94 protein-coding genes, 1 tRNA gene and 2 riboswitches (2 of these 97 cut by a window edge) are annotated in these 115343 nt (G+C 29.9%); of the genes, 32 read left to right on the top strand and 63 right to left on the bottom strand.

Translation table 11 applies throughout. The features are described 5' to 3' along the window. From LPB03_RS14285 to LPB03_RS14275, 3 genes are all read left to right on the top strand, one after another. Positions 1 to 807: the final stretch of a putative porin gene (locus LPB03_RS14285; protein ID WP_231953106.1), read on the top strand. It extends 1158 nt beyond the left edge of the window; only the last 807 of its 1965 coding nucleotides appear in the window; its start codon lies off the left edge, out of view; its stop codon occupies positions 805 to 807. 68 nt (positions 808 to 875) lie between these two features. After that, positions 876 to 1505 (top strand): DUF1963 domain-containing protein, encoded by a 630-nt coding sequence (locus LPB03_RS14280; RefSeq protein WP_083187345.1) that lies wholly within the window; start codon positions 876 to 878, stop codon positions 1503 to 1505. A 4-nt stretch (positions 1506 to 1509) separates the two neighbouring features. Then, a complete protein-coding gene (locus LPB03_RS14275) occupies positions 1510 to 1758 on the top strand; it encodes a hypothetical protein (protein WP_065320442.1) in 249 nt (82 codons plus the stop codon). Positions 1759 to 1760: 2 nt separating this feature from the next. Here the strand turns inward: LPB03_RS14275 and LPB03_RS14270 are convergent, their stop codons facing one another. Continuing rightward, positions 1761 to 2477 (bottom strand): phosphatase PAP2 family protein, encoded by a 717-nt coding sequence (locus tag LPB03_RS14270; protein ID WP_065320443.1) that lies wholly within the window; start codon positions 2475 to 2477, stop codon positions 1761 to 1763. 130 nt (positions 2478 to 2607) lie between these two features. Between LPB03_RS14270 and LPB03_RS14265 the strand changes: the two genes are divergently transcribed. The 4 genes from LPB03_RS14265 (at position 2608) to LPB03_RS14250 (ending at position 7620) form a co-directional block, all read left to right on the top strand. Next, positions 2608 to 3282: a response regulator transcription factor gene (locus LPB03_RS14265; protein WP_065320444.1), complete on the top strand. Its 675-nt coding sequence runs from the start codon at positions 2608 to 2610 to the stop codon at positions 3280 to 3282. Between the two features lie 3 nt (positions 3283 to 3285). Beyond that, positions 3286 to 4536 carry a sensor histidine kinase gene (locus LPB03_RS14260; protein ID WP_083187348.1) on the top strand — a complete coding sequence of 417 codons (1251 nt, stop codon included), beginning with the start codon at positions 3286 to 3288 and terminating at the stop codon, positions 4534 to 4536. Between the two features lie 76 nt (positions 4537 to 4612). Then, positions 4613 to 7030, top strand: coding sequence for a TonB-dependent receptor (locus LPB03_RS14255; RefSeq protein WP_065320445.1), 2418 nt, complete (start codon positions 4613 to 4615; stop codon positions 7028 to 7030). 17 nt (positions 7031 to 7047) lie between these two features. After that, a complete protein-coding gene (locus LPB03_RS14250) occupies positions 7048 to 7620 on the top strand; it encodes a phosphatase PAP2 family protein (RefSeq protein WP_065320446.1) in 573 nt (190 codons plus the stop codon). A gap of 24 nt (positions 7621 to 7644) precedes the next feature. Here the strand turns inward: LPB03_RS14250 and nhaC are convergent, their stop codons facing one another. After that, the gene (nhaC, locus tag LPB03_RS14245) at positions 7645 to 9114 is read right to left on the bottom strand and encodes a Na+/H+ antiporter NhaC (RefSeq protein ID WP_065320447.1); all 1470 of its coding nucleotides are present in this window, start codon (positions 9112 to 9114) and stop codon (positions 7645 to 7647) included. Positions 9115 to 9191: 77 nt separating this feature from the next. Between nhaC and LPB03_RS14240 the strand changes: the two genes are divergently transcribed. Then, complete coding sequence (locus LPB03_RS14240; protein WP_065320448.1) at positions 9192 to 10214, top strand: metal-dependent hydrolase; 1023 nt, start codon at positions 9192 to 9194, stop codon at positions 10212 to 10214. 115 nt (positions 10215 to 10329) lie between these two features. Here the strand turns inward: LPB03_RS14240 and LPB03_RS14235 are convergent, their stop codons facing one another. Continuing rightward, entirely contained in the window at positions 10330 to 11529 is a 1200-nt protein-coding gene (locus LPB03_RS14235) for an aminotransferase class I/II-fold pyridoxal phosphate-dependent enzyme (protein ID WP_065320449.1), read from the bottom strand. A 152-nt stretch (positions 11530 to 11681) separates the two neighbouring features. Here LPB03_RS14235 and LPB03_RS14230 point away from each other — a divergent pair, with 152 nt between their 5' ends. Beyond that, the gene (locus LPB03_RS14230) at positions 11682 to 12137 is read left to right on the top strand and encodes an Lrp/AsnC family transcriptional regulator (protein WP_065320450.1); all 456 of its coding nucleotides are present in this window, start codon (positions 11682 to 11684) and stop codon (positions 12135 to 12137) included. Positions 12138 to 12171: 34 nt separating this feature from the next. Here the strand turns inward: LPB03_RS14230 and LPB03_RS14225 are convergent, their stop codons facing one another. From LPB03_RS14225 to LPB03_RS14155, 15 genes are all read right to left on the bottom strand, one after another. Continuing rightward, positions 12172 to 14136: a DUF3858 domain-containing protein gene (locus LPB03_RS14225; RefSeq protein WP_065320451.1), complete on the bottom strand. Its 1965-nt coding sequence runs from the start codon at positions 14134 to 14136 to the stop codon at positions 12172 to 12174. Between the two features lie 2 nt (positions 14137 to 14138). Further along, positions 14139 to 16052 (bottom strand): DUF3857 domain-containing protein, encoded by a 1914-nt coding sequence (locus LPB03_RS14220; protein ID WP_065320452.1) that lies wholly within the window; start codon positions 16050 to 16052, stop codon positions 14139 to 14141. 189 nt (positions 16053 to 16241) lie between these two features. Next, positions 16242 to 16880: a YceI family protein gene (locus LPB03_RS14215; protein ID WP_065320453.1), complete on the bottom strand. Its 639-nt coding sequence runs from the start codon at positions 16878 to 16880 to the stop codon at positions 16242 to 16244. 77 nt (positions 16881 to 16957) lie between these two features. After that, positions 16958 to 17671: a tRNA threonylcarbamoyladenosine dehydratase gene (locus LPB03_RS14210; RefSeq protein WP_065320454.1), complete on the bottom strand. Its 714-nt coding sequence runs from the start codon at positions 17669 to 17671 to the stop codon at positions 16958 to 16960. After that, positions 17668 to 18312: a TatD family hydrolase gene (locus tag LPB03_RS14205; RefSeq protein WP_065320455.1), complete on the bottom strand. Its 645-nt coding sequence runs from the start codon at positions 18310 to 18312 to the stop codon at positions 17668 to 17670. Before LPB03_RS14205 ends, LPB03_RS14210 begins: the two co-directional genes overlap by 4 nt. 6 nt (positions 18313 to 18318) lie before the next feature. After that, entirely contained in the window at positions 18319 to 18771 is a 453-nt protein-coding gene (gene dtd / locus LPB03_RS14200) for a D-aminoacyl-tRNA deacylase (protein ID WP_065320456.1), read from the bottom strand. Positions 18772 to 18777: 6 nt separating this feature from the next. After that, a complete protein-coding gene (gene rsgA, locus LPB03_RS14195) occupies positions 18778 to 19743 on the bottom strand; it encodes a ribosome small subunit-dependent GTPase A (RefSeq protein ID WP_065320457.1) in 966 nt (321 codons plus the stop codon). A 478-nt stretch (positions 19744 to 20221) separates the two neighbouring features. Continuing rightward, on the bottom strand, positions 20222 to 21304 hold the full coding sequence (locus tag LPB03_RS14190; protein ID WP_065320458.1) for a bifunctional 3-deoxy-7-phosphoheptulonate synthase/chorismate mutase type II: 1083 nt from the start codon (positions 21302 to 21304) through the stop codon (positions 20222 to 20224). Between the two features lie 20 nt (positions 21305 to 21324). Beyond that, entirely contained in the window at positions 21325 to 22176 is an 852-nt protein-coding gene (locus LPB03_RS14185) for a prephenate dehydrogenase (RefSeq protein WP_065320459.1), read from the bottom strand. 96 nt (positions 22177 to 22272) lie between these two features. Then, positions 22273 to 23418, bottom strand: a complete 1146-nt coding sequence (locus tag LPB03_RS14180; protein WP_065320460.1) for a pyridoxal phosphate-dependent aminotransferase — start codon at positions 23416 to 23418, stop codon at positions 22273 to 22275. A gap of 29 nt (positions 23419 to 23447) precedes the next feature. Then, positions 23448 to 24281 carry a prephenate dehydratase gene (locus tag LPB03_RS14175; RefSeq protein WP_065320461.1) on the bottom strand — a complete coding sequence of 278 codons (834 nt, stop codon included), beginning with the start codon at positions 24279 to 24281 and terminating at the stop codon, positions 23448 to 23450. Between the two features lie 334 nt (positions 24282 to 24615). Further along, entirely contained in the window at positions 24616 to 25638 is a 1023-nt protein-coding gene (locus LPB03_RS14170) for a UDP-glucose--hexose-1-phosphate uridylyltransferase (protein ID WP_065320462.1), read from the bottom strand. A gap of 15 nt (positions 25639 to 25653) precedes the next feature. Beyond that, entirely contained in the window at positions 25654 to 26802 is a 1149-nt protein-coding gene (galK, locus tag LPB03_RS14165) for a galactokinase (RefSeq protein ID WP_065320463.1), read from the bottom strand. 12 nt (positions 26803 to 26814) lie between these two features. Next, positions 26815 to 27705, bottom strand: a complete 891-nt coding sequence (locus tag LPB03_RS14160; RefSeq protein WP_065320464.1) for an aldose 1-epimerase — start codon at positions 27703 to 27705, stop codon at positions 26815 to 26817. A gap of 1 nt (position 27706) precedes the next feature. Continuing rightward, positions 27707 to 28696 (bottom strand): GntR family transcriptional regulator, encoded by a 990-nt coding sequence (locus tag LPB03_RS14155; RefSeq protein WP_394364943.1) that lies wholly within the window; start codon positions 28694 to 28696, stop codon positions 27707 to 27709. Between the two features lie 141 nt (positions 28697 to 28837). Between LPB03_RS14155 and LPB03_RS14150 the strand changes: the two genes are divergently transcribed. Together LPB03_RS14150 and LPB03_RS14145 are read left to right on the top strand one after the other, a co-directional pair. After that, a complete protein-coding gene (locus tag LPB03_RS14150) occupies positions 28838 to 29938 on the top strand; it encodes a formylglycine-generating enzyme family protein (RefSeq protein ID WP_065320466.1) in 1101 nt (366 codons plus the stop codon). Between the two features lie 8 nt (positions 29939 to 29946). After that, on the top strand, positions 29947 to 32445 hold the full coding sequence (locus LPB03_RS14145; RefSeq protein ID WP_065320467.1) for a TonB-dependent receptor: 2499 nt from the start codon (positions 29947 to 29949) through the stop codon (positions 32443 to 32445). A gap of 200 nt (positions 32446 to 32645) precedes the next feature. Here LPB03_RS14145 and uxuA read toward each other — a convergent pair whose 3' ends face one another. The 5 genes from uxuA to LPB03_RS14120 all read right to left on the bottom strand — a co-directional run bounded on the left by uxuA (position 32646) and on the right by LPB03_RS14120 (position 40001). Then, entirely contained in the window at positions 32646 to 33836 is a 1191-nt protein-coding gene (gene uxuA, locus LPB03_RS14140) for a mannonate dehydratase (protein WP_065320468.1), read from the bottom strand. Positions 33837 to 33847: 11 nt separating this feature from the next. Next, complete coding sequence (locus tag LPB03_RS14135) at positions 33848 to 34675, bottom strand: SDR family oxidoreductase (RefSeq protein ID WP_065320469.1); 828 nt, start codon at positions 34673 to 34675, stop codon at positions 33848 to 33850. A 31-nt stretch (positions 34676 to 34706) separates the two neighbouring features. After that, positions 34707 to 36614, bottom strand: coding sequence for an acetate--CoA ligase (acs, locus tag LPB03_RS14130; RefSeq protein WP_065320470.1), 1908 nt, complete (start codon positions 36612 to 36614; stop codon positions 34707 to 34709). A 120-nt stretch (positions 36615 to 36734) separates the two neighbouring features. Continuing rightward, positions 36735 to 38663: a glucosamine-6-phosphate deaminase gene (nagB, locus tag LPB03_RS14125; RefSeq protein ID WP_065320471.1), complete on the bottom strand. Its 1929-nt coding sequence runs from the start codon at positions 38661 to 38663 to the stop codon at positions 36735 to 36737. A 33-nt stretch (positions 38664 to 38696) separates the two neighbouring features. Beyond that, positions 38697 to 40001 carry a sugar MFS transporter gene (locus LPB03_RS14120; protein ID WP_065320472.1) on the bottom strand — a complete coding sequence of 435 codons (1305 nt, stop codon included), beginning with the start codon at positions 39999 to 40001 and terminating at the stop codon, positions 38697 to 38699. A gap of 189 nt (positions 40002 to 40190) precedes the next feature. Here LPB03_RS14120 and uxaC point away from each other — a divergent pair, with 189 nt between their 5' ends. From uxaC to LPB03_RS14085, 7 genes are all read left to right on the top strand, one after another. Beyond that, positions 40191 to 41594, top strand: coding sequence for a glucuronate isomerase (gene uxaC, locus LPB03_RS14115; protein ID WP_065320473.1), 1404 nt, complete (start codon positions 40191 to 40193; stop codon positions 41592 to 41594). A gap of 238 nt (positions 41595 to 41832) precedes the next feature. After that, the gene (locus LPB03_RS14110) at positions 41833 to 44934 is read left to right on the top strand and encodes a SusC/RagA family TonB-linked outer membrane protein (RefSeq protein WP_065320474.1); all 3102 of its coding nucleotides are present in this window, start codon (positions 41833 to 41835) and stop codon (positions 44932 to 44934) included. 10 nt (positions 44935 to 44944) lie between these two features. Continuing rightward, complete coding sequence (locus LPB03_RS14105; RefSeq protein ID WP_065320542.1) at positions 44945 to 46321, top strand: RagB/SusD family nutrient uptake outer membrane protein; 1377 nt, start codon at positions 44945 to 44947, stop codon at positions 46319 to 46321. A gap of 45 nt (positions 46322 to 46366) precedes the next feature. Next, a complete protein-coding gene (locus LPB03_RS14100) occupies positions 46367 to 47809 on the top strand; it encodes a CBM96 family carbohydrate-binding protein (RefSeq protein WP_083187351.1) in 1443 nt (480 codons plus the stop codon). Positions 47810 to 47821: 12 nt separating this feature from the next. Further along, positions 47822 to 48571 (top strand): glycoside hydrolase family 16 protein, encoded by a 750-nt coding sequence (locus LPB03_RS14095; protein WP_065320475.1) that lies wholly within the window; start codon positions 47822 to 47824, stop codon positions 48569 to 48571. A gap of 113 nt (positions 48572 to 48684) precedes the next feature. Next, positions 48685 to 49452, top strand: coding sequence for a glucosamine-6-phosphate deaminase (locus LPB03_RS14090; RefSeq protein ID WP_065320476.1), 768 nt, complete (start codon positions 48685 to 48687; stop codon positions 49450 to 49452). Positions 49453 to 49515: 63 nt separating this feature from the next. Continuing rightward, positions 49516 to 51066 carry a family 20 glycosylhydrolase gene (locus tag LPB03_RS14085; RefSeq protein ID WP_065320544.1) on the top strand — a complete coding sequence of 517 codons (1551 nt, stop codon included), beginning with the start codon at positions 49516 to 49518 and terminating at the stop codon, positions 51064 to 51066. A gap of 4 nt (positions 51067 to 51070) precedes the next feature. Here LPB03_RS14085 and LPB03_RS14080 read toward each other — a convergent pair whose 3' ends face one another. After that, the gene (locus LPB03_RS14080) at positions 51071 to 52096 is read right to left on the bottom strand and encodes a LacI family DNA-binding transcriptional regulator (protein ID WP_065320477.1); all 1026 of its coding nucleotides are present in this window, start codon (positions 52094 to 52096) and stop codon (positions 51071 to 51073) included. A gap of 263 nt (positions 52097 to 52359) precedes the next feature. Here LPB03_RS14080 and LPB03_RS14075 point away from each other — a divergent pair, with 263 nt between their 5' ends. From LPB03_RS14075 to LPB03_RS14065, 3 genes are read left to right on the top strand one after another with little or no spacing between them, the layout of a single operon-like run. Further along, entirely contained in the window at positions 52360 to 53838 is a 1479-nt protein-coding gene (locus LPB03_RS14075) for a sodium:solute symporter family protein (RefSeq protein WP_065320478.1), read from the top strand. Then, a complete protein-coding gene (locus tag LPB03_RS14070; protein ID WP_065320479.1) occupies positions 53831 to 55003 on the top strand; it encodes an N-acetylglucosamine-6-phosphate deacetylase in 1173 nt (390 codons plus the stop codon). Before LPB03_RS14075 ends, LPB03_RS14070 begins: the two co-directional genes overlap by 8 nt. Positions 55004 to 55010: 7 nt before the next feature. Next, entirely contained in the window at positions 55011 to 56615 is a 1605-nt protein-coding gene (locus LPB03_RS14065; protein ID WP_083187360.1) for a beta-N-acetylhexosaminidase, read from the top strand. Between the two features lie 558 nt (positions 56616 to 57173). Here LPB03_RS14065 and LPB03_RS14060 read toward each other — a convergent pair. From LPB03_RS14060 to LPB03_RS13945, 24 genes are all read right to left on the bottom strand, one after another. Next, a tRNA-Asp gene (locus LPB03_RS14060) sits at positions 57174 to 57247 on the bottom strand. Between the two features lie 62 nt (positions 57248 to 57309). Beyond that, the gene (locus tag LPB03_RS14055; RefSeq protein WP_065320481.1) at positions 57310 to 58230 is read right to left on the bottom strand and encodes a DUF58 domain-containing protein; all 921 of its coding nucleotides are present in this window, start codon (positions 58228 to 58230) and stop codon (positions 57310 to 57312) included. Next, complete coding sequence (locus LPB03_RS14050) at positions 58230 to 60788, bottom strand: M1 family metallopeptidase (protein WP_065320482.1); 2559 nt, start codon at positions 60786 to 60788, stop codon at positions 58230 to 58232. The genes LPB03_RS14055 and LPB03_RS14050 overlap by 1 nt, the downstream gene beginning before the upstream one ends. A 334-nt stretch (positions 60789 to 61122) precedes the next feature. Then, the gene (gene trxA, locus LPB03_RS14045) at positions 61123 to 61440 is read right to left on the bottom strand and encodes a thioredoxin (RefSeq protein WP_065320483.1); all 318 of its coding nucleotides are present in this window, start codon (positions 61438 to 61440) and stop codon (positions 61123 to 61125) included. Between the two features lie 275 nt (positions 61441 to 61715). Then, positions 61716 to 62669: a methylenetetrahydrofolate reductase [NAD(P)H] gene (metF, locus tag LPB03_RS14040; protein WP_065320484.1), complete on the bottom strand. Its 954-nt coding sequence runs from the start codon at positions 62667 to 62669 to the stop codon at positions 61716 to 61718. 195 nt (positions 62670 to 62864) lie between these two features. Next, a complete protein-coding gene (gene metH, locus LPB03_RS14035) occupies positions 62865 to 65540 on the bottom strand; it encodes a methionine synthase (protein ID WP_065320485.1) in 2676 nt (891 codons plus the stop codon). Between the two features lie 15 nt (positions 65541 to 65555). Beyond that, the gene (locus LPB03_RS14030; RefSeq protein ID WP_065320486.1) at positions 65556 to 66569 is read right to left on the bottom strand and encodes a homocysteine S-methyltransferase family protein; all 1014 of its coding nucleotides are present in this window, start codon (positions 66567 to 66569) and stop codon (positions 65556 to 65558) included. Positions 66570 to 66621: 52 nt separating this feature from the next. Next, positions 66622 to 66746: riboswitch (SAM riboswitch) on the bottom strand. 130 nt (positions 66747 to 66876) lie between these two features. After that, a complete protein-coding gene (gene cysM / locus LPB03_RS14025) occupies positions 66877 to 67770 on the bottom strand; it encodes a cysteine synthase CysM (protein ID WP_065320487.1) in 894 nt (297 codons plus the stop codon). Further along, positions 67767 to 68531, bottom strand: coding sequence for a serine O-acetyltransferase EpsC (gene epsC, locus LPB03_RS14020; RefSeq protein ID WP_065320488.1), 765 nt, complete (start codon positions 68529 to 68531; stop codon positions 67767 to 67769). The genes cysM and epsC overlap by 4 nt, the downstream gene beginning before the upstream one ends. A gap of 3 nt (positions 68532 to 68534) precedes the next feature. Further along, entirely contained in the window at positions 68535 to 68867 is a 333-nt protein-coding gene (locus LPB03_RS14015) for a 2Fe-2S iron-sulfur cluster-binding protein (RefSeq protein ID WP_065320489.1), read from the bottom strand. A 331-nt stretch (positions 68868 to 69198) separates the two neighbouring features. Continuing rightward, positions 69199 to 70254: an NAD(P)/FAD-dependent oxidoreductase gene (locus LPB03_RS14010; protein ID WP_065320490.1), complete on the bottom strand. Its 1056-nt coding sequence runs from the start codon at positions 70252 to 70254 to the stop codon at positions 69199 to 69201. Positions 70255 to 70307: 53 nt separating this feature from the next. Then, a complete protein-coding gene (locus LPB03_RS14005) occupies positions 70308 to 70883 on the bottom strand; it encodes a precorrin-2 dehydrogenase/sirohydrochlorin ferrochelatase family protein (protein WP_065320491.1) in 576 nt (191 codons plus the stop codon). Positions 70884 to 70892: 9 nt separating this feature from the next. Further along, a complete protein-coding gene (gene cobA / locus LPB03_RS14000) occupies positions 70893 to 71663 on the bottom strand; it encodes a uroporphyrinogen-III C-methyltransferase (RefSeq protein ID WP_065320492.1) in 771 nt (256 codons plus the stop codon). 13 nt (positions 71664 to 71676) lie between these two features. Then, positions 71677 to 73770: a ferredoxin-like domain-containing protein gene (locus LPB03_RS13995; protein ID WP_065320493.1), complete on the bottom strand. Its 2094-nt coding sequence runs from the start codon at positions 73768 to 73770 to the stop codon at positions 71677 to 71679. Positions 73771 to 73776: 6 nt separating this feature from the next. Beyond that, the gene (locus LPB03_RS13990; RefSeq protein ID WP_065320494.1) at positions 73777 to 75024 is read right to left on the bottom strand and encodes a sulfate adenylyltransferase subunit 1; all 1248 of its coding nucleotides are present in this window, start codon (positions 75022 to 75024) and stop codon (positions 73777 to 73779) included. 234 nt (positions 75025 to 75258) lie between these two features. After that, on the bottom strand, positions 75259 to 76164 hold the full coding sequence (gene cysD / locus LPB03_RS13985) for a sulfate adenylyltransferase subunit CysD (protein ID WP_065320545.1): 906 nt from the start codon (positions 76162 to 76164) through the stop codon (positions 75259 to 75261). 11 nt (positions 76165 to 76175) lie between these two features. Then, on the bottom strand, positions 76176 to 76790 hold the full coding sequence (locus tag LPB03_RS13980; RefSeq protein ID WP_065320495.1) for a phosphoadenosine phosphosulfate reductase domain-containing protein: 615 nt from the start codon (positions 76788 to 76790) through the stop codon (positions 76176 to 76178). After that, complete coding sequence (locus LPB03_RS13975) at positions 76790 to 77053, bottom strand: DUF2061 domain-containing protein (RefSeq protein WP_065320496.1); 264 nt, start codon at positions 77051 to 77053, stop codon at positions 76790 to 76792. The genes LPB03_RS13980 and LPB03_RS13975 overlap by 1 nt, the downstream gene beginning before the upstream one ends. Before the next feature lie 223 nt (positions 77054 to 77276). Beyond that, positions 77277 to 78497: an acyloxyacyl hydrolase gene (locus LPB03_RS13970; RefSeq protein ID WP_065320497.1), complete on the bottom strand. Its 1221-nt coding sequence runs from the start codon at positions 78495 to 78497 to the stop codon at positions 77277 to 77279. Positions 78498 to 78534: 37 nt separating this feature from the next. Continuing rightward, positions 78535 to 78945, bottom strand: coding sequence for an RrF2 family transcriptional regulator (locus tag LPB03_RS13965; RefSeq protein WP_065320498.1), 411 nt, complete (start codon positions 78943 to 78945; stop codon positions 78535 to 78537). Between the two features lie 29 nt (positions 78946 to 78974). Then, positions 78975 to 79919, bottom strand: coding sequence for a polysaccharide lyase family 7 protein (locus tag LPB03_RS13960; RefSeq protein WP_065320499.1), 945 nt, complete (start codon positions 79917 to 79919; stop codon positions 78975 to 78977). 142 nt (positions 79920 to 80061) lie between these two features. After that, positions 80062 to 81228 carry an O-succinylhomoserine sulfhydrylase gene (locus LPB03_RS13955; protein WP_065320500.1) on the bottom strand — a complete coding sequence of 389 codons (1167 nt, stop codon included), beginning with the start codon at positions 81226 to 81228 and terminating at the stop codon, positions 80062 to 80064. A 217-nt stretch (positions 81229 to 81445) separates the two neighbouring features. Beyond that, on the bottom strand, positions 81446 to 84847 hold the full coding sequence (gene thrA / locus LPB03_RS13950) for a bifunctional aspartate kinase/homoserine dehydrogenase I (protein WP_065320501.1): 3402 nt from the start codon (positions 84845 to 84847) through the stop codon (positions 81446 to 81448). A gap of 104 nt (positions 84848 to 84951) precedes the next feature. After that, positions 84952 to 86226: an O-acetylhomoserine aminocarboxypropyltransferase/cysteine synthase family protein gene (locus LPB03_RS13945; RefSeq protein ID WP_065320502.1), complete on the bottom strand. Its 1275-nt coding sequence runs from the start codon at positions 86224 to 86226 to the stop codon at positions 84952 to 84954. Between the two features lie 125 nt (positions 86227 to 86351). Next, positions 86352 to 86507: riboswitch (SAM riboswitch) on the bottom strand. Positions 86508 to 86904: 397 nt separating this feature from the next. Here LPB03_RS13945 and metK point away from each other — a divergent pair. The 4 genes from metK (at position 86905) to LPB03_RS13925 (ending at position 92764) form a co-directional block, all read left to right on the top strand. Continuing rightward, positions 86905 to 88194, top strand: a complete 1290-nt coding sequence (gene metK, locus LPB03_RS13940; RefSeq protein WP_065320503.1) for a methionine adenosyltransferase — start codon at positions 86905 to 86907, stop codon at positions 88192 to 88194. A 153-nt stretch (positions 88195 to 88347) separates the two neighbouring features. Then, positions 88348 to 90819: a zinc-dependent metalloprotease gene (locus LPB03_RS13935; protein ID WP_065320504.1), complete on the top strand. Its 2472-nt coding sequence runs from the start codon at positions 88348 to 88350 to the stop codon at positions 90817 to 90819. A 171-nt stretch (positions 90820 to 90990) separates the two neighbouring features. Further along, positions 90991 to 91944: a tRNA dihydrouridine synthase gene (locus tag LPB03_RS13930; protein ID WP_065320505.1), complete on the top strand. Its 954-nt coding sequence runs from the start codon at positions 90991 to 90993 to the stop codon at positions 91942 to 91944. Between the two features lie 115 nt (positions 91945 to 92059). Continuing rightward, entirely contained in the window at positions 92060 to 92764 is a 705-nt protein-coding gene (locus LPB03_RS13925; protein WP_065320506.1) for a ZIP family metal transporter, read from the top strand. Between the two features lie 154 nt (positions 92765 to 92918). Here LPB03_RS13925 and LPB03_RS13920 read toward each other — a convergent pair whose 3' ends face one another. Beyond that, positions 92919 to 93896, bottom strand: coding sequence for an endonuclease/exonuclease/phosphatase family protein (locus LPB03_RS13920; protein ID WP_065320507.1), 978 nt, complete (start codon positions 93894 to 93896; stop codon positions 92919 to 92921). Then, positions 93896 to 95548, bottom strand: coding sequence for a mechanosensitive ion channel family protein (locus LPB03_RS13915; RefSeq protein ID WP_065320508.1), 1653 nt, complete (start codon positions 95546 to 95548; stop codon positions 93896 to 93898). Before LPB03_RS13915 ends, LPB03_RS13920 begins: the two co-directional genes overlap by 1 nt. Positions 95549 to 95655: 107 nt before the next feature. On the opposite strand from LPB03_RS13915, the gene LPB03_RS13910 reads away from it, so the two are divergent. Together LPB03_RS13910 and LPB03_RS13905 are read left to right on the top strand one after the other, a co-directional pair. Continuing rightward, positions 95656 to 96057 (top strand): Spy/CpxP family protein refolding chaperone, encoded by a 402-nt coding sequence (locus LPB03_RS13910; protein ID WP_065320509.1) that lies wholly within the window; start codon positions 95656 to 95658, stop codon positions 96055 to 96057. A 186-nt stretch (positions 96058 to 96243) separates the two neighbouring features. Further along, the gene (locus tag LPB03_RS13905; protein ID WP_065320510.1) at positions 96244 to 96717 is read left to right on the top strand and encodes a DUF4890 domain-containing protein; all 474 of its coding nucleotides are present in this window, start codon (positions 96244 to 96246) and stop codon (positions 96715 to 96717) included. Positions 96718 to 96768: 51 nt separating this feature from the next. Here the strand turns inward: LPB03_RS13905 and LPB03_RS13900 are convergent, their stop codons facing one another. Both LPB03_RS13900 and LPB03_RS13895 read right to left on the bottom strand, forming a co-directional pair. After that, the gene (locus LPB03_RS13900) at positions 96769 to 97479 is read right to left on the bottom strand and encodes a LytR/AlgR family response regulator transcription factor (protein WP_065320511.1); all 711 of its coding nucleotides are present in this window, start codon (positions 97477 to 97479) and stop codon (positions 96769 to 96771) included. Further along, the gene (locus LPB03_RS13895; RefSeq protein WP_065320512.1) at positions 97476 to 98294 is read right to left on the bottom strand and encodes a sensor histidine kinase; all 819 of its coding nucleotides are present in this window, start codon (positions 98292 to 98294) and stop codon (positions 97476 to 97478) included. The genes LPB03_RS13900 and LPB03_RS13895 overlap by 4 nt, the downstream gene beginning before the upstream one ends. Before the next feature lie 207 nt (positions 98295 to 98501). Here LPB03_RS13895 and LPB03_RS13890 point away from each other — a divergent pair, with 207 nt between their 5' ends. Further along, entirely contained in the window at positions 98502 to 99668 is a 1167-nt protein-coding gene (locus tag LPB03_RS13890; RefSeq protein ID WP_065320546.1) for a metallophosphoesterase, read from the top strand. A gap of 199 nt (positions 99669 to 99867) precedes the next feature. Here LPB03_RS13890 and LPB03_RS13885 read toward each other — a convergent pair whose 3' ends face one another. The 3 genes from LPB03_RS13885 to LPB03_RS13875 form a co-directional block, all read right to left on the bottom strand. Then, positions 99868 to 100383, bottom strand: coding sequence for a gamma carbonic anhydrase family protein (locus tag LPB03_RS13885; protein WP_065320513.1), 516 nt, complete (start codon positions 100381 to 100383; stop codon positions 99868 to 99870). A gap of 51 nt (positions 100384 to 100434) precedes the next feature. Then, on the bottom strand, positions 100435 to 101166 hold the full coding sequence (locus LPB03_RS13880; protein ID WP_065320514.1) for a LytR/AlgR family response regulator transcription factor: 732 nt from the start codon (positions 101164 to 101166) through the stop codon (positions 100435 to 100437). Positions 101167 to 101465: 299 nt separating this feature from the next. Then, positions 101466 to 103658, bottom strand: coding sequence for a tetratricopeptide repeat-containing sensor histidine kinase (locus LPB03_RS13875; RefSeq protein ID WP_065320515.1), 2193 nt, complete (start codon positions 103656 to 103658; stop codon positions 101466 to 101468). Between the two features lie 211 nt (positions 103659 to 103869). Here LPB03_RS13875 and LPB03_RS13870 point away from each other — a divergent pair, with 211 nt between their 5' ends. After that, positions 103870 to 104586 (top strand): SIMPL domain-containing protein, encoded by a 717-nt coding sequence (locus LPB03_RS13870; RefSeq protein WP_065320516.1) that lies wholly within the window; start codon positions 103870 to 103872, stop codon positions 104584 to 104586. A gap of 58 nt (positions 104587 to 104644) precedes the next feature. On the opposite strand, the gene LPB03_RS13865 is transcribed toward LPB03_RS13870, so the two are convergent. After that, positions 104645 to 105493, bottom strand: a complete 849-nt coding sequence (locus tag LPB03_RS13865) for a glucosaminidase domain-containing protein (protein WP_065320517.1) — start codon at positions 105491 to 105493, stop codon at positions 104645 to 104647. Further along, on the bottom strand, positions 105490 to 106449 hold the full coding sequence (locus LPB03_RS13860; protein ID WP_139059007.1) for a 1-aminocyclopropane-1-carboxylate deaminase/D-cysteine desulfhydrase: 960 nt from the start codon (positions 106447 to 106449) through the stop codon (positions 105490 to 105492). The genes LPB03_RS13865 and LPB03_RS13860 overlap by 4 nt, the downstream gene beginning before the upstream one ends. 140 nt (positions 106450 to 106589) lie before the next feature. On the opposite strand from LPB03_RS13860, the gene LPB03_RS13855 reads away from it, so the two are divergent. Both LPB03_RS13855 and LPB03_RS13850 read left to right on the top strand, forming a co-directional pair. After that, entirely contained in the window at positions 106590 to 107459 is an 870-nt protein-coding gene (locus LPB03_RS13855) for a bile acid:sodium symporter family protein (protein WP_065320518.1), read from the top strand. Between the two features lie 118 nt (positions 107460 to 107577). Then, on the top strand, positions 107578 to 108435 hold the full coding sequence (locus tag LPB03_RS13850) for a restriction endonuclease (RefSeq protein ID WP_065320519.1): 858 nt from the start codon (positions 107578 to 107580) through the stop codon (positions 108433 to 108435). Between the two features lie 122 nt (positions 108436 to 108557). Here LPB03_RS13850 and LPB03_RS13845 read toward each other — a convergent pair whose 3' ends face one another. Next, positions 108558 to 110477, bottom strand: a complete 1920-nt coding sequence (locus LPB03_RS13845; protein WP_065320548.1) for an ABC-F family ATP-binding cassette domain-containing protein — start codon at positions 110475 to 110477, stop codon at positions 108558 to 108560. Between the two features lie 54 nt (positions 110478 to 110531). Between LPB03_RS13845 and LPB03_RS13840 the strand changes: the two genes are divergently transcribed. Beyond that, entirely contained in the window at positions 110532 to 110921 is a 390-nt protein-coding gene (locus LPB03_RS13840) for a DUF983 domain-containing protein (protein WP_065320549.1), read from the top strand. 1 nt (position 110922) lies between these two features. Here the strand turns inward: LPB03_RS13840 and LPB03_RS13835 are convergent, their stop codons facing one another. The 5 genes from LPB03_RS13835 to porM all read right to left on the bottom strand — a co-directional run. Then, a complete protein-coding gene (locus tag LPB03_RS13835; RefSeq protein ID WP_065320550.1) occupies positions 110923 to 111165 on the bottom strand; it encodes a DUF5053 domain-containing protein in 243 nt (80 codons plus the stop codon). Between the two features lie 29 nt (positions 111166 to 111194). After that, a complete protein-coding gene (locus LPB03_RS16915; RefSeq protein ID WP_262502095.1) occupies positions 111195 to 111326 on the bottom strand; it encodes a hypothetical protein in 132 nt (43 codons plus the stop codon). Between the two features lie 60 nt (positions 111327 to 111386). Beyond that, a complete protein-coding gene (locus tag LPB03_RS13830; RefSeq protein ID WP_065320551.1) occupies positions 111387 to 112427 on the bottom strand; it encodes an NAD(P)/FAD-dependent oxidoreductase in 1041 nt (346 codons plus the stop codon). 524 nt (positions 112428 to 112951) lie between these two features. Beyond that, a complete protein-coding gene (porN, locus tag LPB03_RS13825) occupies positions 112952 to 113806 on the bottom strand; it encodes a type IX secretion system ring subunit PorN/GldN (RefSeq protein WP_065320552.1) in 855 nt (284 codons plus the stop codon). A 16-nt stretch (positions 113807 to 113822) separates the two neighbouring features. Further along, positions 113823 to 115343: the 3' portion of a type IX secretion system motor protein PorM/GldM gene (porM, locus tag LPB03_RS13820; RefSeq protein WP_065320553.1), read on the bottom strand. Its footprint extends 12 nt past the window's final position; the window shows 1521 of its 1533 coding nt (coding positions 13-1533); the start codon falls outside the window, past its right edge — the gene reads right to left on this strand; it ends in the stop codon at positions 113823 to 113825.

The following is a 115343-nucleotide window of genomic DNA, read 5'->3' as shown; positions in this document are numbered from 1 at the left end:
GCAGATTGGAATGCAAAAATTAAAAACTTTCAATTAAATGCAGATGCTTCTTTAACACCTGGTTCTGGCAGATTATCTGGAAATTATTTAAAAGGTGAAGCTGTTTATGATAAAGATAGTTTATTTACAATTAAAGGAAGTTTGTTAATCAGTTCTAAATCGCCAAATTTTAACACACTACTTCATCAAAGTAAGTATGATGATTATAATTGGCAAAACGATTTTAGCAATATAAATACTAGAGATTTAGGTTTTTCGATAGCTTCTAAATGGATAAATGCAGGTTTAAATTTCACAAATATTGATAATTATACGTATTTTGATGAAAACAATTTACCTCAACAATTTGAGAATCAAATCACCTACTTAAAAGTAAAAGCAAATAGGGAATTTAAGTTTTGGAAATTTGGGTTGGACAATACAGTAATGTATCAAAATGTAAGCAGTGGAAGTTCGGTTTTTAGAGTGCCAGAATTTGTAACAAGAAATACTTTTTATTATACTGATGAATGGTTTAAAGGCAAACCAATGTTGGTAAATATTGGTGTTACTTTTAAGTATTTTACAAAATACAATGCAAATGCTTACAACCCATTATTAGCTGAATTTAAGCTACAAAACACGCAAGAAATTGGTTATCCTACTTTTGATGTTTTCTTTAACGCAAGAGTTCGTAGAACACGTTTGTATTTAAAGGTTGATAATGTAACTTCTAGTTTTTCTGAAAAGAATTATTTTTCTGCACCTAATTATCCTTACAGAGATTTTACAGTTCGTTTTGGATTGGTTTGGAATTGGTTTATATAGAATAACCTAAAGCCCATCCTAAATCTTTTTTAAAGGGAAGGATTTTTAGCTAGTTAGAAAAAGATATTATGGATAACAGTTATCATATTATATTTGAAGAAAAATTTGTGCAACATCAAGATTTTGGACAAAGAAATGGCTTGCACTCAACTTGGAGCTTGAATACTTTAAATGATTTTAAATTCAAATTTGGAGGTAAATTACAAAATGGTTTGAATCGTTTAATTTCTTTTGATGATAACTTTGGAAGAAAAATTAGTATAAATAACGTAACTTTTGCAATTAATTTTGAGGACTTTTTTAATGCTCAAATTAATCTACAAAATATATTTTATCAACATCTAGATAATAGCATTATAAAACCATTAACCAAAATCAATATTGTAAATACATATTCCAATTATCCTTTAAAAGAAACAGAAATAAAGCTAGCTTTAACTCCTAAAGAATTTTTAAACCAGAATTGGGAAGGTAATTCTAATAGAATTGGGGGAAATCCGATTTGGGTTCAAAAATCTGAAAATTTATATTGCCCAAAATGTAATCATAAAATGAGTTTTATTTTTCAGCTTGATAGTGGATTACCAGATTTAAATCCAAATAACAATTACGAAATAATGTTTGGAAATGATGGAGTTTGCTATGCTTTTTGGTGCCTAAAAGATAAAATAAGTGGCTATTTGTGGCAATCAACTTAATAAAATGAAAAATCAACTTAAAAACAACTGGAAACTTTTTTTAATTGCGAGTTTAACTCTAGGTTTAGCGCCTTTTAATCCACCTCATATTGTTGGGAAACTACAATGGATTTTGGGAGGAAATGCTTTTTCATCAGAAAACGGAATGCAATTTCAAGATTGGTTTGATGTATTATTACATGGTTTACCTTGGCTTTTATTGTTGATTTCTGCTTTGTTAAACATCAACAGTAAAGCAAAAAAAGAAGTTTAGTTTTAAGTTGCTGGGTCTTCTCTAAAAATTTTGAAAATATTTAAAACTAAAATACAGAAAACCACCCAAATAAAACCTGCTGCAAAACCACCTAAAATATCGGATGGAAAATGGACTCCCAAATAAATTCTACTAATTCCAATACTTAAAATTAGAAATCCTAATAAAGTTATAATGGTAAATTTTAATACTTTCTTGAATTTAAACGTAAATATTAAATAGATTAAAAAACCGTAAAAAGCCATGGCAGTCATTGCATGTCCACTTGGATAACTCAATGTTTTTACTGTAACTAAATGCTCTAAAGTTGGTCTTGCTCTGTTTATTAATTGCTTTAAAAATAAATTAGAACTCAAAGCTAAAATTAAAATTAAGGATAATTGCAAAGGATATTTCCATCTCTTAAAAAATCTATAAAAAAGAATTGTACAAATTATAAACACAATTAAATATCCCCAAATATCACCTACATCTGTTATAAATGTAAAATACTTAGTTAAAACTGGTGTTCTAAAAGAAGCTATATATTCACTTATAATAGTATCAGAGTTAGCTAAAACATCTGTGTGCAAACTTTCTGTAAGTTCTACAAAAAACTTAATTCCGAGAATAACAATTGCTAAAGCAACTGCAATTATAATAGCATAGGGAATTTTGCTATCATATTTTTTGAATTTTATAGATAAATATTCTTTAACAAGTTTTAAAAATTTGAGCATTGTATAGTTGAAAGTTCTAATTAATTTTACAAATATAATTTACAAATCTAAAAAGAATTTTAATGAATTACTTTTATCTTTAATATTTCTTTAGAATCTTACCCTACTTTTAGTATTTAAAATATGCAAAATGAAATATTTAATAGCCGAAGATGAAACTGATTTGCAACAAGCTATTGCAGATTATTTACAAAAGGATGGCAATATTTGTGAAGTAGCGTCTAATTTTGAAGAGGCTTTTGAAAAAGTAGCTATCTATGATTATGATATTGTTATTTTAGATATTAATCTAATTTCTGGAAGTGGAATTGATATACTAAAAATAATTAAAAAAAATAAAAAAAGAGCTGGTGTTATTATTATTTCTGCAAACAACTCTCTTTCTGATAAATTAGAAGGTTTAGATTTAGGAGCAGATGATTATATGACAAAACCATTCCATTTAGCAGAACTAAATTCTAGAATTAAAGCAGTTTTACGTCGTGGAAAATATGGTGGAGATGAAGTTATAGAATTTAATGAAATAAAAATTGACACAAAATCTAAAGCCGCTTTTATTGCCGATAAAGAAATGGCATTAACAAAGAAAGAATACGATTTATTAATATTTTTCATTTCAAATAAAGGGCGTGTTTTATCCAAAGAAATTATCGCAGAACATCTTTGTGGAGATGATAGTGATTTACTCGATAATTTCGATTTTATTTATGTTCATATAAATAACTTACGAAAAAAATTAACAGCAGAAGGCGCAAAATATATAAAAACCGCTTATGGAAGTGGTTATAAATTTATAGAAGATTAAAACGTGAATAAAAAGATAAAACTTATCAAAAAAACATCTAAAACCTTTCTTTTTACTGGTTTATTCTTGATTGTTTTAAGTTCGATTGTATTGTATTTTTATACCAGAAATTTATTACAAAATGAAGTTGAAGAAGTTTTATATTCAACTGAAGCAAGAGTTGTACACGCTTTAGAAAATAATGAAAATATTTATTCTTTACCACCAGTTACAGAAGTAAAAAAGATTCATCTCTTAAAGAAAAAATTTTTAAAAGACACCATTATTTATGATCCCTCGCAAGACGAAATGGAGCTTTTTAGAGAACTATCTACTTTTAAGAAAATCAACGGAAAAAAGTATCAAATTACAGTTCGTAATTTAGTGGTAGAAACTGAAAATATTTTAGTAGCCATTGTAGTTTCTTATTTAATAATCTTTTCGTTAGTTTTTATGTTCTTGTTCTATTTTAACACTAAAAGGAACCTTACTATATGGAAACCTTTTTTTATGAATTTAGAACAAATGAAAAACTTCTCTTTAACATCTAAAGAGCCTATTCATTTGGTTGAAAGTGATATTTTAGAGTTTTCAGAATTAAAATCAGAAATTGAAACCTTAACAGGAAAAGTTAAAAGAGATTACGAAAACTTAAAGCAATTTACAGAAGATGTTTCTCATGAAATACAAACTCCTTTGGCAATAATTCAAGCTAAAATTGATTCAATTATTAATGAAAATACAATCAATGAAAAGCAATTTAACCAAATAACATCCATTCAAAAAGATATTCAGCGATTAAAACAACTCAATAAAAAAATTACTATTCTCACAAAAATTGATAATAATCAGTTTATAAGTACCACCTCTATAAATCTAACCGATTTAATTAACGAGAAAATAAATAATTATAAAGAACTAACTTCAAATACTATTCATTTTACAGCAACTAAAAATTTAATAATTTCTATGGATGCCTTTTTAGCAGATATTTTGATTAACAACCTAATTACTAATGCATTAAAATACAGTTTAAAAAATAATGCTGTTTTAATTTCTGTTGATGAAAATTCTTTGGTAATCTCTAATATTGGTGAAAAAGCAATTTTGCATCCAGAGAAATTATTCCAGCGTTTTTATAGAGAATCTACAAAAAACCAATCCATAGGTTTGGGCTTGGCAATTATTAAAAAAATTTGCGACTTATATCATTTTGATGTTTCTTATCAGTTTACAAAAAACCGACATACTTTTTCACTTCAATTTAAAAAGTAAAATTATTACATCTAAAGCTATTTCTTTAAAATCTCTTTAGATTTCAATACTACTTTTGGTGTATCAAAATAAAAAAATGTTTAGATACAGCTATACAATACTTCTATTGCTATTTACATTATGCATAAATGCACAAAAAACGATTACAATTACAGGGCAAATATTAGATCAAGAAACAAAGGAAACCTTACCTTTTGTAACTATTTCTGTAAATGATGAAACTACCAACAAAATAATTACAGGCGCAATTTCAGATGATGCTGGTCGTTTTGAAATAAAAAATTTAGCAATAGGAAAATACACTGTAAACATCTCTTGCATAGGTTTTCAAACAGTAAAAAGAACTATAACTTCTGGAGGATTAAATCCTATTTTCGATTTAGGAAAAATAGAACTAATAGCTTCAGCAGAATCTTTAGATGAAATTACAATCGAAACAAAAAGAGCGACAGTAAATGCGGCTTTAGATAAAAAATCTTTTAGTTTAACAGATAATATTGCGCAATCTGGAGGGTCAGTTTTAGATGCTATGAAAACAATGCCTGGTGTCGCTTTTGATCAAGATGGAAAAGTAGTTTTACGTGGAAGTGATAAAGTAGTTGTTTTAATTGATGGAAAACAATCAAGCTTAACAGGTTTTGGAAATCAAAAAGGGTTGAGTAATATTCCTGCTTCTAACATAGAAAGAATTGAAATTATTAATAATCCGTCAGCAAAATATGATGCGAATGGCTTTGCAGGGATTGTAAATATCATCTACAAAAAAGAAAAACAAACAGGTTTAAATGGCGATGTTGGTTTTTCTTTTGGTTTAGGTGCTTTATCAAAAAGAAAAGAAGATACACCTACAGATTTAGGAAGTTATTCTGTAAACCCGAAATTAATTCCGAGTTTAAATCTAAATTACAGAACTAAAAATCTAAATTACTTTTTACAATCAGAATTTATTATTCAAGAAGCGTTACCAAATAACGAATTTACCACCAGAAATTATGATGATGGAAGAAATATTATTTCTCAAGTTCCAGAAAATAGAAGACAATTTCGTTCTATAATTACAGGGGGTGTTGATTGGGAAATCAACAAAAATGACGCCATAACAATTGCTGCAATGTTTGATAGAGAAAAACATATAGACACCTCTCAAGTAGCTTTTATCAACCTTAATAATAGAATTAGAAATCGTTTATATACTTGGAAAGAAGAAGAAGTTACCAGTTATATAAATGCATCTATAAATTACAAACATAATTTTGAGCAAGCAGGGCACTCGATTTCTGCAAACGCTCAATATACAAAAGGTTTAGAAGACGAAAGTTATTTTTTAAATGATAGTTCTGCCATAAGAATTGGTAGAGATATGACAAATATTCGCGCCATTGAACACACCACAAGTATCTCTACAGATTATACACGTGCTTTAAGCAATGGGCGTTTAGAATTAGGTGTAAAAGCAAGATTTAGAAATTTACCTGTTGATTATTCCATAAACCGTGGAAATAAATCTATTATTTATCCAGATTTGGGAGATTTTTCTACTTGGAAAGAGAGCTTATATGCTTTCTATGGAAATTATTTATTAGAAAAAGAAAAATTTGATGTAGAAGCTGGTTTAAGAGCAGAACAAACTGATGTTTCTTATGAGTTAGATCCTATAAATATCTATTATGCAAGCAATGACGCTTATAATTATTTTGAGTTATTTCCAAGTTTACGTTTTACTTATAAAATAAATGATAAAAATAAAATTTCTTTATTTTACAACAGAAGAATAGACAGACCAGGAGAACCAGAATTGCGTGTTTTTCCTAAATATGATGACCCAGAATTGCTAAAAGTAGGAAACCCATATTTACGCCCGCAATTTACAAATAGTATAGAGGCTGCACATCGTTATAATTGGGAAACTGGTTCATTATTTTCTGCAGTATATCATAGACAGATAACTGGAGCTTACCAACGCATATTTAGTATTGATAATAGCAACCCAGAGTATGATATTGTAAATCGAATTTATCAAAACACTGGCGAAAGTACCAATACAGGAATTGAATTATTATTCAGTCAAGATCTTGCCGAAAATTGGAAATTAATTGCAAGTACAAATGTGTATCAAAATAATATAAATGCTTTTCAAGGTACTTTACTGTTTCCTTTTAAGAGAACTTTTTCTATTGATAAAACATCTAATACAGCAGGCGACTTTAAATTAACAAACTCATTTACACTTCCCTTACATATCGAAGCTCAAATTACAGGTTTGTATTATTCCAAACGTAATATTCCACAAGGAGAAGAATTGGCACGTTCTTCTGTTGATTTAGGTTTAAAGAAATCTCTTTGGAATAAAAAAGGAGAAATCACTCTAGCTGTAAGCGATTTATTTAACAATTTTGGTTTAAGACAACGTATTAAAGACAAAGGTTTTTCTGCTTTGTATGAGAATTATTATGAAACTCAGATTGTACGTTTAGGGATGAAATATAAATTTTAATAAAGTTTTTAAAAATAATGATTAACAAACTAAATCCATTATTATCGGTTTTTATTTTTGTATATCTTTTGACTACGCCACTTTTTGCGCAAGATACAAGTGTCACAAAACCACAAATTGGTACAACTCAAAAAATTGGCGATATTTTATTGTTTACTTTACCAGTTGCTACCTTTAGTACAACTCTAATTATTGGCGATAAGCAAGGTTCTTGGCAATTTACAAAAGGTTTTTTGCTAACAAGCGCAGTTACTTATGGTTTAAAATTAGGGGTAAATAAACAAAGACCAGATATGAGTAATGATAACTCTTTCCCTTCTGGGCATACTTCTACAACTTTTCAAAGTGCAGGTTTTATTCACAAACGTTATGGTTTTAAATATAGTATTCCTGCTTATGCTATAGCAGGTTTTACTGCAGCAAGTAGAATTGATTCTAAAAAACACGATATTTTAGATGTTTTAGCAGGAGCAGCCATTGGTTTGGGAAGCAACTTATTGTTCACTACAGAATATCAACAAAAACATATGGAACTTACATTTTATAGCAACCGAAAAGAATTTTTAGTAGGCTTTAATTATAATTTCTAAAATAAAATTTAAAGCATTTCAGAATTATTTCTTAATAATCATTCTAATTTTTAAATTAAAAGCAGCAAACAATAACGTCATTATAGGACTTAAATAGTTAAAGATTGCATAGAAAAAATAATCTCCAACATCAACTCCTAAAACTCCAGATTGATAAGCTCCACACGTATTCCAAGGAATTAAAACTGAGGTAACAGTTCCAGAATCCTCTAAAGTTCTACTCAAATTTTCTGGAGCTAAACCTTTATCCTCGTAAGCTTTTTTAAACATTTTACCAGGAATAACCAAAGCCAAATACTGGTCTGAAGCAACAATATTTAAACCTAAACAACTTACAACTGTACTTGCAAACAACCCAAATACAGAAGTTGCTACAGCTAATAGGCTTTTTGTAATTTTTGCTAATGCACCAATAGCATCCATAACTCCACCAAAAACCATGGCACAGATAATTAAAAAAATCGTCCAAAGCATTCCATTCATTCCTCCAGAAGAAAATAATTCCGACAGTTTTTCATCATCCGTTTGAATATTCGTATCTACTAAAATTGAATTTATAATTGCTTGAAATTTTGATGTTGATAAACTTTCTAAAACATCACCTTGAAAAATAAAAGCAAAAACAGCAGCTAATAAAACACCTACTCCTAAAGCAACTAATGGCTTTGTTTTCATTAAAATCATAGCAATTACAATTCCTGGCACTAAAAATAACCACGGTGTAATATTAAATGTATTATTAATTGAAGCTAATAAATTACTGATATCTGCATTTCCTGTAGTATCAATTGTGCCACTCAAAATGGCAAAAACAATTAATGTTATTATAATAGTTGGCACAGTTGTGTAGGCCATGTATTTTATGTGCGTAAACAAATCTGTACCAGCCATTGCAGGTGCTAAATTTGTAGTATCAGAAAGTGGAGACATTTTATCGCCAAAATATGCACCAGAAATTACAGCTCCAGCAATCATGCCTGTTGGAATTCCTAAAGCACTTCCAATACCAATTAATGCAATACCAACTGTTGCAGATGTTGTCCAAGAACTACCTGTTGCAATCGAAATTATTGCTGCAATAATTACAGATGCTGGTAAAAAAATAGCTGGACTCAAAACCTGCAATCCATAATAAACCATAGCTGGAATAATACCACTTACCAACCAAGTTCCTGCTAAAGCTCCTACCAAAAATAAAATCATAATGGGCACAAAAACACTTTTCCAGTTTTCCCAAACTTCTGCAATCATTTTGTTTAATGATACTTTATTAAAAAAACCAACTGCTGCTGCAATTGCACCTCCAATTAATAAAATATATTGATTTGTGTAGGCTCCAAACCATTCTTGATCCTCTACAAAAAAGATATTATAAGCCAATAAACTCATCAATAAAACTACTGGAATTAAAGATTCAAAAAGATTGAGCTCTTTATTCTCCATGATTTTTTGATCTTCAATTTCTATTTCTGATAAATTTTTGTTGTCTGCCATTCTATAATTTTTCTACTGTAATGTTACGATTTTACAGAATGTTATGCAAATCAAATTGCTTGACTTATTTTTACAAAATGGATTCGTTAACTCAAATTGTTTTAGGTGCTGCTTGTGGAGAGGCAATTCTTGGTAAAAAAATAGGAAATAAAGCGCTTTTGTTTGGAGCAATTGGAGGTACAATTCCAGATTTAGATGTTTTTATTGGGCGGTTATTATACAATAATGAAATACAGGCTATGGCTTTTCATAGAGGTTTTATGCACTCTATTTTATTCGCTTTTATTGGCTGTTTTTTCTTTGGATGGATTACTTACAAACTATACAATACTGGAAACAGGAAAGATTCAACCACACTAAGAAATTGGATTCTACTTTTCTTTTGGGCAATTTTTACACACCCAATTTTAGATTGTTTTACACCTTATGGAACGCAATTATTCGCGCCTTTCTCTGATTACAGAGTTGCATTTAATAATATTTCTGTGGTAGATCCTTTATACACATTACCATTTTTAATTTGTATAATTATTTTGATGTTTTTCAAAGGAAATAAACCTAAAAGACAAATTTGGTTAAAAGCAGGTATTTATATTAGCACTGCTTATATGGTTTTGACAATTTTTAATAAGTTTTATATGGATGCTGTTTTTAAAAAATCTTTTGAAAAAGCAGGAATTTCTTATACACGTTTTACAGCTCAACCCACAATTTTAAATAATATTTTATGGTATGCAGTTGCAGAAACTGAAAACGAATATCATTATGCTTTTTATTCGTTGTTTGATAAAAGTGGACTCTCAAAAAAGATTATCAAAATTGAAAAAAAGCACGATTTAATTGATATGAATGATGCTAATTTACAAACCCTTGCTTGGTTTAGTAATAGTTATTTTAAAATCACCAAAAAAGAAAAAATAGGCACTTATAAATATATCGATTTAAGGTATCCTCCTTTAAATCCTGATGATGCAAATACTTCCGTTTTTAACTTTACACTCTTTAATGAAAGTGATGAATGGGATATTTTACCTTTTAATGGAAATCCGCCAAATGGAGAGGATTTTAGCAAGTTTATTGAGCGTTTGAAAGGGATTTAGCAGTTAGCAAAATGGAAATTTGAACTTGTTCTCGATACAATTTTCTCAAAAAAATCGAAAATCACTCGAACTGACAAATTCTTATTTCTTTTTAACTTTTAACTTATAAACAAAACTATAAAACTCCAACCTCAACCATACAAGCTTTCATCATGTTGTAAGTTCTTTCAATATCGTTATCTAAACCAATTGAAAAACGAATTAAACCATCTGTTAAACCCATTTCTTTTTGCTCATTTTCTGGTATTTCTGATGACGTAGAACTTCCTGGAACAGAAAATAATGTTTTGTAAAACCCTAAACTCACTGCTAAATATCCTAAATTCTTATGTTGCATTAATTCCATTAACTCGTTTGCTTTATCTAAAGAACCAGCATCAATCGTTAACATGCCTCCAAAACCATATTCTGTATTCATCATGGTTTTAAAAAGTTGGTGAGAAGGATGACTTTCCAAACCTGGATACACCGTTTTTAATCCATCAGCTTCAAATTTATCAGCTAAAAAAGCAGCATTAAAGCTATGCTGTTTCATTCTGATGTGCAAAGTTCGCATGTTTTTTAAAATAGATGCTGCTCGTAAACTATCCATAGTTGAACCTAATAACATACAAGCTCCATCATTTACATTTCGTAAATCGTTGATAAATTCCTGACTTCCACAAACAACACCACCAACAGTATCTGAAGAACCATTGATAAATTTTGTTAAACTATGGCAAACGATATCTGCACCCATTTTTGCTGGAGAAATTGATAGTGGAGAAAAAGTATTATCAACCACCAATTTTAAATGATGTTTTTTAGCTAACGCTGACAACCCTTTAATATCTGCAACTTCTAAAAGTGGATTACTTACAGATTCGCAATATAAAACTTTCGTGTTTTTTGTAATAGCAGCTTCAACCAAATCTAATTTTGTGATATCTACAAAAGTAGTTTCGATGCCTAATTTTGGAGTAAAGTTTTTTAAGAAAGCATAGGTACCTCCATAAATTGTTCTGCTAGAAACAATATGATCTCCAGCATTGCAGATTTGTAATAAAACTGGTGTAATTGCGCCCATTCCTGATGCTGTAACATTGGCTGTTTCTGTACCTTCCATTGCTGCTAAAGCTTCTCCTAAATATAAGTTGCTAGGTGTAGAATGACGTGAATATAAATAACAACCATCAGCATTTCCTTCAAAAGTATCGAACATTGTTTTTGCTGATAAAAAGGTATAGGTAGATGAATCTGAAATGGATGGATTTACACCTCCAAATTCGCCAAAATATTGTAAATCTTGAATGTTATCTGCTGGATTGAATTTCATAATACATAGTTTTATATCTTACAAAATAAGGACTAAATAGATATAATATCAATACAAATTATAAAATATAGATTTTTTATCTACATTTGATTTATTTATCAGTTTTAAAAACCGAAAAACACGATTTAAGTTTCATTTTATAGAAAATTTATATGTTAGATTCCATTGACAAAAAGCTCATCAATTTATTGCAAAATGATAGCAAGCAAACTACAAAGCAGTTGTCTTTACAACTCAACTTGTCTGTAACTGCTATATATGAACGTATTAGAAAATTAGAGAATCAAAACGTTATTGAAAAGTACGTTGCCATTATCAATAAAAACAAAATTGAAAAATCTTTCTTAGTTTTTTGTCATATAAAATTAGTGCAACATTCTAGAGAATATGTAACTACTTTTGAGCGTGAAATATTAAAATTAACCGAAGTTTCTGAATGTTTTCATGTGAGTGGAGACTATGATTACATTTTAAAGATTTACGTAAAAAATATGGATGAATACAGAAATTTTATGGTTACCAAATTAACTGCCATTAAATATATTGGCAGCACCCATAGTATTTTTACCATTGAACAAGTTAAAAATACAACTGTTATAAATTTATAAAACCTCAAATATTTAATTTGAGGTTTTTATATAATTAGCTTTTTATTAAAACTATTTTTTCTGTTTGTTTTTTTACTAATTTGCTATAAAAATCTTTCAAATAGGCATAATATTCAGATGGAATCATCGCTGAATTAAACTCTAAAATTGAAAGTGATTTTACTTTATTACCATTTTGAGAAACTTGATATTTAAAAACACCTAAATTATTTGGCAAAGCAATTGCAAATGATTCTGGAAGTTTTTCTACTGTATAGCCTTCAGGGATTTCAATAGAAACTCTATTAATATCTCTCCAAGCTGTTGCAAAATCTACAGGATATTTTCTTTCAGCTAGCTTAAAAGGATTTTCACGTTTTGTTAAAAATAAATTAGGTTCTATATATAATTTATTGCCAATTTGCTCTATTAAATCTTCACTAGAAAACTTTACGTTTCTTACAATGTCTTTATAAATATCTTCTTGGTTTAATATTTTAAACTCTTCAGTTTCTATATTATTGTTTTCTTCATAATCTTTAATAAGCTCTTCTTCTTTAATATGATTGTAATTTTTTCTAAAATTTAAAGCGTTTAAGTTTTCATACTTTGTTCTTATCAAACCCTCTACTATTAAATCATCAGAAATTTTTACCATCATCATATTGTCTTCAATAGCATGTTTAGTTGAAGATAATTTTACCCAAGAAGATGTGCCATCTTTCGTTACTATTCTTCCATCCCAATTTAATGCTCTTACTGGCAAAACATTTGGCAAACTATATAGTTCTGTAGCATCTAATAAAACATAAGAATTATCTGGAAATTGAACAATAGAAATTACATAATCAAAGCCATTTAAAGTAGGAAAAAGTGGAACTCCATTACCTCTAGAACTTACTAAAACAGGATTTGCTTCTAAACCTGCAGAACGCAACATAGATGTTAGCATTAAATTAATATCGGCAACATTACCTGTGTTTTCTTTATAGGCAGCTCTTACTCCTTTTTCTGCGTATTTTCCGTAAAAGCCATTCCATTTTACTTGTGATTTTACAAACTCAAAAATAGCACCAATTTTATCTTGATCTGTAGTATTATTAGCTAATATCTTTTCTAAATCGTCTTTATAATAACTAGATTTATCAAGTTCGCTTCCAAAGGAAGTTGATTTAAAAATTTGTTTACTAACAGTTTCCCAAGAATTTGAATAGTTTTTAAAGTCACCACCAATACTTATAAAGTTAGTTTGTGCTAACTCAAACTTAACACCTCCTCTATAATTATTAATATTGGCAACATAAGCCTCATTATTTTTTAAAGCTGGTATATTTTCGTCCTCAAAATTAAAAATCTCTGTTCTAAAGTTTGTATTTCCAATTTTGCTCCCTTTAGAAGTATTTGTCATTGGAACACTATAATAACCTTTAGCTATTGTTTTAAATGTATAGTATTCAGGAAACTCAATTTGACTTTTTAATTTTTTTATGGGTATCGACTTTTGAAATTCCACATCTTCAATAGACGTTGGATAAGGAGATACAATTGTATATTTCAACTCTAAAACACAGCCTTCTGTAATTTTAGACATTGTAATCTTTTTTCTACTATTATATTCATTTATTTTTTCTTGAAAAATACCATCTTTGGATAATTTTTCCTTTTCAACTTTCCCATTTTTTAAATAAAAAGTATAGCCCTTAATACTATTTACTGATTCTCTTTCTCCTGAATCTGGATTATAATAGTTTATAGATTTTGTTGCATACTCAAACCCTTCTTTTGTATAAATTTTTATTCTTTGATGAATTTCTGTAATTAACTGAAACCCTTGAGTATCTGAATAATTAAAATAAGATCTTCTATATTTATATAAATAAGACGCATCTGCAGTAGAATCTAATGGATGAAATTTTTCTTCTAATTCCTCTTTCGAAACTTTACCAAACTTGTAGTTTTGAGCACAAACAGTTGCTATTTGTGCAATTAAAATAAACAAAACTATAATTTTCTTTTTCATATTTAAATTTTTGTGAGTGCAATTCTTAAATTTTCTGATTTTGCGATGCTTCTTCTAAAGCTTCTATATTCTTTATAATCTTCTTTAGGATAAACACCTTCTTTAATAATAATTTCTTTTTTATAAGAGATGGTTTGTTCATCTATAATTTTAAAGCTGATTTTATACGAACCGAATTTGGTTACTAAATCCTTATTTTGTGGCGTATAATTTAATTTATAATTTTCAGGAAATTTAATTTCATATTCATCTACATCTTTATAACCACTGCTTATTTTTAAAGGTAAAACTCTATCTCTATATCTTTTTGGTATTTCATTTTCTGTATTAAAAATATTTACTCTAAATAAATATTCAGTATCATTTACTGAAGCATAATTCACAATAGAAATTTCTAAATCTTCTGTAAAAACAATATTTTCTTTATCATTTTTTAAACGATGAGCATTTATTTCTAAATTGTTATTATAACTCCAAGTTCTGGATTTATAACTTTTTATCAACTCTTCTTCTGTAAAAGTATCCAGGTAAGATTTATCATCATATTGTAACCCTTTAGAAACTCTATTTAAAGAAGCAATCACATCGCCTTTTTCAGTAAGTTCAATTTTACCAAGCGTTGTTTGAAGGTTTGTTTCGTCTGTATAAATAGCTGTTCTTTTTATAATTCCACCTTCAGGTGTTATTACCAAAACATCTCTATCATCAGTAAAATCGCCTAAAAAACCAAAAGGCATTGTTTGACTTGTACATTCTAACCAAATATCTTTTCCTTCATTTGGAATGTTTAAAATTACATGATTGCCTTGAATTGATGCAAAGTCTTTATCTAAATTTCTTTTTTCATCAGCATAAACAACAGTATAATAAGAAGTAACTTCAACAACATCTAGCAATGCTTTGGTATAATTTACAAGTCCTTTACAATCTCCATAACCAACTTGATCTACTTGATTTGCTGCAATAGGTTCCCAGCCACCAATACCAACTTGTACACTAATGTAACGTGTTTTATTTTGCATAAATTGATATACAATTTTTGCTTTTTCAAGTGGGCTTTTTGCTTCCTTAACTAAATCTAAAATTTTAATTTTTGTAGCTTCATTTATAACATCTCTACCTTCTAAAAGCGATTTGTGCATCCATTGCCCAAATTCTTGCCAATTTGTAGCTTCTCCATAAACACCCTTTAAATAAAACTTATCTAAAGCAACTTTTGCTACTGGTAGAATATCTCTAGATGAAATTGAATTATCTTCATAATCATAAGCCATTTGTTTTTTTATGATGTACTTTAACTCGGTATCTGTATCAGTTTTATCGATATTAAAACCCTCAAAATTTGTTTCTTTTTTACGCCAAGGAATTGATTTTGGATTCTTTAAAGTGTATGAACTATTTTCTACAGACACATAATACCCATTTATTGGAAACCAAGTAGGAATAAAACCTGTTGATGATGTTTTGTATTCGCTTTCAAAAACCAACGTGTAAGGATATGAAACTGGTTTATAATCTATATATTTTACTCTAGCATCTGAATATAAAGTGGCACCATCTACAGCACTTACATCTAAAAAATCTCGTTCTTTAAATTTTTTAATTTCGTTTCCAAAACTATCATAAATAAGTGCAGAAAGATCTGTAATTTTTGTATCATCATTATAATGCTGATAAATCCCAGCATCTGAATTACCCAACTTATTGAAAACAGTAACTATTTTTTTTTCAGAAACCACCATTTTATCAAAATCGTCAATGGTAATTTCTATGGAATTATTTCTAACAACAGCATTTGCATTTTCTTTTAATTCAGCAGGAATTGAAAAAGCACTTAACTCAGCGTTTTGAGAATAGCCAATTAAAGTATTAAAAAGTAGTAATAAGTATAATTTGAGGAATTTTCTTGTAATCATATCTTTTTTATAGAACACCAAAATAAAAAAGAAAACCCAAAACAAAAAGTTTTGGGTTTAAAATAAATTAAAATTTATTATTTGGCTGTGTGTGAGCCATCACAATTTTCATCAAAATTAGATGTTAATCCACATCCAAATGGCCTTGGTTATTTTAAAATTATTTAATTAATTTTAAAATAACTATTCCTATGCTTTTGTTTTAATTTCGAAAGACATTGCTATTAAATCATCAATAAATTTATCTTTTAAACCATCAAAGAAAGATTTTGAACCATATTTTACGTTAAAATCTGCTCTGTTAATGTTAAACGTTTCACTTTTTAAAGTAGTAACTCCACCTTCTGTAGAAACATTTGCTGGTATTGTTATACTTTTTGTAACATCTTTAATTCTTAAATTTCCTGTTACATTATAACCTGTTGCTGTTTTTTCTGCATTTGTAATTACAAATCTAGATGTTGGGTAAGTTTCTATATCAAAGAAATCTGGTGCTTTTAAGTGTCCTTCTAATTTTGCTGCACCTTCAGTTCCTTCTAAATCTTTATTTGTAATTGTACTCATGTCAATAATAAACTCACCACCAACTAAAGTTCCTTCATTTATAAGTAAACCTCCAGTTTGTAAAGCTACAGTTCCATTATGAGCGCCTCCTGGTTTAGTTCCTTCCCAATGTAATACAGATGCTGTTGTGTCTACGTTATCTAACTCACCAACGTTTACATCTACAACTTTTGCTTCGTCAGTTTTTACTGTTTCTTTCTTTTCTCCTTTACAAGCAGTTAAAACTGATGCAAATACTACAAGTGATAAAATTATTTTTTTCATTATTTAATTATTTTTAAAGTTTATATTGATTTGTTCTGCAAATGTATAACAAATTTATTTCCCTTGGAAACTATTTCCTACTTTTTTAAAATAAAATTAATAACATGAGCTGCTGCTTGCAAACCAAATGCTGCTGGCATATAACTTATAGTACCATAATAAGATTTCTTAAAATTTGTACCATCTGTAACCTTTACGCTTTTAGAAATCTGAATTTCTTCAGAATAAACTGCTTTTACACCTTTATCTACTTTGCGTTCTTTTAATCGTTTACGCAAAACTCTAGCCATTGTACAATTTTTAGTTTTTCCAATATCTGAAACTTTTATTTTGCTAGCATCTAACTTACCTCCTGCTCCCATAGATGATATTATTTTTACCTTTTTTCTTCTTGCAGCCACAATTAAGTTCACTTTTGGCGTAATTGAATCGATACAATCTAACACATAATCGAATTCTTTCGACACAATTTCGTAAGCTCTTTCTGGTGATAAAAATTCTTCTAAAACCGTTAACTGAATATCTTTGTTGATGTCTTTTAATCTTGCTGCCAATATTTGCGCTTTCGATTTTCCTATGGTAGAATCTAAAGCTGGGAGTTGTCTATTTTTATTAGTTTCATCAAAAACATCACCATCTACTAATGTCATTTTATGAACTCCAGCTCTTGCAATAAATTCTGCTGCATACGATCCTACACCACCCAAACCAACTACTAAAATATTGGCTTTTTGTAATTTTTCAATTCCTTCTTTTTGCACCAATAATTCTGTACGTTCTAACCAACTCATCTTTTAAAAATACGTTTAAAATTTTGTTCTATTTTTTGTTGAAGCTCTTTAACTTCAATATTTTTTATACTTGCTATTTTCTGATAAACTTCTTGAATTGTAACTTCAGAATCATCTGTTTCTAATAAAAAATTCTCTAAAGAAATATTTAAAACAACATCTTGTAATTTTTTATTGTTGATGATTGCTGCTCCAAATGATACAATAAAACCGTTTTTCAATAAACTTTCAGCAACGTTTAGATTTTTATTAAATCCATGTAAAACCCAAATTTGTGTTGGTTTCATCATGTTTTTAATTTCGATGATTTCCTGAAATGCTTTTACACAATGAATAATCAACGGTTTTTTATGTTTTTCTGATAAAAGTATTTGATTTTTAAAAACCGCCTTTTGAAGTTCGAAATCTGTTTTTGTAATTTTATCCAAACCACATTCGCCCAAAGCAAAGCAGTTCTTTTCTTGAAGTTTTTCTTCAACAATTAAAAGTTCATTATATAAATTTTCTTTGTTGATGAACCAAGGATGCATCCCAACTGAAAAAGCATTTGTAAAATTAGCAGAGTTTGGATAAGTATTTACTATAGAAAATACATTTTCATCCGAAGAAATTGTATGTGTATGCGCATCAAAAAAAGTCATTAAAACTTATTCTTTATTTTTTGAATCGATGATTATTGTAACTGGACCATCATTTACAAGTTCAACTTTCATGTCTGCACCAAATTCGCCAGTTTGCACTTCTTTGTCGATCTCTTTTTCAAGCGATGAAACAAAATTTTCATACAAAGGAATTGCCATTGCTGGTTTTGCTGCTTTTATATAACTTGGCCTGTTTCCTTTTTTAGTGGCTGCTTGCAACGTAAACTGACTAACCACAATTACGTCTCCATTAATATCTTTTAAAGATAAATTCATTATATGATTCTCATCATTAAAAATGCGCAAGTTTGCCGTTTTTCTAATTAAATAATCGATATCTTCTTGAGTATCTTCATCAACAATACCTACTAAAACTAAAAGCCCAGCTTTAATTTCTGCAACCTTTTTTTGGTTGATGGTTACACTTGAAGAACTTACTCTTTGAATTACAATTTTCATTACTTCTTATTCATTATCTTCTTCATCCCAAACATCCGTTCTAAAATGTTCTTTTTCTTCATCTCCACTTAAAATTTGCAAGTAACTTTTATAACGAGACCAAGAAATTCTCTCTTCTTCCAAAGCTTCTTTTACAGCGCAATTTGGTTCTTTTGTATGGATACAATTGTTGAATTTACAATCTTGTTTTAACGCGAAAAATTCTGGGAAATAATCTCCTAATTCGTATTTATCTATATCTACAACTCCAAAACCTTTAATTCCTGGAGTGTCTATAATTCTGGCATCGAAACTTAAATCGAACATTTCTGCAAAGGTTGTAGTATGTTGCCCTTGTTTATGTTGATCTGAAATTTGTTTCGTTTTTAAATTTAAGGTAGGTTCAATGGCATTTACTAAAGTAGATTTCCCAACTCCTGAATGCCCAACAAACATCGATGTTTTGCCTGTCATTATTTCTTTAATTTCAGAAACGTTTTTGTTTTCTGTTGCAGAAACTTCTACACATCTATAACCAATAGCCTCGTAAATATCTTTTAAATATAAAATTTCTGCTCTTTCTTCAATTTCGTAAGAATCAATTTTATTAAAAACTAAAATAGTATCGATTCTATAGGCTCTTGTAGAAACCAAAAAACGATCTATAAAAGTGGTAAAAGTTGGTGGATTATTGATGGTAATCAATAAAAAAACTTGATCGATATTGGCAGCAATAATATGAGTTTGTTTAGAAAGGTTTACCGATTTTCTAACAATAAAATTATCTCGATCTAAAATCTTTTTAATGACGCCAGTTTCTTCGTCTCCTTTTTTTTCTAAATCGAACACAACTTTATCACCAACTGCAATTGGATTGGTGCTTTTAATTCCTTTTAGCCTAAGTTTTCCTTTCATTCTACATTGATGAAATTCTCCATCAGCAGACTTTACAAAATACCAGCTTCCTGTAGATTTATATACGATTCCTGTCATTGCTACAAAGATGCAGAATTATTATTGAATTAGAAAAATTTGATATTTAAATTGCCACGAATTAACGAATTAAAAAAATAAATCTTACTAAAACAATTTATACGCTGTTTTATCTTTTCGACCTTTTTAGAGGAATACCATAAAGTTGCTTAATTTTATGTGATTTTTTTTGTGATTTCTCTTAAAATAGAAGTAACACTGTTGTCATTAAAAAACCTCACAGGTTTTAAAAACCTGTGAGGTTTAGAAATTCTATTAGTAATTTTAATTAACTTCCTTTTTTAGTTTGCAATTCGCGTTAAGGATTGAGCAATTGTTTGAGCTCTTTTTTGTTTTTCACAAAAAAAGCGAGTGCGAAAGCCTGACCAAACTTTTTTGTTTGGGAACGCCCAAAAAGAAAACCACAAACTCAAAAATAATTCTTGAATTTGTGGTTCTATAATAATACCTATAAGGTTTTTAAAACCCTGCAGGATACTTATCCGTTAATCACTTTTTCTTGATGATTGATAGATTCTTGATGAATTGCCTTGAACATTCTCAACACAAATTCTTCGCTTAAACCTTTGCTTTCGCCTTCTAAAATCATGTTACCTAAAATCTCGTTCCAACGTTTAGATTGTAAAACTGCAACATTTTTTTCTTTCTTTAAAGCACCAATTTGTTCAGAAACTTTCATTCTTTTTCCTAATAAATCAATCAATTGATCATCTGCTACGTTTATTTGAGCACGTAAATTATTTAAAGAATTTTCGTAATCTGCTTCTGTATTGGTTTCTTTTCTAATTTTTAAATCTTGCATAATTTGCTTCAACTTTGTTGGTGTAACTTGCTGTGCAGCATCACTCCAAGCATTATCTGGATCGAAATGCGTTTCAATCATTAAACCATCGAAATTTAAATCTAAAGCTGTTTGAGAAACGTCAAAAATCATTTCTCTGTTTCCTGTAATATGAGATGGATCGCAAATTAAAGGTAAATCTGGAAAACGATTTTGGAATTCAATAGCGATTTGCCATTCTGGAACATTTCTATATTTTGATTTTTCGTATGTTGAAAAACCTCTATGAATTGCGCCTAAATTTTTAATATCTGCTGTGTATAATCTTTCAATTCCCCCTAACCATAAAGCTAAATCTGGATTTATTGGATTTTTAACCAACACAATTTTGTCTGTTCCATGCAAAGCATCTGCAATTTCTTGCATAATAAAAGGAGATACTGCAGTTCTTGCACCAATCCATAATAAATCAACATCGTTGTCAATTGCTAATTTACAATGTGCAGCATTAGCAACTTCTGTACAGGTTTTCATGCCTGTTTGCTCTTTTACCTTTTTTAACCATCTTAAACCAAGTTCGCCAACGCCTTCAAACATTCCTGGTCTTGTTCTTGGTTTCCATATTCCTGCTCTAAAATAGTTTACATCAGAATCTTTTAATTCGTGTGCAATTTTTAAAACTTGTTCTTCAGTTTCTGCACTACAAGGCCCTGCTATTACTAGAGGATGATCTAATTTCATATCATCCAACCATGTTCTTAATTCTTTTGTATTCTTCATCTTTCTACTTATTTTGGCTTTTACTTTATGCCGTTTAAAATTTGTTTTATATAATTTGTATTCTCCATTTCGTTAAAAATTTCGGAGAAATTATCTTGTTGCATCAACTCTTTAAAATGTTGTAAATTGCTAATGTATTCTTCTAATGTTTCTAATATATTCTCTTTATTCTGTTTAAAAATTGGTGTCCACATTGCTGGCGAACTTTTTGCCAAACGAACTGTAGATTCGAAACCAGAACCTGCCATATCAAAAATATCGCGTTCATTTTTTTCTTTATTGATAACTGTTTTACCCAACATAAATGCGCTTATGTGAGATAAGTGCGAAACATACGCAATATGTTTATCATGCGAAACTGGATCCATATAACGAATACGCATTCCAATGTCCGTAAAAAGCTTCAATGCTTTTTCTTGCAACTTAAAAGTTGTTTTTTCAACTTCGCAAATAATGTTCGTTTTCCCTTTATACAAGCCAGATATTGCTGCTGTTGGTCCAGACTTTTCTGTTCCTGCAATTGGATGACAAGCTAAAAAATTTCTTCTTTTTGGATGATGTTCAACCACTTTACAAATTGCTTCTTTTGTAGAACCTGCATCTATAACCAAACCGTTTTCTGAAATTTTATCTAAAATAGTTGGCAACAATTTTACGGTTGCATCTACAGGAATTGATACAATAACCAAGTCTGCATTTTCTAAATCGTCTAACGTTGCTTTTTTATCAATTAGTTTTAATTCTAAAGCCTTGTTTAAGGTTTCATCTTTTCTACTAATTCCGTGAATTATAGCTTCTGGATTGTGTTTTTTAATGTCGATAGCAAAACTACCGCCAATTAAACCAACACCAATCATGTATATATTTTTCATTTTCCTATCTCTAACCCTTTCTAAAGGAAAGGGGATTTATTAACTTTATTATCAATGGGTTAAAACCCATTGATATTCTGATTTACTGCCGACTTTTTAATCAAATCTACTAATTGCTTCCTTAATTACCTCTGATGTTACACACAAAGAAAATCGAATATAACCTTCTCCTTGAGAACCAAAAATGGTTCCTGGTGTTATAAAAATATCTTTTTCATATAAAACTGCATCTGTAACTTCTTCAGATTTTTTTCCTTCAGGAATTTTTGCCCAAACAAATAAACCAGTGGAGTTTTTATCATAAACTGCATCTAATTTATCTGCTAATTGCCAAATTAAATCTCTGCGTTCTTTGTAAATTTTATTTTGTTGATAAAACCAATCGTTTGGTAATTGTAAAGCTTCAATGGCTCCTTTTTGAATTCCGTAAAACATTCCAGAATCCATGTTCGATTTTACTTTTAAAACTTCGTTGATATAAGTTGCATTTCCTAACAACATTCCAACTCGCCAACCAGCCATATTAAAGGTTTTGCTTAAAGAATTTAACTCTAAAGCAACCTCTTTTGCGCCTTCAACTTGTAAAATACTTATTGGATTCTCGTTTAAAATAAAACTATAAGGATTATCATTAATGATTAAAATGTTGTGTTTTAACCCAAAAGCAACTAACTTTTCGAACATTTGTAACGTTCCATTGGTACCTGTTGGCATATGTGGATAATTTACCCACATTATTTTTACTTTACTCAAATCTTGTTTTTCTAATGCATCAAAATTTGGTTGCCAATTTGTTGCATCACTCAAATTATAAAACAGCGGTTCTGCACCTACTAATTTGGTTACAGAAGTATAGGTTGGATAGCCAGGATTTGGAATTAATACTTGGTCTCCTTCATTTAAAAAAGCCATAGAAATGTGCATAATACCTTCTTTGCTTCCCATTAAAGGTAAAATTTCACTTTCTGGATTTGCATCTACAGAAAATTTATTTTTATAAAAAGTTGCAATGGCATTTCTTAATTCTGGCAAACCTTGATATGATTGATATTTATGCGCACTTGCATCTCCCAAACTTCCTTGAATTGCTTCAATTACTTTTGCTGGCGGCTGCAAATCTGGAGAACCAATTCCCATATTAATAATTGGTTTTCCATCTGCCATTAAACCACGTACTTCTCTCAATTTTTTAGAGAAATAGTATTCTTGAACTGTATCTAATCTTTTGGCTGCTTTAATCATATTTATTATATTAAGTTCCTGAAATAAATTCAGGATAGGCTTTGTCTACCATTTTTAAAAACTCCTAAAACTTTAAAATCTTCTGCCATAATTTCTATCAAAGAAATTGCTTTTTTATAATCATTATAATCTTCAAAAGTAACATCAACAAAAAAGGAATATTTCCAAGGTGTTTCAATTACAGGTAAAGATTGAATTTTAGTCAGGTTCATTTTACAATCGCTCATCGCATTTAAAATGGCTGCTAAACTTCCTCTTTTATGGCTTAATTGAAACTTTATAGAGGCTTTATTTACAGTTTCATCTTCTGCAGGTTTATCTGTTTGTACAATTACAAAACGTGTTGAATTGTCTTTTATCGTTTGAATTTCATCTTCTAAAACTGCCAATCCAAAAATTTCTGCGGCTATTTTTGGAGCAATTGCTGCAATACCAATCAAATTTTCTTTGGCGATTCTTTTCGCAACTTCTGCTGTATCTACATCTTCTACTAATTTAATATGCGGATATTTTTTAAAAAACTCTTTGCACTGCAACAAAGCCATTGGGTGTGAACAAACTTCTTTAATATCTTCAATTTTTTGACCTTTTAAAGCCATTAAATGGTGATGAATATTCAAATATTGCTCGCCAATAATGTGTAAATTATTGTTATCAATTAAAGCATAATTAGGAATTATGGAACCTGCAATGGTATTTTCTAAAGCCATAACTCCCAAATTTGCAGATTTATCCAACAAACTATCAACCAAAACATCAAAAGACATACATTCTTTTAACGCAATTTTATCTCCATAAAAGTCTCTTGCAACTTTATGATGGTTTGAGCCTTCAGCTCCTTGTATGGCAATTGTTTTCTTCAACTTTTATAATTATATCAAAAAAAAAGCCTCGAATTAAATTCGAGACTTTATATATTATGTGTATTTGTTAACAGCATACAAAGTCTCTCCTCTTATTAAAAAAATAAAAGTAAAAATAGAAATTTGTAAAATTGTTGTTTAACATTTTAATGTTCTTTGTTTGAGAAGCAAATCTAAAGATTTAATTTAGCTACACAAATATTATCAATAAAGATTAAAAACTTTTATGAATAATACTTTTTTATTATTTTATATTGACAATTATTTAATAGAAAGTTGTTTTTTATTAATTATTATCAATATCTAAATTTACTTTCTATTGATTTTAAAAACACTAAACCAAATCTTTTAGTCTTTTTGCTGCAATTTCTGCTGTAATATCTCTTTGAGGCGATCCAAACATCTCATAACCAACCATAAATTTCTTAACAGTTGCACTTCTTAATAAAGGTGGATAAAAACTCATGTGAAAATGCCAGTGTTCGTTTGCTTCTCCATTTGTAGGTGCTTGATGAATTCCACTTGAATATGGAAAAGAAGTATTAAACAATTTATCATATGCTTTTGTAATTACCGAAATTGCTTCAGCATAATTCTTTGCTTCAACATCTGATAATTCTAAAATATTTTTCTTTACTTTTTTAGGAGCAATCATGGATTCAAAAGGCCAAACTGCCCAAAAAGGAATTAAAACTACAAAATCTTCATTTTCAAAAATAATACGTTCTTTTGCTTTTAATTCTTGCTGTAAATAATCGCCTAAAAGACTTGAATTATTTTTATCAAAATATGCTTTTTGATGTTTGTCTTTTTTATCAACTTCATTAGGTAAGGTAGATTGACTCCATATTTGTCCATGAGGATGTGGATTGCTACAACCCATTACTGCACCTTTATTCTCAAAGATTTGCACGTAATTAATCATATCATTATTCCCTAATTCTGTGTATTCTTCTTGCCAAGCTTTTACCACTTTTGCAATATCTTCCACTTCCATTTCTGCCAAACTTTTGGAATGATCTGGACTAAAACAAATTACTTTACAGATACCTGTTTCGCTTTTTGCTTGAAATAAACCATCATTTACATTAAAAGTAGGTGAGTCTTTTTGAAGGGCTGCAAAATCGTTTGTAAAAACAAAAACATCTTTATAATCTGGATTTACATCTCCAGAAATTCTTGTATTTCTTGCACATAAATAACAACTTTCATCATGTTCTGGTCTTTTTTCTGTTGATATTTCTTCGTTTTGACCTTGCCAAGGACGTTTTGCTCTATGAGGAGAAACTAAAACCCACTCGCCTGTTAATATATTAAAACGTTTGTGAGAATAATCTTGCAAATTTGTATTTTCCATTTTTTTTCTAGTTGATTATTTTACTAAATGTGTTCCATCAGAAAGTTTTATAAAATATACAGAACATTCTTTATCGAACTTATTTTTGTAGGCTTTTGATACTGATTTACCAAAGTCTTTTGCTTCATCTTTAGCAATTAAATTAATGGTGCAACCACCAAAACCACCACCCATCATTCTTGCACCTAAAACTTTTTTATTCTTTTTTGCTTGATCTACCAAAAAATCTAACTCTGCACAACTCACTTTATATTGATGTTGCAAACCATTGTGTGAACCATACATTAAAGCACCTAACTTCTCCAAATCGTTATTTTCGATGGCTTTTGCAGCTTTTTGAGTACGTTCAATTTCTTGAATTACATACAAACCTTTTTGGTAATTTTCTGGAGTAACTTTATCAATAATTTGCTCTAAATCCTCTTCAGTTGCATCTCTTAAGGTTTCTATTTTCAGCAATTCTGCAATACTTTCACAAGCAGAACGTCTATCATTATAAGCACTATCAGACAAACTGTGTTTTACATTTGTGTTGATTAACATTAATTGATGCTCTTTAAAATCGATTTCATAAGGTTTCGATTCTATGGTTCTACAATCTAACAAAAGTGCATTATTTTTAATACCAAACATGCTTGCATATTGGTCCATAATTCCACATTTAACACCCACATAATTGTGTTCTGCTTTTTGTGAAATTAAAATCATTTCTGTTTTTGATAAACCTAAATCAAACAATTCATTCAATCCAAAAACTACACTGTTTTCTAAAGCTGCAGAAGATGACATGCCTGCACCTCCAGGAATATTTCCTTTAAAAATGATGTTAAAATCGCCAATAACTTTGTTTCTATTCTGAATTTCTGCAACCACACCAAAAACATAATTTTCCCAACTTCCTTCTTTCGATGGTTTTAATTTATCGAGTTCAAACTCAATAGTGCTATCTAAATCTAAGGCAATTGCTGTACATTTTCCAGCATCGCTTTTCTGAATAGCAGCAGCAATTCCTTTATCTACAGCAGCAGGAAACACAAACCCTCCATTATAATCTGTATGTTCTCCAATAATATTAATTCTACCTGGAGAAAAAATTAAGACTGGGCTTGTTTTGAACTTTTTTAAAAAATGTTCTTTTACTTCCTTTATTAATGTTGCACTCATTTTTATTGATTTTTAATCTGCACTAAATTTTAAATCCCAATTTAATACGTATGTTTTATTGGCTTCTAAAACTTGTAATCCAATTTTATTATTAAACGTATCAGAGATACCTGTCATAGGTTCAATTGCAATAATATCTTTACCTTTTGGTGTATATAATTGCAAAAAATTTTGTTCTGGATCTGCTGTAATATCTATTTTATAAGTTGGTGTTGTAAAAGAGACATTATTATCTTTTAAGATAAAGCAATCATCTAATTGCTGCTCTTCAATTTTGAAAATTTCTGGTGATTTTTGCTCTATTACTTTTTTGGTTATTAAGCTTTTATCGAATTCAACTTTTTGATCACTATTAAACGATAAATAGCTATTTTTTAAATCCGTAGAATTAAAATAAGGATGCCAGCCTAATGTAAAAGGGAAAGATTTTGTATCTGTATTTTTAACGGTAACTCTAACTTTTAAACGATCTTCGAAAAGAATATAGGTTACTGATAAAAAGTACGTAAAAGGAAAGCCTTTGCTTTCATTTTTCTCATAATAATTAAAGGTTGCAGAGCAGTTATCTTTATGTTCTTCTGGTTCAAAAAGTTCAAATTTTTTGTTATATACCAAACCATGCAAAGCATTATGACCATCATTCGTTTCGAATTGATAATCATTGCCTTCAAAAATGTATTTACCTTCCTTAATTCTACTTGCAAAAGGAAACAAAATCGAAGATGCATAAGATTCCTTATAATCAAAATCTGAATAATCTTCAATAATAAACTTATCTTTAAATTTTAGTGAAACTACTCTAGCTCCTTGCTCTAAACAAATTTTTGCCTTTGTAGTTTTTGATGAATTTTGCAACTCCACAAAACTCAATCCCTTTTTCTCTTTACTGCTTATTTTAAACATTTTATAACGATTTTCTTAAAATTAAACGACTCGGATTTTCAACCTTAATTTTTTCATCATTTAAAATCATTTGCGCTAATTTTTTTCCCATCAAATTAAAATCTGTAGAAATTGTGGTAATTCCGTTTTCTACGACTTCTTTTAAAATCGTATCATTTACAGAAATGATGCCCACATCTTTTGCTAAAATTAATTGCTCTTCTTTGATTTTTTTAATGACTCTAATAAGGTTCTTATCGTCTAAAATAATAAATATTTCTCCATTTTTGGGTTTTCTATCGTTTAAAGAATCCAAAAATTCATGCTGTAAATTGTATTGTTTACAAAATGATAAAAATCCATCTAAAATACCTTTAGGTTGTTTGTCATCATTATATAATAATATTAAATTTTTATAATGAAGCAACTTCTCTAAAACGCTTTCTAATCCTGTAAAAATATCTTTTTCAAAATTCTGATACACTGCAGGATATTCATTTAAATCTTCATGAATTTGATCTAAAATAAACACTTTATCATTTGGTAAATTCTTTATGGAATCTTGTGTCTTTTTCAAATTAGCAGGCATAATTACATAAGAACTATAATTACCAACATTGTCGTTTATCAACTTATTAAAAATGTTTATATTAAAGTGATGAAAATAAATCTCAACTTCAATATGACTTCCTAAATTAGTTAAAAAAGCGTTGTATAAATCTTCTTTAAAGGAATTTAATTCATCGAAAAGCACAAAAATTTTCTGCTTTAATTTTACATCAACAGAAGAAACATAATAGCCTTTACCAACAACAGAATTTATAATTCCTCTATTTTTTAAGTCATTAAAAGCCGTTAATACTGTATCTCTAGAAAGAGAATGTTTGTTTTTAATGACATTTAAAGAAGGTAGCTTATCGCCTTTTTGTAACTCGCCTTTTACAATAGCGTTTTCAATAGAAGCAATAATTTGCCTGTATTTTGGTGTTTTACTTTCCTTTTTTAATTTCACGATTCCCACGTTACAAATATATTCTTTTTTACCAAATAAACAACTGGTATGTACTAGTAGTTTATTTTAATAAATAATTCAGTTTATTAGTTCGTCTTATGAAAAGGAATTATTACCTTTATCACTCTAAAATTCACAAAAATGTATACCCATAAAAAAAATCTTTTAAAAACGTATAGTTCGCTTTTTATTGTTTGTTTTCTTGCATTGAGTAGTTGCAAAAAAGATAAATCAGTAACAAATTTATCCGAAGGAAAAAAAGAAAAAATAGCTGTAAAAACTCCTGAAAACATGATTTGGGTAGCTGGAAAAACATTTTTACAAGGCGCAAAAGAAACTGATACATATGCAATGCCAAGAGAGAAACCTGCGCACGAAGTTACTGTAGATGGTTTTTTTATGGATATAACTGAAGTTACCAATAAACAATTTAAAGAATTTGTTGCAGCCACAAAATATATAACTGTTGCTGAGCGCAAAATTAATTGGGAAGAAATGAAAGCGCAATTACCTTCAGATACTCCAAAACCTCACGATTCAATTTTACAACCTGGAAGTTTAATTTTTAATAAAAAAGTAAACGCTGTTGTAAACATGGAAAATTATGCACAATGGTGGACGTGGAAAATTGGTGCAGATTGGAAACATCCTGAAGGACCAGAATCTAATATAGAAGGTAAAGATGATTTTCCTGTGGTGCATATTGCTTTAGAGGATGCTTTAGCTTATTGCAAATGGGCTAACAGACGTTTACCAACTGAAGCTGAATGGGAAGCTGCTGCTCAAGGAAAAAATACAGATGCCATTTTTACTTGGGGAAATGATAAAACTATTTTAGATGCAAATGCAAATACTTGGCAAGGAACTTTCCCTTCAAAAAATGAATCTGTAGATGGTTTTGAATTTATTTCTCCAGTAAAATCTTATCCTGCAAATAGCATTGGTTTGTTTGATATGGCTGGAAATGTTTGGGAAATTACAAGCGATTTGTTCAACGTAAATCATTACAAAGAAATTGATATTTCTAAACCAATCATAAATCCAAAAGGTGCTAGTAAATCTTACAGCCCAAGCAATCCTTATCAAGTTGAACATGTTATGAAAGGTGGTTCTTTTTTATGCCACGAATCGTATTGTGCAAGTTTTAGAATCTCGGCAAAAATGGGAGTTGCTATAGATTCTGGCTCAGACCATGTTGGTTTTAGAACGGTTGCCACTCCAGAAATGTTAGCTTCAGAATAAAGTATTTTATGAAAAATCACTTAAAAAAATCATTCTTATTTGTCTTATTTTTATGTGCAAATCAAGCTGTATTTGCACAATTAACAGGTACAATTTTAGACAAAGAAGATAACACCCCTCTTGAATACGCAACAGTTGCTTTGTATTCTCAATCTCCAAAAACCTTAATAACTGGAGTTGTCACTAACATAAATGGTGTTTTTTCTTTTGATAAATTAAAATCTGGAACGTATTTAATTGAAATTTCTTTTATTGGTTATCAACCTAAGAAATTAGAGAATATTGTGTTTTCTGGGAAGGAAAAAAATCTTGGAAATTTACAATTATCTTTAGGAAATTCTTTGAATGAAGTTGTAATTAAAGGTGAAAGAGCTGCTGTTGTTAGTAAAATTGACAAGCAAGTTTTTGATGCTACTAATTTTCAAAATAGTCAAGGAGGCACAGCAACAGATGTTATTAAAAACCTGCCTTCTGTTTCTGTAAACGGAACTGGAGATATTTCTCTAAGAGGAACTACTGGTTTTATCATTTTATTAAATGGAAAACCTGTGCAAGGAAATCCTGCAACAATTTTGAGTCAGTTGCCAGCAAATTCTATTGATAAAGTAGAAGTTATTACTGCTCCATCTGCAAAATACGATCCTGAAGGAAAAGCTGGAATTTTAAATATTTTCACCAAAAAAGGTGCTTTAAATGGAACTTTTACTCAAATAAATACACGAATTGGAGCTCCATCAATTGAAGGTTATAACAATTCTGAAAGCGCAAAACGTTATGGAATTGATGCAACTTATAATTACATAAAAGACAAATGGAATTTTTCTTTAGGAGCAAGCTACCAAAGAAATGATATTTCTGGACGAAGAGAAGGTGATGTTTTTACGATTATTAATGATGTAAAAACAAGTTTTCCTTCTGATGGAGAGCGTTCTTTTGATGAAGAAAACTACAGTGGAAACATCAATTTAGATTATACTCCAAATAAAAACAACGAGTTTTCTGTTGGATTTTTTGCAGGAAAAAGAAGCAAAGACAGAAGAGCAAATATTCTTTATTTTGATAATAATGCTGTTGAACCTGCAGATAGTAATAATCGATTATACACGTTTCAATATTTTAATGAAAACCTACGAATTAGAACAAGCGATTTTGCTTTAGGAAGTTTTGATTATGCTCATAAATTTGCAGATGATTCAAAATTATCAACTTCATTTTTATATGAATATACTCTTTTGGGTGGCCCAACAACCAACAGAAATTTAGGTTTTCCTGATACTTCTCAAATTCTTCAAGATGAATACAACACCAATGATAATCCACTTTTTGGAACGTTGTTTAGGGTTGATTATGAGTTCGCAGATTTTGCTTTTGGAAAATTAGAAACTGGATATCAATACCGTTTTTTAGATCATGAAGGAGATTTTTTATACACAAGAAGAAATAACACCACAGGTATTTTTGAAACCGTTCCTGAATTTACTAGCCAAATAGATCTGAAAAGAACCTTACATTCTGGATATGTAAATGTATCAAACAAAAAAGAAAAATGGGAATATGTTGCTGGACTTCGTTTGGAAAAAATGGATAGAGAATTAACTTTGCAAGGTGCAAACCAAACAACTCCTGAAGTAATAAATTATGATTATCTGCAACTATTCCCTTCTGCAACTGTTACCTACACTCTAGAAAATAAAGCGATCATAAAAGCAGCTTACAGTAAAAGAGTTCAAAGAACAACTACCTTTAAAATGAATCCTTTTCGTGAAAGAGAGCATTCTGAAACCTTGGAACAAGGAGATAAAAATTTGTTGCCAGAATTTGTAGATTTGGTTGAAATCGGGATTTCAAAACGCTATAAAAAAGGGAATTCTGTGTATGCAACTGCGTATTTTAGAAACGTAAAAAACTTGGTAAATAGAGTAAATAAAATTTTTAATGATACTATTTTAGACAGAATTTACACCAATGTTGGTACAGGAAGATCTTTAGGTTTGGAATTAGGAGCCCAATTAAAACCAACAGAAAAATGGAGTAATTTTATTGGTGTAAATATTTTTAATTTAGATATCAATGGCGCTTTTACGTATGAGGAAAATGGAACTACTTTTACAGAGCCAATTGACAACAATTCAACACAATATTCCATTAATTTAAACTCTACTTATCAATTTAATACGACAGCTTCTTTGCAATTTACGCTGAATTATTTATCTGAAAGAGTTACTGCTCAAGGAAAAGATTCAAGATTTTATTCGCCTAATTTAACTTTTAGGAAAACATTTTTAGAGGATAGATTAGCAGCCACTTTACAATGGCAAAATATTGATATGGGCTTGTTAAGCAGCAATGAACAAAGAATAACAACTTCACAGCAAGGTTCGTTTTTTACAACCACAAATTATGTTTATGAAGTTGATATGGTCAGTTTAAATTTATCCTATAATTTTAATTCTAACAAAAATAAATCGAAATTTATTAAAAGTGAATTTGGTGCAAAAGAGTTTTAAGGATTGATAATTTTTTATCATCTTGATACTCTAAACACGATAAATTTCTACTCGTTATTTTCCTTTTGGCTTTTTATTTTCATCAACTTTAGTATAAATACTAAACCAATAAAAGCTCCTCAGAAACTGAAGAGCTTTTATTGATTTGGAAATATCTTAATATTCCTTTTTTTTTATTTATCAGCAATTATAATTTCTTATTATTCTAAAGAGTTTCTAATTCCTAATTCTAAACCACGTAATTCTGCTAAACCTCGCAAACGACCAATTCCAGAATAACCAGGATTCGTTTTTTTCTTTAAATCGTCTAACATTTTATGACCATGATCTGGTCTAAAAGGCATTCTAAAATCTTTTCTTCCAGCTTTAATACGTTTTTTTTGTTCTAAAATTAAAGCTTTCATCACAGAAAACATATCCACATCACCATCTAAATGGTCTGCTTCATGAAAATTTCCTTCAGCATCTCTTTTTGTAGCTCTTAAATGGATAAAATGAATTCTATCTCCTAAACGCTTTACCATTCCTGCTAAATCATTATCTGCTCTTACTCCAAAAGATCCTGTACAGAACGTTAATCCGTTATTTGGGGATGGAACAGCATTGTACAAATCCTCAATATCTTGTTCAGTTGATACAACTCTTGGCAATCCTAAAATTGGAAAAGGAGGATCATCTGGATGAATGCACATTAAAATTCCTGCATTTTCTGCTGCTGGAATTATTTCTGATAAAAATGAGTATAAATTTGCTTTCAATTCTTTTGGACCAACGTTATTGTAAGTGGCTAAAATAGCATTGAATTCCTTTAAAGTATACCCTTCTTCTGCTCCAGGCAAACCTGCAATTATATTGTTAATTAATTTTTTTTGATCTTCTTTAGATGATTTTTCAAAAAAAGATTTTGCTCTTTTTTGTTGATCTTCTGTATAATCATTTTCTGCTCCTGGACGTTTTAATAAGTATAGCTCAAATGCTGCAAAGGCATCAACTTCAAAACGTAATGCTGTTGATTGATCAGAAACTTCAAAATCTAAATCTGTTCTTGTCCAATCTAAAACTGGCATAAAATTATAACATACAATGTCAATTCCACATTTACCAAGATTGGTTAACGTTTGCTTATAATTATTATAATATTTCTGATAATCGCCAGATTTCGTTTTAATATTTTCGTGGATTGGAACAGATTCTACAACAGACCAAGACAATCCGACTTTTTCTATAGCATCTTTTCTTTTCTGAATTTCATCAACAGTCCAAACTTCTCCGTTTTTTATGTGATGTAATGCAGAAACAATTCCTGTTGCACCAGTTTGTTTTATATCTTGTAAAGTAACTGGATCATTGGGTCCATACCATCTCCAAGTTTGTTCTAATTTTTCTATCATCTTTATATTTTTTAAACGCCACTATATGCTGCGAATCCACCATCTATTGGCACAACAACTCCTGTTACAAATTTAGAACCATCTCCACATAACCATAAAGTTGTACCTACTAAATCTTCTGGAGTTCCATAACGATTCATAGGTGTTTGATCTATAATTTGCTGACCTCTTTTTGTTAAAGATCCATCTTCTTCAGTTAATAAACTTCTATTTTGATCTGTCAGAAAAAAGCCTGGTGCCAAAGCATTTACTCGAATTCCTACTTGAGAAAAATGGACAGCTAACCATTGTGTAAAATTAGAAACAGCCGCTTTTGCAGCACTATAAGCTGGTATTTTTGTTAAAGGTGTAAATGCATTCATAGAGGAAATATTTAAAACCGAACAATTTTCTCTCCCAATCATATCTACAGCAAAAACTTGTGTAGGTAATAAAGTTCCAATAAAATTTAAGTTGAAAGTGAATTGAATTCCACTGATATCTAAATCGAAAAAAGTTTTAAAACCTTCTGTTTTATTTGCTAAATCTGCAGCTTCTAAAAACGGATTTGAAGTGGTTCCTAAAGGATGATTCCCTCCTGCACCATTGACCAAAATATCTACTTTTCCAAATATTGCATTTACTTGTTTTTTTGCCTGCTCTAAAGAATCTTTCTCTAAAACATTTGCTGCGAGTCCAATTGCTTGTCCTCCATCAGCATTTATTTCCTCAGCAACTTTATCTGCTGCTTCTTTTCTTAAGTCTAAAACAGCGACTTTATTTCCTTCTTTCGCTAAAGCTTTTGCTAATGTGCTACATAAAACTCCACCAGCACCAGTTACTACAATTGTTTTACTCATTAAATTTGATTTAGTTTATTCTTTAATACTCTTACAATTTATTTTCAATAATATTCTGTACAACTTCAGGATTTAACAACGTAGAAATATCACCTAAATTATCCATTTCGTTTGACGCTATTTTGCGTAAAATACGTCGCATAATTTTTCCTGAACGTGTTTTTGGTAAGCCTTCAGAAAATTGAATTTTATCTAGTTTTGCAATCGGCCCAATTCTGTCTGTAATTAATTGGTTAATTTCCTTTCTTAAATTATTGTGATCTCTACTTTCTCCAATATCTTTTAAAGTTACATAGCCATACAATGCACTTCCTTTAATGTCGTGTGGAAAACCAACAATCGCAGATTCTGCAACTGCAGGATGTTCATTTATAGCGTCTTCAATGGGTGCAGTTCCTAAATTATGTCCAGAAACAATAATTACATCATCTACTCTACCAGTAATTCTATAATACCCAACTTCATCTCTTAAAGCGCCATCTCCTGTAAAATACATATTTTCGTAAGCAGAAAAATACGTTTCTTTATAACGTTTGTGGTTGCCCCAAATAGTTCTTGCCATACTTGGCCAAGGAAATTTTATACACAATCTTCCTTCAACTTGATTTCCTTTTAATTCTTGTCCATTTTCATCCATTAAAGCAGGCTGAACTCCTATAAAAGGCAAGGTTGCATACGTTGGTTTTGTTGGAGTTACATAAGGAATTGGGGTGATCATAATTCCACCAGTTTCTGTTTGCCACCAAGTATCTATAATCGGACTTTTCTTTTTCCCAATCGTATCATTATACCAATGCCAAGCTTCTTCATTGATCGGTTCTCCAACAGAACCTAAAACTTTTAAGGTTGATAAATCGTATTGATCCACCAATTCTGTTCCGTGTTTTGCCAAAGCTCTAATGGCTGTGGGTGCTGTATAAAATTGAGTTACTTTATGCTTTTGTACAATTTCCCAAAAACGACCAAAATCGGGATAACTTGGTACGCCTTCAAACAAAACTGTAGTGGCTCCATTGGCCAAAGGTCCATAAACGATGTATGAGTGTCCAGTGATCCAACCTATATCTGCTGTACACCAATACACATCATTTTCTTGATATTGAAAGGCGTTTTTAAAAGTATAGGCACTATACACCATATACCCAGCAGTGGTATGCACCATTCCTTTGGGTTTTCCTGTTGAACCAGACGTATATAAAATAAATAACGGATCTTCTGCTTCCATCGTTTCTGCTATACATTCTTTAGATGCTTTGTCTAGCAAAGGTTGTAACCATTGGTCTCTTCCTTCTTTCATATGTATGTCAGAATTGATTCTTTTTACAACCAAAACTGTTTTAACTCCTGCACAATCTTCTAAAGCTTCATCTACAATGCCTTTTAAATCGATTGATTTTTTTCCTCTAAAAGAGCCATCACTTGTAATGACTAGTTTACAGTCAGAATCGTTAATTCTAGAAGATAATGCTGCTGATGAAAAGCCTGCAAAAACGACAGAATGAATCGCACCAATTCTTGCACAGGCCAATGTTGCAATGGCCAATTCAGGAATCATGGGCACATAAATACAAACTCTATCGCCTTTTTTTACGCCTTGTTCTTTTAAAACATTCGCAAATTGATTAACTCTTTCTGATAACTGTTTATACGTAATATGTTGTGCTGGTTCCTCTGGATTATTAGGTTCAAATAAAATAGCTGTTTTATTGGCTCTTGTTCCTAAATGCCTATCAATACAGTTTTCTGTAATGTTTAATTGCGCGCCTTGAAACCATTTTATTGCTGGCTTGGTAAAATCCCATTCCAAAACTTTATCCCATTTTTTTCTCCATAGAAAATGCTCTTCTGCTATTTCTGCCCAAAAATTTTCTGGCTCTCGAATCGATTTTCTATATACTTGAAAATATTCCTCTAAATGTTTTATGTGATAATTACTCATGTATATATTTTTAAAAACCTATTTGCCGTTAAAATTAATAAAACTCTCAGCTTCATAAAAATAAATTTTCATAAAGATGAAAGTAAATTTATTTAAAGTATTTTTTTAGAGCTTAAAAACTTAAAAATGCCATCTTACAAAAGCTTCCATAGCTGCATAATGAGCCAATCCTAAAGCATCATACAAATCTGCAGTTTCTTTATTTCTATCTTCTGCTCGTTGCCAAAATTCTCTACTATCTGCTCCTTGAAAAACCACCCCATCTTTTTGTGATTGATGTTTAAAAATACCTTTTCGTTTTTCTAATACTTGACCTGGTCCCATTGGAACTGCCATTTCTATTTCATCTACACCCCATTCTTGCCAAGCTCCTCTGTACAACCAAACCCAGCAATCTTTCATGAATTTTTTATCTTTTAATTCTTTTACGGATGAAAAAACAGCATCTAAACAAACTTTATGTGTGCCATGTGGATCTGCTAAATCTCCTGCTGCATATATTTGGTGAGGCTTTATTTTTTCAATTAAATCAGCGGTTATTTGCACATCTGCAACTCCAACAGGATTTTTCTTAATAGCTCCTGTTTCATAAAAAGGCAACTCCATAAAATGAATTTGAGCATCAGGAATCCCGATAAAATGACAGGTAGCTCTTGCTTCTCCTTTTCTAATCAAGCCTTTGATATAGCGTACTTCTGGAGTATCTATTTCACTAGATTTTTTGTTCTTTAAAAAATCAGCTGCTTTTTTATAAATAACATTTGCCTCTGAATTATCGATTCCAAATTTCTCATTATAATCTCTTACAAAACTTGCAAAACGTAAGGCTTCATCATCTGCAACTGCAATGTTTCCTGAAGTTTGATACCCAACATGCACCTCATGTCCTTGTTCATGTAATCTTTTAAAAGTACCTCCCATACTAATGATATCATCATCTGGATGTGGACTAAAGATCAACACGCGTTTTTTAACAGGCTCTGCTCTTTCTGGTCTGCTACTATCGTCTGCTCCTGGTTTTCCTCCTGGCCAACCTGTAATTGTTCTTTGTAATTTGTTAAATATTTTTATATTTATTTCATACGCTGAGCCATTTTCTGTTAACAAATCGCTCATCCCATTTTCGATGTAATCTGCATCTGTTAACATTAAAATTGGCTTCTTTAATTTTAAAGCTAAATTTAAAACTGCTTTTCTGATTAATTTATCTGTCCAAGTTACATTTTCTACCAACCAAGGGGTTTTAATTCTTGTTAATTTACTAGAGGCTGCTTTGTCTAAAACAAAGGTGGCATTTCTATGTTCTTGTAAATAAGAGGCTGGCACTTTATTGGTTACTTCATCTTCTACTGAGGCTTTTATAATGTTTGCTTTTTGTTCTCCCCAAGCCATTAAAATGACTCTTTTCGCTTCCATTATTTTTTTTACTCCTAATGTAATTGCTGTTCTTGGCGTTTTTTCCAAGCCAGAAAAATCGGCACTTGCTGCTACTCTTGTAATATGATCTAAGGCTACTAATCTTGTTTTTGAGTTTTGTAAAGAGCCAGATTCATTAAAACCAATATGACCATTTCCTCCAATTCCTAAAATCTGTAAATCAATTCCTCCAAAAGCTTCTATTTTCGATTCATATTGTTCGCAATAAATTCTAATTTCTTCTTTGGTTAATCTGCCTTCTGGTACAAAACAATTTTCTGGTATAATATCGATATGATTAAACAATTGTTCTTTCATAAAACGAACATAACTGTTTACAGAATCTGGTTCCATTGGGTAATATTCATCTAAATTAAAAGAGACAACATTGCTAAAACTTAAACCTTCTTCTTTGTGCAATCTTACCAATTCTGCATACAATCCTTTTGGGGAAGAGCCAGTGGCTAAACCCAACACACAAGTTTGTTTTTGGGCTTGTTTTACTCGTATTAAATCTGCAATTTCTTGTGCGATTGCTTTTGAGGCAGATGTAGAATCTTCATATACGATGGTACCAATATTCTCGAATCTTTTTTCGAAACCTGTTGCTTTGTCTATTGTACTTTTTAACATGACATTTATTTTCTTTAAGAAATTACTACTTTATTATTTTGTCCAATTTTTTATTTTGTGTCCCCAAATCGCAAAGATTAACACAATTGCATAACAAGGAATTAAAATCCAATAACTACTAGTAGAGGCTGATGCCATTGCTGCTGCTTCCTGCAAACCATTGATCATTAATTCTTGTTTGTTAGCATCTACAATTCTACCATATAAAGGGGGAATGATGGCACCTCCAGAAATTGCCATGATTAATAAGGCTGAACCTGTTTTTGTGAATTTCCCTAAGCCTTCTAATGTTAAGGGCCAAATTGCTGGCCAAACCAAGGCATTTGCAATTCCTAAGCCTGCCACAAATAAAACAGATATAAAACCTGTAGTATTTAAGATGCAAAAACTAAACACAATTCCTAAAATAGCACTTGCAATTAAAGCTGTTTTTTGTTTTACATATTTAGGAATTAAGAAAACCCCCAAAGCATACGTGGCAACCATTGCTAATAATGTATAAGTTGTAAAATATTTGGCTTCTTCTCCTGTAAAACCAAGTGAAATTCCGTAAGAAATAATTGTATCTCCAGCAATAACTTCGGCTCCTACATAAACAAAAAGTGCCAATACACCCAACCATAAATTTGGGAATTGAAAAATACTTGTTTTTGCTGTTTTTCCTTCTACAATCTCTTCGATTTCTGCTGCTTCTACATTTGGTAAAGGGGCTTTTCTAATTAAAACACCTAATATAAATAGCACTATTGCCATTATTATATAAGGCATAAAAACGCTATCAGCCATCGTATCTAACAGTACATTTTTTTCCTCTAAAGTTACACCCGCTAATTTTTCTTTGGTGTCATCAATTCCAGATAATAACAACGCTCCAAAAATTAGAGAACCTAATGCACCTGCAGTTTTATTTGCAATTCCCATAATGGCAATTCGCTTTGCACCACTTTCTATAGGACCCAAAATTGTGATATAAGGGTTTGAGGCTGTTTGCAAAATCGTCATTCCTAAACCTTGAATAAAAATACCTGCTAGAAAAACCCAATACGTTCTTGCTTCTGCTGCTGGTATAAATACCAAAGCTCCAATCCCCATAATTACCAACCCTAAAGACATGCCTTTTTTATAACCAATCTTATTTAAAATATAAGAAGCTGGCAAAGCCATCACCACAAAAGAAATATAACTTGCAGATGCTACTAAATAAGATTGGGCATCTGTAAGTTCATTGATTGTTTTCATAAAAGGAATTAATGCGCCATTAATCCAGGTTACAAAACCAAATATGAAAAATAAACTTGCAATAATGATAATTGCTGTGGTATTGTTTTTTTGTTGCATTTTTATAATATATTAAGATGTAAGCATAAATCTTTTTTTTATTTAATTAAAAATAAAATAAGTGTAAATATTTATTTCAAAATTATGCAAACGTTTGCATAATACCAAATTTATAGTGTTTTTTCTTATTATTTTTTATACGTTTGAACTTTACAACACAATTACAAAACATTTTAGATAGTTTCCGATATGAAAATAAAGCCTTTTTTAAATGATGATTTCCTATTAGAAAATAGTATTTCACAACAACTTTATCATGATTACGCTAAAAAACAACCCATTATAGATTACCATAGTCATGTTTCTGATGCTGATATTGCAAATAATCGTAAATATGAAAACTTAACTCAAGCTTGGCTTGAAAGTGACAGCTCTAAATGGAGAGCCATGAGAACTTTTGGGATTTCTGAAAAATATATTACAGGAGAAGCTAGTGATTTTGAAAAATTTGAAAAATGGGCAAAAACAGTTCCTTTTACAATTAGAAATCCATTATATCATTGGACACAGATGGAATTGAAGATTTTTTTATCCGAAGAAAGATTGCTAAACTCCAACAATGCAGAAATAATATTTAATGAAACAGCTGCAAAACTCAGCACTAACAACTTAGCTGCCAGAAATATTCTCAAAAACGCTAATGTTGAAGTTGCAGTAACAACAGACGACCCTTCTTCTGATCTTAAAAATCATCAAAAAATTAAAAATGATGATTGTAGCTTTAAACTACTTCCCACATTTAGACCTGATAATTCAATTCATATAGAAAAAACCTCTTTCGTAAATTATATTACACAATTAAGTGAAGCCAAAAACACTTCTATATTAAATTTCTCAGATTTATTAAACACCTTAAAGAATTGTATCGATTATTTTCATGAAAATGGATGTAGAATTTCAGATCATGGTTTAGAACATTGTTATGTCAATAAATTAAGCTTCAGTATTTCAGATAAAACTTTTAAGAAGCGAATTTCTGGAGAAAAAATTTCAAAAGAAGAAATAGAAATTTACAAATCGACTTTATTATTCGAGTTAGGCAAAATGTATGCCTCAAAAAATTGGGTAATGCAACTACATCTTGGAGCAATGAGAAATACAAATTCTAGACTCTTTAAATTACTTGGCAATGATGCTGGTTCAGATAGTATTGGAGATTTTAACCAAGGATTATCATTATCAGTTTTTTTAAATCGATTAGATAAAGAAGGTAAACTTCCAAAGACAATTATATATAATTTAAACCCAAGAGATAATGAGTTAATAGCATCTATGGTTGGTAATTTTAATGATGGCTCTATAAAAGGAAAAGTTCAATTTGGTGCGGCTTGGTGGTTTATGGATCAAAAAGACGGAATTGAAAAACAACTTAACACCTTGTCTAATGTCGGTTTATTGTCTTGTTTTGTTGGAATGTTATCAGACAGTAGAAGTCTTTTTTCTTATGCCAGACACGATTATTTTAGAAGAATACTTTGCAATCTTATTGGCAAAGATGTTTATAATGGAGAATTACCAAACGATATTTCTTTTTTAGGTGATATTGTAAATGATGTTTCCTATTTTAATGCAAAAAATTATTTTAACTTTTAGCATTTTCTTTAAAATTACTTCATTTAAATAATTATTTAAGACAAAAATTATATTTTTAAGTAAAAAGAAAACAAACGTTTGCATATATAAAATAACACTTAGCACTTTTTTTTAAAGAGTTTATAGTAAATAATAAAATATTTTCCATAAAATTTAAATTTTTTAAGTGCAAACGTTTGCATAGAATTAATAAAATGTTATATTTGACAAAATTATAGAATAAACAAACTTTTAATTTATGAAAAAAAATACTCAAAATCTGCTTTCTAACTTCCTAAGATGGAAGTTTTTAAACAAGTTATTTATTCCTTTTATTTTCGTTTTTTTTACAATTGCCACTAATGGACAATCCCAAAATTTTAATGTAACTGGAAAAGTTACAGATAATATTACAGGAGAATCTTTAATAGGTGTTAGTATAAGTGTAAAAGGAACTGCTAAAGGTGTTACTTCCGATTTAGATGGAATGTATAGTATTAGTCAAATTTCTAAAGGCGATATTTTATTGTTTTCCTATTTGGGTTACGATAAATTAGAAGTAAAAATAGAAAATGAAAAAATTTTAAATGTTACTTTATCAGCAGCTTCTAATGAATTAAGCGAAGTAGTAATTGTTGCTTATGGAAAGAAAAAGAAAAGAAATTTAACAGGATCTATAGCCTCTGTAAGTAGTGAGGCAATTGCAGAATCTAATGCACAAGACCCTATTTCTGCAATACAAGGTAGAGCTGCTGGTGTACAAGTAGTATCAAACTCTGGTGCTCCTGGAGGAGGAATGTCTATTAAAGTTAGGGGAAATTCATCGTTAAATTCAGGAAACACTCCACTTTATGTGGTAGATGGTGTGCCTATCGAATCAAATTCTTTGTCTTCTTTAAACGGAACAGAAAATTTTGGTTTAAACCCTTTATCAGATATTAACCCAAGTGATATTCAATCCATAGAAATATTAAAAGATGCAGCTTCAACTGCAATTTATGGTTCAAGAGCTGCAAATGGTGTTGTATTAATTACTACCAAAAGAGGTAAATCTGGTAAAGCACAAATTGATGTTAACATTTTAACAGGTGTAAGTGAAATTACTAGAAAACTAAGTGTTTTAAATGCAACACAGTACAGACAATTAATCTTAGATTCTTATGCAAATATGGACAATCCTACAGTGCCTAATGGAATTGTTTTGGATTCTTTAAATCCTAGAAATAATGGTGATGTAGATTGGCAAAGCGAATTATTAAGAGTTGCACCACAATATAAAGTAGATTTATCTGTAAGAGGAGGATCTGAAAATGTAAAATACGCATGGAGCTCTTCTTTCTTAAGTCAAGATGGTATTATTTTAAACTCAAATTATAAAAGAGTTACATCTCGTTTAAATGTAGATTTTAAAGCTTCAGAAAAATTAACTTTTGGACAGAGTATTTCTTACACAAACGGTTTTAATAAAAGAATAAATGCAGGTGGAACTAACAATTTAAGTATTGTTAGAGAATTATTAGTTCGTCCTCCAATTTTTGCAAATTTTTTACCTGATGGATCTTATAACGGATATCAATTTGGTAGAAGAAATCCTGTTGGATTAGCTGAATTGGCAACAAACAATAACAAGACAAATCGTATTATAGCAAACCAATATGGAGAATATAATATTATAGAAGGCCTTAAGTTAAGAAGTAATATTAATTTAGACTTTTTATCAATGAAGGAAGATAAATTTCTTCCAGCTTCTTTAGATTATAGACCTGGTTTTAACAGTGGAGAAGTAAGAGCTATTAGCAATTTAACTTGGGGAAATGAAACTTTTTTAACTTTTAATAAAGCAATTTCAGAAGATCATAACTTTTCTTCTTTGTTAGGTATTAGTTTCCAAAATTGGCAATATGAAAGAACTGGTTTGGATGGTGAATTCTTTTCTAGTGATAATATTACAACCTTAAATGGTGCAGGAACCATCTCTAATCAAGATGTAAATATTACTACAGAGCATTCAATACTTTCTTATTTTGCAAGAGTAGCTTATGATTATAAAGAGAAATATTTATTTGAAGCAAATATAAGAGCAGATGGTTCCTCTAGATTTGGTAAAGATAACAGGTTTGGTTATTTTCCTTCTGTTGCTTTAGGATGGCGTTTTTCTGATGAAGATTTTCTTGAAAACTTAGACTTTTTAAATGATGGGAAAATTCGTTTAACAGCAGGACAAACAGGAAATGAATCTATAGGAAATTACACTGCACAAGGAGAATTTGCAGTAGGAACAAATTATTTAGATTTTTCTGGAGCTGCTCCATCAGTAATGTCAAATTCTGGTTTAACTTGGGAAACAAGTACACAATATAATGCAGGTTTAGATTTATCTTTTTTAAATAATAGATTACAAGTAACTACAGATGTGTATTTAAAAATCACAGACGATTTATTATTTAACGTTCCTGTTCCAAGAACAACAGGTTTTTCTACAGTAACCCAAAATATTGGTAGCATAGAAAACAGAGGTGTCGAACTCTCTATAAATTCTAAAAACTTCGTAGGCGATTTTAAATGGAGTACTAATTTTAATATTAGTTCAAATAGAAATCAAGTTACAGATTTACCAGATAACGTATTAACAAACGGTTTTATCCAAAATGGTAATTATCATATTTTAAAAGAAGGAAGCCCAATTGGTACTTTTTACGGATGGAAATTTAACGGTGTTTATGCAAGTGATTCAGACAATGAAAACCAAGTTACAAACGGAGCTTTAGGAGCAATTTTTAAAGGTGGAGACCCTATTTGGGATGATGTTGATGGAAATAATATTATAGACAACAACGATAGACAAATAATTGGAGATGCAACTCCAGATTTCTTTGGAGGTATTACTAACAACTTTTCTTATAAAGGAATTAGTTTAAGTTTCTTCTTACAGTATTCTGTTGGAAACGATATTTATAGTGAAATTAATCATCAAAGAAACTCTGTTGTAAGATATAACAACCTTTCTACAGACGCTTTAACTAGATGGAGAAATCAAGGAGATATTACAGATTTTCCAAGACCAGTTAGAGATGACCCTTTTCAATCAGACAGTAGAATTCAAAGTCGTTGGGTAGAAGATGGTTCTTATATTAAATTAAAAAACATTAACGTTAGATATAACTTACCAAATAATGTTGTTGAAAATTTAGGCTTAAGAAAAGTTGAATTATTTGCATCTGCAGTAAACGTAATAACCTGGACACGTTACACAGGTTTTGATCCAGATGTAAATTCTTACAGCGGATTAAGAGAAGGTGTTGATGAAGGTTCTTACCCTCAAAGTCGCACATTTATTTTAGGATTAAACATTGGATTTTAAAAAAAGAATTATGAAAAATATAAAAAATATAAAACCAATTTTATTAAGTGGATTATTAATGCTGATATTCTTCTCTTGTTCAGATATTTTAGAGAAAGATCCAGTAAGTAGCTTTTCAGGGCAAGGATTTTACAAAAACTCAAGCGATGCACAATCGGGTGTTTATGGAATTTATGATGCAGCACAATCTACATTTCGAGTTAACTTTTCTTATTGGGGAGAAGGTAGAGCAGATGCAGTAAATACAAACCATGCTGGAGATCCTTTAGCATTACAACAAAACACTTTAAACCAAAGTATAACTTCTGCAAGATGGAATAGCATTTACGAAACAGTTAGTCGTGCTAATTATGCTATTAAATACGTACCAACTGTTTTTGAAACAGAAAGTGAATTTAGCTTACAGTTAATTGCACAAGCTAGAGCACTTCGCGCATTATCTTATTTTTATGCAGTTAGAGTTTGGGGAGATGTTCCTTTAATTACAGAACCTTATGAAAGTGTTGACCAAGAATTCTTTATTTCTAAAACAGATAAAGAGGTTGTACTTGATCAAATTGTTGAAGATTTAATTTTTGCATCAGAAAACTGTAGAGTAACTTTTTCTAGTGATAGTTCTAGAATTCTTTTTACACAAGGTGCAGCACATGCTTTATTAACGCAAGTATATATGTGGAGAAATCAGTATGATGCAGCCATAGAATCTTCAGAAAAAGTATTAGATAACAGTTTATACTCTTTAGTTTCTATAAATGATTGGTCTAGAATTTTTACATCAGGTTATTCTAACGAAAGTATTTTCGAAGTAGGTTATAACGAAGTACAAACAAATGCATTAAGAGTTTTATATGCTATTGGAGCTGATAGTGATTATTTTCCAAGCGAAAAATTCAAAAATTCTTTTGAAACTGGAGATTTAAGAAAAGATCTTATTTATGATACAACAGATGCAGATCCAAGAAAAATATGGAAATTTTTCGGACAAGGTTTTAATGACGAAAGTGCAGATCCTTCAGGAAACAATATTGTTTTGATACGTTTAGCAGATATTATGTTGCTAAAAGCAGAAGCTCATAACAAATTAGGAGACACAACTGAAGCTTTAAGATTATTAAACTTGATAAGAGATAGAGCAGGTCTTCCAGCTTTAACATTAGCATCAGCAACTACTTTATATGGAGATTTAGAATCTGCAATACTGCATGAACGTTCAATAGAATTATCTTTTGAAGGACATAGATGGTTCGATTTGGTAAGAACAGGTAAAGCTATAAATACTATGAACCCTATAAATGGTTTGAGCGATCCAGAAAATTTGGTTTGGCCAATTCATGAAGACGCTATTAATAGAAACCCTAATTTGATACAAAATCAATTTTACAGGTAAGTATCTATTCCTAAAAATGCATTAAATAATTAAAATTCAGAAATAATGAAAAATAATAAAACATTACTGTATCTCACAATTGGAATCTTCTTTTCAGTTGTATTAAGTACTTTTTTTAGTTGTGAAGTTCAAGAAGATTTTTCTTATAAAAAGTCCAATTCAAATACTCCATTAACTATAAACGCTTGGGAGTTTATTCAACAAAACGATTCTTTAGCATTGCTAGAAGAAGCAATAACACTAACTGGTATACAAAGTTTTTATGAAGCTGCAGAAAAAAAGACATTTATTGCACCAACAAATGAAGCTTTTAAAAATTATTTAGCAAATAATTCGTATCAAGATTTATCAGAAGTTCCAGTTCCAATTTTAAGAAACGCATTAAAATATCATATTGTAAATGCAGTCGTTTCTTTTGATGATCCTAATATTTCTGAAAGAAACAATCCTTTACCTTACACTAGTGAAAATGGACAAACTGTTTTCTTATCGAGAACAAGTGGTTATACAGGATTAATAAACGAAGGAACTAATAAGCAATGGACAATCATAACATCTAACATAAAACCTACAAATGGTGTTGTTCATATTTTAGATGATATAATTTTCTTTTCTGCACGTTTAACACCAGCTTCTCCAGATCCAGATATTGTTAGAGATACAATTTATCCAATTGCAGATTCATATGTAAATGGTGGTGGTAGTTCTGGTAGAAATTATGGATCAGAAGATCGTATTAAAGTAAAAAGTGCATCAAATAAAGATTATTTAAGAAAAGGTTTTTTAATGTTTAATCTAAAAGATTTTACAAAAGAAGGCGTAATTGTTGAAATGAATTTAGAGCTAAACGTAAAATTTACGGCTGCAAAAGGTATTGATTTTGATATTTTAGCAGTGCAAGATACTACTTGGACAGAATCTGGAATTACGTTTGATAATGCACCTTTCCCAACCACAGATCCAATTGCTTCAATAACTACATCAAAAATCTCTGCTTTTCAATTTGATATTCTAGATTACTATAAAGATTTAACTCATAATGGAAAAGTTGCATTTATGTTAGATCAAGAAAATCTAAAAGATGAAACAGATGAATTCTGGACAAAAGAAAATACAGGAGGTAATTTGCCATCTATGTTAATTGCACGTTTTGCTACAGGAAATACAACATTAGTTATTGAAAGAAATACTGGTTTTACAGTTAATAGTGGAGAAGCGTACGCTTTAAATAGTAATGTTTTAGAAGTTTCTGGAGCAACAGCTGCAGACATTAGTTTTACCATTCAACAAGCACCACAAAATGGTTGGTTTATTAGAGGAGCAAGTGTATTACAGGCTGGTGAATCATTTACGCAAGAAGATGTAGACGTTATGAATGTTGTATATATTAACAATGGTAATGGTACAGACGATAAAATTACTGTAACAACTAAAGATAAAGCTGGTGCAAGCTTACCTGCTTTTGATATTAACATAACAGTACAATAAAAATAAAACTTAATGAAAAAATCTCTATCCATTCTATTGTATTCTTTTTTTATACTGATTTTAATAAATTCATGTGCGAAAAATTCAGAAGTACAAGATAATCCTGTAGAACCAGAAACTAGAATTATAGACTTCTCTGGTTATGAATGGGTTGTAAGAACTTCAGATGAAACAAAACAAGGGCCTGGACCCAATTTGTTTTCAGATTCAGAAGAAAATGTTTGGGTAGATGATCAAGGAAGATTACATCTAAAAGTAGTACAAGATGGTGGTAATTGGTATTGTTCTGGTGTAACTTTAAGAAAAACATTTGGATACAAAAAATATGTAGTTTATGTAGCAAGTGATGTTGAAGCATTAGATGAAAATGTTGTTGCAGGAATATTTACTTATAAAAATGATGAAGAAGAAATTGATATTGAGTTTTCTAAATGGTCAAAATCAAATAATGAAAATTCTCAATTTGCAGTTCAGCCTTCTCACTTAACTGGAAATAAAACCAGATTTGATCTCAACTTAAATACTGATCTATCCACACATTTTTTTGATTGGAAAGCAGATAAAATTGAGTTTGGTAGTTATCAAGGTCATACATTAACTCCAGAATCTAAAGATGTAATAAATACTTGGACATATACAGGAAGTAATATTCCACCAGAAAACGAAGAACGTTTTAAAATAAACTTATGGTTGTTCAGAGGAAGTGCACCATCAGATAATAAATCAGCAGAAATGATTATTGATCGTATAGAAATTTTATAAAATACGTTTGAACTAGTTCCCCCAAAACTAATTTCTAACAATCAATACTTTTCTGTTGATTAATTTCTCTTATAGAAAAGAAAAATCCCTAAAACAAATACAAAAGAAAAATAATGATAAAATTTAATCAGAACATTACTGTCTCTTCTGATAAAGTAAAAACAGGAAACACAGCAGGAAAAGCTGTAGAAGACTGTATTGTAAGATTACTACAAACAAAAAAGGAGGTAAGAATTATTTTTGCAGCAGCACCTTCTCAAAATTCAATGCTAAACTATTTAACCAATTCTAAATTAATAGATTGGAGCAAAATAGTAGCATTTCATATGGATGAATATATTGGATTAAAAGAAAATGCTCCAGAATTATTTTCTACGTATTTAGAAAATCATTTGTTCTCGAAAGTTACAGTAAAACAGAAAAACACTATTAATGTTCACAATGGTATCGCTGAAGAATTAGAAAGGTATGAAAAGCTTTTATCCGAAGAAAAAATAGACATTGTTTGTTTAGGAATTGGCGAAAACGGACATATTGCCTTTAACGATCCACCAGTTGCAGATTTTAACGACCCAAAAGTTATTAAGGTTGTAGAATTAGATGAAGCATGTAGAACTCAACAAGTAAATGATGCTTGTTTTGATACATTTGATGATGTTCCTGAAAAAGCAATTACATTAACAATACCAACTTTAATGAATGCAGATCACTTATTTTGTGTAGTTTTAGGTACTAAAAAAAGTGAAGCAGTAAAAAATACACTTTCAGGCGTAATTTCTACAGCTTGTCCTGCTTCAATATTAACAACACATCCTGATTGTAAATTTTATTTTGATGAGAAAGCATTCTCAAAAAATAAAGAAATCACGAAAGCACTTTAAAATAATTTAAGGCACGTTTTTCAACAAAATTAATAAAAATTCTCTCTATTTAAATTGATAAATATGAACATTAAATCCATTCTAAACTTCCTATTAATCATAAATTTAATCATAGTAAGTTCTATAGAAACTTCTGCTCAAAAAAATGAAAATAATTTTGATGTAAAAGGGTTTCATTTAGATTTAAGAATTCAAGTAATGACGCCAAATGCATTAAAAGAATTTGCTACAGAACTTTCTAAAATGGGCATGAATACATTAGTTTTAGAATGGGAAGGAACGTATCCTTTTGAAAATCATGTCGCAATTTCTAACGAATATTCTTACACAAGAGCAGAAATAAAAGATTTTATTGCACACTGTAAAACCTTAAATATTGATGTAATTCCACTGCAACAAACATTAGGACATGTGGAATATATTTTACGAAATCCAAGATATAGTAACTTAAAGGAAGACAGAAAAGATATTTCTCAATTGTGCCCAATGGAAGTTGCAGACAATAAAGAATTATTTGCAGAATTATTTAGAGATTTAGCTTCAACACATCCATCAGAATATATTCATATTGGTGGAGATGAAACTTACCTTTTAGGGCATGATGAAAAATGCAAGAAAAAAGTTGAAGAGGAAGGAAAATCAAAATTATTTGTAGATCACATGAAAATGATTACTGAATTGGTCATTGCAGCAGGAAAAAAACCTGTAATGTGGGCAGATATTATTTTAAAACATCCAGAAGCAGCATCAGAATTACCTAAAGAAACCATTTTTGTAGATTGGAATTATGGTTGGAGAATTAATCATTTTGGTGATGTTCCAGAACTTCAGAAAAAAGGATTTACTTTTTGGGGTTCACCATCTATTAGAAGTCATCCAGATAATTGGTATGTTACAGACTGGACCACACATTTTAAGAACCAAAAGGAGTTTATTCCATACGCAAGAGAAGCAAATTACAAAGGAATTGTTATGACATCTTGGTCTACAACTGGCGTTTATGGTTTTACTTGGGATGTAAACTATGATGTAATTGATATGGAACAAATTAGAAATACATATCCACTTTCTGGTTTCCGAATTTTAATTGCCAGCTATGCAGATGCGTTAGCAAGTAAAACACCAATTGAAGCGAAAGAATTTGTTTTAAAGTATGGGAAAAGTCAATTTGGTTTAAACGAAAATGAAGCTCAAAGTTTATCTAATTTTATATTTGCTAAACCTGAATTAATTACAAACGGAAAACCAGAAAAAAGCAAAAATGTTGCTCAAATGTTAGCTGATTTTGGTAAAATTAGAAATGCTTTATGTGCTGTAAATCCTACTAAAAATAAAAAAGAATTTGAACATTTTAAATTAATGGCAGATTTAAGAATGCATTATTTAGATTTTAAAGAAGTAGTGGAAGCACTTAATTCTGTAAACTTTAAACAGTCTCAAACTACTACCCTAGTTGATAAATTAGACGAAATCTTAAAAGATGCTAAAAAACTAAATAAAAGATTTACTAAATTAAACAAAGGTTTTTTATATGATTCTGAATTGAAAAACCAAAATGAGTTGAGAATTCAGCCTGTAAAAGTTTTATACAATCGTTTGGTAAAAATAAAATAAGATATTAAGCATTTAGTTTAGAAGATTCTCTAATAATTAGCTCAGTTTTAAGGGTAATAATTTCAGAATCTATAATATCATTTTCATCTTCAATTTTTCTGATAAGTAGCTTTGTAGAAGATTCCCCCATTTGAAAAGCACGATCATTAATTGTTGTTAAATTCGGTTCAATAATTCTAGAAATTGGGTAATTACTAAAACCAACAATAGCTACTTGTTCCGGAATTTTTATGTTTGCTTTTCTAAAAACCTGAATAACACTCACTGCAGAATAATCGTTGGCACAAAAAATTCCATCAGGTAATTCTGGTAGATTTAAATATTTTTTTGCACTAGAAACACCTTCATCATAACTTAAATTTTTGGTGTACATAATTAAGGATTCATCCAAAGGAATTTTATATTTTTTTAAAGCAGCCTTATACCCTTCTAAACGAGCTTTAAAAATACTGGTTTTTTGACTTCCAGCAATGTGTCCAATTTTTTTACAACCACTTTTTATTAGATGTTTTGTGGCAGTATATGCAGATTCAAAATCATTAATAACAATCTTGTTTGCATCAAAATCTGTGGGAACTCGATCATAAAAAACAAGGGGAACACCCAACTTGTTAAATTTTTTAAAATGATCACAATTTTCTGTTTCAATACTTAAACAGCCTATAATTCCATCAACCATTCTTGTTTGTAATATTTTTGTAATCTCTTTTTCTCTTTTTAAAGAATCTTTAGATTGAAAAATAGTAACATTATAATCGTTTTTATAAGCAAAATCTTCAATTCCGCTAATGACCAAAGAGTGAAAATGAATATCAATTCTTGGAACAATAATACCAATAGAACGTGTTTTTTTATTTCTAAAACTTGCAGCAATTGAGTTTGGTGTAAAACCTAATTCTTCTGCTTTTTTCTTGACTCTTTTTTTGGTAGCATCACTTATTGCAGGATGCCCTCCTATAGCTCTCGAAATTGTAGAAGGAGATAATTTAAGTTCTTTCGCTAAATCTTTTAAGGTAACTCTATTTTTCATTATTAAATAACAAACGTTTGCTGTAAAATATATTTACTTTTAAATGGTAACGTAATTATAATGTTATTTTTCCAAAAAAAATATCATTCTCAAAAGTTTTATTATTTTTTTTATTAAAATAACTAGATTTTAGTAGATTTATATTTATGCAAACGTTTGCATAAATATAAAAAATTAGTTAGATTTGTGAACTAACGTTGTTATTGATTTAGTAAATTAGAAGTCTATTAGCAACTCATCAAAATATAAAAAACATAACACATATGGAATTACTAGATTGGATAGTTCTCGCATTTTACTTTATACTTTTATTATCTATAGGTTTGTGGGCATATTCCAAAGTAAAAAATTCGGCAGATTTTTATACAGCTGGTGGAAAATTACCTTGGTGGTTATCTGGTGTTTCTCACCATGTTTCTGGTTATAGTGGAGCCGTTTTTGTTGCTTACGCAGGTATTGCATATACCCATGGTTTTACACTTTATGTTTGGTGGGCTTTTACAGTTTCTATAGCAACATTATTAGCTGCTTTTTATATTGCTCCACGTTGGTCTAGACTAAGAAAATTTGCCAACATACAATCGCCTACAGAATATTTATTAATGCGTTATGATTTAAAAACACAACAATTAATTGCTTGGGTTGGTTCTTTAATTAAAGTTTTTGATACTGGTGGAAAATTGGCAGCTATCGCTATTTTACTAAATGTTTTTAGTGGAACTTCAATAACTTTCGGAATTTTACTAGTTGGAATTGTATCATTAATCTACATTACAATTGGTGGTTTATGGGCAGATGTTTGGAATGATTTTGCGCAATTTATCGTACAATTATTAGCAGGAATTACCATGTTTGTTGTTATTCTTTTAAATACAGAGGATGGTTTTATGAGTATTACAACTGTTTGGGATAAATTACCTGAAGGAAATTCAGACTTTTTTAATGATCCCTACACAATTGCTTTTGCATTTGCAATGTTGCTTATAAATTTCTTTAGTTATAGTGGTGGAACTTGGAATTTAGCAACGCGTTTTATTTCATCATCTTCTGCTAAGGTTGCTAAAAAAGCAGGTATTTTATCTTCTATATTGTATTTAATTTGGCCATTAATTTTATTATACCCAATGTTTGTGGCGCCATTATTTTTAGAAAATCTTTCAGATCCAACATTATCTTATGGTTTAATGGCTAAAAAGTTTTTACCTGCTGGTTTACTAGGGTTGGTTTTGGCTTCTATGTTTGCAAATACACTTTCGATGACCTCATCAGATTCTAACACAATTTCGTCTGTTATTTGTAGAGATATATTACCGAATTTATTTCCGAAGTTTAGAAATTTATCACAAAAAAAAGAATTACGTTTGGCGAGAATCTGTACATTTTGTTTCACTTTTATAACGATTCTTGTCGGATTGAATGCAAGTAGTTTTGGCGGAATTTTCGGTTTAATTGTTACTTGGTTTGCAGCTTTATTAGGTCCAATTTCTGTACCAATGATTTTAGGGTTACTACCAGCTTTCAAAAAAAGCGGAAGTGTTGCTGCCATAAGTTCTATAATTGGTGGTTTACTTGTTTTCGTTATTTTAAAAATGATTCCAGAAAAGCCGCTTTCCTTAGAAATGGGCGCACCAATTTTAGCTTCATTAATTATATTTATAACTGTAGGTTTTCTAAGTAAAAAACCTGTTCCAGAGAGAGTAACAGAATTACATTTAAACTTAAAAAGTAAAAAAGATGTCTAAAAATAAAACTTTTAAGGCATTAGATTATAGAACAAATAAACCAATTTCTGTTGATGTTGAAAATGGAAAAATTTGTGCTATATCTGAAATAATAGAAACTTTGGATACAAATTATTTTGTTGCTCCTGGTTTGGTAGATTTACAAATAAATGGCTTTAAAGGAATTGATTTTAATAGTTTAGATTTAAAAATTACTGATGTTCATGAAATTTGTAACATTCTTTTAGAAAAAGGAATTACAAGTTTTTATCCAACAGTAATCACAAATAGTTCAGAAGCTATAGAATTGCTTTTAACAACAATTTCAACTGCTTGTAACAATTCTAAAAAAACAGATGCTTGTATTGGCGGAATTCATTTAGAAGGACCATTTATCTCGTTTCAAGATGGACCAAGAGGTGCACACTCAAAAGATTTTGTTCAAGCTCCAGACTGGAATTTATTCGAAAAATGGCAAAAAGCAGCAAACGGAAAAATTAAAATAATTACGTTATCTCCAGAATGGGAAAATTCAACCGAATTTATTGAAAAATGTATAAAATCTGGTGTAATTGTTTCCATTGGTCATACAGCAGCAACTACAGAACAAATTCAAAATGCCATTAAAGCTGGTGCAACTATGTCCACACATTTAGGTAATGGTTGCCATGCAATGTTACCAAGACATAAAAATTATATTTTTGAGCAATTAGCATCAGAAAAATTGTGGTCTACACTAATTGCAGATGGATTTCATTTACCAGATTCATTATTAAAAATATTTTTAAAAACGAAACCCAATAAAAGTATTTTAGTTAGTGATGCAACTTCTTTTGCAGGGTTACCTTCTGGCACTTATAAAAGTCATATTGGTGGTAATGTTGAGTTAAATGAAGATGGAAAATTATGTATGCAAGATAATATAGATATGCTTGCAGGTTCAGCACAATCTTTACTTTGGTGTGTAAATCAGTTAGTAAAAAAACAAATAACGTCTTTACAAGATACATGGAATATGGCTTCCATAAAGCCAACTGAAGCACTTTTCGGAACTTCTAACAATTTTTTAGAAGTAGGTTACAAAGCAGATTTTGTTTTGTTTGAAAAGAACATAAACGGAATACAAATAAAGCAAACAATTAAAGATGGGGAAATTGTTTTTTCTGATCTTATTAAAAACTCTTAAGATGAAAATGAAACAACTAAAATTTACAGTAATTCTATTGATTTTTTTCGGATTCAATTTACAAAGTCAAATCCATATAGTTCCACAGCCCTTAGAAATTTCCATAGAAGAAGGTTTTTTTATATTGAATGATGATGTTAAAATCATTTCTACTAAAGAAACAAAAGAAGAAGCAAAAATTCTCTGTTCAATCCTAAAAGAAGGGTTTGATAAAAAAGCTAAAATCTCAAAAAAAGGAAGTGGAATTAAATTATACATCAATCAAGATTTAGAAAAAAATCTTGGAAAAGAGGGATATAAATTATCATCTAAAAATAATCAAATTGTTATAGAAGGTGCTTCAAAAGCAGGTTTATTTTATGGAATCCAGTCTTTTAAACAATTATTACCTTCAGATTTTGGAAAAAAAAATTATAAAAATAAAAATGTAGATTTTCCAATAGTCGAAATTTCTGATAAACCACGTTTTTCTTGGCGTTCATTTATGCTAGATGAATCTCGCCATTTTAAAGGAATGGAAGCTGTAAAAAACTTACTAGATGAAATGTCTGTCTTAAAAATGAATGTTTTTCATTGGCATTTGGTAGATGATCAAGGTTGGAGAATTGAAATTAAGAAATATCCGAATTTAACCAAAATTGGAAGTTATAGGAAAGACACCCAAGCAAAAAGAAAAAGCCCAGAAAGAGTCGGTTTTTCTCATGAAGGTTTTTACACTCAAAAACAAATAAAAGAAATCATTAAATATGCAGAAGAAAGACATATAAAAATTATTCCGGAAATAGAAATGCCAGGTCATGCAACTGCTGCAATTGCATCTTATCCTTGGTTAGGAATTTTAGGAACTACTTCAGAAGTTACTCAAGAATTTGGAAAATTACCAGATTCTTACAATGTGTCAGACCCTAAGGTTGTGCAATTTTTAAAAGATGTTTTAACGGAAGTCTTTGAACTTTTTCCAGAAAATGTAGTACATATTGGTGGTGATGAGGTAAACTTTAAAACGTGGGAAAATTCTAAAATGATTCAAGATAAAATCAAAAAAGAAGGGTTATCATCTCCTGCAGATTTACAAATTTATTTCACGAATGAGATTTCTAATTTTATGGAAGATAATAACCATAGAATGATGGGTTGGAATGAAATTTTAGGAGATAATGTTCATAAAGAACATGAAAATTCTAACATGGAAGTAAAACAAAAATTGTCTGACAACGCAATTATTCATTTCTGGAAAGGAAGTTTAGATTTGGTAAATAAAGCTGTAACAAGTGGTCATGAAGTTGTAAATTCATTACATTCTATGACGTATTTAGATTATACTTACAAATCTATACCACTTTCAAAAGCATATTCTTTTGATCCAATTCCAGAAGGTTTAGATGAAAAATATCACGATAAAATTTTAGGTTCTGGTTGTCAAATGTGGAGCGAATGGATTCCAACTGTAGAAAAAATGAATAATCAAGTTTTCCCAAGATTGGCTGCTTATGCAGAAGTTGGCTGGACTTCTAAAGAAAATAAAAATTATAATAATTTTGTAATTGGATTAAAGAAAATGCAAAATCGTTGGAAAATGATTGGTATTAATTTTCACGAAAGTTTAGAGTAATTTTATAAAGTTCTCAAAAACTATTTCATATTAGGAAAATCAGAATAAAATTATAAAATGTTTTATTCTGATTTTTTTATTTTAAACAATTTTCTTCACTTCTATTTTGCAAAAGCCCATTTAATGAATATTGTCTATTCTTCCTTATGAAATGATTTCTATACAGGAAAATAATCAAAATCCTTAGAAAAATACCTCAAGAATAATATTTTCCGATAATTAGAGGGTTGTTTAATAACTCCTATTAAAATACCTAATATTGTAAACATTAAAATTTATAAATAACGACAAAAGACATTAAATTAAAAAAAGGAACTATTACTACAGAAGTTATAGTTTTTGATTTTGACGGAAAGTAGTCACTAATTTCTTTAATTCTAAAATTGATTGTAAAAGATCAAGAATTATACAATCGAAAAAATAATTTATACTTACAAGTTAATTTGGGTAAAATGGTGTAAATTTAAGAAGACTAATTAATTCCGAATTAGATTATAATTAAAAAATCCTTAACTTTCTGTAAAAACAGATTGTTAAGGATTTTAATTTGCTTTTTTGCGGTCTGGACGGGACTCGAACCCGCGACCTCCTGCGTGACAGGCAGGCATTCTAACCAGCTGAACTACCAAACCGTTGCTTAAAGCGAGTGCAAATATAACACACATTTTGATATATGCAAACATAAATTTAAAAATTATTTAAAATTTTTTCTTTGCAATAAATATGAAGTCAAAATTTCGTTAAATCCTTTGTGAATATCTACAGGAACATAATCAATTTTATATTGTAAACATTTGTTTTTTAATTCTTTAAAATAATTAGTAGTTAATTCATTATATTTTTGCTGAACATTTTCTGCAAATACATTTATTTCTTCGCCAGTTTCTACATCAACAAATTTTTTCGGAGAATTATCAAAATTGAAGTCTAATTCCGTTTTCCCATCATAAGTATGGAATAAAACCACCTCATGTTTGTTATATTTTAAATGACGTAAAGCCTCAAAAAGCACTTCGTCTTCTTTTGAAGTTTGAAACATATCCGTAAATAAAAAAACTAAAGAGCGTCTGTGCATCTTTTCTGCAATCTCATGTAAAAATTGATAGGTTTCTGTAGCACTTGTAGAATTAGAGACTAACAACTGCTCTAATTGATGCAACAACATATTTCTATGACGATCACTCCCTTTTTCTGGCGCATAATATTCGTATGAATCTGAATAAATACTTAAACCAACAGCATCTCTTTGTCTTTTTAAGATTTCCATTAAAGAAGCTGCTGCAATTGCAGAAAAACCAACCTTGTTTAAACTATCTATAGTTTGTGTTTTTAATATTGGATAATTCATTGATGCAGAATTATCGATAATAATATGACAACGCAAATTGGTTTCCTCTTCGTACTTTTTTGTATAGAGTTTTTCCGTTTTTGCGAATAATTTCCAATCTATATGACGTGTACTTTCGCCTTTGTTATATAATTTATGTTCAGAAAACTCTACCGAAAATCCGTGAAAAGGACTTTTATGAATCCCTGTAATAAAACCCTCTACCACTTGTTTCGCAAGTAAATCTAAATTTTTAATTTCTGATGATTTTACTTCGGATACCTTCATTATTTTTTAATTCTTTGCGCTCTTATTAAATCGTCTGTAGTTTGCTGTAATTTCTTTAACAAAATAGGGTTATAATTAGAATTCTCTGCTAAAAATTCCTCTAAAATAAGATCGGCTTCCTCACTTGAATAATTACCAATAGAACTCGCCAACCATCCTTTTGGAAAGAAAATATCACCAGTTAATTGTACCTCTTCTAATACTTCTAAAATAGATTTTAAATGTTTTATTGAAGATTCTTGTCTTAATGGATGATGCATATTATTTAAAGCCGTTTGCACCCAAGACTCTTTTTCTCGGTTTTCTTTTTCTAGAAGTGATGTCATAAAACTAGCCCTCACATTTTCATCCGAAGAAAGAGAAGCCAACAACCATTTAAAACGCTCTAATTGATCTGCATTTGAAATTCTTGTTTGCTGTTCTTCTAAAATTTCTTTAGCTTTAGGATGTTTATAAATTGCCAATTTCATTGCTAAAGAAGAATAATCGCTTTCGTTTAGAAACAAATTTTCTATTATGTTATTTTCTTCCCAAATTTGATATAATTTTTCAGAACCAACTGGATTAAAAGCTACAGATTGGTATAAATTAAAGAGTGTTTTCTTTATGTTTGATGATAAATTTTCATTCAACAAACTAGAAATTTCTTTCTCTATTTTAACTTGAACAGTAGCTCGTTCTTCTTCATTTAAATAAGTCCAAAATATATGCTGAATTACTCCTGATAAATAGTTTGTAATCAACTCATTTTTTTCAATCTTAATGGCATTTAAAAATACTTGATAGGTTTTTAAAGGTTCCACTTTTCCAATCAACATATTTTCATACAGATTGATAAATTGAGATCCTCTTGAAACCTCTTCTTTGATCTCTTGATAAAACTCAATTTTATTTTCATCAATAGGAAAAACACCATAACCAAATCCGTTTGTATTGTATAAAACTTGAACAGGTTTAAAATCTTTTACAAAAGATGAAACATCGAAAGTCTTGCCCATATTTGTAACTTCTACCTCTTTTGTGTTTCCTTTTTCATCAATCAATTGAATTTTAAAAGACTGTGTCCAAATTTTATCTGAACCATCTTCTGCTTTTTGGTGAAGGAAAAATTTAGATATATTTCCCTTTTCATCATATGCTAGTTCTTCTGTAAAAATGGGTCTTCCTGAGGAATTCACCCAAACTTCTGACCATTTTTTAATATCTTCTGAGGAATTTTTATCTAAGATTGAAACTAATTCAGACCAATCTGCATTTGTATTTTGATAGGTTTTTATATATTCTTGAATGCCTTTTTGAAATGCTTCTTCTCCCAACAAATACTCTAATTGACGCATCATTATTGGGGCTTTATTGTAAATAATTCTACCATATAAAGAACCTGCATTTTTTAAATTATCTAAATTTTGACGAATAGGATTGGTTCCTTTGGTCCTGTCTTCTGAATACGCACTTGGGTAATGTGTCATCATAAAACTCAATCTGTGATTTATTTCTGGATATACAGGATTTACAATTTTATCTGCCATAAAATTGGCAAAAACCTCTTTCATCCAAACGTCATTAAACCATTTCATGGTTACTAAATCTCCAAACCACATGTGCGAAGTTTCGTGCGCAATTAACTTTGCTCTGCCTAATTTTTGTGTTTGTGTAGCATTCTCATCTAAAAACAAAGAAGATTCACGATATTGAATTGCACCTACATGTTCCATTCCTCCATATTGAAAAGGTGGAATTGCAGCAAAATCCATTTTTTGAAATGGAAATTTTACAGCAGTGTAATTTTCTAAAAAATCAATTGAATTTTGATGAATTTTAAACACCTCACCAACACTTTCTTGTATTTTTTCTTGGTTATTTTCTCGGTATAAAAAACGCATATTAAAAGCACCAGGATTTTTAGTTTCCTCTGTAAACTTTCCAGCAACAAAAGAAAATAAATACGTGCTCATTAAATTTGATGTTGCAAACGTATGTTTAATAAAATCATCAGTTTCTAAAGCACTTTCTTTAAAACCACCAGCTAAAACTTTCCAATCTTTTGGTGCTGTTATTTGTAAATTATATTTTGCTTTAATATCTGGTTGATCAAAACAAGGAAACAGCGTACTTGCTCTATCAGGCACTAATAAAGTGTATAAAAATTCTTCATTTCTGTTTAACGACGTTTCACCTGCATCAAATAAAATTTCAATTTGATTAGCACCTAAAACCAAATTCGATTTATCTATAATGATGTGTTCTTTTTGATGATTAATTGTTGATGTTTTATCATTTACTTTTATCGATTTTAGTTTTGAAGTTTCTTCGTTAAAATCGAGAAAAACATCCTGCTTTAAATCTTCTACCTTAAAATTGAGTTCTAAATTAGATGAAATTGTGCTGGTTTTTTCTTTTGGAATTTTAAAGTGCAAATTATAAACAACATCAGCAATTTGTTGTTTTCTATAGGTAGCTAATTCGTGAGAAATTCCTGTTTCTAAGGTTAGTTGTTCTTGTTTTTTATCACATGAAATAAAAAAAAGAAAAAGAAAGGAGTATAAAATATATTTCATTAATGGTAATTTTTAAAATCAGAATTTAACTTGCTTAACAATTTCTATAAAACTTTAAAAAATCTAAGAATAATTTCAAATAATTATAAAAATATTCACAATAAAATTCCACCAAAAGCGGGATTAATTTAACTAACAATTTTTAATTATAAATATTTAATTTATAATAACTTATCGAAATGTTACAATAAGACCCCGCTAAAAAAGCGGGGTTAGTTCAACTTACAATTTTTAATGCGTTGCTTTGCAACTTTTAAAAAATTGAGTTTCACTAAAATAGAAAAAGGTTTAGCGTTAGCCAAACCTTTTCAATATTATAAATTGTTAATTGAGACTACAAAGCAGCATCAACTTTTTCTGAATATGTTTTTTTAGGAGCAACACCTACTTGTTTATCAACAACTTCTCCATTTTTAAAAATTAAGACAGTTGGTATATTTCTAACTCCATATTTAGCTGCAAATTCTTGGTTTGCATCAACATCTACTTTACCAATAACAGCTTTCCCTTCATATTCTGTATGAAGTTCATCTACGATTGGTCCAACCATTCTACAAGGTCCACACCAAGCAGCCCAAAAGTCTACTAAAACTGGTTTATCTGATTTTAATACTATTTCTTCGAAATTTGCGTCTGTGATTTCTAATGCCATGATATATATTTTTAGATTATTATTTTAAATTTAATAAGCAAAAATAGTCTTTTTAGAGATTATTGGCGGTTAAAAAAATTGCTTTTTACTATTTATGTATCAATTGTGTTTATGCTTAAAGGGTTTAAACACTAATTTTATAAATTATAACAAATCAATAAAAAAATCTGATTTATATATTTTTAATTAAATTTCATCAATAATAAATATCGAATATTTCGTAATCATGTACAATTCATTTTTAGTAAAAACAGTAAAATTTATTTCGTATTCCCTTAAAATAATTCTTTCGCAATTGCCTGAATATTATCGCTTTTACCCATAGAATAATAATGCAAAACTGGCACACCAGCTGCCAATAATTCTTTAGATTGTTGAATAGCAAACTCAATCCCAACTTGACGAACATCTTTATTGTTTTTGCAACTTTCTACTGCATTAATTAAGGGTTCAGGAATATCAATTCTAAAAACTTGAGGTAATAATTGCAGATGACGTTTTACAGCCAATGGTTTAATTCCTGGAATAATTGGCACGTTAATTCCTGCTTTTTTTGCAGCATCAACAAACTGAAAATACTTATTATTATCAAAAAACATTTGAGTTACCACATAATCTGCACCAGCATCTACTTTTTCTTTTAAACGTTTTAGATCGCTCTGTAAAGAGGGTGCTTCTAAATGTTTTTCAGGATAACCAGCAACTCCAATACAAAAATCGGCACAATTATCAGCTTCAATAACATCGTGTAAATATTTTCCGCAATTTAAATTCTGAATTTGAGCAACCAATTCTTTTGCATATTGATGCCCACCTTTTGAAGCTTCAAAATACTTTTGATGACTCATAGCATCTCCTCTTAAAGCCATTACATTTTCGATGCCTAAGTAATGGCAATCTACCAATAAATATTCTGTTTCCTCTTTTGTAAAACCTCCACACAAAACATGTGGAACAGTATCTACATCATATTTATGCTTAATTGCAGCACAAATACCTACAGTTCCAGGACGCATTCTTGTCATTTTTCGATCTAGCAAACCTTCTTTTTCTACATAAACATATTCTTCTCTAGAAGTGGTTACATCTATAAAAGGAGGGTTAAACTCCATTAAAGGATCTATATTGTTATACAGTTCCTGAATGCTTTTTCCCTTTTTTGGTGGAATAATTTCGAAAGAAAATAATGTTTTTCCGTTTGCTTTTTTGATGTGTTCTGTAATTTTCATTTATGCTGAATTTATTTCAGTATTTTATAGAAAATAAGCGATTGTTAATGCAGTTACAGTTAAGGTTAAAAGCTTTAAAAAAAACACTAGTTCTAGTTTATGTCTTTTCATCTTATTTGTTTTCTGCAAAATTCTTATTTCTACTTATAATGTATGTTAGTTAAAATAAAACAAATTGTTAATTTATTTTAGTTGTTATTCTTCTGCTAGGTTAGGATGTAACCACTTTCTTGCTTTTTCTTTTTTAATTGCTTTTCTTTCTGCAAAATCGGTTAATTGATCATCTGTAATTTTACCTAAACCAAAATATTTAGCTTCTTTATTTGCAAAATAATATCCAGAAACTGCAGCAGCTGGCCACATTGCTAAACTTTCTGTTAGCTTTACTCCTATTTTATTTTCTACATCTAATAAATCCCAAATCGTTTCTTTTTCTAAATGATCTGGACAAGCAGGATAACCAGGTGCTGGCCTAATTCCTTTATAACTTTCTTTTATTAAATCGTCGTTTGTTAAACCTTCATCTGAATCATAACCCCAATGTTTTGTTCTAATTTGTTTGTGCAAATATTCTGCAAAAGCTTCTGCAAATCTGTCTGCAATTGCTTGTGCCATAATTCCATTATAATCGTCTTCTTTAGCTCTGTATGAGTCTGCCAATTCTTGCGCACCAAAAATTGCCACACAAAAAGTACCCATATAATCTGTTCTATTGGTTTCTTTGGGCGCAATAAAATCTGATAAAGCAATATTTGGAATTCCTTCTCTCTTCTTTAATTGTTGACGTAAAGTTCTAAAAACAGCAATTTCTTTTCCTTTTTTCTGAACAGAAATATCATCATCATTTATAGTATTTGCCTCAAATAATCCAAAAATCGCTTTAGGTTTTAAAGATTGATTTGCAATAATTTCGGCAATCATTTGTTGTGCTTCTTCATACATTATGGTTGCTTGTTCACCCACAACTTTATCTGTTAAAATAGCTGGGAATTTTCCATGTAAATCCCAACTTCTAAAAAACGGACTCCAATCTATAAAAGGCAACAATTCTTTTAAACTTAATTGTTCTAATGTTTGAATTCCTAAAGATTTTGGTTTTACAATTTCTGATGTTTCCCAATCGATTTTATATTTACGTTTGCGAGCTTCATCAATAGAAATGTAAGACTTTTCTTTACCTCGTTTTAAAAACTTGGTTCTGAATTCGTCGTAATCTTTCTTTAATTTTGCAGTGTATAAATGACTAGATTTTTTGTTTAATAAATCTCCAACAACAGTTACAGCTCTAGATGCATCATTTACATGTACAACTGCATTTTTATATTGGGTATCTATTTTTACAGCTGTATGTGCTTTAGATGTTGTTGCACCTCCAATTAAAAGAGGCAATACAAAATTTTGACGTTGCATTTCTTTTGCTAAATACACCATTTCATCTAAAGAAGGTGTAATCAATCCACTTAAACCAATTGCATCTACTCGTTCATCTATAGCCGTTTGAATTATTTTTTCTGGAGGAACCATCACTCCTAAATCTACAATCTCATAATTATTACAAGCCAAGACAACACTTACAATATTTTTACCAATATCATGTACATCACCTTTTACAGTTGCCATTAATATTTTACCAACAGGTTCTTGTTTATCTCCTTTTTCTGCTTCAATAAACGGATTTAAATAACCTACTGCTTTTTTCATTACTCTAGCAGATTTTACTACTTGAGGCAAAAACATTTTTCCTGCGCCAAATAAATCGCCAACCACATTCATACCAATCATTAAATTACCTTCAATAACTTCAATGGGTTTTGCTGCTTGTTGTCTTGCAGTTTCTATATCTTCAATAATAAAAGCATCTATTCCTTTTACCAAAGCATGCGTAATTCTGTCTTGCAATGGTTTTTCTCTCCAAGATAAATCTACTCCTTTTTCGGTTTTAGAGCCTTTTACAGTTTCTGCAAAATCTAATAAACGCTCTGTTGCATCATCTCTTCTATCGAGAATTACATCTTCTACACGTTCTAATAAATCTTTTGGAATATCATCATAAACCTCTAACAAAGCAGGGTTTACAATCCCCATATTCATACCTGCTTGAATGGCATAATACAAGAAAACAGAGTGCATTGCTTCACGAACACCATCATTTCCTCTAAAAGAAAACGACACATTACTTACACCTCCACTTACAGAAACATTTTCTAAGTTTTCACGAACCCATTTTGTTGCTTCAATAAAATCGATGGCATTTCTTTTGTGTTCATCCATTCCTGTTGCTACAGGAAATATATTTAAATCGAAAATAATATCTTCACTTGGAAAGCCAACTTTGTTGACCAAAATATCATAAGAACGTTGTGCAATTTCTATTCTACGTTTGTAAGTATCTGCTTGCCCAACTTCATCAAAAGCCATAACAATTACTGCTGCTCCATAACGTTTTATTTGAGTAGCTTCCCAAACAAACTTTTCTTCTCCTTCTTTTAGCGAAATAGAATTTACAACACATTTTCCTTGTACAACTTGTAAACCAGCTTCTATGATTTCCCATTTAGAGCTGTCAATCATCATTGGTACTCTACAAATATCGGGTTCTGCAGCAATTAAGTTTAAGAAACGAACCATCGATTCTTTTCCATCAATTAAACCATCATCCATATTAATATCGACAATTTGTGCTCCACCATCTACTTGATGCCTTGCAATATCTAAAGCTTCATCAAATTGCTCGTTTTTTATCAAACGTAAAAATTTACGAGAACCTGCTACATTTGTTCGCTCTCCAATATTGATAAAATTGCTGTTTTCATTTAAAACCAAAGGTTCTAAACCTGACAATTTCATGTATTTTGTTTGTTTCACTTTCATCTTCTTTCGTTCTTCTTAATTTGATTCTGAAATTAGCTCAGAGTGACGTCTTGGTTTATACTTCGCTGAAATATTGGCAATTACTCTTATATGTTCTGGACTTGTACCACAACAACCTCCAATTATATTGATTAAGTTTTTCTTTAAGTATTCTTCAATTTGTTCGCCCATTTCTTCTGGAGTTTCATCATATTCGCCAAAAGCATTTGGCAAACCTGCATTTGGATGTGCAGAAATTGCAAAGTCGGTTTTATTAGCAATTGCCTCTAAATGTGGCTGTAACAAATTAGCTCCTAAAGCACAATTGAAGCCCACAGATAATAAAGGAATATGAGAAACAGAAATTAAAAAAGCTTCGGCTGTTTGTCCTGACAAAGTTCTTCCTGAAGCATCTGTAATTGTGCCACTTAACATGGTAGGGATTTCGATATTTCTTTCATCTTTTACTTGCTCAATTGCAAATAAAGCTGCTTTTGCATTTAAGGTATCAAAAACAGTTTCTACTAATAAAAGATCCACTCCACCATCTAACAAAGCTTCTATTTGTTGTTTGTAAGCTATTCTTAAATCTTCAAAAGTTACAGCTCTATAACCAGGATCATTTACATCTGGAGACATACTTGCTGTTCTGTTTGTTGGTCCAATAGAACCTGCAACAAAACGTGGTTTCTGTGGTTCTTTTGCTGTAAATTCTAGTGCAACTTCTTTAGCGATTTTTGCAGATTGATAATTTAGCTCATAAACCAAATCTTCCATTTGATAATCTGCCATTGCAATTGTAGTTCCAGAAAAAGTGTTGGTTTCTATAATATCTGCACCAGCTTCAAAATATTTTCCATGAATGGTTTTGATTGCTTCTGGTTGCGTAATTGAAAGTAAATCGTTGTTTCCTTGAAGTGGAGTTGGATAGTCTTTAAAGCGATCTCCCCTAAAATCCTCTTCAGAAAATTTATAGGCTTGTAGCATAGTACCCATGGCACCATCTAAAACCAAAATTCTTTCTTGTAAAGCTTTATATATGTTTGACATTTTTATTTGATAATTAGTATCAATATGTCATCAGGAAAAGTGTAAATTTTCTCTGTTATCTGTCAAAAATAAATGAATTAAATTCATAGTATTCTTGTAGAATGTAGCACCTTTCTCATAAATGAGAGGTTGCCAAGGCTTCACAGGGTCTAATCCCTCTACCTTTCGTGATAACGTAATTAATAAGTTTATGAACTGAGCTACAAATTAACGCATTATATTTTTATTTGTAGAATTATTACACTAAAATTTTTAGATAAAATTAAAGCATATTACGAACTTAAAATCTTGAAAATTTTATATTAAATTACTCTTTTTCAAATAATGTTGATGATAAATAACGGTCTCCTCTATCACAAATAATAGCAACCACAACACCTTTATCTAATTTCTCTGCCACTTTTATAGCACTTGCTACAGAACCTCCACTACTCATTCCTGCAAAAATGCCTTCTTCTTCAGCCAATCTTTGCGTCATTGCTTTTGCTTCTTCTTCATCTACTTCTATTACCTCATCAACTTTTTTTCTATTAAAAATAGCTGGTAAATATTCTTCTGGCCAGTTTCTTATTCCAGGAATTTTTGCTCCTTCTTTTGGCTGAACTCCAATAATGGTAATATTTTTATTCTGCTCTTTTAAGTAATCAGAAACACCCATAATTGTACCTGTTGTACCCATTGTACATACAAAATGTGTTATTTCACCTTCTGTATCTCTCCAAATTTCTGGCCCAGTTCCTTTATAATGTGCTTTAGAATTGTCTGTATTATCAAATTGATTTAATCTGTAATATCCTTTTTTATATTTTAGTTTTAAAGCATGATCTCTAGAACCTTCCATCCCTAATTCTTTCGATGTAAGAATTACTTTTGCACCATAAGCACGCATCGTTTTTACTCTTTCAATCGTAGAATTTTCTGGCATTACCAAAACCATATGTACGCCTAAAACTTTTGCCATTAACGCCAAAGCAATTCCTGTATTTCCAGAAGTAGCTTCCACTAAAGTATCTCCTTTTTTTATATTTTTTCTTTTTAAAGCTTCAGAAATCATATTATAAGCAGCTCTGTCTTTAACACTTCCTCCAGGATTATTTCCTTCTAATTTTAGCAATAAAGTAACGCCTTCTTTTTTAAATATATTTTGAGCTTCTACCAAAGGTGTATTTCCTACAAAATCTATGATACTTTTTGTTTTCATCTTTTAATTTTTTTTTGAAAAATATTATTTTCTGATTCTACAGTAACTACCGAATTTTCTGAGATTGATTCTGTAACACACACATTTGCGCCAATAACAGAATTTGCACCAATAATAACATCACCTCCTAAAATAGTTGCGTTTGCATAAATAACAACACCACTTTCTATAGTTGGGTGTCTTTTTGTTGATGCTAAACTTTTCTTTACTTGAATTCCTCCTAAAGTAACTCCCTGAAAAATAGTTACCTTATTTTTTATAATTGTGGTTTCGCCAATAACAATTCCTGTTGCATGATCTATAAAAAAAGATTCTCCAATTTCTGCTCCTGGATGAATATCTGTTCCTGTTATACTGTGAGCGAATTCACTCATCATTCTTGGCAATACAGGTATTTCTTGTTGTAATAATTGATGGCTTAATCTATAAACAGCAATGGCATAAAAACCTGGATATGCTAAATAAATTTCTCGTAAACTTTTTGCTGCAGGATCGCTATTTAGGGCGAAAACAGCATCCAAATCTAATTTTCTTCTAATCTCAGAAAAAGAATTTTCGAAATCTAACCAAAAACAAGTTTCATTTTCAATTTCTAAACGCTCTAAAATTTTGAAAAATTTATTTTTTGTGTCTTGTCCTTTTTCTTGTTGATATTTTTCGTCAAAAAGGCAATTAATTATTTCTTTGGTAAAAACTTCTACAGCATCTCGTAAACACATGCTGTAATTTTTAACTAAAATTTCACTTACAACCTCTTTCATAAATTATGATTCTGGTGCTAATTCAACTTCTAAACCCTCCATTTCTGATGTCATTTGAATTTGACACCCTAATCTACTATTGTCTTCAACATTAAATGCCTCTGCTAACATTGCATCTTCATCATCCGTCATTTCTGGTAAATTATGATCTGATTTTACATAGCATTGGCAAGAAGCACACATTGCCATTCCTCCACAAATTCCTATGGTTCCTTCTTCTGCAAGTTCGTAAGAACGAACAACTTCCATCAAATTCATAGCCATATCTGTAGGTGCAACAACTTCGTGAGTTACTCCATTTCTGTCAGTAATCTTAATATTTATATCTAAACTCATCATCTATGTTTATCAAATATCAAAAGTAAGAAATTTGATTGGTTAGACCTCACAGCTTTTGAAAACCTGTGAGGTCTTTGTGTATTTAAATTAGCAATATAGTATTCTTAAACTAATAATTTTAAACAAGTTTAGCCCAGATTGAAACGACATCCTTTTTATAGGCTTTCCAAACAAGTAATTCAATTTCTAGAAGAGATTGCCACAGTTTACAAAAAAAGTAAACTTCGCAAAGACGCCTATGAAAAGATACAGTGGAAAGCTGGAAATAGCTTCTCATAAAAATTATTCTTTTATGTCGATAAAAAATCTGAAAACTTTCATTAAAAAATTAATTTATAGCTTTTACAACTGCCTTTGGCGCTTCTTTTCGTGTACCATCAAAACCATCTACACCACCAACTGTGGTATATTTCATTACGTATTTTTTATCTGGAAAAATTCTTTGATAAGCACTTTGGCACATTAAAGTAGCTTCGTGAAAACCACAAAGAATTAACTTTAATTTTCCTGGATACGTATTGACATCGCCAATTGCGTAAATTCCTGGAATATTGGTTTGGTAATCTAAAGCGTTGTTTACTTTGATGGCATTTTTCTCGATTTCTAAGCCCCAATTACCTATTGGTCCTAATTTTGGTGACAAACCAAACAAAGGAATAAAGTGATCTGCATCTACAATAAATGCATCTTCGCCTTTCTTTTCTACAGCAACTCCTGTTACTTTATCAGTTCCTAAAATACCTTTTACTTCTGCAGGTGTAATTAGTCTAATTTTACCTAAATTTTTTAATTCTTGTACTTTTTCAACAGAATCTAAAGCACCTCTAAATTCGTTTCTTCTGTGGATTAAAGTTACTTCTGATGCTATATTTGATAAGAAAATTGCCCAATCTAAAGCAGAATCTCCACCTCCAGAAATTACCACTTTTTTATTTCGATAAAACTCTGGTTCTTTAATAATATATTCCACACCTTTATCTTCAAAATTTGCAAGGTTTTCAATTTTTGGTTTCCTAGGCTCAAAAGAACCTAAACCACCAGCAATGGCAACAATTTTCGCGTGATGTTTTGTCCCTTTATTTGTGGTTACAATAAAAGTTCCATCTTCTAATTTATCGATTGTTTCTGCTCTTTCTCCCAAAGTAAAACCTGGTTCAAACTGCTTGGTTTGTTCTAACAATTTATCTGTTAAATCGCCTGCTAAAATCTCTGGATATGCAGGAATATCGTAAATTGGTTTCTTTGGATAAATCTCAGAACACTGACCTCCAGGTTGTGGCAAAGCATCAATTAAATGACATTTTAACTTTAATAAACCTGCTTCAAAAATTGTGAATAATCCTGTTGGTCCTGCACCAATAATTAGTATATCTGTTGTAATCATTTTTGTTTATTTATCAGACCTACAAAGTTTTAGAAACCTTGCAGGAAGTTACTTTATTTTTCAACCAAACTTTTTGTGAATTCGTTTAGTTTTTCTACTTTTTCTTCAAAGTTTCCTTTGATGGTTTTTCTATATTCGTTTAAATTTTTCACTAAATCGTCTACATTTTCTGGAATTACATCTTCAAAAAACTGACGCAATCTTTTGGCTGTTGTTGGCGATTTTCCGTTTGTTGAAATTGCAACTTTTACGTTTCCTTTGGTTACAATTCCTCCCATATAAAAATCGCAATATGGAGGATTATCAGCAACATTTACCAACTTTGCTTCTGCTCTGCAATCTTTCCAAACTTGTACGTTTATTGCTGGAATATCTGTAGTTGCAACTACAATGTGCCTACCTTCCAAATATTTTTTTTGATAAACATCTTTAATTAAAGTAACATTGCCTTTTTTTGATAATTCAATAGTGCCTTCTCTAAACATTGGCGAAACCATTGTTACTTTAGCATCTGGGCTTGATTTTAACAAGAAAGTTAATTTTTCTTCGGCCACAAAACCACCACCAACTATTAAAAAATTTAGGTTTTTAGACTTTAAAAAAATAGGATATAAATTATTACGTTCCATCTTAAAAAATTAATCAATTAACGCTTTTGCATATTCTTCTTGCACATTTGCTAAAATTGCTCTGTGATTTACAACTTCGCCTAAAACAATAATTGCAGGATTGCTTAATTCTTGATTTTTTACAATTTCTAAAATGGTATCTACAGTTCCAATTCCTACTTTTTCGTTGGTTCTTGTTCCGTTTTGAATAATAGCAACTGGCAAATCGTTTTTATTTTCTTGTTGAAATAATTTTACAATTTCTGCCAATTTTCCCATTCCCATTAACACTACAATAGTTGCGTTCGATTTTGCTGCCAAAGCAACATCATTCGATAATTTATGGTCTTTTGTAGTTCCTGTAATTACCCAGAAACTTTCTGCACTTCCTCTTTTTGTTAAGGGAATATTTTGATATGCAGGTACTGCCAAAGACGATGAAATACCTGGAACCATAGCTGTTTCTATTCCAAAGTTGGCAGCAAATTCCATTTCTTCTGCTCCTCTTCCAAAAATAAAAGGATCGCCACCTTTTAAGCGAACAACATGTCCATGAGTTTTTGCTCTTGCTACAATTAATTCGTTAATTTGTTCTTGTTGATATCTATAGCAACCTCTTCTTTTTCCGACGAAAATAAGTTCTGCTTTTGGATTGATAAAATCTAATAGCTCTTCATTTACCAAAGCGTCATACAAAACTACATCCGCAGTTTTTAAAACTTTAATAGCTTTTACTGTGATTAAATCTACATCTCCAGGCCCAGCACCTACAACTGTTAACTTTGGTGTTTTAATACTCATTTTTTTTTTAAAATTACTGTGCAACAGAAGTTTCAACTTCTCTAAAAGCTCTTACTTTTTGTAAAAAACTACCTGCATCATTAATATATTTCTCAGCAAATTCTGCTGTTGGAGCAAATTTATTGATTTGATAGATCAATTCTGCAAAAGAAGTACCTAAATCTATTTTTCCTGATGAAATAAATTCCTCATCGAATTGAGAAATTATACTTGCATGTGTATTCGTTTTCTTATTTGCTGCTAATAATGATGCTTTCGCAGAATTGACAATAGATTGATACGCGTAATAAATTGCCCCTGAATACACGCCGTTTCCAAAAGCTTCTTTTGCATTTTCAATTTTCTCATCACTTTCTAAAAATAGAGTGGCAATTAAATCGATCACAACGCCTGCACATTCTCCAATTCCAATTTCTTTTACATATTTATCAGCTTCTCCCCAATCAATAAAATCTTCTTGTGTTAAATTGGTAACGTCTTGTAAATCATTTAAGAAATCATAAAAATACTTTTCTCCTTTTTCTTTATAATAGTCTACAAATTCTTTTCCGTTTGCATTTGCTTCATAATCATTTAAGATTCTACGCAAAGCTTCAGGTCCTCTTTTACTTGGTACTTTTACTACTTTATCTGCAAAAAGTGCGTTTCCATTTCCTAAATTTCCTCCACCTAATAAAACTTGTAACGCTGGCGCTACTAATTTATCTGGTGTTCTTACTGTCATTCCTTGAAAACCAATGTTTGCCATATTGTGTTGTCCACAAGCATTCATACAACCACTAATTTTAATGACTAAATCTTCATTTTTTAAATACTGAGGATATTCTGCAGCAATCACTTTTTCTAATTCTACAGCAATTCCTGTACTACTTGCAATTCCTAAATTACAAGTATCTGTTCCTGGACAAGCTGTAATATCTACTGCTTTATTATAACCTGCTTCAACAAATCCTAATTTTTCTAATTCCTGATAAAACAAAGGAACTAAATCTTCCTTCACAAAAGGAATAACAATATTCTGACGTAAGGTTAAACGGATTTCACCTGCTGCGTATGTATCTACTAAATCTGCTAATAAACGGGCTTTATCTGTATAAAAATCTCCTAATAAAACTTTAATTCCGATTGCAACATATCCTTTCTGTTTTTGAGGAATCAAGTTTGTTGATTTCCATAAATTAAATGCTGCTTGGTCTTTTATTTCCACTTGTGGCGCTTCAACATAAACAGGTTCTGAAGGCACATAAGATGCTGCATCAATTACAACCGTTTTAAATTCAATCGCTTTTTGTTCTTCTTCAATTAAATTTTTAAAAGCTTCTAAACCAATATCTTTTAATAAGAATTTCATTCTTGCTTTGGCTCTACTTTTTCGTTCGCCATATCTATCAAAAACTCTTAAAACACCTTCCATTACTGGAATAATTTTATCTGATGGTAAAAAATCATACAATACTTCTGCATGTCTTGGCTGTGAACCTAATCCTCCAGCAACCATTACTTTAAAACCTCTTACTCCGTTTTCTATTTTAGCAATATATCCTAAATCGTGTAAATAAGACAAACCTGTATCTTTATCCGTAGAAGAAAAAGAAACCTTGAATTTACGTCCCATTTCTTGACAAATTGGGTTCCGTAAAAAGAATTTATATAATGCATCTGCGTAAGGTGAAACATCAAAAGGTTCATCAACATCAATTCCTGCAGTTTCAGAAGCAGTTACGTTTCTTACAACATTACCACAAGCTTCACGCAACGTAACATCATCACGTTCTAATTCTGCCCACAATTCTGGAGTTCTTTGTAAATCTACATAGTGAATTTGAATATCTTGACGTGTTGTAATGTGTAATCTTCCTCTTGAATATTCGTCTGAAACTTCAGAAATTCTTCGTAGTTGATTACTCTTTACTTTACCATAAGGCAGTTTAATACGAATCATTTGCACACCTTCTTGACGCTGACCGTAAACTCCTCTAGCTAATCGTAAGCTTCTAAATTTTTCTTCATCTATTTGAAGATTATTAAATTGCGCAATTTTATCTGCCAATTCAATAATATCTCTTTCTACGACTGGATTTTCTATTTCTGTTCTAAAACTTTGCATTTTTTTTTAATTTATAAATCCTACACCTACTGTATTATTAGTTTTAGGATTGATTAAAATAAAAGAACCATTTGATTTATTTTTTTGATAAGTATCTACCAATAATGGTTTGCTTATTTTTAATTCAATTTCGCCTATTTGATTCAGTTTTAATTCTGATGGATTTTCAGTTTTGCCTGAAAAATCTGTTTTTATAATGTTTGATAATTGTGTAATTTTTGCTTGTGCATCATTTACACCATGTTTTATATAGTATTTTTGTGATGCTTGAAGTGGACTGGAATCCATCCAACAAATAGTGGCTTTTAATTGTTTTGTAATGGTTGGTTCTTCATCAATTTTAACCAACATATCTCCTCTACTTACATTTACATTATCATCTAAAGTGATGGTTACAGAACTTCCGTTTTTTGCTTTTGCGTATTCTTTATCAAAAAAATGAATGCTTTTTATTTTTGATTTTGTTTGTGATGGTAACACCACAATATCATCTCCAATTTCTAAATCTCCACCATAAATTTTACCTGCATAACCTCTAAAATCATGAAATTCTTCTGTTTTTGGTCTGATAACAGTTTGCACAGGAAAACGAACTTGAGAAGCATCACTTATGTCTTCTGCATCTAAATTTTCTAAATGATGTAACAACGTTTCGCCTTTGTACCAAGGTGTGTTTTCAGATTTTGAAACTATATTATCTCCTTGTAAAGCAGACAATGGAATAAAAGTTAAATTCTGGTTTTTATACTCACTTTTGCTTGCCAAATATTCTATTTCACCTTTAATGATGTTATATTTTTCTTCCGAAAAATCAACTAAATCCATTTTATTAATGGCGATTACAACATCTTTTATTCGTAATAAATTATTGATAAAAAAATGACGATAAGTTTGTTCTACAACCCCATTTCTAGCATCGATTAAAACAATAGAAGCTTGTGCTGTTGATGCACCAGTAACCATATTCCTAGTATATTCTATATGACCTGGAGTATCTGCAATAATGAAACTCTTTTTTCTGGTTGAAAAATAAATATGTGCAACATCTATAGTAATTCCTTGTTCACGTTCTGCAACCAAACCATCTGTTGCTAAAGAAAAATCTAAATAGTCAAAACCACGTTGTCTACTTTTTTCTTCAATGGCTTCTAATTTATCATCTGTTAACGATTTTGTATCATATAACAAACGACCAATTAAAGTACTTTTTCCATCATCTACACTTCCTGCTGTTGCTATTTTTAGTACATTCATTTCTTTTATGCTCTTAGCGTTTTGCTTTTAGCTATTCGCTTGATTTGTATTTTTTTTATTGATATTTAAAAGTTTTTGAAACTTGCAAATCACTTTTTAATAGTTGCGTTAGGGATTGAAACGACATCCTTTTTTTGTTTTTCTCAAAAAAAGATATAGTGGAAAGCCCGTTAAAACGCCCAAATAATTTTCACTGAGATACTGAATCAAGTTCAGTATTAAACCTAAAAAAGTTTAGAAATATCCTTGTTGTTTTCGTTTTTCCATTGCTGCTTCAGAACGTTTGTCATCGATTCTTGCCCCTCTTTCTGAAATTGAAGAATCTCTAATTTCTTCGACGACTTTTGTAATATCTATAGCGTCAGACAAAACTGCTGCTGTACAACTCATATCGCCCACAGTTCTAAAACGAACCATTTTTTCTAAGACCTCTTCTTCTTTATCTCTAAAAACAACTGAATCATCTGCAGACCAAATCATATTATCTCTCACAAATATTTTCCTTTTATGGGCAAAATAAATGGATGGAATTTCGATCTTTTCTTTTTCTATGTAGGACCAAACGTCTAATTCTGTCCAATTAGAAATTGGAAAAACACGTACATTTTGACCTAAATCTATACGTCCATTTAACATATCGAAAACTTCTGGACGTTGGTTTTTTTCATCCCACTGACCAAAATCGTCTCTTACAGAAAAAATACGTTCTTTGGCTCTTGCTTTTTCTTCATCTCTTCTTGCTCCACCAATACAAGCATCAAAACCAAACTCTTCAATAGCATCTAATAAGGTTTCTGTTTGCAACATATTTCTACTTGCATATCTACCAGTTTCTTCTTTTACTCTACCAGAATCTATATTATCTTGAACGTTTCTTACAATTAATTCAACACCTAATTCTTTGGTTAGCTTGTCTCTAAAAGCTATCGTTTCAGGAAAATTATGCCCAGTATCTATATGCATTAAAGGAAAAGGAATTTTTGCAGGATAAAATGCTTTTTGCGCCAAACGCACTAAAGTGATGCTGTCTTTTCCACCAGAAAAAAGCAACACAGGTTTTTCAAATTGCGCTACAACTTCTCTAAAAATATAAATGGCTTCGCTTTCTAAAGCATCTACTTGTATTGTATTTTGATTCATTATCATGTCTTTTATATATGCAAACCACATTCTCTGTTGCTTTCCACCTTTGTTGGATCGAAATATTTGAATTCGTTTGGCAAGCCTTTTTCTTCTAAATAAGTATCTAAATCTTCATCTGAACTATTGTAAAAAGGACTTACTTTTATAATTCCGTCTTTACTAACAGAAACCACATCTATACTATTTCTAAAAGCAGTTTGCCCTTTTCTTAAATTTGTAAACCAAACATCTGGTTTGTGTTCTTGCATTGCTCTTTTAAAAGGTTCTAGTTTTACTTGCTCTGTAAAAAGTGTGTGTTTTTCATCATCAACTGAAGGAACTCCTAAAACTACATTTCTGTGTGCAACTGTCTGTTTAGGAACGTATAACTGAATGTTTAAATTCAGTTTTTCAATAATTTCTTCTGCGTGTTTATACGTCTGAATTGTATTGTAACCAGTATCGCACCAAATTACTTTAATGTCTTTTTGCACCTCTGTAACAGCATTTAAAATTGCTACTTCATAAGGACGAAAATTGGTAGTAATAATTGGATTTTTTGCATAAGAAATTGCCCAAGAAATAATTTCTTCTGGACTTTTATCTTGTAATTCTTTATTAACTTTATCTAAGTCTAAACTCATTATTTACCCCATTTTATTTTGTTCCAAATTCTTTCATGAAAAAAGTATAAAACTAGTTTCGTTAAAAAATCTACAGTAGCAATGGATGCTGCTAAAACTATTTTACCTGTTACAAAATAGGAAACCACTAGCGTATCTAACGTTCCTACAATTCTCCAGCTTAATGCTTTTACAATGCTCCTTATTGGTTTCTCTGAAGATAAATCTTCCTCAAAACTTTGTTTTGCTATTTTTTTACTAAAAATCATTTGATCTGCAATCATAATATTGTATAAATATTATTACCCTATTTATTTAGTAGGGTATGCAAACATATACCTTTTATTTTAAAAAATTACTCTATAATTCTTAAAATAAATACAAACCCTATCGTTTTAGTAGATTAATAAAAATAAGTTAGATTATTTGAGGATATCGAAATACTAAAAGGTTGTAGTTAAAGAATATATTTTACGATAATTTTGGTAAAAAAAGATAAAAGGAGCTTTAAAAAGTCTTTCCGATTGTAAATTGAAGTGGAATTGCAACACCCGCATTTCTAGTAAAAATATTTCCATTCGAATAATGCATAATTCTCAACTCGAAGTTATATTCTCTTTTTTCTCCAAAGAATACCCCAAAACCCATCGTATCTTGATAGGTTATATTTGGGCCAGTTTTAGAGTTGTCAATATCACTTTTTGTAATATAAGCAGGACCAATGATGGAGTAATTTGCATAAAAATCAAAGGTTGGTTTTCGCCACAAATAGAAACGTAAAACTGGAAAAATCGAAAAAGCAAAAACATCTGTACCCTCTCTTGATTGAAAATAGGTTGCACTTGCTCCCCAATCTAAAGAAAAAATCTTTTCTGATCTGTAAATTAAACGTTGATATGTTAAAGACAAAGCATGTTGTGCTTTTACTTCTCCAACCCAAAAAATCGGCACTCCAAAACTATCAAAATTACCAACTGGCAAACTCATTCCAAAAAATTGATTGAATCCAAAACCAATTTCTCCTGTTCCATAACTTACTTGAAAAATATTCTTTGGAAAAAAATATTCGTTTTTTGCGTATTCAGCTGCTGTTTTATCATCTACTTGTTGCAAATGATATTCAAACCCTAGGGTTGCTTGTGAAATTGAGGGCTGATTATTTTTGGTTGATTTAGGTAGAAATGTTCCATTTGCCGACAATCGCCATTTGTCTGATAATCGATATTGGAGACCAAAACCATAGAGTAAACTTGCAAAATGAGCATCATCATAAATAACTTGATCATTAATTGAAAAACCAAATCTAGTTACGTTTGCGATACCAGCTTCTGCAAACAAATTAAATTTATTATTGATTTTAAAATCTTTTTTAAGTGATAAAGACCAAGCATTTATCCACACACTTCTTTCATAACCAGTGTTATTTACATTGTCATATTTAAACCAAGAAGCGGGTCTCATCGTTCCAAATTGAACAGATAAATCTTCGTTTATTTTATGTCCTAAAAGTAATCTGCCAGAAAATCGGTTTTTACTGAAGGTTTCAGTTGCAAAACCATCAATTAAATGATCATTAGAGAAAGGATAAAAAATACCTCCAAAATTTAGACTGTAATAGGAATTTGCTAAAAAATTAGTGAATTTAGTTTTAGGATTTTCTTTCTTATTTTCTTGAGAAAAATGTGGAATTGTAAAAAATAATAAAAAAAGTAATCCAATTTTTTTCATGAAAAATGCTCTAAATTTTATCAACTATAAAAACCTACTATTTACACAAATCTGCCAATGTTGTGTTTCTAAAAATCTGCAGAGAACTGTCTCTAACTTGCATCATTAATTTATGAACTGCACAAGCATTTTCATCTGGACAATCATCACATTTTTCATAAAAATTTAAGCTTACACAAGGCACCATAGAAATTGGTCCTTCTAAAATTCGCATAATCGTTGTCATTTCTATTTCATCAGAAGGTTTTAATAAATAATAACCTCCACCTTTACCTTTTTTAGAACCTAACAAGCCATTTTTACGAAGTGTTAACAAAATACTTTCTAAAAATTTTAGTGAAATATTTTCACTTTTAGAAATAGTAGCAATAGCAACAGGCGTTTTACATTCCTGTTTTGCTAAAAAAGTAAGTGCTTTTATTCCGTATTTTGTTTTCTTTGATAACATGCAACTAAAGTAATCAAATTCCCTTAATTTTAATTGACTGTATGACTTTTTTCTAATTTATAAAACGTTGCTTGTACATAATCATCTGCATTTCCTGTATTATTTTGATTATAAACGCCTGCTTTAAAATACATGTATTGCCCACCAACATCATAACCACTATTGCTCATATCTACAGTTTTTGTAACGTCGGTTTTTCCTGATCTAGAAATGGTAACTGTCAACAAGTTATTTACTGTTTTAATTTTGTAAGAAAACTTTTCATTTAAAGCAATTCCATCTGTTGGATTTGTTGCAGAACTACTTCTAGAGCCAATCATATCAACCCATTGTTCATTACCAAAACCATCTCTTGGTTCGTGAGCAAAATAAATTGAACCCAATTCATTGTTAGGTAATTTTCTGTAATATAGTCTTATAGGTTCATCGTCATTTGCATGAATTTGACCTACAATTACTCTCCCAACTTGACTAGAATTTCCTGTAGTTGTTACGTAATTTACTGCTAAAGTTGCATTCATTTCACCATCAAAACCAGCTGCAGCATTTTTATCTGAACTAGGTGCAGCACCAAAAACCCAATTGTTTTTATTGACGCCTTGTGTAGGAATTCCTGTAACATAACCTCTTAACATTTCTCTTAATTCGGTTCTAGTATAGCTTGTATTTGTGGATGTTTTAAAACCATCTACAAAACATTTAAAGACCATTCCACTATCTTCAGCTGTGTAAAAATAGTTTTCATTTTGATAATCTTTATTCAATGATAAAACAGAAATTGTTGTGGCAACTCCACTCCCATTATTTTCTGGAATACTAATATTCCAAGTCGTTAAATCGAAATTTTTAGCTGGCGAAAGTTGTGAGGTATTCTCAATTATCTCTTCAGTTTCTTCAGAAAGAGCATCCTTAGAACAAAAAACGAAAGAAAATATTAAAAGACAAAAAAATATAATTTTGAAACTAATTTTCATAAAAATCACAGTTTAATAGTATTTAAAAGTAAAGATAACGAATTGGTTAACCAATTCGTTATCTTTTTAATATCAACTTGTTATTTTATGTTTATAAATCTTAAAATGCTTTTTTTGATGAAATAATAAAATGATGAAAATATTATTTTTCTAAAGCTTGCTTAATATCTTCAATAATATCAGTAATATTTTCTAATCCTACAGAAATTCTAACCAAGCCATTTGTGATACCTACTTCCAATCGATCTTCTTCAGATAAACGCCCATGAGTTGTAGAAGATGGATGTGTAACAATGGTTCTTGTATCGCCTAAATTTGCTGATAGAGAACACATTTTTATACTGTCTAAAAACTTTCTACCTGCTTCTAAACCGCCTTTAATTTCAAAAGCAACGATATTTCCTCCTAATTTCATTTGCTTTTTTGCAACTTTATATTGAGGATGCGATTTTAAAAACGGATATTTTACCATTTTTACATAGTCGCTTTTTTCTAGAAATTTAGCTAATTTTTTAGCATTTTTTGCATGTTTTTCTACCCTAACTGATAAAGTTTCTAAACTTTTAGATAAAACCCAAGCATTAAAAGGAGACATTGCTGGCCCAGTATTTCTTGCAAATAAATAGATTTCTCTCATTAAATCTGCTTTCCCAACTGTAACTCCACCTAAAACTCTTCCTTGACCATCAATTAATTTGGTAGCAGAATGGATGACCAAATCTGCACCAAATTTAATTGGCTGTTGCACATAAGGTGTTGCAAAACAATTATCTACAATAAATATTAAATTGTGTTTTTTGGCAATTTTACCAATCAATTCTAAATCTAAAATATCTACTGCAGGATTTGTAGGTGTTTCTATGTAAAGAATTTTAGTGTTTTCTTTAATTAAACTTTCTACCAAATCAACTTCATCCACCTTAAAATAAGAAGTTTCAATATTCCATTTTGGTAAAAATTTGGTGAACATAGAGTGTGTAGAACCAAAAACCGATCTACAAGAAACTACATGATCGCCTGCATTTAGCAGAGCTGCAAATGTTGTAAAAATGGCAGACATTCCTGTTGCAAAAGCGTAACCAGCTTCTGCTCCTTCCATTTGTACAATTTTATCTACAAATTCTGTGGTATTTGGATTTGTAAATCTGCTGTATAAATTGCGTTGTTTTTCCTCTGCAAAAGATGCTCTCATTTCTTCAGCATCATCAAAAACAAAACTAGATGTTAAATATAAAGGTGTAGAATGTTCAGAAAATTGACTTCTTTCTGTTTGTGTTCTAATCGCTTCTGTTTCGAAATGTTTCTTCATTTTCTTTATTTTTCCTACAAGGTCTTTTTTATTGACCTTGTAGGTATTTTTGATTTTAATAAAAATTAAATAACTATAAACCTTTTTTAATAAAGCTTAAAATACCTACAAGGTTTTGAAAACCTTGCAGGAAGTTTTGGAAACCTTGCAGAAAAACGCCTAATTATTTATTTTAGTCTTTAAAGTTTTCTAGCTGACTGAATTACTGCCAACTATACTAATTATTATGTTTTGCCAATCTTAAAATATCACCAAAAACGCCTCTTGCAGTTACACTTGCTCCTGCTCCTGCTCCTTGAATTACAATAGGTTGCTCTCCATAAGATTCTGTATAAATTTCAAAAATTGCATCAGAACCTTTTAAAGAACCCAAAGGTGTATTTGTAGTAGTTGATACTAATTTTACTTCTAAATTTCCTTTTTCTTGAGATAAATCTCCACTTAATTCGCCAATATAACGTAAAACATGATTTGGCTTTTGATTTTCTTTTAATTTTTGATATTCCTCATTCAATAATTCTAAATTTCCTAGAAAATCGGTTGCAGAACCTGCTCTTAAATTCTCTGGAATTAAATTCTGAATTTTAACTTCATCAAATTCGTTTTCTAATTCTAATTCTCTTGCTAAAATTAACAATTTTCTGGCAACATCATTTCCACCTAAATCTTCTCTTGGATCTGGCTCAGTAAAACCTTTATCAATTGCTTCTTTTAAGGTTGATGAAAAAGAAACTTCATCCGAAGAAAAAGTATTAAATAAATAACTTAAACTTCCTGAAAAAACACCTCTAATTTTAGTGATATTTTCTCCTGATTCGTGCAATAACCTGATGGTATCAATTAAAGGTAAACCTGCACCAACATTGGTTTCGTATAAATATTGTTTTTTATATTCTTTTAACTTTGCTCTTACTTCCTTATAAAAATCAAAAGATAAAGTATTTGCTATTTTGTTACAAGAAACCAAATCGAAACCTGCTTCAATTAATGGAATATAATTGCTTACAAAATTAACGCTTGCTGTATTATCAACAGCAATTAAATTTTCAAAATGATGTTCTTTTGCAAACGCAATAATATCTTCAACAGCAATATTCTCATTACCTTTATTCGATAAATTTTCTTGCCAATTTTTACAAACTCCGTTTTTATTAAGCAAAACTTTTTTAGAATTCGCTACAGCAAAAACATTCAATTGAATTTTTCTTCGCTCTAAAACCGATTGTGTATTTTCTATAATTTGGTCAATTAAAGTTGCGCCAACTAAACCTTTCCCAAAAATAGCGATATTTATTTTTTTAGTAACTCCAAAAACTTGTCCATGAATTACATTTACGGCTTTGTTAAGTTCTGTCTTTTTAACCACCAAACTTACATTTTTACCTGTAACTGTATTATTGAATAAAAGTGGAACAATTTGGTTTTTGATCAAGGCATTATAAGGATGATGAAATTCGCTTAAATCTTGCCCAATGATGGATATTACTGCAACATTATTTACAATAGAAATATGATTTACATCTTGTGCATAAAAATCATTTTCGAACTCTTTTTCCAAAGCATAAATAGCTTCTTGCGCTCTTTCAGCTTCAATGATCAACCCAATTCCTCTTTCTGAAGAACCTTGAGAAATAATACTTACACTTATATTTTTATCACTTAATGCTTTAAAAATTCTGGCATCAACACCAACTTTGCCTAACAAACCTCGACCTTCAAAATTTAACAAAGCAACATTATCAATCGTAGAAATAGATTTTATACCTTTTGTTGATGATTCTGCTGTGATTAAAGTGCCTTTATCCTCTTTATTAAACGTATTTAAAATTCGAAGATTGATGTTTTTCTCTAATAAAGGAATAATGGTTTTTGCATGCAAAATTGTCGTTCCAAAATTTGCCAATTCATTCGCTTCAGAAAAGGATAATTGCTCTATTTTTTTTGCATCAGCCACCAAATCAGGATTTGCTGTAAAAATTCCACTAACATGTGTGTAGTTTTGCAACTCATCAGCATCTAAAAAATTAGCTAATAAAGCTGCTGTATAATTACTGCCATTTCTACCTAAAGTTGTGGTTTCTCCTTTTTTATTTGAGGATATAAACCCTGTTACAATATGAATTTTATCATTATTTTCTTTAAAATATTTGATTGTATTTTCTTTAGAAATCGGAATAATTGGCTGTGCATTTCCAAAGCTTTCATCAGTAATAATTAAATTCCTAGCATCTGTTACATTTGCAGAAATACCCTCTTCCTCTAACAAACTCGCTACTAATTTTGCTGATAAAATTTCACCTTGTGCTAAAACCTCATCTTTAATTTTCTGGCTATAATCGCCTAATAAAGAAACACCTTCGAAAATGGTAGATAGTTTTGAAAACTCATCGGAAAAATCAACATTTTTATTTGGTTCTTGTTGATAATTCTTAAATTTTTCGAACTTAGTTTTGTATTCTTTCTTAGCAGCTGCTTTCTTTAAAATAGCTTCCAAATCGTTTGTGGAATTGCCTCTTGCAGAAACCACAATCGTAAATTTTTCTTTATTTTGATGTTTATTTTTTATAATTTCAATAGCATTCTCTAACCCTTTTCCATTGGCTAAAGATTTACCTCCAAATTTTACAACTTTCATCTTTTTCTTTCTATAATCTTTATTGAAAATAGGTTCAATAATGGTTTGTAATTGGTCATATTCAATTAGAAAAGCATCATGACCATGCACCGAATTAATTTCATTATAGGTAACATTTGCTTTTGTTAATGCTAACTTTTTGTGTGTTTGCTTATTTTCTTCAGCAGTAAAAAACAAATCAGAATCCACACCAACAATGTGAATATCCGCTTCAATTTTGTCTAAAATATCAATTTTTAGTTCATCATTATTAGTCACATCAATAGACCTAAGTAACTGATTCATCAACTTATAAGACGATAATTGATAACGTTCTTGCAATTTTTTTCCATGGTGTAACAACCAACTTTCAACATTAAAAACAGTTGAATTTTCTTTTTTAGAGCGATGAAAACGTTCTTTAAAAGAAGCTGGAGTTCTGTAACACAACATGGCATGCATTCTTGCATCATGAACAGGATTGCTAGAATTTATTAAAAATTGCTCTTGAATTTGACAATTTGCAATTAGCCAATCTGTAGATTTCCAATCTGTGGCAATTGGTAAAAAGTGTTGGGTAAGTTTGTTTTTTAAAACCATCATTTCCCAAGCAATTCCTCCACCTAAAGAACCTCCTATTAGAGCAAAAAGCTTATCGATTTCTAATTGTTTTAATCCGATTAAAAATATGTTGGCAACATCTCTAGCAATAAAACTTTTGTAATCCTCAATCAAAAAACCATCAAAACCATTTCCTGGAATATTAAAAGATAGAATTGTATATACATTTGTATCGATTGTTTTATCAACACCAATAATATCTTTCCACCAACCATTTTCACCAGCAACATCGCTATTTCCTGTAAGTGCGTGATTTACTAAAATAACAGGAGCAGCCCCCAATTTTTGTCCAAACAATTGATAACTTAATTGCAGGTTCTTAAAATGAGTTCCACTTTCTGTAGTGAAATTATTTATAGTGATATGTTGTAGTTGATTTTCCAAATATTGTGTTATTTTTTGTCTGTTCGAGCGCAGTCGAGAACTTATTTACTCGAAAGTCAAAAAGACCTTTCGACTGCGCTCAAGGAGACATCCTTTATGTTTATTTATATTTTAGAAAAAGCCTCTTTTAAATCTGCTTTTAAATCGTCTAAATCTTCAATACCAACAGACAATCTGATTAAATCTTGACTAACACCTGCACTTGCTTGTTGTGCTTCATCTAATTGTTGATGTGTTGTACTTGCTGGATGAATAATTAACGATTTTGTATCTCCAATATTTGCCAATAAAGAAAATAGTTTTGTAGTATCTGCAATTACTTTTGCAGCTTCAAAACCTTTTTTAGGTCCAAAAGTTACAATTCCACTTTGTCCTTTTGGTAAATATTTATCTGATAATTTCTTGTATTTACTACTTTCTAAACCAGGATAATTTACCCAAGCAACCTCATCTTGCTCTTCCAACCATTTTGCTAAAGCTAATGCATTTTTAGAATGTTGTTTAATTCTAACAGGCAAAGTTTCTAAACCTTGAATAATATTAAACGCGTTTGTAGGACTTAAAGCACCACCAAAATCACGTAAACCTTCTAATATCAACTTAAAAATAAAAGATGCTGCACCTAAAGTTTCATAGTATTTTAAACCATGATATCCTGCAGAAGGTTCTGTAAATTCTGGGAATTTTCCATTTGCCCAATTAAAAGTTCCTGCATCAATGATTGCACCTCCTAAAGAAGTTCCTTGCCCACTAATGTATTTTGTTAAGGAGTGAATTACTAAATCTGCACCATGTTTTATAGGATTTAATAAAGCTGGAGTTGCAACAGTATTGTCTACAATAAAAGGCACTTCTGCTTTTTTAGCTTGTGCAGAAATTGCTTCTAAATCTAAAACATCTAATTTAGGATTTCCTAAAGATTCAATAAAGATTGCTCTAGTATTTTCTTGCACTGCTTTTCCAAAATTTTCTGGATCAGAAGCATCTACAAAAGTTGTTGTAATTCCGAATCTTGGTAAAGTAACACTTAACAAATTATACGTTCCTCCATACAAACTGCTAGAAGCAACAATATGATCTCCAGTTTTTAAAAGCGTTAAAAAACCTGTAGCAATTGCTGCAGTTCCAGAAGCAAAAACTACGGCTCCAATTCCACCTTCTACAGCTGCTAAACGATCTTGCAAAATTTGATTTGTTGGGTTGTTTAAACGTGTGTAAATAAACCCTAGTTCTTTTAAAGAAAATAAATTTGCTGCGTGTTCTGAATTGTTAAAAACATACGCTGTAGATTGATAAATAGGAACTGCTCTTGTTCCTCCATTTGCTTTTACATCATGCCCTGCATGCAATGCGTTTGTTGCTAATTTTAATGTACTCATTTTTCTGTTTTTTTGAGTTAATAAATGATTAAACCAAAAGTCAAAACATCAATTTCTGTTGATGTATTTACTAGAAAAATGTTATTAAGAAAAATCAAACATTTCAGAAGTGAAACATTCTTTTTTTGTTATCTATCCAATCTCTTTTGTGAGATACTGAAATAAATTCAGTACTTTGGGTAGAATTTAGCACCTTCTTTAAAATTCTGAATTGAGTTCAGCATTGCAAAGGGTTGCTAAGGTTTCAAAGGGTCTAATCCCTCCACCTTTCTTGATAACATTTCAATAAGTTATTGAACTTTGTAAGTACAAATATTGCAACAGAAAAGTTTAATATCCAAATAAAAAGCACTTTATTTTATTTTTATATAGATTTCGTAAAGTTTACAGGTTTCAATTCATCATTCTATAAAATCATTCGTTGTTATCTTCTAAAATTAGTTTATCGATGATGCTATCATAAAAAATTATACCCAAAATTGATTTAAGTATGGTTTTAAACTGTAACTTTGCAAAATAATTAAGAGGAAAATTTGAACTGATTGCAACCTCTTGTTGAATTGTTTTTCACTACAACAACTTTAACAAAACAAAAGCTAAAGCAGTATAATTCCATACTTCTTTTAGTTACCTCGCAATCTTTTTATTTTTACCTAAAAAACTTAAAACAAGATAGTTATGTCATATTTATTTACTTCAGAAAGTGTTTCTGAAGGACACCCAGATAAAGTTGCAGATCAAATTTCTGATGCTTTAATTGATAATTTTTTAGCTTTTGATAAAAACAGTAAAGTTGCTTGCGAAACGCTGGTAACTACAGGTCAAGTTATTTTGGCTGGTGAAGTAAAATCTGATACGTATTTAGATGTTCAGCAAATTGCTAGAGAAGTAATCAATAAAATTGGCTACACAAAAAGCGCTTATATGTTTGATGGAAATTCTTGTGGAATTTTATCTGCAATCCATGAACAATCACCAGATATAAATCAAGGAGTTGATAGAACAAATCCTGAAGAACAAGGAGCAGGAGATCAAGGAATGATGTTTGGTTATGCAACTGATGAAACTGAAAACTATATGCCTTTGGCATTAGAATTGTCTCACAGATTGTTAATTGAATTAGCAATTTTAAGAAGAGAAAATAAAGAAATCGATTATTTAAGACCTGATGCAAAAAGCCAGGTTACTATTGAGTATTCAGATGATAATATTCCTCAAAGAATTGATGCCATTGTAATCTCTACACAACATGATGATTTTGTAAAACCTTCATCAGAAAGTAAAGAAGATAAAAAGATTGCAGAAGATAAAATGTTGGCAAAAATTAATGCTGATATAAAATCAATTTTAATTCCAAGAGTTATTGCAAAATTACCTGAAAATCTTCAAAAATTATTTACAGATAATATTACATATCATATAAACCCAACAGGTGTTTTTGTAATTGGTGGTCCTCATGGAGATACTGGTTTAACTGGTCGTAAAATTATAGTGGATACATATGGAGGAAAAGGTGCTCATGGAGGAGGTGCATTTTCAGGAAAAGATCCAAGTAAGGTAGACAGATCTGGAGCATATGCAACAAGACATATTGCTAAGAATTTAGTGGCTGCTGGTTTATGTAAAGAAGTTTTAGTCCAAGTTTCTTATGCTATTGGTGTTGCCAAACCAACAAGTATAAATGTAGAAACTTATGGAACTGCAACCATCAACAAAACTGATGGAGAAATTAGTAAAATAGTAGAAACTATTTTTGATATGCGTCCTTATTTTATCGAAAAAAGATTAAAATTAAGAACACCAATTTACTCAGAAACTGCTGCCTATGGACATATGGGAAGAACACCAGAAGTAAAAACAGTAACTTTTTCAAATCCTATGGGTGAAACTGTTTCTGAAGAAGTAGAAACTTTTACTTGGGAAAAATTAGATTATGTTGATACCATAAAAAAGGCTTTCAAATTATAAATAAGTAATTTTTAAAACGATATTAAAACCTTCAAAATTAATTTTTTGGAGGTTTTTTCTTTTAAATTTAACCACTTCTCTTTAACATTTATTTAAGAATCCTTTATTTATTGTTTGCGTAATTTCGAAAACTAATTCAAATCAAATTTAATTATGACAAAAAAAATATTTTCGCGACTACTTTTAGTTGCATTTGTTTTTGGTTATTCAGCAAATGCTGAAGCACAATTTTGGAAGAAAAAAAAGAAAGAAGAGCCAAAAAAAGTGGCCCCAAAACCAAAATCAAAAGATGGTATTGAACCTTACAGCAAGGTAGTTACAAAAGAACACACAACTGATGAAGGTTTATTTAAAGTTCATCAAAAAGCAGACACTTATTTATTTGAAATACCAGACTCTCTTTTAAAAAGAGAAATGTTAATGGTTACCAGAATTGCTAAAACCGCTAGCGGAATTGGTTTTGGTGGTGGAAAAACCAACACACAAGTTTTACGTTGGGAAAAGAAAAACAAACAAATCTTATTAAGAATCGTATCTCATGACGTAGTTGCAGATACAATTTTACCAGTGCATGAAGCTGTTGTAAACTCTAACTTAGAGCCAATTTTATTTTCATTTCCTATAAAAGCATTTAGCAAAGATTCTACAGCAACTGTAATTGATGCTACAGAATTATTTTCTTCGGATGTAAAGCCATTAGGTTTTCCTGATTTTTACAGGAAAGCGTATCAAGCAACTAGAATGGATAAAGATCGTTCTTACATTGATAGAGTAAGTAGCTATCCTGAAAATATTGAAATTAGACACGTAAAAACATATTTTGCAAATAAACCACCTTCAAATAGTGCCTTAGGCTCTATTACTTTAGAGATGAGTAATTCTATGGTTTTACTACCTAAAGTACCTATGAAACGTAGATATTTTGATGAAAGAGTTGGTTGGTTTGCAAGAGGACAAACTGATTATGGTTTAGTAGACCAGAGAAGTAAAACTGTTCGTTATTTAGACAGATGGCGTTTAGAAGTAAAAGATGAAGATGTAGAAAAGTTTAACAGAGGTGAATTGGTTGAACCTAAAAAACAAATTGTTTATTATGTAGATAGAGCAACTCCAAAAGAATGGGTTCCTTTCATAAAACAAGGTATTAATGACTGGCAAGTGGCTTTTGAAGCAGCAGGTTTTAAAAATGCAATTATCGCAAAAGACCCTCCATCTAAAGAGGAAGATCCAGACTGGAGTCCAGAAGATGTGCGTTATTCTGTGGTAAGATATTTAGCTTCTCCAATTCCAAATGCAAACGGACCTCACGTAAGTGACCCTAGATCTGGAGAAATTTTAGAATCAGATATTAACTGGTATCACAATGTAATGACATTATTACACAACTGGTTTTTTATACAAACAGCAGCTATTAACGAAGATGCAAGAGGAAATAACTTTAAAACAGAAGTTATGGGACGTTTAATACAATTTGTATCTTCTCATGAAGTAGGTCATACTTTAGGTTTACCTCATAACATGGGTAGTTCTGTAGCATATCCTGTAGACTCTTTACGTTCATCTAAATTTACAGATAAATATGGTACAGCTCCTTCAATTATGGATTATGCTCGTTTTAACTATATAGCGCAACCAGAAGATAAAGGCGTTGCTTTAATGCCAAACATTGGTGTTTATGATAAATATTCAATTGCTTGGGGATATAGACCAATCTTAAACAAAACTGCTAAAGAAGAAAAAGCTACTTTAGACGCTTGGATTATGAAACATGCTGGAGACCCAATGTATCGTTTTGGACGTCAACAAAGAGGTGTTATAGATCCAAGTTCTCAAACTGAAGATTTAGGTGATAATGCCATGAAAGCTTCTATGTATGGTATTAAAAACTTAAAAAGAATTTTACCAAACTTAGAAAAATGGACTTCTGAAAAAGGGCAAAACTATGACGAATTATCTACAATGTATGACCAATTATTAGGTCAGTTTAATAGATATATGGGACATGTTGCTGGTAATATTGGTGGTATTTATGAATACTATAAAACATCTGACCAAGAAGGTAATGTATACACACATGTTGCTAAAGATCATCAAAAAGAGGCTGTAAAGTTTTTAAATGAACAACTTTTTGAAACTCCAACTTGGATGTTAGATAAAAGCATTTTTGGCAAAACTGAATTTACAGGTGCTATTGAAAGAATTAGAAGTATGCAAACTCGTATCCTGAATTCTGCTTTAAGTGTAGACAGAATGGGTAGAATGATTGAAAATGAAACATTAAATGGAAATGATGCCTATAGTGTTATCAGCTTATTTTCTGATTTACGCCAAGGAGTTTGGTCTGAATTATACAATGGAAAATCTATTGATACGTACAGAAGAAATTTACAAAAAGCACACGTAGAGCGTTTAGGATTTTTATTAAACGATGCTGATGATGCTAGAGGTCGTGGAGAATTAGGTTCTGTAAGTGCCAACCAATCTGACATTAAATCGATAGCAAGAGGTGAATTAAAGCGTATTCAAAGAGATGCAAAAAATGCTTCTAATAGTGGAAACACTTTAAGACGTTACCATTTACAAGACGTTGTAGACAGAATTGATATGATTTTAGATCCTAAATAAATCTAAATTTTATTATACTATTATTTTAAAACCACACCAAAAGGTGTGGTTTTTACTTTTAAAAATATTATAAAATTGAATAAAGTTTTCAAAACTACTTAAAGTTAAACTCATCAATTTGTTTTCAAATCACTTTAAAAAGTAGTCTATATTTGCAGCATATTATTTTTTATGAATCAGACACTTTTATCTTCTCCACTTCAAGGATTTACAGATTATAAATTTAGAAATGCATTTCATCATTTTTTTGGTGGAATAGACACTTTTTATTCGCCTTATATTCGATTGAATGGAAAATTGGTGATTAAAAATTCTTATCAAAAAGATATCTTACCAGAAAACAACAGCACTTTAACTGTAATTCCTCAAATTATTACCAATGATGTTGATGAGTTTTTGTTCGTTGCAAAATACGTAAGAGAATTAGGCTATAAAGAATTAAACTGGAATTTAGGATGTCCTTACCCAATGGTTACCAAAAGAGGAATGGGTTCTGGCTTGATTAGCGATGCTGAAAAAATTAATAGTATTCTGCATAAAATTCATAATGAATCTGATATTTTGGTTTCTATGAAAATGAGAATGGGTTATGAAACACCAGAAGAAATTTTAGATGTTTTACCCATTTTAGATACCTATCCTTTAAAAAACATTGCCATTCATGCAAGAATAGGAAAGCAATTATACAAAGGTGGAACCAATTTGGAAGCTTTTCAGAAATGTTTAGACAACAGTAACCACAAAATGTATTATAATGGTGATATTACTTCTGTTGCTGCTTTTAAAAAACTACAAAAACGTTTTACAACCATAGACCATTGGATGATTGGTAGAGGCTTAATTGCAGATCCTTTTTTACCAAGTATGATAAAAAATGACACCACTGAATATCCACAAAATAGATTTGATATTTTTCAAGAATTTCATGAACGTATTTACACAGAATATGACGCAGCACTTTCTGGGCCAACTCCTATAAAAATGAAAATGCTTGGTTTTTGGGAATACTTTTCTCAAAGTTTTTCAAATCCTCAGAAAACCTATAAAAAAATTAAAAAAGCACAAAATCCTAAAAAATACGCTGCTGCTGTTGACGAAATTTTGAAGGAAGCTAAGAATGGGTAATTTTTTGGTTTGTTTCTAAATGTAGAAAATGCTAACTTAGTTATTTTTGATCTAAACGATTTTATTAGAATAAAGTTGTTAGTAATTTAAAAACTAACCTAATTAGAAAGAATAAATGAAAGAACTTATTTTATATTCTGGTTTTGCAGGAATCACAGTATTGCTTGGTGGAATTTTAGCTTATTATTTTAATCATCATATTAAAAAAAGTCCAATAAAATATGAAATAACTCATACAATGATGTCATTTGGTGCTGGTATAATTTTATCTGCTTTGGCATTAGTTCTTATTCCAAAAGGAATGGAAGAATTGAGTTTACTACCTTTAGCTTTTTCATTTCTTTTAGGTGCTATTTTATTTATGATTATTGACCAATATCTAGCAAAAAAAGGAGGAAAAGTAGCAACACTTCTTGCAATGATTATGGATTTTATTCCTGAATCCATAGCTTTAGGTGCTGTTTTTGCAACTGATAAAAAAGTAGCTACATTATTAGCTGTATTTATAGGATTGCAAAACTTACCAGAGGCATTCAATTCCTTTAGAGATTTAATTCAAAGTGGATACACAAGCAAAAAAACATTCGTAATATTTTTCTTTTTAAGTTTATTTGGAATTGGAGGAGCATTAATTGGTCATTTTCTTTTAAGTGACTATCCAAATTTAACAGCACATTTAATGGTATTTGCTAGTGGTGGTATTTTGTATCTTCTGATTCAAGATATTGTTCCAGAAAGTAAATTAGAAAAAAATTATTTAACAGCTTTAGGAGCAATAATTGGTTTTTTAGTAGGAATTATAGGTGAAAAAGTAATTTAAAAAATTAATTACAACAACTTTTACAGTTCATTTATAGTATCTTTTTACTCGGAAAATTCTAAGGATTTCAAAAATGGTTTGGTTCTTCTCTTAAACTTACTTTTTATCAACGTAACTAACTATAAATAATGAAAGTAACAAAACCAAAAAAAACCTACCTCAACTTAAACTCCATAAAAACAGGTAAATGATCTGAAGCTTCTTCAAATTCATTTAATACTTTCCCTGAAATATATTCGATAGAATTTTTAGTATAAAAAATATAATCGATTCTTTTATAAGGTGATTTGGAATCAAAAGTATTTTCAATTTTATCAACATTAAAAGCAGCATTTCCAACATCTTTCATTGCAAACATTTTTTGAATAACTGCTGATGTATCATTGGCTTCAGAATTAAAATCGCCCAATAAAATTGTTGGGTATTGCTCTTTATATTGGTTGAAAAGTTTTACAACCTCATCAAATTGTTTCACTCTTGTTGCTTTGTCAAAAGCTTCTAAATGAACATTGATGATCATGATTTCTTGATCCTTTAAAACCACTTTTACAACTTGCGCTAATCGCTCTAAATAAAAGGCATTTCTATAAAAAGGAGCATCTTCAACTTTTTGTAAAACAATTCTTTGTTGCTCTTTTATAGGATATTTACTAATGATAGATTGCCCAGAAACTACTTTACCAAAGTGCATAGAAATTGGCCAATAAGGAAAAGGCACATAGTGTTCATCCCAATTGATAGTTCTTGCTCTATAAGGAAAACCCAATTGGGCAATTTGCTCTTCTTGATTGATGTTGTAACTTCTTGTTGCATCATAATCTATTTCTTGAAACGCAATAATACTTGGATTTACTTTTTGAGTTTCCGCTAAAACTTTTTGCAAGTTTTCATCAAATAAAAATTTTGGCTTTGCAATGGGTCTGTTATTTGTCATGCCACTCAAATACCCAATATTGTACGTTACAATACTAAAAATTGAATCGTTTTTAATTTGGATTTGATCATCAACCTTAGTTAAAGAAACATATTCAGTTTCTTTTAATGTTGATGATGAAGCCCAAAAGAAAAATACAATCGTGGCAATTATCAACAGAAAAAGAAGTCTAAATATAAATTTTAAAAAACGTTTCATTAGTTTTCTGGAGTATTTTCTGGTGGAGTATCTTTCTTAAATTCCGTAAGAACTTTATTGATAGATGCATTAATTTTCGCTTGACTTGTATCATATTTTGGCGATAAATTGCTCTTATCTGGAAACTGCTCAATAGTAACAGTGGTAGATGGAAAAGCAAATTCTACACCCAATTCTGCAGCCAATTTAATAATAGCCATATGCAACCTATGTTTTGAAGTTTGCTCTGTACTCCAAGCCAAACTCTTAAAATATACATTTACCATAATTAATAAAGCTGAATCTCCAAAACCCGTAAACTCTACATTATAAGAATCTGAACGTGTTTCTGGATGCTCAATAACAATTTGTCTCACACCATTTACAAACGCTTCAATTAATGCTGGAGGTGTGTCATAACGAACTCCTAAATTAGTATTGTATCGTCTAAACAAGCGCAAACCTTTGTTATTTACAACCATTTCCGATAATTTACTATTTGGAATTTGGTAAATTGAAGTATCTGCTGCTCTAACTCTGGTAGACCTAAAACCAACTTTTTCTACAGTTCCAACAACTTCACCTGCTTCAATCCAATCATCTATATGAAAAGGTTTGTCCATAAAAATCATGATGGTTCCAATCAAGTTTTTTACAGTATCTTGAGATGCCAAAGCAACTGCCAAACCACCAATTGTTGCACCTGCAATTAAAGTTGTTGTATCTACACCAAACAATTTTAGCACATTAAAAAAACCAACTACAAGTACAAGACCTGTTAAAAAATTATGGAGAATTGGCACTAATTGATCATCTAGTCTTCCATGAGTTCTTTCTGTAAATTCACCATAAATCTGCATAACAACTTTAACCAATTTCAAGAAAACGTATATCCAAAAGATAGTTCTTGCAATATTAATAGCAAGGAAAACCCATGCATTAACTTCTAAAGAAAATTGTAAAGACGGAAAAATAAGATCTACAAAAGCCAAAGAAATCAATAAACTTATGGGATGTGCCAATTTTTTAAGCACTATTTTAACTTCGAAATTAATATTCGTTTTTGTTATTTGATGTTGCACTCTTTGCAAAATCCAAAAGGCAATTTTTTTAGTGAAGGCAAAAATTAGCAAAGCAATACCAAATACCAATAATAAAGCTACAAACTGCCAAAGCTCTACTCCTAAAAATTTTTTATGACCATACACAGGAATGCTGTCTTGCAATTCTTCTACATACCAAGGAAAAACATTGCTGTAAATAGCATCAATTTTAGCAACTGTTTCACTTGAATAATACCAATTATTATTAATTTTTTCTAAATAAATATCTGGCATTCTATCAGGAAACAAAATGTACCTAGAATATGCTGAATAACCAATAGAATCTATATGTGCAGGATTTGTTGTTACTTTCTTTAAATCTACATATAAACCTTTCCCGTCTAAAATTTTCTTAATCTTAATTGCCTTTCTTATAGCATCTGTTTCTTCTAAACCATAAATAGTTTTTGCTGATTTTTCAGGTTGATAAGAATCTTGCTGTAAAAAATATAAGTGTGTTGTTAATGTTGCATTCGGGTTGCTTAAATCTACCTTTACACTATCTACAGACTGTCCTTGAGCTATAGTTAATAGCGGAAAAAATAATAAAAGCCAAAATTTTGTTTTCATAGTAATTGTTGTTAAAGTGACGTTAAAAACGTTACAAATTTAAACCTTTTCTATTTTCTGATGTCATAGATGCACAATTTAAAACATTAAAATAAAAAATTTATATCATGAAAAAAATAATAACAGTATTGGTTTTAACAATTGCATTTTCTTTTACTGCACAAGCTCAAAAAAAAGGTGGTAAAAATCCAGTGGAAAGAATGTTGAAAAAAATGACCACAGATTTAAGCTTAACAGATGCACAACAAAAAGAAATTGAACCTCTTTTAATTGCACAAATGGAAGACAGAAAACAGCTAGCTGAAAATAGAGAAGCATTAAAAAATTCTGGAAGCAAACCAACCAAAGAAGCACGTAGTAAAATGAAAGAAGATAGAGAAACCAAAGAAACTGCAATGAATACTAAAATGTCACAAATTTTAGATAAAGAGCAATTTGAAAAGTTTCAAAAAATGGCAAAAGAAAGAAAAGAAAAAGCGCCAGGAAAAAAGAAGAAAAGAGATAATTAGTAAAAATAGTTTTCTAATTTTGGTTGATTAGTTAAATTGAAAAACTCGAATACATTTATTGATTCGAGTTTTTTTTATTTCAAAAAAATAACGTTAAAACTATGTTAATCAGCAATATAAATTAAACCTTTTTACAATTTAGAAGTCAAAGAAGTATACATTAATAATAATTAAAAATTTTATATCATGAAAAAAATAGCAAGCATTTTAATTTTAGTATTCGCTTTTACAGTAACAGCTCAAGCACAGAAAAAAGGCAAAAGAGATCATAAAAATCCAAAATTTACAGTTGAACAATATGCTGATTTAGCCGTTAAAAAAATGACTTTGGCTTTAGATTTATCTGATAAACAACAAAATCAAATTAAGCCTTTAATTAGTGCACAAGCAGCAGCAAGAAAAGCAGCTATGGAAAGTAGAAAAGAAAATAGAGAGGCAAACAAAAAACCTTCTGCAGACGAAATCTATGCCATGAAAAGCAAACAATTAGATAATCAAATTGCATTTAAGAGTGAAATGAAAAACATCTTAAACAAAGATCAATTTGAAAAGTTTGAGAAAATGGCTAAAATGAGAAAAGGAAAAGGGAGAAAAATGATGAAGAATAAAGAGAGTAAAAGAGGTAAAAAAAGTCATAGAGGTCAAAGAGACAATAAATAATTATTTTTAATAACTGGTTTGGTTGATTAGTTTTTGATAAAACCCGATTTCTTAATTGAAATCGGGTTTTTGATTTAATAAAGAATTTAAATTTTCCTTGTACGTTTTTCCTACAGGAACAAAGTAAGAGTTTATTTTTATTCTATTTCCTTCTATGATATTGATATGCTTTTTTGCTATTATAAAAGATTTATGCACTTGTAAAAAATCTACTTTAGAGAGTTTCTCTAAAAATTCTGAAATCTTTTCTCTTACTGTTATTGTTTCACTTTCTATAACTACTTTACAATAATTACCATACGCTTCAACAAACAAAATAGTAGCTAATTTTACTTGAAATTGTTTCTTATCAGACTTTAAAAAAATGGTTTCACTTTTATTTTCTGATGAACTTGGTAAAACATCATTTTTAGTTTTAATATTAACTTTATGTACTGCTTTTACAAATCGTTTAAAACTGAATGGCTTTAATAAATAATCTACAACATTTAACTCAAAACCCTCTATTGCAAACTCTTTATATGCAGTTGTAACAATTATTTTTGGTGGATTTGATAATGACTTTAAAAAATCAAAACCTTTTAATTTGGGCATATTTATATCCAAAAAAATTAAATCTACAGCATTGCTATTTAAGTATTCTAAGGCTTCAATTGCATCATAACAATTTTTCATCAACTTAAAATTGCTTAGTAAATCACAATAATTTTTTACAATATCGTGTGCAATATGTTCATCATCAACAATGATATATTTTATCATAATTCTAAAACTAATTTGGCTTTATAAATAGATTCTTTTTCTTTAAAAGTAAGAATATGTTTTTTAGGATACACCAATTCTAAACGTCTTTTTAAATTTTGTAAACCAATTCCTTTATTTTTAGAAATTTCTTCAGCATCAAAATTGTTTTCAACTTCAAAAGAAATATTATTTTTTGTCGCTCTTAATTTAATAGAAACAAATGCATTTTCTCTTAAATTTTCTACACCATGTTTAAAAGCGTTTTCTAATAAAATAATAAACATTAAAGGTAATATTTGATGCTTCTTATCCCCTAAATCTACATCAAATTTAATATTTATACTTTTATGATATCTCATTTTATGTAATTCAATATAGTTTTTTAGATATGCAACTTCTTCTTCTAAAGAAACACTTTTTTTCTCTCCTTCATAAATACTATATCTCATTAAATCAGATAGTTTCAAAATTAATTCTTTTGCTTTTTCTGAATCTTTATCAACCAAACCATATAAATTATTTAGCATATTAAAGAAAAAATGAGGATTTACTTGACTTTGTAAATGCAACAATTCATTTTTTCTGTTTGCATTTTTTAAACTTAACACAGATTTTAATTGCAAAACAATCCAACCTATTCCAAATAAAATAAGTAATACATAATATAGAATTATAAGAATGCTTAAATAAGTGGGAAAATCTTCGAAAATTACAATAGAATCTTGTCCTGTAGAAATGAATTTATACGCTATAAAACCTACTGGAATTACTATTGTAACTAAAACAATTACTTTAACTAAAAGCCAATTATTATTTTTTAATGTTGCTATCATACTACAAAATTACCTTAATATTTATAAGATATTATAAAATGTGACAAACTACTTCTATGCTGGTTTATAAGTTATTTTTTATGTGATAAACTTTCTTTTTAAACCATAATGATTTTACATCACACTACATACAGCCTTTATCACAAAAATTTATGCAACCTTTTTTCTACAATTACTTTTGATGAAATAAAAATAAAATCTAAAATTATGAAGAAAAGAGTTTTACGTTATTTAAAACACATTTTTGCAACTTTAATTGTATTGCTAGCTATTGGAGCATCTATTCTTATTTATGAAAATGGTAGTGTACATTATGCAGATAATATTGAAAAAATGAATTGGCACAATGAAGGTCCTTATGTTTTTTATGAAAATGATTCTGTTTTAAGTCTTAATTATATCAAAGGAAATAAAACTGATGGTTTTTCTGTTGATAGAAAAGAATTTAATCAGAAAATTGATGCAGAAAGTTATTTTAATTTAGATAAAACAGTCTTTAGTTTTACAGTAAACACTGATATTAAAATACCAAAAGCCATTTATAATGATGATGAAAAAATAATAGCAATTTCTGATATTGAAAGTGGATACAAAACTTTTAGAGATTTTCTTATCGCGAATAATGTAATTGACAAACATCTAAATTGGATTTTTGGAAAAGGGCATTTAGTTTTGGTTGGCGATTTTGTTGATAGAGGTTTTTCTACAACGCAAGTTTTATGGTTTATTTATAAATTAGAACAATATGCTAAAAAAGTTGGTGGCAATGTTCATTTTATTTTAGGAAATCATGAAATAAAAAACTTACAAGGAAATTACAAATCTGCTTCTGAAAAGTATTTATATATCGCCTCAATTCTACAAAAACAACAATTTGAATTTTACGGTTCTAACTCTTTTATTGGAAAATGGATGGCTAGTAAAAACACGCTAGAATTAATAAACGGACATCTTTTTGTTCATGGAGGAATTCATCCTGATTTAGCAAACTACAAGACTAATATAAATGAAATAAATTCAATTGTTAGAGCAAATTATAATTTAGCGGCTTATCCTAAAAAAGAAAAAAACTTAGAGCAATTTTTAATTTCTACACGTACAGGACCTTCTTGGTATAGAGGTTATTTTAAAGATGATTTAACACAAGAAGAAATTGAAAAAGGCTTAAACTTATTTAATGCAAAAGCTGTAATTGTAGGTCATACAATTCAAGGAAAAGTAAAAAAATTATATCAAGGAAAAGTATTTGCAATTGATGTAAAACATGCTAATGATTATCATAAAAACTGGCCAAATAAAGAATCTGAAGGTTTGTTAATTGAAAACGATTCTTATTATAGAGTTTTAAATAACGGAGAAAAAAAGGAGTTATAATTTCCTTTTAGAAAAATTAATTATCTGTGTTTGATAATTATACTTGGTTTTCCTTAAACCCGATTTCTTAATTGAAATCGGGTTTTTGATATATGCTGAATTTTGCGTTAGGGATTGAACGGTTTGTTTGAGCTCTTTTTTGTTTTTTCAAAAAAAGCGAGTAGTGAAAGCGCGTTAAAACGCCCAAAAACTAAAAACACTATTCTTTAAACCAACTTGAATATTTTACATAATTATTGGCAATTCTATCAATCTCTCCAGAAATTAATTCTTGCGAAATATCTTTCACTTTTTTAGCAGGAACTCCAGCGTAAATACTACCACTTTCTACTCTTGTATTTTTGGTAACAACTGCTCCTGCTGCAATTATGGAATTCGATTCTATAACACAATCGTCCATAATTATGGAACCCATTCCTACCAAAACATTATCGTGAATTGTGCAACCATGTACAATTGCATTGTGGCCAATTGAAACATTATTCCCAATGGTTGTTGGCGATTTTTGATAGGTTGCATGGATTACTGCTCCATCTTGAATATTTACTTTATTACCGATTTTTATAAAATGCACATCTCCTCTAATTACTGCATTGTACCAAATGGAACATTCTTTTCCCAATGAAACTTCTCCAAGAATTGTTGCGTTTTCTGCCACAAAACAGTCTTCTGGAATTTGTGGATGTTTTCCGTTTACGGATTTTATAATGGGCATATTTAGTTTTTAGTTTTTAGTTTTTAGTTTTTAGTTTTTAGTTTTTAAAGACTACTTAAAATAAGAAAGCAAATTACTCTTTTGCGAAGCAGAAACCAAAATTTCTTTTCCACTTGAAACAATCACGCTTCCTCCTTTTCCTTTTTTGTATTTTACAATTTCGTTTACATTTACCAAATACGATTTATGGATTCTTGCAAATGTGTGTTCTTTTAAAGCTTCTTCAAAATACTTTAAAGTTTTACTGACTAATTTTTTAGAATTTGCTAAATGAATTTCGGTATAATTATCATCTGCTTTGCAGAAAATAATATCATTGATATCTAAAACCTCAAAACCATCTTGTTGTGGAATGGTGATTTTTCCTGTAGCCGAATTGGTTTTTGGTACCAATATTTGATGCTGTAATTCGTTCTCTTTTTCTTTGATTTGAGTTACAATATTTACGGCTTTTATCAACTCATCTATAGAAATTGGTTTGAGTAAATAATAACTTGCGTGATTGTTTAAAGCTTCTATTGCATAATGATCGTAAGCTGTTACAAAAACGGTTTCAAAGGTTCTGTTTTCTACTTTTTCTAACAAATCAAAGGCATTTCCAAAAGGCATTTCTACATCTAAAAAAACCAAATCTAATTCGTGCTTTTGGATGAGTTTATAAGCTTCGTCAATATTGCTTGCTTCGCCTAATAACTGAACATTTGGGCAATATTTTTCGATGTAATTTCGAAGAATATCTCTACTTAATTGTTCGTCTTCTACAATGATTGCTTTTAATTTCATGAATTATTTTTTGACACAGATTTCACAGATTTTTGTGGTTAAAATTACACAGAGATTCACAGAGTTTTACACAGAGATTCTCGGAGATTTTTTGACACGGATTTCACAGATTTACACCGATTATAACTGTTATATTAAATAAGTATTCTCGTGAATTTTAATTTTCTTTTTTTCTCTCTTTTCTCTTCTCTCTTTTCTATATATTATATCTTGTTTCTTGTTTCCTTTTCATCTTGTTTCTCTTCCAACTTCAAACTTCAAACTCCAAACTTCCAACTTCCAACTTCATACTTCCTACTTCAACCTTCCTTCTTCAAAAACAACTCTACTTTTGTTCCCTCTCCATTTTCTAAAGCATTTGTAACGTTTACAGAAATGCGTTCTTTGTACATATCATTTAGAATTGAAATTCTATTTTTTATAGTGCTCATTCCTTTAGACTTTTGTTTCAGTTGATTTTTAGTCTTTAATTCCTGCGATTTTTTTCGTCCAATTCCATCATCAATAATTACAATAGAAATGGTTTCGTTATCTTTTTGGTTGATGGATATTTCTAAATTTCCTTTTTCTTTTCTGTAACGCAAACCATGCCAAATGGCATTTTCAATATAAGGTTGCAACAACATTGGCGGAATTGAAAATTGCTCTAAATCGATATTTTTATCAATATTTATCTGATAATCGAACTTGTCTTTAAAACGATTATGCTCTAGTTTTACATACAATTCTAGTAACTCAATTTCTTTGGTTAAAGGAATAAAATCTTCATCAGAATTTTCTAAAACAGCACGCATTAAAGCCGAAAATTCGCTTAAATATCTATTTGCATTTCGTTCATCATTAACAGCAATAAAACTATTTACAGAGTTTAAAGCATTAAAAATAAAATGCGGATTCATTTGCGAACGCATCGATTTTAATGCTAACAAATTATTAGCTAATTTTTGCTGTTTATTAGTTCTAAACATAAAATACAACACTAAAATCATCAATAAAAAACCACCAAATAAAGCGTAAATTAATATACGTTGTTTTTGGTTACTTTCTTCCGATAATCGCTGATCTACATACGCCAAACTAATTTTACTTTGTGTTAATTCTTTGTCTTTCTCTAAACTTGCAATTCGGTTTTGATTGTCGGCAATTTTCTTTGCAAAACGCGTTGCTTGCTGAATTTCTTGTTCTTTTCTAACATATAAAGAATCGACCAAAGAAACATATTCTTTGTAATTTTTTAATGCTTTTTCATTATCCCCAAGATTTGCAAATGCTTCTGAAATTTTTCTGGTGGCATCTTTTTCGATGACGATATCATTTTTTTCTTTGGCATCACTTTTACTCTTCTCTAAAAAAGGAATCGCTTTTTTATAATCTTCTTTTTGTAGATACGCATTCCCAATTTTGTAATTTATTTTTTGTGATGTAATAGAATCCTTAACTTCGGTTCCTGCTGTTGTATTTTTATTTTTTGTTTTTTCTAAACTCTTTTTTCGGAGTTTAATTTCATCATCAAAACGTCTGTTATCATTATAAAAATCGGCGACTTTTTCTTCTTCTATTAAAGCACGTTCAGGATTTTCTTTTGCTGCTAAACTCATAGAATTGATGAATGAATTTTCTGCTTTGCTTGTTTTTCCTTGTGCTGCATACACATCTCCAATTTTAGAGCTTATATCTGTAATTTTAGAGGTTATAGAATTAGTTTCAGCAATTTGTAATGCTTTTTGATAATTGATGTTGGCTTCTTTCCATTTTTTTGTAGCAAAACTGATGTCTCCTAAAGCTTCATAGATCTGAATTTCTTCAAAATTACTTAAGCTTTCTTCTTTTAATTCTCGATAGGTTTTAGCACTTTCCAAATAGTTTTTCGCTAAGAATTGTGCTGCTGCTAACGATATTTTTGTAGTTACTTCTTCTTTAATTTGATAGGACAATTTGTAGTTATTAATTGCCAAATCGTATTGTTTCCAAAACAGGTAAATATCTCCTAAAAGGTTATAAGTAGTTGCATTTCTTTTTTTATTCTGGTTATTTTCTAACGCTTTTTCTATAAATGATAAACTTTTTTCGATGTCTTTTTTCTGATAAAATTTAGCGGAATCTATATGTTGTAAATAAAAATCTGTTTGTGCTGATTTACTTCTAGATTTTAAAATGGAATTACTTTTATCCTCATAATCTTCCACAATAATTTTAATATCTTCACTAGATGTTAAGGTATAATAAACAGTTTCGAAATCTGGATGAGAGACCCTAATTTCGTCGCCAACTTTAGCTTTAATGATATACCTTCCAGCAACATCAGCATAAGAATAAAATCGCCCATTCGCATCTATTTGAACATTTTTTACGATTTTACGATTGTTATCATCCACAACAATAATTCGCACAGAAAACTCGACGCCTCTTTGAGTGATGATATTTTCTTGCGCAAATACACTTGAAAAACTCAAGCATAAAAAAAGGATTGCTATGTATATTTTTTGTTTCATTAAATTCTTTAATTATGTAAACATACACACAAAAAAGCATCAAAAAAAATGTTCAAATTGATTATTCTTAATTTCAAGCCTTTAAAAGACAAGCTTTACTAAACTGATGAATTCCTTCACGCATTCAAAATGCCATTTCACTCATTGTTGTTTTTTTAGAAATTAAGTTGGTGTTAATATTGAGCACGTTTAACATCAAAAAATAAACATCATGAAAAATTTTAAACTCATTTTCTTTTTACTTTTTACATCAGCATTTTTAGCGCAATCAACAGGTCAAAAACCGTATATAGAGGTTACAGGAACTGCAGAAATTGAAATTGTACCCGATGAAATTTATTTGGACATCACCCTAAAAGAACGCACAGAAAAAGGAAAAAAAATTACGCTTGATGTTTTAGAAAATCAGCTAAAAACAGTTTTAAAAAAGATTGGAATTCCAGAGAAAAACCTTTCTATTTCTGATGTAAATGCAGTGTTAGCAAAAACAGGTTGGTGGTCTGAAGAAATCTTTTCGGTAGCAAATTACAGCTTACAGGTTAATGGAGCAGACAACCTAAAACAACTTTTTGAAAACTTTAAAAAATTAGAAATTTCTGACGTTAATATTGCAAAAGCTACACATTCTAATCTTATCAACATTAAAAAGAAAAACAGAATTAAAGCGATTAAAGCTGCTAAAGAGAAAGCAGATTATTTGCTAAATGCTATTGGCGAACAAACAGGAAAACCAATCATCATTAACGAATTGGCAAATAATAATAATAATAATAATAATAATCAAACTTTTGTAAACGCCAATTATTTAAATAATAACGCAAATTACTCTATGATAAAAGTAAGAGGAAATGGTTTTAAAGATGAAACTGTAGAATTTAAAACGATAAAAATAACGTCATCAATTTATGTGAAATTTGAAATTAAATAAATTGATGAAATCATTTAAAAATTGCTTTTAGTTTCAAAATGATTTTTAAATCAACTTTTTAATGCAGCAATAACTTTTGACCGATAGAAATTGTGTAGTCTTTTAAATTATTTAGTTTTTTTAGAACAGGTACAGAAACACCAAATTTTCTACCTATCGAATATAAAGTATCTCCTTTTTCGACTTCGTAGAATTTTGGTTCGGTTTTTTGAATAACGGTTGGTTTTTCGAAAGATTCACCATCATTTAATGCTAAAATTTCTTTAGAATAGGCTCTTTTTGAAATCTTATCAAACTCGTATAATTTATAATCTTTAATAATTTTAATCAATTTAGCAGGATATTTTGGATCGGTTGCATAACCCGCTTTTTTTAAACCATTTGCCCATCTTTTATAATCTGTAATTTTATAACCGAACAAAAAAGCATAACGTCTTCTTTGCGTTAAAAACAACGAATGATCGTTATAAGAAGTTTCTGGATATACGTATTTTCTAAAACATTCTCCTTTTTCATCATCATCATGATAAACGCTGTCACCTGTCCAACCTGTGTGACATTTTATCCCAAAATGATTGTTAGATTTTAACGCCAATTCGCTTCTACCTTTGCCAGATTCTAAAATTCCTTGTGCTAAAGTAATGCTTGCAGGAATTTTATATTCGTGCATTTCTTTGACAGCAATTGGTGCATATTTTCTGATATAATCAATTGTAAGAGTATTTAAATTAGGATTCTTTTTTACCAATTTCTTAGTAATTTCCTTTTCATTTACAGAAGGTAAATCAACAGGTTCTGGCTCTACAATTACAACTCCTGGGTTTTCCTTGTTTACAACCGTTTTTTTAGCTCCACAACTGGCTAAAAATAACATTGAACATAAAAAAACGATTCCTTTTAACTTCATGATACCTTAATTAATTCTTCATTCTTTGCCATTAACTTTCTGTTGATGCCTTCAATTCCCTGAACACCTCCTGTGTGAATTACTAAAATTTTAGAGCCTTCTGCAAAAAAGTCTTTTTTAATTAAATCCAACACACCAAAAACCATTTTTCCAGTATAAATAGGATCTAGTAAAACATCGGTTTTTTCTTTAAAATCATTTATAAAACGAATTAATTCTTCATTATATTTTGCATAACCACCAAAGTGATATTTTTTCTGCAAACTCCAATTTTTTCTATTAACCGTATATTTTTTAATTTCTTCGGATAAAAAATTTCCTTTTAATGCTGGAAAACCAAGTACTTTTTGCTTTTTACTAATAGAATTTATCAATCCAGAAACTGTACCTCCAGTTCCTAAAGCAGCACAAATAAAGTTAAACTCCTTATCTTCTTTCGATAAAATTTCCTCACAACCTTTTACAGCTAAAAGATTAGTTCCTCCTTCAGGAATTAAATAAAAATCGCCCCATTTATTTTTTAATTTCTCTATTAAACCGAAAGAAGTTTTTTGTCGATATTCTTCTCTAGATACAAATTGAAATTTCATTCCATGGTTATGTGCTTCTCTTAAAGTAGAATTTTCTTCTAATGTTTTTTCGAGGTTATTCCCTAATTCTTCTCCTCTAATAACACCAAAAGTTTTAAAACCAGACATATTGCCTGCAATTGCAGTAGCTACAATATGATTAGAATAGGCACCTCCAAAAGTTAATAAGGAATTCTTTTTTAATTTTTTAGCTTCTTTAAGATTGTATTTTAACTTTCTGAATTTATTTCCTGAAACAAAAGGATGAATTAAATCTTCTCTCTTAATGAAAAGTTCAATCTTTTTTTCTTCCAAAATAGGAAGATGAATTTGTTGATTCTCACTCGCAATTGAATCGTTAAAAAGTGTGTTATCTATCTTTACCAAAAAATTATTTTAACTGCAAAAATATAGAAAGTTTCTGGGGTAATCAATATTTATATATTTTAGAGGTAGAAAATAAGCAGTGTTTGATTTTAAGAATATAAAACACGAAATTCGCTAACAATCAATAAATTATAATTTGTATGGCTGTAACCGAACTTATAAGCAAAGTATTTTTACCCATATCTTTAGCAATAATTATGTTAGGAATGGGCATGACTTTAATTCCTGATGATTTTAAACGGATTTTTAAATTCCCAAAAGCCATTTTTATAGGATTGACAAATCAATTAATTCTATTACCAATTGTTGGTTTTTTATTGGCAATTATTTTCAATTTAGATACAATAATGGCAGTTGGTTTGATGATTTTAGCTTCTTGTCCTGGAGGACCAACAAGCAATTTAATAACACAAGTTTGTAAAGGAAACATTGCCTTATCTGTGACTTTAACTGCCTTTGCTAGCTTTATAAGTATCTTGCTAATTCCTTTTATATTGAGTTACGCTTTAAATTATTTTGGCACAAATACAGCTGTAACCATACAATTGCCAATTCTAGACACCATTTTACAAATTATGGTAATTACTGTAATTCCTATTACAATTGGAATGCTTATTCGTAATTATAAAACCAACTTTGCCAAAAGAATGGAAAAACCAATGAGAACAGCTTCTACTGTAATTTTTATCTTGGTTTTTATAGCAGTTTTAGTTGCTAATAAAAATATGTTGATTGATGGAATAAAAGAAGTAGGTTTGGTTACCTTATTGCTAAATTTAATTACAATAGCACTAGGTTATTTTACTGCAAAAATTTTTAAGATCGATTTAAAAAGTAGCATTTCTATAATGATTGAAAGTGGCATTCAAAACGGAACGTTAGCTTTTGTAATTGCAGCCTCTATTTTAAATAATGTAGAAATGGGCATTCCAATTGGTGTATATGCTATTTGGATGTTTATTACTGGCGGATTTTTGATGTGGTATTTTGGGAGGAAAACAGAAATTTAAAAACAGTATGAAATTGTTTAACTTTACAAAATAACAGTAATTTAGAAAATACGATATCACGTTTAATTTATGAGATATTTGTGATAAAAGTTATTATATAATTATTTGTGCTTAATTAATGAAACCCAATATGACTGAATGGAAAAAGTATGAAAAAGAATTATTTACTAAATATTCTGAGGAATTTCCAGATCACGAAATAAAAATTAATGATAAGATAATTGGTCAATTCAGTAAAGTCAAAAGACAAATAGATATTTCTATTAGAAAAAATGTCACTAATTATTCTGTTTTAGGAATAATTGAATGTAAATATTATAATAGAAAAGTTGATGTAAAAATTGTAGATTGTTTTATTGGCTTTTTAGATGACATTAAAGCAAATTTCGGAATTATAATAACTAATAAAGGATTCACGCAAGCAGCAAAAAACAGAGCTGAAGTTAAAAGTATTAAACTACACATTCACAAATTTGAAAATATAGAAAACCTTATAAAAGATGTTGATTATTACTTCAATCAAAGGATTAAAAACTTGGAATTAAATGAACAAGATTTTTATCAAAGAGTTAAGGAATATTCAAATTATATTGATTTTGAAAAAGTAGATTTCGAGAAAAAAGTAATTGTATTCAAAAATGGATTTACGAATACAGAATATTATGCTTGGAAAAAATTAATGCAAGAAACTTCAAGGGTGTTTAGGGATTTTCCTGAAATTGAAAGAATTGAAATAATAACTCCTGCAAAAAGAAAATTTTTCGAGAAAAACAAATATATAATTGAGGATAGAGTTTACAAGAGCAATATAGAATTAAATGAGTTCGAAATATTTATGAAAGTAAATTTTTCGGAACTAAAAAATGACGTTAAGATTTGGAGAAAATTTTTAAACCGAACGAATTTAAATAATAAAAACTTCATTCAGAGTTTCGCTAAAAAATATGTAACATCTGAAATATTGATAAATAACTAAGTACAATACCCAATATACCAAAAAAAAAAAAAACATCAAAAATCACATAATTTTATTGATTAAAATTATGTGATTTTTGATGTTTTTACAGTACTAAAACTATAATCTAAATAGTTTATTATTTAAGAAAACTGCCCAACTTTACTTTCTATTTTTTCCCATTCTTCCATTAACGAATCTACTTTTGCTTTTTTCGCTTTGTATTTTTGAAAGAAATTAGGCCTTGCAGAAACTTCATCGTAGTTTTTTGCTAGTTCTAAATCTATTTTTTCGATTTCTTTTTCTAAATCAGCAATTTCAGTTTCTATATTAGAAAGCCTATTGTTTAGCTTTTTAAGTTCTTTTTCTTGATCTCTTGAAAGCTGTTTAGCTTCACTTTTAGAAGTATCTCTATCTACTTTTACAACAGTTCTTTTTTCTGCTTCACGTAAATTTTCCATTTTGTGTTCTTCCAAGAAATAATCGATATCACCTAAATATTCTTTAATTTCTTTGTCTTTAAAACCATACACAGAAGACGTTAACCCTTGTAAGAATTCTCTATCGTGAGAAACTACAATTAAAGTTCCATTAAAATTACTTAAGGCTTCTTTTAAAACTGTTTTTGAAGCAATATCTAAGTGGTTTGTTGGCTCATCCATAATTAAAACGTTGAATGGCTGTAACAATAATTTACACAAAGCTAATCTGTTTCTTTCTCCTCCAGAAAGTACTTTAGCTTTTTTATCTACAGCATCTCCACCAAAAAGGAAAGAACCCAACATGTCTCTAACACGCATTCTGTTTCCATCTGTTGCAGCATCTTCCATAATTTCTAACACCGTTCTTTCTGGTGGTAAATGTTCTGATTGATTCTGTGCAAAGTACCCAACTTCTACATTGTGCCCAAGTTTTAAATACCCTTCAAAAGGAATTTCGCCAACCATCATTTTTGCTAAAGTCGATTTTCCTTGTCCATTTTGCCCAACAAAAGCAATTTTGCTGTTTCTTTCAATTAATAAATCTACACCTTCTAAAACGTGTTTATCACCATAACTTTTAGAAAGATTTTCTGCTTCCACAATAATTTTACCTGGCTCTTTAGAAATTGCAAAACGCACATTCATGGCTTGGTTATCATCTTGATCTACTTCAATCAACTCAACTTTATCAAGTTGTTTCATTAAAGATTGTGCCATAGATGCTTTACTTGCTTTGGCTTTAAACTTATTAATTAAGTCTTGCTTCTGCTTTATTTCTTTCTCTTGGTTTTTCTGAGCTTGTAACTGCTTTTCTTTGATTTCTCCTCTTAAAAGTAAGAATTGAGAATATGGTTTTTTATAATCGTAAATCTGCCCTAAAGAAATTTCGATAGTTCTATTGGTTACGTTATCTAAAAACATTTTATCGTGAGAAACCAAAACAATTGCTCCAGAATAATTCTTTAAAAAGTTCTCTAACCAAATAATAGATTCAATATCTAAGTGGTTTGTTGGCTCATCTAACAGTAAAATATCGTTATTCTGTAAAAGTAGTTTTGCCAATTCAATACGCATTCTCCAACCTCCAGAAAAAGTATCTGTTAGCTTATCAAAATCTTCTCTTTGAAAACCTAAACCTTGTAAAATCTTTTCTGTATCACCTTGATAATTATAACCTCCTAAAAGCTCATAACGTTCTTGCTTATCTGTTAAATCTTGAATTAATTCTGTATAAGAATCGCTTTCGTAATCGGTTCTTGTAGTTAATTGCGTATTAATTTCTTCTAGTTGAAGTTCAATTTCTTTAATTTCAACAAAAGCTTGATAAGCTTCTTCTAAAATAGTTCTTCCTTCCACAAAATCTATATCTTGTCTCAAAAACCCCATTCGAACATCTTTATCAAAAGCCATAGTGCCTCCACTGGTTTCAATATCTTTTGATAATACTTTTAAAAGCGTAGATTTTCCTGCTCCATTTTTCCCAATCAATCCTATTCTATCGCCTTTATTTAATTTAAAAGTGATGCCAGAAAATAAATCTGTTCCCATAAAGGAAACTGTTAAGTTATGTACGTTTAACATTAATTTTGCTTAATTTTGTAATTTGCAAAACTAACTAAAAAAATACAGTTAATCATGTTTAAAAAAGGAACAAAATTTTACAGTATTGTAAAAGGAAAATGCCCTAAATGTCATGAAGGGGATTTCTTTAAATATGGTTTTACGTTCAATCCATCAAAAATAACAACCATTCATACACATTGCTCTGAATGTAATTTAAAATACATGCTAGAGCCTTCCTTTTTTTATGGAGCTATGTATATAAATTACGGAATTACAGTGGCTATTTCTATTGCTGTTTTTATAATTACAAAACTATTTATTGGCTTAAATTTATTGGAATCTTTTTTAAGTGTTTTGGGTGCTTTAATTGTTTTAGCGCCTTTAAATTTAAGAATGGCAAGAATTATTTGGATAAATATGTTTGTTCCTTATGATGAAAATGCAGTTGCAAAAACTAGTTAATTTATAACTTATCTGCACATATTTTAATTCGATTGGATAAATCGTATAAGGCTTCTTTTAAGTTTTGTTGCTCTTCTTCAGTAAATTCAGTATTTGAGCCATTACCATCCAAACCATTCATTTTTTGACTTAACCAAGATCTAGACTTACCAAAATATTTTTTAGAAATATTTGCCCAAGATATATCAACAATAATATCCCACATTAAGGATTTCATTGATTTTTTTTGTTTTGTAATTTCCATAATATTAATTTTAAAAGATTCTTTTATTTTTAAATATCCATTAACTTATCTACCAACATTTGAATATAAATTTCCAATTCTATCGACTTTGGATATGTATTATTGTAATTTCTAATCATATCTATTAATTCCCATTCATCTTCTGAAAGCTCTTTTCTCATAGTAGTTTTAAAATTACATTGTAAATATATTAAACATTTGTATAATAACAAAGCAATATGTTATTTAAAACGCTTAATATCAGCATCCATATCTAAAGCTTCATGATGCTCTAAATGATTGTAAAGCTGTATAGCTAATGTGGGTGCAATCATAACTCCACGAGTTCCTAAACCGTTTAAAACTGCTAAATTTTGGTATTTTTCATGCACACCAACTAAAGGTCTTCTATCTTTTACTGCTGGTCTTATTCCTGCTGTTTGGTTGATGATTGTGTAAGGAACATCAATTACTTTTTTTAATTTTTCTACCAATTCTTGTTTTCCTTCTTCTGATGGAATTGAGGTTTTATCTTTATGGTTAAAAGTTGCGCCTACTTTGTAATTTCCATTTCCTAAAGGCATAACAAAAACGGTTGATTTTACTAAAAAGTCAATTTTTAAATCGGGCGCATTTATAATGATAGATTCTCCTTTTACTTCATCTAAAGGTAAATATTTAAAAAACGGATTTTCTTTTACGCCAAAACCTTCTGCAAATACTATTTTGCCAACTTCTAAGTTTTGATATTGAATACTATTATCTAAAAAAGTGATTTCATCATGATTAAATTTCTCAAAACGAATCCAATTATTTTCTTCTAAGTAATTTCTGTAGGTTTCGATTAACAACTTTGTGTCAATTCTACCTCCTTCTTTTACATTTCCATAATGATATTCTTCAATAATTCCATGGTATTTTTGCTTGTCTAAAGTTTCATCTAAAAAAGGAGCTACTTTAGGTTTGTCAAATGAAGCAAACCAATTATTTTGATCTTCAATAGATTTAAAAACTTTTTTGATGACAAACTTTTTATCAAATTTTTGGTTGAGTTTTTCTTCTAGTTTTTCGTAAAATGGTAAAGCAATTTCTAACTGTTCTTTAGCATTCCAAACTGGTGTGAATCTTTTTAAAATAACAGGATTGTAAACGCCACCTGCAACTAAAGAAGATGTTTGCGAATGATTTTCAAAAACAAGAAATGTTTTCCCTACTTTTAACAATTGCTCTGCAAAAGCCAAACCTGCCAAACCTAAACCAACAATTATATAATCAATTTTCATGATGCAAAAATAATTAAGTTTTAATGAAAGTTAGGTGTTTTATGAGAAATTGCAGGTTTTAAAAAACAAAGATAGAATTTAAAGGCGCAAATGATTACACACAATTTTGTCATTTCGAAATGAGCTTTTTTAAGCGATTGAGAAATTCCATAAAACAGAGTTTCTTTGGTGTTCTCTCTTATGTGATTTCTCCTAAAGTCGAAATGACAAAATAAATAGAAAAACAATTTTACAATTAAAATTTCCTAAAAGTTCGCAAACAATTCTAGCCCTGATTGAACGATCTGTTTGAGCTCTTTTTTGCTTTTTCAGCAAAAAAAGCGAGTAGTGAAAGCAGGAAATAGCTTCAAAAAAAACGCTTATATATTATAAACGTTCTCAAAAAAATTAGTCTGTAAAAAAAATCCTGCAAGGTTTTGAAAACCTTGCAGGATAATATTTGTTAGGGTTCCGTTTTTCAACGGAATTAGTTCAACTTACTAATTTAAATTCATCACTTTGTGACTCTTTAAATTAGAGTTTCACTAATAGTTCCACATATCAATTTCTCTATTTCTGATGTCTTCTTTAATTTTATCTGCTTCTAAAAGTTGAAATAAAGAGTTACCTCGAACATAATCTTCTATAGCTCTGTTTCCGTAAATGTTTTCTTCTCTTACAATTACTGAACTAAATCTTCTTGCGTTTAACAAATGATCATAGGAAATTGGATGAGATGCATTCATAGCATTAAACACTTTAGATTCGTGCAAAGTTGCTCTTGCAGATGGAAAGAAAACCCAGAAAAGTTCGTATAAATTTTCATCTTCTACACCTTGAACTCCTAATGTTTGTACATCTTTACCCATTGGTGCAATTGCTAATAATCTATATTTCAATTCGCCTTGACGTTTATCAAAATACCACATTCCTTTTAGCATGTAACCACCAATATCTTCTGCTTGTAATCTATACGTATCACTATAACCATTTTCTGTACGAACATTTACCAAACGAGATTCAATTTCTTCTGGTGTTATTTTAGTCGTAAAAAATGAATCTGAATAGGCATCTTCAATTTTTCCTTGTCTTATTCCTTTTACTAATGTATCAAACAACGACCTTCTATCTGCAGAAATATTTGTGGTGTCTATTGGAAAATAATATGGTAAATTTATTTTCTGATTTAAATCTACAAATTCCCACACAACTTTAGACCACATTACGTCTCTATCATCTACATATCCATAAGGAATTGGGCCATCATTATCTGCAAGCAGTTGTTGCTCGTTTTTCTTACCTATATCTTCAGCAGATTTTGCATTTAGTATGTTTGCTTGCGCATTTACTAAACCTGAAGTTAAAAGGGCGAAAAATACTATGAAACAATTTTTATACATACTTTATTTTTTAATTCTAATTTGTTAACTCTATAGTAACTGGCAATACTTTTTTAAGTGGTACTCCATTTGCTGTAGCTACAATATCGTAAATATTAATTTGATCTCCTCTACCAGCTTTACTTAATGCTTTTTTAGCTGCTGCACTTAAAGTATTTCCATTTACAATAATGGTTAATTCTCCAGGAACTTTAATTTTAAAACTTTGTACTCTAATGGTTAAATCGAATTCAAAATCTGGCAAACCAGCTGCAATTGGTGCATTTGCTAAACCAGAGGTTGGCATTCTTACCACTCCATATTGTTCACGAACTGAACCCATAGCTGCTGGAATATCTTTAATTCTAAAAGTTGCTTTAGAATTTACAGTTTTTCCACTACTTAATTTAGCGCTTACATTTATAGTTGCAATATTTCCTGATCCTGGTCTTATGCTATATTTACCATTACTTCCTGATAAATTTCCTCCAGAAGCTGAAACATTTAAATTATTATCTCCAACTCCAGGTAATGACACAGAAATAGGATTATCTAAACCTCTATACACTACATTCATTTTATCTGCAGAAACTACAGCTGAACTTGGTTCTGCAATTACAGAATATTTGCTTTCAAAAGTTACAGGAATTTCTTCTCCATTTTCTGTAAAAAATATAGTCCCTTTAATTTCTTTTTGACCAACATTTCCTGCAGGCATATCAATAATTACTTGACCATTTTTTACAGATTTTGTTGCATCTGCTCCATTTAAAGTAACTTTATCTGGTACTAAAGAAGCATCATATCTTCCCAAAACAACTTCTCCAGTTACACGTTCTCCAGCAAAATAAGCGCTTTTATTTAAACGTACAATTCCAGTATAATTGTTTAAAGACAAAGCTTCTTCCATTTGGCCACCTAATAAAGCACTAACAATATCTGCTTCTGTATTTTTAATATCAGCTTGCATTTGTGTTAGGTTTGTTAAAGAAGCTACTAAAGGAAAACCTTCATATCTTGCATTTAACCACTCTACTGTTAGCCCTGTTTTACTATTTTTAACTGGAGCTGTAGAAAACCTATCTTTTATTGTTGATGCAAATTTACTATCTTCACCAACTACATTCATTAAGTTAGTTCTATAACTATCTATTTTATTCAAAAATTCCTGACCTTCTTTTGTATACTTATCTCCAATAAAAAAGTACGAATTTAAAAACTCTGTTTTATCCATAGACTCATAAGCTTTTTTATCTTCTAAATCTGCTGTCATCTTGGTTTTTAAATCGGCTAAATATGCATAAAAATCTGCTGAATAATCTTTTATTTTTTTTGCTTGTTTATTTAACTCCCCAAATTTTGCACTTTGCTCAGATGCTTTTACTGCTAAATTTGCATAAGCTGCATTATTTTTTTCTGTTGTAGAGATGTTATTGGTCTCTAACTTTTCGTTCATAAAACCAAAAGCTGATAAAACTTCTTTATCCATTTGCATTGCTAACATTGCAATGAAAACAAGATACATTAAGTTAATCATCTTCTGTCTTGCTGAAACTTT

It is taken from the genome of Polaribacter vadi (genome assembly GCF_001761365.1).
Classification (GTDB): domain Bacteria; phylum Bacteroidota; class Bacteroidia; order Flavobacteriales; family Flavobacteriaceae; genus Polaribacter; species Polaribacter vadi.
This window is presented reverse-complemented; position numbering and strand designations above follow the sequence as displayed.

Coding starts and splice junctions, on each gene's coding strand:
- LPB03_RS13960 (WP_065320499.1), bottom strand. CDS start 79,919: ATGAAAATTAGTTTCAAAATTATATTTTTTTGTCTTTTAATATTTTCT.
- LPB03_RS14145 (WP_065320467.1), top strand. CDS start 29,947: ATGAAAAATCACTTAAAAAAATCATTCTTATTTGTCTTATTTTTATGT.
- LPB03_RS14070 (WP_065320479.1), top strand. CDS start 53,831: ATGTCTAAAAATAAAACTTTTAAGGCATTAGATTATAGAACAAATAAA.
- metF (WP_065320484.1), bottom strand. CDS start 62,669: ATGAAAATTACAGAACACATCAAAAAAGCAAACGGAAAAACATTATTT.
- uxuA (WP_065320468.1), bottom strand. CDS start 33,836: ATGATAGAAAAATTAGAACAAACTTGGAGATGGTATGGACCCAATGAT.
- cobA (WP_065320492.1), bottom strand. CDS start 71,663: ATGAGTATTAAAACACCAAAGTTAACAGTTGTAGGTGCTGGGCCTGGA.
- LPB03_RS14280 (WP_083187345.1), top strand. CDS start 876: ATGGATAACAGTTATCATATTATATTTGAAGAAAAATTTGTGCAACAT.
- LPB03_RS13880 (WP_065320514.1), bottom strand. CDS start 101,166: ATGAAATTAAAAGCAATCATTGTAGAAGACGAACAATTAAGTAGAGAT.
- LPB03_RS13935 (WP_065320504.1), top strand. CDS start 88,348: ATGACAAAAAAAATATTTTCGCGACTACTTTTAGTTGCATTTGTTTTT.
- acs (WP_065320470.1), bottom strand. CDS start 36,614: ATGAGTAATTATCACATAAAACATTTAGAGGAATATTTTCAAGTATAT.
- LPB03_RS14185 (WP_065320459.1), bottom strand. CDS start 22,176: ATGAAAAATATATACATGATTGGTGTTGGTTTAATTGGCGGTAGTTTT.
- LPB03_RS13890 (WP_065320546.1), top strand. CDS start 98,502: ATGAAGAAAAGAGTTTTACGTTATTTAAAACACATTTTTGCAACTTTA.
- LPB03_RS14100 (WP_083187351.1), top strand. CDS start 46,367: ATGAAAAATAATAAAACATTACTGTATCTCACAATTGGAATCTTCTTT.
- LPB03_RS14065 (WP_083187360.1), top strand. CDS start 55,011: ATGAAACAACTAAAATTTACAGTAATTCTATTGATTTTTTTCGGATTC.
- LPB03_RS14180 (WP_065320460.1), bottom strand. CDS start 23,418: ATGATTAAAGCAGCCAAAAGATTAGATACAGTTCAAGAATACTATTTC.
- epsC (WP_065320488.1), bottom strand. CDS start 68,531: ATGAAAGAGGTTGTAAGTGAAATTTTAGTTAAAAATTACAGCATGTGT.
- LPB03_RS14055 (WP_065320481.1), bottom strand. CDS start 58,230: ATGAAGGTATCCGAAGTAAAATCATCAGAAATTAAAAATTTAGATTTA.
- LPB03_RS14015 (WP_065320489.1), bottom strand. CDS start 68,867: ATGAGTTTAGATATAAATATTAAGATTACTGACAGAAATGGAGTAACT.
- trxA (WP_065320483.1), bottom strand. CDS start 61,440: ATGGCATTAGAAATCACAGACGCAAATTTCGAAGAAATAGTATTAAAA.
- LPB03_RS16915 (WP_262502095.1), bottom strand. CDS start 111,326: ATGAGAAAAGAGCTTTCAGAAGATGAATGGGAATTAATAGATATGATT.
- cysM (WP_065320487.1), bottom strand. CDS start 67,770: ATGAAAACAAAAAGTATCATAGATTTTGTAGGAAATACACCTTTGGTA.
- LPB03_RS13955 (WP_065320500.1), bottom strand. CDS start 81,228: ATGAAGAAACATTTCGAAACAGAAGCGATTAGAACACAAACAGAAAGA.
- LPB03_RS13830 (WP_065320551.1), bottom strand. CDS start 112,427: ATGAAAATTGATTATATAATTGTTGGTTTAGGTTTGGCAGGTTTGGCT.
- LPB03_RS14220 (WP_065320452.1), bottom strand. CDS start 16,052: ATGATTACAAGAAAATTCCTCAAATTATACTTATTACTACTTTTTAAT.
- LPB03_RS13885 (WP_065320513.1), bottom strand. CDS start 100,383: ATGCCCATTATAAAATCCGTAAACGGAAAACATCCACAAATTCCAGAA.
- uxaC (WP_065320473.1), top strand. CDS start 40,191: ATGAAAATAAAGCCTTTTTTAAATGATGATTTCCTATTAGAAAATAGT.
- LPB03_RS13840 (WP_065320549.1), top strand. CDS start 110,532: ATGTTTAAAAAAGGAACAAAATTTTACAGTATTGTAAAAGGAAAATGC.
- porN (WP_065320552.1), bottom strand. CDS start 113,806: ATGTATAAAAATTGTTTCATAGTATTTTTCGCCCTTTTAACTTCAGGT.
- LPB03_RS13945 (WP_065320502.1), bottom strand. CDS start 86,226: ATGAGTACATTAAAATTAGCAACAAACGCATTGCATGCAGGGCATGAT.
- LPB03_RS14205 (WP_065320455.1), bottom strand. CDS start 18,312: ATGACTTTTTTTGATGCGCATACACATACAATTTCTTCGGATGAAAAT.
- LPB03_RS14005 (WP_065320491.1), bottom strand. CDS start 70,883: ATGGAACGTAATAATTTATATCCTATTTTTTTAAAGTCTAAAAACCTA.
- LPB03_RS13980 (WP_065320495.1), bottom strand. CDS start 76,790: ATGAGTTTAGACTTAGATAAAGTTAATAAAGAATTACAAGATAAAAGT.
- LPB03_RS14150 (WP_065320466.1), top strand. CDS start 28,838: ATGTATACCCATAAAAAAAATCTTTTAAAAACGTATAGTTCGCTTTTT.
- LPB03_RS13915 (WP_065320508.1), bottom strand. CDS start 95,548: ATGAAAACAAAATTTTGGCTTTTATTATTTTTTCCGCTATTAACTATA.
- LPB03_RS14265 (WP_065320444.1), top strand. CDS start 2,608: ATGAAATATTTAATAGCCGAAGATGAAACTGATTTGCAACAAGCTATT.
- LPB03_RS14255 (WP_065320445.1), top strand. CDS start 4,613: ATGTTTAGATACAGCTATACAATACTTCTATTGCTATTTACATTATGC.
- galK (WP_065320463.1), bottom strand. CDS start 26,802: ATGAGTGCAACATTAATAAAGGAAGTAAAAGAACATTTTTTAAAAAAG.
- LPB03_RS14050 (WP_065320482.1), bottom strand. CDS start 60,788: ATGAAATATATTTTATACTCCTTTCTTTTTCTTTTTTTTATTTCATGT.
- LPB03_RS14010 (WP_065320490.1), bottom strand. CDS start 70,254: ATGATTACAACAGATATACTAATTATTGGTGCAGGACCAACAGGATTA.
- LPB03_RS13975 (WP_065320496.1), bottom strand. CDS start 77,053: ATGATTGCAGATCAAATGATTTTTAGTAAAAAAATAGCAAAACAAAGT.
- LPB03_RS13845 (WP_065320548.1), bottom strand. CDS start 110,477: ATGTTAAACGTACATAACTTAACAGTTTCCTTTATGGGAACAGATTTA.
- LPB03_RS13835 (WP_065320550.1), bottom strand. CDS start 111,165: ATGGAAATTACAAAACAAAAAAAATCAATGAAATCCTTAATGTGGGAT.
- LPB03_RS13930 (WP_065320505.1), top strand. CDS start 90,991: ATGAATCAGACACTTTTATCTTCTCCACTTCAAGGATTTACAGATTAT.
- LPB03_RS13900 (WP_065320511.1), bottom strand. CDS start 97,479: ATGATAAAATATATCATTGTTGATGATGAACATATTGCACACGATATT.
- LPB03_RS13970 (WP_065320497.1), bottom strand. CDS start 78,497: ATGAAAAAAATTGGATTACTTTTTTTATTATTTTTTACAATTCCACAT.
- nhaC (WP_065320447.1), bottom strand. CDS start 9,114: ATGGCAGACAACAAAAATTTATCAGAAATAGAAATTGAAGATCAAAAA.
- LPB03_RS13895 (WP_065320512.1), bottom strand. CDS start 98,294: ATGATAGCAACATTAAAAAATAATAATTGGCTTTTAGTTAAAGTAATT.
- LPB03_RS13965 (WP_065320498.1), bottom strand. CDS start 78,945: ATGTTATCAAAGAAAACAAAATACGGAATAAAAGCACTTACTTTTTTA.
- LPB03_RS14135 (WP_065320469.1), bottom strand. CDS start 34,675: ATGAGTAAAACAATTGTAGTAACTGGTGCTGGTGGAGTTTTATGTAGC.
- LPB03_RS14095 (WP_065320475.1), top strand. CDS start 47,822: ATGAAAAAATCTCTATCCATTCTATTGTATTCTTTTTTTATACTGATT.
- LPB03_RS13920 (WP_065320507.1), bottom strand. CDS start 93,896: ATGAAACGTTTTTTAAAATTTATATTTAGACTTCTTTTTCTGTTGATA.
- LPB03_RS14225 (WP_065320451.1), bottom strand. CDS start 14,136: ATGAAAAAGAAAATTATAGTTTTGTTTATTTTAATTGCACAAATAGCA.
- LPB03_RS14250 (WP_065320446.1), top strand. CDS start 7,048: ATGATTAACAAACTAAATCCATTATTATCGGTTTTTATTTTTGTATAT.
- LPB03_RS14160 (WP_065320464.1), bottom strand. CDS start 27,705: ATGTTTAAAATAAGCAGTAAAGAGAAAAAGGGATTGAGTTTTGTGGAG.
- LPB03_RS14110 (WP_065320474.1), top strand. CDS start 41,833: ATGAAAAAAAATACTCAAAATCTGCTTTCTAACTTCCTAAGATGGAAG.
- LPB03_RS13850 (WP_065320519.1), top strand. CDS start 107,578: ATGAAACCCAATATGACTGAATGGAAAAAGTATGAAAAAGAATTATTT.
- LPB03_RS14090 (WP_065320476.1), top strand. CDS start 48,685: ATGATAAAATTTAATCAGAACATTACTGTCTCTTCTGATAAAGTAAAA.
- LPB03_RS13995 (WP_065320493.1), bottom strand. CDS start 73,770: ATGCAAAGTTTTAGAACAGAAATAGAAAATCCAGTCGTAGAAAGAGAT.
- LPB03_RS13905 (WP_065320510.1), top strand. CDS start 96,244: ATGAAAAAAATAGCAAGCATTTTAATTTTAGTATTCGCTTTTACAGTA.
- metH (WP_065320485.1), bottom strand. CDS start 65,540: ATGAAAGTGAAACAAACAAAATACATGAAATTGTCAGGTTTAGAACCT.
- rsgA (WP_065320457.1), bottom strand. CDS start 19,743: ATGACAGGAATCGTATATAAATCTACAGGAAGCTGGTATTTTGTAAAG.
- LPB03_RS13855 (WP_065320518.1), top strand. CDS start 106,590: ATGGCTGTAACCGAACTTATAAGCAAAGTATTTTTACCCATATCTTTA.
- LPB03_RS13910 (WP_065320509.1), top strand. CDS start 95,656: ATGAAAAAAATAATAACAGTATTGGTTTTAACAATTGCATTTTCTTTT.
- LPB03_RS14085 (WP_065320544.1), top strand. CDS start 49,516: ATGAACATTAAATCCATTCTAAACTTCCTATTAATCATAAATTTAATC.
- LPB03_RS14030 (WP_065320486.1), bottom strand. CDS start 66,569: ATGTCAAACATATATAAAGCTTTACAAGAAAGAATTTTGGTTTTAGAT.
- LPB03_RS14230 (WP_065320450.1), top strand. CDS start 11,682: ATGTTAGATTCCATTGACAAAAAGCTCATCAATTTATTGCAAAATGAT.
- LPB03_RS13990 (WP_065320494.1), bottom strand. CDS start 75,024: ATGAATGTACTAAAAATAGCAACAGCAGGAAGTGTAGATGATGGAAAA.
- metK (WP_065320503.1), top strand. CDS start 86,905: ATGTCATATTTATTTACTTCAGAAAGTGTTTCTGAAGGACACCCAGAT.
- LPB03_RS13875 (WP_065320515.1), bottom strand. CDS start 103,658: ATGAAACAAAAAATATACATAGCAATCCTTTTTTTATGCTTGAGTTTT.
- LPB03_RS14240 (WP_065320448.1), top strand. CDS start 9,192: ATGGATTCGTTAACTCAAATTGTTTTAGGTGCTGCTTGTGGAGAGGCA.
- LPB03_RS13925 (WP_065320506.1), top strand. CDS start 92,060: ATGAAAGAACTTATTTTATATTCTGGTTTTGCAGGAATCACAGTATTG.
- LPB03_RS14215 (WP_065320453.1), bottom strand. CDS start 16,880: ATGAAAAAAATAATTTTATCACTTGTAGTATTTGCATCAGTTTTAACT.
- LPB03_RS14120 (WP_065320472.1), bottom strand. CDS start 40,001: ATGCAACAAAAAAACAATACCACAGCAATTATCATTATTGCAAGTTTA.
- LPB03_RS14210 (WP_065320454.1), bottom strand. CDS start 17,671: ATGAGTTGGTTAGAACGTACAGAATTATTGGTGCAAAAAGAAGGAATT.
- LPB03_RS14190 (WP_065320458.1), bottom strand. CDS start 21,304: ATGAAGAATACAAAAGAATTAAGAACATGGTTGGATGATATGAAATTA.
- LPB03_RS14075 (WP_065320478.1), top strand. CDS start 52,360: ATGGAATTACTAGATTGGATAGTTCTCGCATTTTACTTTATACTTTTA.
- LPB03_RS14080 (WP_065320477.1), bottom strand. CDS start 52,096: ATGAAAAATAGAGTTACCTTAAAAGATTTAGCGAAAGAACTTAAATTA.
- LPB03_RS14170 (WP_065320462.1), bottom strand. CDS start 25,638: ATGGAAAATACAAATTTGCAAGATTATTCTCACAAACGTTTTAATATA.
- cysD (WP_065320545.1), bottom strand. CDS start 76,164: ATGAATCAAAATACAATACAAGTAGATGCTTTAGAAAGCGAAGCCATT.
- LPB03_RS13870 (WP_065320516.1), top strand. CDS start 103,870: ATGAAAAATTTTAAACTCATTTTCTTTTTACTTTTTACATCAGCATTT.
- nagB (WP_065320471.1), bottom strand. CDS start 38,663: ATGTTAAAAAGTACAATAGACAAAGCAACAGGTTTCGAAAAAAGATTC.
- LPB03_RS13865 (WP_065320517.1), bottom strand. CDS start 105,493: ATGAAGTTAAAAGGAATCGTTTTTTTATGTTCAATGTTATTTTTAGCC.
- dtd (WP_065320456.1), bottom strand. CDS start 18,771: ATGAAAATTGTAATTCAAAGAGTAAGTTCTTCAAGTGTAACCATCAAC.
- LPB03_RS14275 (WP_065320442.1), top strand. CDS start 1,510: ATGAAAAATCAACTTAAAAACAACTGGAAACTTTTTTTAATTGCGAGT.
- LPB03_RS14105 (WP_065320542.1), top strand. CDS start 44,945: ATGAAAAATATAAAAAATATAAAACCAATTTTATTAAGTGGATTATTA.
- LPB03_RS14270 (WP_065320443.1), bottom strand. CDS start 2,477: ATGCTCAAATTTTTAAAACTTGTTAAAGAATATTTATCTATAAAATTC.
- LPB03_RS14235 (WP_065320449.1), bottom strand. CDS start 11,529: ATGAAATTCAATCCAGCAGATAACATTCAAGATTTACAATATTTTGGC.